We start from the raw sequence: 95,242 nt of genomic DNA, 5'->3' as shown, positions 1-95,242 counted from the left end.
GTAAATTATACAGCTATGATTACGTTCGTCGAAGACGTTGGCGCAGCCATCGCCTCCATTTTATTATGGTTATAGTTTGAAAACACGCCCTAGCCTCCCCTTTGGGAGAAGACCGCACTGGCTCCCCTTAATCCCTTAAAAACTTGGTTGCCACCGCCACCTCTGATCTGATAAGGTTTATGCTAAATCCAGATACTTCACAATCAGAAAGTACCAATGGCGTACCATTAGCTGTACCAAGATATCCAGATACAGCAATGCATTTATCGGATTAAGAAGGCAGCTTATCTTCTATAGGTACGCGTTTGCCATACAGGAACATTATTACCTGTATAAATTACCAAGTTTCCATCATCTTGAAGTTGCAGACGACAATTAGAACCACGCCCATCTGTACGACTTGCCCACACAGGGGTTCCATTATATGTATAATTGACTAAATTGCAGTCGGATTGCATGTGGGTGGAGAAAGCTGGTCTGTTGTAAGTGTTTGATTTCCACAGAAAAGTGCTATAATCATAAAGAACAAAGTTTCCATCAGATTGCTGTATAACTTTATATTTCCCATTAGGTGAAATCAAGTATTGATTAGCGAATAAGTATTCGCCTGCATAAAGGATAGATGTACTAGTACCCGCTAGAGCCTTGTTTTGTTGAATAAGCAACGCAGCTTGTGATGAAATTGCAAATGCTGTTGTTAAACCTAGAATTTTTGAGAGTTTAAATAATTTCACAAACCTACCTCCAATAAACTTCTGTTGTCTATAATAGAGTACTGAGGTGCGGTAATTAGTAGTGCAAAATTAAATATAGGGGTTCCCGACCTGGTGAGGTACGTTTTTAAAGCTGCTTATTTTCCTAGAAAAGATTTAGGTGTACTTCAGTTACTTAGGAAACGCTATATACATTTGTCATTGTGAATGAAGCGTTCGCGGAGCATCTCGTAGAGAAGCAAAATCAAGCAATTCCCTTGCGGTTTAGGATTCCTTATTTACCAAACGCTATCGTGATCGCTACATTTTATTTAGTTTGCAATTATATCAGTAATTTTACATAACCACTTAGCAGTTAAGTCAGTATTGATTAACATCAGAGTACACTGTTAATTCTTACTGAATAAATGAACTTTTAAAAAATTTACACTTTGAAAGGACTTGACAAACTAACTACTACGAAGTTGTCAGCTTGGGTGCAACTAACCAAAACCCAAGCTGACCCAGGACGAGTTAGCGATCGCATTCCGCAATTGGCTTTGGCTGATCGTGGTTGGTTTGCAGTTCATATCTGCTGTGAATTGGGGAAAACTATTAGCTTTGGAGATAGGGCTTGTGTATTTCCACTGATGAGCGTTATTAAGACATTTTCACTACTTTTTCTACTAGAACATCTAGGAGCAGAAACAGTTTTTGGGTGGGTTGGGGTTGAACCTTCGGATGCACCCTTCAATTCTTTAGAACAACTCATTGCCGATCGCGGTCATCCCCGTAACCCGATGATTAATAGTGCAGCAATTACCCTATCTGATAGTTTCACAAGTTTTTTCTCCTTGATCTCGTATTTCTGCATATTACAAAGCCTTGATCAACATTTGAGTATATTGTTAGTTACTATTTAATAAATGAACTTTTAGAAAATTTACATTTTGAAAGGACTTGAGAAACTAACTACTACGAAGTTGTCAGCTTGGGTGCAACTAGCCAAAACTCAAGCTGAACGAGGACGAGTTAGCGATCGCATTCCTCAATTAGCTTTGGCTGATCCTGGTTGGTTTGCAGTTCATATCTGCTGTGAATCGGAGAAAATCATCAGCTTTGGGGATACAGCTTGTATTTTCCCGCTAATGAGCGTTATTAAGACATTTTCTCTACTTTATCTACTAGAACATTTTGGTGCAGAAACGGTTTTTGCGTGGGTTGGGGTTGAACCTTCGGATGCACCCTTCAATTCTTTAGAACAATTAGTTAGCGATCGCGGTCATCCTCGCAACCCGATGATTAATAGTGGGGCAATTACCCTGTCTGATAAATTACCAGGAAAGGACGCTAGCCAACGTACTCTCTTATTTTGTCAATGGCTCAACCAATTAGCAGGTTGTCAACTAAGCTTAAATGAGGTAATGCTGGCTTCAGTGCGATTAACCCGTTCAACAGCCAATCAAGCGATCACTAATTATCTCGCCCAAAGCGGTCATCTAGAAAATATTAATACAGCACTTGACACTTACGAACAAATATGCTGTTTATCTGGACGAGTTGAAGATTTAGCCCTGTTAGGAAAACTGCTAGCTTGTGAAAATAGCTATTTGCTATCACAAAACCGCCGCATTGTCAACGCTGTGATGTTAACTTGTGGACTATACGAAGTTTCTGCCGAGTTTGCAGTCAAAATTGGTTTACCAATGAAATCAGGGATTGGTGGTGGGCTTGTAGCAATAGTACCAGGTGAGGGAGCGATCGCTTGTTACAGTCCTGGGGTGGATAATATAGGTAATCCTGTAGCAGCGATCGCATTTGTTGAGGTTTTAGCGCAAGAGTTACAGTTGAGTGTTTTTGGTTAAGCTAATCATTATTTTTTACTTCTCTTCTAATGTAGTTTCTGGAACTGCTGGGGTAGGTGTAGCTGGCAAATCGGGAGATGGTGTCGCATTTGGGAACTGACGCGGGTTGAAATATCTTTTTAATTCTGGTTTTTCTGGATCGGGAGCGATTTTTTTAGGTAATAGCGTTGATTCAGGAGTTGGCGTTACTGTTGGCTGTAGTTCTGGTGTTGGCGTAATTGTTTCCGGTGCTGGAGACTCAATAATCTCTGGCAACGTCGGTGGCAAACTAGGAGATGGTGCAGCTGGTGCTTGTGGAGTGGGCATCTTGCCTGCCCGACGGTTAAAAAATCCGCCAAATCTAGATTTTGTTGGCTGAGGTATAACTTTTTCGGGTAACGGTGCTGATTCAGGAGTTGGTGTTACCTCTGGCTGTGGTTCTGGTGTTGGCGCAATTGTTTCTGGTGCTGGAGACTCAATAATCTCTGGCAGCGTCGGTGGCAAACTCGGAGATGGTGCAACTGGTGCTTGTGGAGTGGGGATTTTGCCCGCCCGACGGTTAAAAAATCCGCCAAATCTAGGTTTTGTTGGCTGAGGTATAACTTTTTCTGGTAACGGCGTTGATTCAGGAGTTGGCGTTACTTCTGGCTGTGGTTCTGGTGCTGGCGTAATTATTTCTGGTGGTGTCGGGGATATGGTGGGAGATGGTGCAGCCGTTGGAACTTCTAATTTTGGTTGTTCTGGCTGTGTTTTGGATTCTTTGGGAATTTCAGTTTCAGGAATGGGCTGTTTTTCTACCTCCGGTTGTATTTGGGGTGTTTTTTCAACAGAAGGCGTGGGTGTAGGTTTAGGTACAAGTTTATAATTCGGATCTACAATGGGGCGCACCTCATCTGCTGTAAGTTCTCCTCTGATAATTCTCGACAAAGTGTCTTTCCCCTTTGGCTGGTAGTCAATCAGTCTAACTGTGGTATTAAAGGCATTTTTAAGAGAATTTCCCTGGTTATCGAGAAATTCCAGTTTTACCCAGTTTTTTCCTGGACGAAAGCCTTTAAGATAAACTGCTTGCCAGCGATCAAAAATAAAGCTTTCACCATTAATTGTGGAGCGGATGCGCCAATCACTGAATTCGTCGTTAGCGTTTTCCTTGCCGACGAGGTGCAGAGGAGCGTTAGTTAGGTAAAAGTCGAGTAAAATTGGTTCTGCTCCGTAGCTACTTTGAGGACGGCTGTAAGTTAGCAGGGGTAATTTGCGATCTGGGTTGTTGTCGTCGGTTTTGGTGAAGACGTGAAATGTTGTCTGGGCAAAAGCGCCTTCATTTTTGAAGCTTTCATGCCAAGGACGGGAGGCAAAGACGCGCAGGGTATGAGTACCTGGAGACAAGTCTGGCAAAACCAAGGGCTGATTCAGGTCATAAACAGGTATATAAGGTTGGTTATCCAGAATTACGTGTAAATGGGGTCCTAGTTGTAATTGTGGGTCTTTAAATATTGGTAGATCCTTAACCTGAAAACTGGCTATGACTTTGTTGTCTTGGAAAACTTCATCAGTTTGTGGAGTAACAATTGTCACCTGTGGTTGATAAACTTCCAAAATTGTCCGCAGTTCTTGGATAACAGATAGTGGGGAAACTTCCGAAAATTGCTTTGAAATTTGAGAAATCTGTGAAGAGTTTTCTCTATAGTCAGTAGATACTTCCTGGCTACCGACTTTCTCGCCACAACTAATCAAGCTTAATACCAGCACCAATGTCATTACCCACCTGAAAATCGGCAACCTCTTAGGGAGGAGCTTCTCTAACACCCTTTTTTGCCACGAGTTCATGCGTTGCACCCAGTGATAGTCTTCAAGAATTGACAGATTATTTTGGCTCAAACTGTCCATAGGGAACTATAGCCCAAAAGGTGAAATCTGCTTCACCTACCATAGTTTTTCTGTATATCTCAGGAAATTTTAAAAGAAGTCATATTCCTTACAGCATTTTACTTGTAACAATTGAAACATGACACAAATATTTACGAGGAACAGCTACATACAGCCAAACCCTAAATTTTACGAATTGTTATCCTTTGTAAATTAAATGAATAATCTATTGACTTTTGGACAACTAGTTTGAAGTTAAAAGCCAGAGAAGGCAGGAATTTCAGCAAGATTTGCACAAGTTTGAATTATTGTTAAAATATCTCTAACAATGTACAAGTGAAGACTTTATAATTCAACGAGAAACAACTCTCCACATAGGGTCTTCATCGCGGCTTCAGTAAAAAAAATTCTGGAGTATGCGGTAATTGTAGATTTTGTGGTATTCATGATTCCTCATTCCTGATCAAGAGAGGAGGTCGAATGACAATAAGTCCTCCGGAGCGAGAGGAAAAAAAGGCAAGAGTAATCGTCGATAACGACCCGGTTCCAACCTCTTTCGAGAGATGGTCACAACCTGGGCACTTTGACAGAACCTTAGCCAGAGGTCCCAAAACCACCACATGGATTTGGAACCTGCACGCACTCGCCCATGATTTTGATACACATACAAGCGATTTAGAAGACATTTCCCGCAAGATATTCTCAGCCCACTTCGGCCACCTCGCCGTAGTGACAATATGGTTGAGCGGGATGATTTTCCACGGCGCGAAGTTTTCTAACTACGAAGCTTGGCTAACCGACCCGTTAAACGTTAAGCCCAGTGCTCAGGTCGTTTGGCCTATTGTGGGACAAGACATTTTAAACGGTGATGTAGGCGGTGGTTTCCACGGGATTCAAATCACCTCCGGTTTGTTCCAAGTATGGCGTGGCTGGGGGATTACAAACTCCTTCCAACTTTACTGCACAGCGATCGGTGGATTGGTATTAGCAGGCTTGTTCCTATTTGCCGGCTGGTTCCACTACCACAAACGCGCTCCCAAACTGGAATGGTTCCAGAATGTGGAGTCGATGCTGAATCACCACTTGCAAGTATTGCTAGGTTGTGGTTCCTTAGGATGGGCAGGTCATATAATCCACGTGTCCGCACCGACCAACAAGCTTTTGGATGCAGGTGTTGCTCTCAAAGATATACCCCTGCCCCACGAGTTCATCTTGAACAAAGACTTGTTGACCGAGTTGTATCCCGGCTTTGCTGCTGGTTTAGCACCTTTCTTCACCTTGAATTGGGGTCAGTATGCTGACTTCCTCACCTTCAAGGGCGGTCTAAACCCGGTAACAGGTGGCTTGTGGATGACTGACATTGCTCATCACCACTTGGCGATCGCAGTCGTGTTCATCATTGCTGGTCACCAGTACCGTACCAACTGGGGTATTGGTCACAGCATTAAAGAGATCCTGGAAAACCATAAAGGTCCTTTCACCGGTGAAGGTCACAAAGGTCTCTACGAAAACATGACCTCATCTTGGCACGCTCAGTTGGCTACTAACCTAGCCTTCTTGGGTTCGCTGACCATTATCATCGCGCATCACATGTACGCGATGCCTCCCTATCCATATTTGGCAACTGACTACGCTACGCAGTTGTGCATATTCACTCACCATATTTGGATCGGTGGCTTCTTAATCGTTGGTGGAGCGGCTCACGCTGCTATCTTCATGGTGCGGGATTACGATCCAGTTGTGAACCAAAACAACTTACTGGATCGGGTAATTCGTCACCGGGATGCGATTATTTCTCATCTAAACTGGGTGTGTATTTTCCTGGGCTTCCATAGCTTTGGACTTTACATCCACAACGACACAATGCGTGCATTGGGTCGTCCTCAAGACATGTTCTCTGATACGGCAATTCAGTTGCAGCCAGTATTTGCTCAGTGGATACAAAATATCCATGCCTTGGCTCCTGGTACAACTGCACCCAATGCCCTAGAACCAGTTAGCTATGTCTTTGGCGGCGGTATTTTGGCTGTTGGCGGTAAAGTGGCAGCTGCACCCATTGCTTTGGGTACAGCGGACTTCCTAATTCACCACATTCACGCCTTCACCATTCACGTCACTGTTCTAATTCTGCTCAAAGGTGTGCTATATGCCCGTAGCTCTCGTCTGATTCCAGACAAAGCAAACTTGGGCTTCCGCTTCCCCTGCGATGGTCCTGGTCGTGGCGGTACCTGTCAAGTGTCTGGTTGGGATCACGTATTCCTCGGACTATTCTGGATGTACAACTCCCTGTCGATTGTAATTTTCCACTTCAGCTGGAAGATGCAATCAGATGTCTGGGGAACCGTAGATGCAGATGGTGTCGTGACTCACATAACTGGTGATAACTTTACCCAAAGTGCCATCACCATTAACGGTTGGTTGCGTGACTTCTTGTGGGCGCAAGCTACGCAAGTCATCAATTCCTATGGCAGTGCGCTATCTGCCTATGGACTCATGTTCTTAGGCGCTCACTTTGTTTGGGCATTCAGCTTAATGTTCCTGTTCAGTGGTCGCGGCTACTGGCAAGAACTAATTGAGTCTATAGTTTGGGCGCATAATAAACTGAAAGTAGCACCAGCAATTCAGCCTCGTGCTCTGAGTATCATTCAGGGTCGTGCTGTAGGGGTAGCTCACTACCTTTTGGGAGGGATTGCCACTACTTGGGCGTTCTTCCATGCACACATCCTTTCAATAGGGTAGCAATCAACTTTCTAAAACTTAGGAGTTATGGAGTAGAGACGCGATTAATCGCGTCTGTACAGGAGTTAGAAGTTAGGAGCTAGAAATAAAAATTTAAAACTCATAACTTACAACTCATAACTCCTAACTATCCCAACAGGTACTTGATGGCTAAAGGTCAGAGGATTTATTAAACCTATGGCAACAAAATTTCCCAAATTTAGCCAGGATCTCGCACAGGACCCGACGACTCGTCGGATATGGTATGCGATCGCTACAGGCAACGATTTTGAAACCCATGATGGCATGACGGAAGAAAATCTTTACCAAAAGATTTTCGCAACTCACTTCGGTCACTTGGCAATCATCTTCCTGTGGGCATCCAGCCTCCTGTTCCACGTAGCCTGGCAAGGTAACTTTGAACAGTGGATTAAAGATCCCCTTCATATCCGTCCCATCGCCCACGCGATTTGGGACCCCCATTTTGGTAAACCAGCGATCGAAGCTTTTACCCAAGCTGGCGCTAGCAATCCGGTAAACATTACCTACTCTGGTCTCTACCATTGGTGGTATACCATCGGAATGCGGACGAACGGCGAACTGTACAACGGTTCAGTGTTCTTGCTGCTATTCGCGGCGATATTATTGTTCGCTGGTTGGCTGCACTTGCAACCCAAATACCGTCCTAGCTTGGCATGGTTTAAGAGCGCTGAACATCGGCTAAACCACCACCTAGCAGGTTTGTTTGGTGTTAGTTCTTTGGCGTGGGCTGGTCACTTAATTCACGTTGCTGTCCCCGAATCTCGCGGTCAGCACGTAGGTTGGGATAACTTCCTATCTACCCCACCCCACCCAGCAGGTTTGACACCATTCTTTACAGGCAACTGGGGTGTTTACTCTCAAAACCCTGACACTCCTGGACATATATTCGGGACATCGCAAGGCGCAGGAACTGCGATTCTGAGTTTCTTAGGTGGCTTCCATCCTCAGACAGAAGCTTTATGGCTGACTGACATAGCTCACCATCACCTAGCGATCGCAGTCCTATTCATCGTCGCTGGTCATATGTACCGGACAAACTTTGGGATAGGTCACAGTCTCAAAGAAGCCTTGAATGCCAAGAATTTCTTTGGTATTCCTGTTGAAGGTCCTTTTAACCTACCTCACCAAGGTATCTACGACACCTACAACAACTCCCTGCACTTCCAGTTGGGGTGGCACTTAGCAGCATTAGGTGTTGTTACTTCATGGGTAGCACAGCACATGTACTCCATGCCTTCCTACGCATTTATTGCGAAGGACTATACAACCCAGGCAGCGTTGTACACGCATCACCAGTATATTGCTGGATTCCTGATGCTTGGTGCTTTTGCCCACGGAGCAATATTCTGGGTACGTGATTACGACCCAGAGCAAAATAAGGGCAACGTCCTTGAGCGCGTGTTGAAGCACAAAGAAGCGATTATCTCCCACCTCAGCTGGGTATCCCTTTTCTTGGGCTTCCACACTCTTGGTCTGTACGTACACAACGACGTAGTAGTTGCTTTCGGCACTCCTGAAAAGCAAATCCTGATTGAGCCAGTGTTTGCTCAATTCGTCCAAGCTGCTAACGGTAAGGTACTGTACGGTTTAGACACCTTGCTATCTAACCCAGATAGTATTGCTTACACAGCATGGCCCAACTACGCTAACGTCTGGTTACCAGGCTGGCTAGATGCGATCAATGCTGGTACTAACTCCCTGTTCTTAACAATTGGCCCTGGCGACTTCTTGGTACACCATGCGATCGCCTTAGGTCTGCACACCACCACCTTGATCTTGGTCAAAGGTGCTTTGGATGCCCGTGGTTCTAAGCTGATGCCCGATAAAAAGGACTTCGGTTATGCCTTCCCTTGCGACGGTCCCGGTCGTGGCGGTACTTGCGACATCTCCGCTTGGGATTCTTTCTACCTCGCTACCTTCTGGATGCTCAACACCATCGGTTGGTTGACCTTCTACTGGCATTGGAAGCATCTAGGCATTTGGCAAGGCAACGTAGCTCAGTTCAATGAGAACTCTACATACCTCATGGGCTGGTTCCGCGATTACCTCTGGGCTAACTCCGCTCAGTTGATTAACGGTTACAACCCCTACGGCGTGAATAACCTGTCTGTCTGGGCTTGGATGTTCCTGTTTGGACACTTAGTTTGGGCTACTGGCTTCATGTTCTTAATCTCCTGGAGAGGTTACTGGCAAGAGTTGATTGAAACCCTTGTTTGGGCACACGAACGCACTCCTCTGGCTAACCTAGTTCGCTGGAAAGACAAGCCCGTGGCTCTGTCTATTGTTCAAGCTCGTGTAGTTGGTCTAGCTCACTTCACAGTTGGCTACGTCGTAACTTATGCAGCATTCTTGATTGCTTCTACTGCTGGTAAGTTCGGTTAATTGGGCTGCTAGTTTTGTAGGTAAGTAATAAAAATCCCCTGCTGCAAGGTGGGGGATTTTTATTACTTAGTCAATGACTACATACAACCTTTCGTCTCGTTTGTTACATTAATGAAAGAAGATACAAACTTTGTATAAAAACTATGACTATGCAGCCTGAAAGTACATCTTTAGGAGATTTGTTTTGTCGTCGAATTCCTTTTAAAGTACCAAAATATCAAAGAGCTTTTGATTGGGAGCAAGAAGAAATTGATGATTTTATCAAAGATTTACTGGTGCTATATAATGCAAGAAAAATTGATCTTAGCCAGCCAAGAAAACATTTTTTTGGTGGCTTAGTTAGTATCAAACAGCATATACCCAACAGTTATACAGGAAATCTTTACGATTTAGTTGATGGCCAGCAAAGGCTAGCAACTTTCACAATGACAATTGCCTCCCTTGTTAAGGCATTCGAGTCACTTGCTAATGAAGCTGAAGTTGAAAAAGATACAGAAACCTCGCAAGCAGCTAAATCTTATGCGAGTACAACAAAAGATGAATACTTGGAATACAAAGAAGTAATAAATAACCAATTACAGCCACGTCTTCGTCTTACTCTGTCAAAAGCAGATTATGTCTTTTTTGAAGACTTGATAAATGGTCGTAGTCCTAAATCGTCACGAGATTCTCATAAAAAATTACAGACTGCATGGGATTCTATTAGGACAAAGCTTATTAATAAAATTCTCAATGATATTAGTAAATCAAGTGTCTCTGATAAACTTAATTCTCTTCTACAATTACGAAAATCAGTTATAGAAGACTGTTATGTAATTTATATAGTTAGTGAGGACAGAAGTGAAGCTTACAGGTTATTTGCCGTACTAAATGATAGAGGAAGAGAGTTGAGTGATGGAAATAAGCTTCGCTCAGATACTCTTGAATTACTAGAAAAACACGAGAGAGAACAAATACTTGCAGAAGATAACTGGGATACAATACTTAGTTATCCAGCTACAGATGTAGAGCAATTCTTTAGAAATTACTATGCATCTCATCAGGGTAAGGGTGCAGCTAAGAGAAATTTGGCAGACACATTTCGAGATGATATATTTAAGTTTCCATCTGGACTGGTATTAGAGATTGCTGATACTGAGGAAGCTAAAAAAGTATCTTATACTATTTCTGATATAAAAAATGAACAACAAGTTTTTATAGAAATATCAGAACTACGGTGGCCTTATCGAAATGCTACTGCTTCAGATTGGCAACAGGAAAGACAACAATGTTTGATAAAAGTATTAAGGCATACACTTTGTATACCACTCTTACTTAGTGTTTATCACTGTCTTTCGGAAAAGGAATTTATAGAAATCATAGACATTCTAGAACGCTTTGCTTTCCGCTATATTACTATTGTAGGAGGACACGCTGAAAAAATATCTACTATATATTACGACCACGCAAAATTGATTAGACAAGCACCGCAAGAATATAAAATTCCTACTTTAAGAAATGAATTAAAAGTGGTACAGGATAAGTATGCTCCTGATGGAACTTTTGAATCTCTATTAATACAAAAGTTAAGTTATTATAAATTGCTAATATTGAATCTAATAGCGCTTATTTACGACGCTGCAAAACAGCATAAATTAGGGCCCATCCAGCATGTTTTCCGCAAGGATTAGCCTAGTTTTTCATCAAATTATTAACTGATGAAGGTGATATGATATTAGATCCATTTGCAGGTTCTAATACAATCGGCTTTGTTGCACAGACTCTGCAACGCCGATGGATATCTTTTGAAATTAATGAGAATTATGTAATGGGAAGTCGTTATCGATTTAGCCAATAACCAAATTAAGTGAAGAGTCAGGAGTTAGGAGTGAGGAGTTAAAATTTATAACTCATAACTCGTAACTCATAACTACTCAATTAAATTTCTCCATTCACCTGCATTTGATGGACTTGATCTGCTAGCTCTTGACGACCTTGATCATCTAGTTTGTCAATAGCTAACATTCCCATGAGAATAACTTCTTTCAGGGTTAAACGTGTCGAATGTGCCTGTTTTTGCACAATCTCCTTAATAATGGGACTGACACCAATCGCTGTACTAGCTCTTGCCACAGAAGAAAAAGAAAACACTAATGATTTAGCCTAAATCTTAGCACTTCCAATGAGGTTATTCTTTAGAGTTAAAACTTAATTTAAATGTGTTTCAACTCATACTTCAATCAGTAAACATAAATTTTAAATTACGTATATATAGAACACCTGTTCTAAGTGCAGGGCATTGTCATACTACTAGACAATCTATATCAAACCCTCAATCATGGTATCAAACGTAAGAGCCTAGTTTTGGATGAAAATAAATTTAACTTTTGTCATTCCACCATACAGATATAGTGTCTAACAGTGCTATAAATGACCCCAGGTTATTCTAAACCTATTTGATTGAGGGTCTAACCTCTTTTTTGAGTGAATTCTCAAATTCTCAGTATGGCAAACTTAATACTTGCTGATTGAGGGCATACCATCCTATGATATCAATATTCTCAACAATTAAACTTTTGTCTATTCCTCTAGAATTTCTACTAAGTCTTCAATCGTCACATCAAAGGTGTGAACTAATTTGTGAATGGTAGTCAAGTCAACCGTTGTCATTCCTGGACGACGGGCATAACTTCTAACTGTGCTGTAAATTCCCCCAGAAGGGTCAGAAACTTCTTTTAGTGTCCATCCTTTATGTTGTACTAATTTTCAAATCTTTAATCTAACTAATCCCATATTTGAGAACTGATGCATCTGCACCGCTCAATTTCATATGAGAAATTAAAAAGGGTAGACGTGTACTCCTGCAAAGAAGCAAGCTACGCCTTAGTTTCGTAGAGAAACGGCTTATCGTCAGACATCGGCTCTTGCTCTAGCAAACTCTAATGCGATCGCCACAATTTATTAAAATCTGGAAATCTGAAATCAAATGGTTATTCACCATATTAGCAATGTCAAAAACAAAAACCTCTGTTCTGAGATACTCAAAAATTGCCCACTAATCGCCGAGTTCGCACACACTTACAATATTTGTGACAACTGAGTCATGGAAAGTAGTTGGCTCGTGAAAATAGTGCTTTCACTAAAAGTATCCTCACAAATCAGACTTGTATACCACCAGAAAAACTGTACTTTAAAGAGATCGTAAATTGTCAAATATAATCTCGTAAACACGCTTTACACAACTACAGAGTGTAAATAAGAATAATAACTTAAGCGAAGTAAAATTTTCCTGAATACAGGCAACTAATGCTGTGATAGGGAAAAGCAGTGAGTAGAGGAGAGAGAAAGCGATGAGGGACCCTTATCTGTTGGCAGCAGGCTTGTTAACAGGATTAGCAATACCAGCATCGGCTCTTCCACATCTGTCAATTGTCCTCCCAGAAAGTTCTAGATTCCTGTGGGATTTAAAACAGGGTTCGCAGACAATAGTCAGTACGAAAATTATCAAGAGCGTTGATCTCTCCTTACCAGAACTCAGCGGCCAAGCGTTCCAACCCCTAAAAAGTTCGCAGCCAACAGTAGGTGAGAAAAACGTCCCTAGCGTACCAGAATTCAGCAGTCAAGGATTACCAGCCCCAACAGAGTCATCACTCAACCCCAGTGCCCAAGCAGCTGGTCTCTCACTGACATCTGGCAATCAACTTTACTACCAAAGATTGGCGGCTCTGAAAACAGGTCAGATTTATACACGCGTAGATAGTGATAATTTGCAATCTTTGTGGGAGTCGATCAAGAAACGTCAACTAACTTATGACGACTGGAAAAGTTTATTAGCTTTAGAAGCTAGAGCGATCGCTCAAGGTCAAGGTGCAAATCATCTGAGTATCTTAGTTGGTGATTCTTTAAGCATGTGGTTTCCTAGAGAAAAACTGCCTGCTGGGAAATTGTGGCTGAATCAAGGCATATCTGGAGATACTTCCAATGGCGTTTTAAAAAGATTGGGGGCATTTTCGGCAACGCGGCCGGATGTGATTTACATCATGGCTGGGATTAACGACTTACGAAAAGGCGCTAGTGATGAAACAATTTTGCGTAATTATCGCCGAATTGTCCGTCGTTTACGACAGACTCACCCACAAGCTCAAATCATTGTCCAATCAATTTTGCCTACTCGCTTACCAAAACTTTCCAATAGCCGCATTCGTCACATCAACATACAACTAACCCTGATTGCCAAACAAGAAGGCGCTAATTATCTAAATATTTATAGCTGGTTTACGGATATAGAAGGCAATTTGCGCCCAGAGTTAACCACAGATGGGTTGCACCTGTCTCAAGAAGGTTATGATGTGTGGCGATTGGCACTACAGCAGATAGAATACAAGCTCACTCAGCACCAGAATTGAGCGATCGTGCCGACACTTGGGGCGACCGCGATGTCTACGACGGGCTGCGCCTACGCAATTTTTAGATTTATGGAAGTTACTGATAGCGATTTCATCAATATACGTTCTGTAATTGAGCACCAATTGGCAGCCTTTAAAAAGGATGATGCCCAAGGCGCTTTTACCTTCGCTAGTCCGGCAATTCAAGCGCAATTCGGAACCCCAGAAAATTTTATGCAGATGGTGAAGACAACCTACCCAGCAGTATACCGTCCTCGTTCTGTCTTTTTTGAGAAGATAACAACCATCCAGGGAAACATAACTCAACCAGTGCTGCTACTTGCTCCTGATGGAGTTCCCTTGAGGGCTTTATATTTTATGGAAAAACAGCCAGATAATATCTGGAAGATTAACGGTTGCTTTCTAGTTTCTATAGAAGGTAAATAAATATAAACTCTATCTCTATATAACTAAAATCCTATAGTTTAACGCCCAAGACATTCCAATTCAAAACCTGATTCAACTTACCACTGCGATAACCTTCTAAATCTAAGGTTACGTAGATAAATCCAAAATCTTGAAATGCGGAAACTAATGTTTGTAAATCGTTAGTCAACACAAACTCTTTAATTTGTTCTGGTGGTAATTCAATGCGTGCTATATCAGCTTCTGAACGCACGCGCAAATTCTGCCAACCTAGCTTTCTTAAGAAAATTTCTGCTCTGCCGACTCGTTGTAACTTAGCGACAGTAATCTCTTCACCGTAAGGAAAGCGGGAACTGAGGCAAGGTTGAGCAGGTTTATCCCACCAAGGTAAACCGAGTTGTTGGGAAAGTTGGCGAACTTCAACTTTGGTGAGACTAATTTCTGCTAAAGGCGATCGCGCACCTCTTTCCTTAGCCGCCTGAATTCCTGGGCGATAATCATGCAAATCATCAGCATTCACCCCATCCACTACATAGGGATAACCTAACTGTAAAGCTAAAGGTTTGAGAGTATCGTGCAACTCACTTTTACAGAAATAACAGCGGTTAACAGGATTAGAGGTGTAATTAGGATTTTCCATCTCGTGAGTCTGGACGATTTTATGAGGAATCCCAATAGTTGCGGCTTGAATTTTGGCATCTTCCAACTCTTCTGGCAACAGCGAAGGAGAAACAGCAGTGACAGCCAAAGCGCGATCGCCCAACACATCATAAGCAATTTTGGCAACCAAAGTGCTATCAACGCCCCCAGAGTAGGCAATCAACGCCTGCTCCATTTCTAGAAATAAGGCTCTTAATTGCTCAAATTTTTCTGTTAGCATCATTTCCCAATCCTGCCAAAACCCTATAGCACCCAACAATTTCTATTGTAGTCATTTCTCTGTGCTCGACGGCAGTTGCTCCTGGGGGAAACCCCTTTCGCGTAGCGTCTCGTAGAGAAGACCGCACTGCCTCCCCTACTCCCCTGTTTCCCCTATTGATGGTTTGCTGTACTTGGCCACCAGACTGGCTAAAAGTGGTAAATCAATCGGTTTAGAAATATAGTCATCTACTCCAGCTGCTAGACAAGTTTCGCGATCGCCTTTCATCGCCATTGCTGTTTGAACTATTACCGGAATCGTCCGATATTGCTCATTTTCTCGCAGTTGTTGCACCAAGTTAAGACCATTTCCATCTGCTAGATAAACATCCATTAAAATCACCGCCGGGTCTAACTGTGTTAGAGCTTCCCACATCTCGGCAGCATTTTTAACCCAAGTCACCTGATATCCCAATTTACGTAAATAAATTTGCATCATATCAGCGTTGGATAAGTCGTTTTCTACCAGCAAAATGTCTACAGAGGAACTAGGGGTTAAAGGCAGAGGAGATGAGGAAAATTTTGCTTCCCCTGCTTCCCCTGCTCCCCCCACTCCGGCCTCTTGCTTAAGGGGAAGTACAAGGGTAAAACGGGAGCCGCGATCTACTTCAGATTCCACTTTCACAGAACCACCGTGAATTTCGGCGAGTTTCCGAGTCACTGTTAAACCTAAACCAGTACCTTCAACACCACCAGCTACGGCCTTGGCAATTTGGAAATAGGGTTCAAATAGTTGAGCTTGGTCTTCTTGGGAAATGCCAGTACCAGTATCCCAAACTGTAAAATGCACAAATACACCTTTGGGAGCAACTTGTAAGCCAACACTTCCTTTACTAGTAAACTTTAGGGCATTGAAGAGTAAATTCAACAGCATTTGCTTGAGTCGTAAGGAGTCGGCTACTAAGGTTGTAATATCGGGTTCAAGTTCTAGGCACAGTTGCAAACCCTTATTAGCGGCTTTCTCTTTCACCAGTGCCAAAACATTGCTACACAGCAGTGGCACATCTACTGTTTCCCACTGCACTTCCAGCTGATTTGCTTCAATTTTAGAGAGATCCAAAATATCATTAATCAGAGCTAGCAAGTGCTTGCCGCTAGACTGAATAATATTTAAATACTCTTGCTGGCGTTCTTTAGTTGGTTCAAACCCTGGGGCTAAAAGCAGGTGGGTAAACCCAGTAATGGAACTAAGCGGTGTGCGAATTTCATGGCTGGTGTTTGCCAGAAACTGATTTTTGAGTTGATTAGTGCGCTCCAATTCTTGATTAGAGTTGCTTAACTGTTGATACTGTTGCTGCCAAGATAAGATGTGTCTAAGTTGTAGCAAGGCTGTAGTACATTGCTTAGCAGACCTTGTCATCAATTGTGATCTGAGTTGAGCTTGTGATTCTATGAGCGACTCACGATCCAAGCTTAGGGGTGCTGCGGCAATAATTAGCCAGCCCATAAGGCTGCCAGAATCATCAGCTAACCGCCAAGCGCTCGGTGGTTGTTGATTCTCAAGCTGCTGCAAATCTTCGAGTTCTATAACCTCTTGCAATCTCAACAGCAGCTTTTTTTCTGCTGTTAGCACTTCTAGAAATAGAGGTTGTGGGTTTAGGGATGGAGAACAAACATAGCAAACTGTGGCAACAGTTTCTTGTGGTTGAAATAGAGCAATGCCTACGGCACAATCTGTAAGCGCCAGATTACTGCTATAAACAGCACTGTTAATCTCATTGACCACAGTTTGGAAAATTTCCGCTTGTGCGGCTTCTGCCTGTGGGATTGTATTACAAGCAGAAAGCAGGCAATCATTAAGGCGACTTTGCAACTGGTTCAAGCTGCTCTCCAGCCACAGCTGTGCGCGAAGTTGCTCAATTGTTGTCAAAAATTTTGGCGTTGTATCTATGTGTGAATTCTGGTTTGGTAAGCTTGAATACTGCTGCATGGTCAACTAGACCGCTGAACGAGTTTAGCTTCGCATAAAAATCCGAACAGGATTCTATGTATATTAGCGGACAATTCTTTTTTATTTATAAACCATAACTTATGTTGTTATTAACCATAACTTATGATGTCGTATTTCGCAGCTAGACCAAAAAAATTATTCTATGAACTACTGACCTAAAATTTTTTAAAAGCAACTTAAGACTTATGGATACACAATTCGCCCAACTAATCGTTAATGGGATTGCAGTAGGGAGCATTATTGCTCTAGCCGCAGTCGGACTCACTCTTACCTATGGAATTTTACGGCTATCTAACTTTGCTCATGGTGACTTTTTAACTTTAGGAGCCTATCTGACTTGGCTGATAAACACTATTGGAGTCAATATTTGGCTGTCGATGATCCTGGCGGCGGCGGGAACAGTAGCAGCAATGCTGTTATCGGAAAAATTACTCTGGTCAAAGATGCGCTCTATCCGTGCTACTTCCACTACGCTGATTATAATTTCTATCGGACTTGCCTTATTTCTTCGCAATGGCATTATTTTTATCTGGGGTGGCAAGAACCAAAATTATAATTTACCTGTTACCCCAGCTTTAGATATTTTGGGTTTAAAGGTGCCGCAAAATCAATTATTGGTATTGGGATTGGCGGTGCTAGCAATTTTGGCGCTGCATTACCTGCTGCAAAATACCAAAATTGGTAAGGCGATGCGAGCAGTTGCCGACGATCTGGACTTAGCCAGGGTTTCAGGTATCAATGTTGACCGAGTAATTTTCTGGACTTGGCTAATTGCTGGCACTCTTACGTCCTTGGGCGGTAGTATGTATGGGTTAATTACAGCCGTGCGCCCGAATATGGGATGGTTTTTAATTTTACCATTATTTGCCTCAGTAATTCTGGGTGGAATTGGCAACCCTTACGGTGCGATCGCGGCAGCTTTTATTATTGGCATCGTCCAAGAAGTCAGCACTCCTTGGTTGGGTTCACAGTATAAACAAGGTGTAGCACTATTGATTATGATTTTGGTGCTGCTCATTCGTCCCAAAGGTTTATTCAAAGGAACGATTTGAGCAGCACCACTCCACTTCTAATTATTCAATAATGTGGAAATACCAGGCTGCTACCAGGAAATTGATAGCTAACAAGAACAGTGCCCAGCCTGTGCGATAGGCGTAGGGAGGTTTAGCTCCACTGTCGGCAACTGGGGAATTCTTAGCTTTAGCAGTCATAATGCGGTTCTCCTAATGTCAGGACTTTTTAAGAAATACCAAACTGGTGTACCAAATATCCAAATTCTTTAAGAATATTTGTGTGAAGTTGAAAATTGGGCATTGGGCATTGGGGAGCCAGTGCGTTGCGGAGGTTTCCTCCGTTGTTCGCGCAGCGTCTCCGACAGGAGAAGCAACTGGCATCATTGGGCATTGGTTATTTTTTCTTCCCCTGCTCCCCCTGCTCCCCCTGCTCCCCACTCTCTACTCCCTCCTCTCCAGCATGGTAGGAACTGCGAACCAGAGGTCCAGAACGAACATGGTTAAATCCCATATCCCATGCTAATCTGCCGAGTTGATCGAATTCCTCTGGAGTCCAATATTTTTGGACTGGCAGATGTTCTAGAGAAGGACGCATATACTGCCCGATAGTCAAGCGATCGCACCCTACAGCCCTAAGATCAGCCATTGCTTCAACGACTTCATCGACAGTTTCTCCGTGTCCCAGCATCAAACCTGATTTGGTGGAAATTGTCGAATCGATTTCTTTGACCATAGCCAGTACCGAGAGCGAGCGATCGTACTTGGCTCCCCGGCGCACTGGCCCAGTTAACCGTTGCACTGTCTCAATATTGTGATTGAAACAAGCTGGTTTGGCTTTTACAATCATAGCTATCCGCTGGCGTTGACCTGACTCTCCAACACCAGCACCACCCCAAAAATCTGGGGTCAGCACTTCAATTTGAGTCTCTGGGTTTAACTGGCGGATAGTCGCGATCGTCTTCACAAAGTGCCCTGCACCCTGATCGGGCAAGTCATCACGGGCTACAGAAGTCAGCACCACATAACGTAATCCCAAAAGCTGCACCGCCTGTGCTACCTTTTGGGGTTCCTCTAAATCAAGAGGCATTGGTGCATGACCTTTATCTACTTGACAGAAAGCACAAGAGCGTGTGCAAGTAGGCCCCATTAGTAAGAAAGTTGCAGTTTTTTGGGCGTAGCACTCTCCCCGGTTGGGACAGCGTCCTTCTTCGCAAATCGTGTGAATTTGGCGCTGCTTAATAATGCGTTGTACGGTAGAGATTTCACTGGCTTTGCCAATCGGGCGACGTAACCAGCTAGGCATTGCCGTAATTTCAGACTTTAGTTCGGCTTGTTGTGATGAAATCATAGACATCCAAGCAAGATGCGGATATAGAGTAGTGGTCTGTCAATTAACAAATGATAAATAAGAATAGAGGCAGGGAGCGGGAGACGCGGGAACGCTCTTAATCAAGTCACCGTGTTCTTTGTGTCACTATGTCTCCGTGTCCTCATGTCCCTTATGCCTTAGATCAAAGCTAAAGCCTTAAATATCACCATGACACAAATTGAAAAGAGCGCAAGCAAAAGTTTTGTAAAACACCTCTAGCAATGTCATTTATACCGAAATATACTATCCCCCAATTGCTAGAAATTTTGTATATAGTGGGAGAATTCTCAAGGACAATCGGCAAAGCCGCTATTTACACTTAAAGTTTCTGTTAGAGCAAACAGTCGTGGCAAGCAACAAGATTTTAGTTATCGATGACACTACAGTTGTCAGGGTAAAAGTACGAGAAATGTTGCCTCCAGGCAATTTTGAGGTACTGGAAGCAAAAGACGGTGTGGAAGGACTAAATTTCATCCTTCAGGAAAAACTCAGCCTGATTATGCTGGATTTCCTGTTGCCTAAAATGAGTGGTTGGGAGGTTTTCCAGCAAGTTCAAGCTCACCCAGAGTTAAGAAAAATTCCTTTGGTGATCATGTCTGGTCGCAAGGAAGAAGTGACCGAGAAAATCACAGAACCCTTTGAATATTTTGAATTTCTGGGCAAGCCTTTTGATCAGAAGCAACTAATTAGCGCAATTAAATTAGCTATGACCAAGGCAAAACAGCCACGCCCAGAACTAGTTCCAGTAACAGCCGGGGTTGCTGTCAAAAATGGCACAATTGCAACTTCTGGTGTCGCCAATGGTACGGTAGTAGCCCCTAGCGTCGCCAATGCTGCGATGCCTACGGCGGCAAGCAACGCAACTCCTATTGCTGCAAATACTCCGATTGCAACTCCTAGTGCCAGAGGAGCCTCTGACACAGAAATTAATGCATTGAATGAGAAAATTATCAAAATGCAAGCAGAAATTGATGGTTTGAAGAAACAGCTAACTCAGGTTGTGACTTTTATTAAACAAAAAATTAAGTAGTCTTTGTGCCTGTTATTATTATCGCAGCCGAAAATACACCGTCTAGAATAATGGGTGTCCGATTAAAAGCGGGTAAAAATAGTTAGTTCAAAAACACTTATGTTGACAAATCAGGGTTGACAACAAAATTCAAAAACAGGAAAAAATAACTAGCGATTATCTCCACCTCTATAATTTTTGAATTTTGAATTTTTAATTAGCCGTACTTCTACGGAAAAGCAAGTTACGCATAGCGTCTTTGCAGCAGAAGGAGTTGAACTCAGTTGTTAGTCTAGCAAAGCAGCCCTAGACACATTAAACCTGCCGCAGTTTGCTCTTAAGTTAAAGAGAACGGCAGGCTTTTTTCTTATTTAGTCTGACACATACAAAATCTGTATTAAAACGTGATAAATAGTCCACATATCGAAAAGAGCAAGAGCAAATATTTACCAGATAAATTTGGTAGCAATATCCTTGGAAACTTTATGCCTTTATACTAAAATTAGCATTTCCATAATTACATAGTTTCATATCAGATATTTAGTAAAAAATTAGATTTTAAAATCAAAATTCAACAAAAAAATTTCCTATTTCATGATACTGATAGTCTTCGCACGGGAATACTAAGCCATAGAAACAAGAATTATCAGCCTAGTCCGCAATGTTAGTAGTATTAGATACATTATATGCATTTCCTGGCTATCGCATCATTGAGCAAATCTACTTAGGCAGTAAAACCCTAGTTTTTCGGGGCATTAGAGAACAAGACCAAAAATCAGTCATTCTCAAATTGATGCGGAATGAGTATCCTACGTTCGCGGAAATTGCCCAGTTCCGGAATCAATATATCATCACCAAAAACCTTGATCTTCCTGGCATAGTCAAAACCTATAGCTTAGAAAACTACCGTAACAGCTACGTCTTAGTAATGGAAGATTTTGGTGGCATTTCCCTCCAAGACTGGCGACTGGAGGACAAGCAGAAGGAAGAAAACTGGCTTTCCCTCAATGAGTTTTTCCCCATTGCTATTAAAATTGCTTCTACCCTTGAAGGACTGCATCGCGATGTCTACGGCGGGCTACGCCTACGCATCATTCACAAAGACATCAAGCCTGCCAACATCCTAATAAACCCTACCACAAATGAAATAAAACTCATCGATTTTAGTATTGCCACCCTTATGCCAAGAGAAATTCAATTTCTCACGAATCCCAACATTTTAGAAGGCACTCTAGCTTACATTTCTCCAGAACAAACCGGAAGAATGAACCGAGGTATTGACTACCGCACTGATTTTTATTCCCTCGGTGTCACCTTCTTTCAACTCCTCACCGGACAGTTACCCTTCATCACTAAAGATCCGATGGAGTTAGTTTACTTTCACATTGCCAAACAACCGCTAAAAGCCAGCCGGATTAACTCCGATATTCCGCCAATTTTGTCTGACATTATTAGCAAACTGATGGCAAAAAATGCCGAAGACCGCTATCAGAGTGCTTTGGGGTTAAAGCATGACTTGGAGGTGTGCCAAAGCCAGTGGCAAGAAACAGGAAATATTCCACCCTTTGAACTAGGCGTCAGGGATATCTCAGACCGTTTCGTAATCTCCGAAAAACTCTATGGCCGCCAAAGTGAAGTTGAGACTCTACTCACTGCTTTTGAGCGTGTGACAGAGGGGGCAACAGAAATGATATTAGTCGCGGGTTTCTCTGGCATTGGCAAAACTGCTGTGGTCAATGAAGTCCACAAACCTATTGTACGGCAGAGTAGTTACTTCATCAAAGGAAAATTTGACCAGTTTCAACGTGACATTCCCTTGTCAGGATTGGTGCAAGCTTTTCGGGACTTAATCGGGCAACTGCTCTCGGAAACTGATGCCAAAATTCAACAATGGAAAGCCAAACTTTTGCAAGAATTGGGTACACAAACTCAGGTGATTATTGATGTAATTCCTGAACTCGAACAGATTATTGGTAAGCAACCTCCAGTTACAGAACTCTCTGGGAGTGCTGCCCAAAATCGTTTCAATTTATTGTTTAAAAAATTCATCAAAATCTTCACCACAAAAGAACATCCCCTGGTTATTTTTCTGGATGATTTGCAATGGGCAGATACGGCATCTTTGAAATTAATTCAATTATTAATCTGTGAAAGCACGTTGTCTTCTCTTTCAGAAAAGACAGAACAGATGCGCGAAACTAAGGGTGGTTTATTGTTAATTGGTTCGTATCGAGATAATGAAGTTTCAAAGGCACATCCGCTTTATTTGACACTACAGGAGATTAAAAAAGCAAAAGCTATCATTAATACGATTACCCTTACACCCTTAAATCAGGACGATTTAAATCATCTAATTGCTGATACCCTTCATTGTCCTGAATTAATTGCTGTTCCTCTCACGCAGATGGTATTTGCCAAAACTAAAGGCAATCCCTTCTTTTCTGTCCAATTTATTAAGTCTTTACACGATGACGGACTAATTGTATTAAATTTTGATGTTGGTTATTGGCAGTATAATATTTCAAAAGTCAAAGAATTAGCTCTCACAGATGATGTAGTAGAATTTATCGCCCTGCAAATAGAAAAGTTGCCAATAAATACCCAAAAAGTATTGAAGCTGGCTGCGTGTATTGGGAATCAATTTGACTTAAAAACTCTGGCGATCGTAAATGAAAAATCTGTAGTAGACACAGCATCAGATTTGTGGCAAGCATTACTTGATGGGCTAGTTTTACCACAGACTGAAAATTACAATATTTTTTCCAAAGATAATAGTAATCAAGAATTCATTGTTCATGGAATAGAATCTACACAATTCCCAATCTCTAATTTACAGCTACCTAAATATAAATTTGTCCATGACCGAGTGCAGCAAGCCGCTTATTCTTTGATTCCTGAAGAACAAAAAAAGCCAATTCACTTAAAAATTGGACTACTGCTGTTGAGCAATATCCCAGTTGCAGAACGAGGAGAAAAGATTTTTGAGCTTGTCAATCAGTTTAATATCGCAGTAGAATTCATCTCCCATCAGGCTAAACGTGATGAACTCGCCCAGATGAATCTAATTGCTGGACGTAAAGCTTTAGCATCAACAGCTTATCCCGCTGCCGTTAAGTATTTAACTATCGGCATCCAACTGCTAGCAGGTAATAGCTGGGAGACGAAACATCATCTTAGCCTGGCTTTATATGAGACTGCGACAGAGGCAGCATATCTAGCTGGCAACTTTGAACAGATGGAACAATTAGCAAAGGTGGTGTTGGCACGTGAAACACTACTGGAAAAAGTAAAAGTTTATGAAGTCAAAATTCAGGCTTATGGGGCGCAGAATCAAGCACTAGAAGCCGTCAATACTGCACTAGCCTTTTTGAAGGTTTTGGGAGTGGAGTTTCCTTCGCATCCAAGCCAGTCAGATGTTCAGCTAGCAATGGCAGAGTTAACATCAAATCTTAACCGCAGGCGTATTGAGGATTTAATTGACCTGCCTGAGATGACAGAGTCCCAAGCTTTAGCATCTATGCGTATTCTATCGAGTGCACTTGGTCATGCCTATCAAGCTTTTCCTGTAATTTATCCCTTGTTTGCTTTTAAACAGATTAATTTATCGCTTAAATATGGTAACACTTCCTTATCAGCCTATGCCTATGTAGCTTACGGGGTAATACTCTGCGGGGTAGTAGGAGATATTGAGTTTGGTTATCAATTTGGTAAACTGGCTGCAAGTTTGTTAACTCGCTTTAATGCTAAAGAAGTCAAAGCTAAGGTCATAGAGGTATTTAATGCTGCTATCCGGCATTGGAAGGAGCATGCCAAGGAAAACTTAAAACCTTTGCTGGAAGCATACTCTGCTGGACTAGAAACGGGAGATTTAGAATATGCGGCCTATGCTCTTAATGTTTATTCTTACTGTTCATATTTTATCGGTAGAGAACTGACCGGACTGGAACGGGAGATGGCAATTTACAACAGTGCGATCGGTCAAATCAAGCAAGAAACAGTATTTAACTGGAGCTCGATTTATCGGCAGAGTGTCTTGAACTTGATAGGTACTGCGGAAAATCCGCATCTTTTAATTGGTGAAGCCTACGATGAAGAGAAAATGTTGCCGACTCACCTTGAAGCAAACGATGGCATGGGACTGTTATATTTGTATCTAACTAAACTGCATCTGTGTTGCCTATTTCAGAAATACTCTCAAGCGGTTGAAAATGCTAGCTTGGCAGAAAATTATTTGCATGGCGGGATAGGACAGTTAGTTTTTCCTATTTTCCATTTTTATGATTCACTAGCTAGACTGGCAGTTTATTCTGATGTCGAGGAATCTGAACAAAAACAAATCCTAAACAAGGTTGTTGTCAATCAGGAAAAGATGCAGCACTGGGCAAATCATGCCCCGATGAATTATTTGCATAAGTTTTATTTGGTTGAGGCAGAGCGGCATCGAGTTCTTGATCAATATATTGAGGCAATGGGTAATTACGATCGCGCGATCGCCTTTGCTAAAGAATATGAGTATATCAACGAAGAAGCTCTTGCTAACGAACTTGCTGCTAAATTTTATCTAGAATGGGGCAAACAGAAGATTGCCCAAACCTACCTAACTGATGCCTACTATGGCTACATTCACTGGGGAGCGATCGCCAAAGTTGACGATTTGGCAAAACGCTATCCCCAATTACTCGCTCCTATATTCCAGCAACAAAAATTGAGTATCCATTCCAGCGAGGAAAGCACTTCTTTCAATAACACATCTATATCATCTTTATCGACCCTGAGTAATCAACAAACTGTTGTTGGCTCGAAGACAAGTATTTCTGATTATCTGGATTTAGCCGCATTTATTAAAGCATCTCAAGCATTCTCTGGGAAAATCGAGCTTGAGGAATTACTTTCTACTTTGATGGAAGTTGTGATGGAGAATGCAGGAGCCTCTAAATGCGCTTTAATTTTGAGCGAAGGTGATAACTTAGCATTAACTGTCATGGCGGTTTGTTCAAGTTCAAATTTTGAGCAGACCTACACTGAGTTTCCATCAACTTCCCTAGAGTCAAGCTATGATGTTCCTATTAGTTTGATTAACTACGTTAAACGCTCCAGAGAAATCTTGGTTATTGATGATGCAATGGCTGCTTCCTTTGTAGCAGATGATAGCTATATTATTAATGAAGCACCCAAGAGCATGTTGTCTACACCTATTATCAATCAAGGCAAATTGATTGGGATTCTTTACCTAGAAAATAATCTGACTACAGGGGCATTTACACGTGATCGCGTAGAAGTCCTCAAACTCCTCACCACTCAAGCAGCAATATCCCTAGAGAATGCTATCCTCTACAAAAATTTGGCACAAGCTAAAGAAAGCTTGGAGGAATACAACCATACTCTAGAGGAAAAAGTCCAGGAAAGAACGCAGGAACTCAACGACAAAAATTACTGTTTACAACAAGCTCTACAGGAATTGCAACGTACCCAGATCCAATTGATTCAAAGTGAAAAAATGTCTTCTTTGGGACAAATGGTGGCGGGAATTGCCCATGAGATCAATAACCCCATTAACTTTATTCATGGCAATATTAATCATGCTAGTGAGTATGTCCAAGACTTGCTGGATTTGGTAGTTGTTTATCAGCAGGAATATCCCCGTCCTTCGCCTTTAGTTGAAGAGAAAGCTGAAGAGATTGACATAGATTTCCTAGCAGAAGACTTGCCAAAGATTCTAGATTCAATGAAAGTGGGGAGTTCGCGTATTCGGAATATTGTTTTAGGCTTACGCAACTTTTCTCGCCTAGATGAATCTGAAATGAAGCCTGTAGATGTTCATGAGGGAATAGACAACACCTTAATGATTTTACAACACCGACTCAAAGACAAGAGCAATTTTCCGGAAATTGAAGTCATCAAAGAATACGGAAAATTCCAGGAAGTTATTTGTTACCCTGGACAACTTAATCAGGTGTTTATGAATATTTTGAGTAATGCGATCGATGCTTTAGAAGAAACATTTGTCATTGGTCATTCATCACTGGTAAATGACAAAGAACAAATAACAAAGGAGATAGACGCGTCATCGGCTTCTCATAAAGTAAGACAAATTCACATCTCTACTGAACTAACAGATTTTAAGACGGCGATAATTCGGATTGCCGATAACGGTTCTGGTATGACAAAAGCGGTGCAGCAGAAAATCTTTGACCCATTTTTTACCACCAAGTCGGTAGGAAGTGGCACGGGGTTGGGGTTGTCGATTAGCTATCAGATTATTGTGGACAAACACAAGGGTAGTTTAACCTGCGATTCCACATTAGGAAAGGGGACTGTGTTCGTGATTGAGATCCCGATGCAACAGTCAGATATCTAGACTAGTAACACTTCTTTTAAAATACAAAGTTGGGTTAAGCAAAGTTAAACCTAACATTTGGAAGTTTGTCGAGTTTTGCTCCGCTCTACCCAACATACAATTCTAAAAACCCAGTTTGTCACAAAAACTGGGTGGTTTCTAAGACTCATCAAAACAACTTTGACAAGCTACTAGACCGGTGTAGTTGTCATATTTACTAAAGACTCTTGAGGCGCACGTCGTCCTGTAATTACCATCTTGACTCCACTGGCTGGCGCAAGGGTAAAACCTCGACGCTGAGGCCGTTCTATCCGTTGATCAACTAGCGCCAGCTGATAGTGTGACAAGACCGTTGCTAATACTAGCTTCATTTGAAATATAGCCAAAGCCTCGCCAATACAACGACGGACACCACCACCAAAGGGCAGAAATTCATAGGGAGAAAATTGCCGTTCTAAAAAGCGCTCTGGTTGAAACTCCTTCGGTTGGGGATATAAATCTTCACGCTGATGAGTGAGATAAATACTCGGAAGCGTTACAGTCCCAGGCTCTAAAGGATGTCCCAGCAGTTCTACAGGTTCTTGCACTACTCTAGGGAAAGAGAACATTACAATGGGGTAAATTCGCAAGCTTTCATTACAAACAGCTGTGAGATAAGGTAGTCGGTAAATGCTCATGGGATCTGGGGAATCACCGAGAGTGTCCAGTTCTTGGAGCAGTTTTTCACGGACTAGGGGCTTTTGGTGAATCCAATACAATCCCCAAGCCATTGCCGTTGCTGTAGTTTCATATCCGGCAACCATTAGAGTCATCAACTGATCGCGCAACTCTTGATTCGTCATCGGTTGACCAGCCTCATCCGTTGCCGACATCAGCATGGATAAGATATCGATGCGGTCTGAATCATTTTGCTCCCTGCGTTCGCTAATTTCAGCATAGATCAATTTATCAATTTGCTGGCGATCGCACAGGAATTTTCCCCAAGGACTCCAAGCTCCTAAATCCTTTTGCAAGAATGAGAAAAACAATAAACTAGAACTAAAAGGTGACCGAAAAAGATCCAACATCTGCGGCAATAGATGCTTAAGTTTTTGAAGTTTTTCTCCCTCATTCAAGCCCAAGACAACCTGTAAAAGGACTTGTAGGGTTATCTCCTGTGTTAAGTTCCGAGCCAAGAAGTGCTGATTTAGTGGTAACTGATTAAAAACTTTTGTACACAGATCACAGATCAGTTGACCATAGGCTCGCATTCGCTCTCCATGAAAAGCAGGCATCACAAGTTGTCGCTGTTGTTTGTGACGAGTACCCTCTAGTAAGGCAACTGAATATTCCCCTACTAAGGGTTCCCCAATTTTGTTCATTTTGCCGACCGCTACAAACTTTTTTCTATCATTGCTTAAAATTTCTTGGATTGCCTGGGGATGGTTCACGAATACTACAGTATCCCCAAAACCAACTATCCTACCTGTGAAAATGTCAGGATATTGCTGAGCTGCATTTTCCATATAGCTTACAGGGTCAATAACCCACTGGAGCTTTTGGAGAAAACAGGGGGTTTTTAGAGGATTAGGTAGTTGCATTTAATGGAAAGGGTAAGGAGATATCATGAGATAAGGGTTATACTGCTTCTTTATGCTATGGCATTAAAATCAAGGTTTTATAGTGAAGCTTCAAAACCTAAAAACCCAATCAATATAATCACATAGCTAACAAAAACCTTGTATTTATTAGAACTGATGAAAAAGCAATAGAGCTAATATAACTTTACTTTTTTGCTTTTAAGCCATACTCTTTAATCAATATTTAGCTAGCTCCAGCATTTCTATAGTTTTATAGCGATCCGTGAAAGAATACCAATCGAGGTTGCCACGTATCCAAGCATTAATTCCTAATATATATTTTGCGAATTCAGCATCTATTTTTTCTCCAAAAGATGGAATATCTGCTTCTAAACTTATCAATTTTCGTATTTCCTGATCATGCATTTCTGTAGCACGCTTAATTGCTTCTTCTAAAGAAAGTTTGTGCTGATAATGTAGTACAAATACTAAATTATGAACATGACCCGTTGCCAATTCCCTAGATAATGAAAAAATATCATTAGACCAGCCAAGAAGATTATTTGCAATCTCATTAAGTTGTTTAAAAATATCCTCTTTTCGTAAAAAATCAGGAATTATCAACTGATCACAAAGTTCAATTAATGGCAAGGCAACATCTGCGCCTGCGCTTAATCTACGCATTGCAATATAAGTGTCAGTATCGGGTACAATCCCATATACACGGTTATTTGCTTCCTCAAAACAACCGTGTAAGTAGTTCTCAAAGCCGCAGAGAAAATAATTTAACCATTTCACGCTTACTTTTTCAAGCATCCGCTCTCGTAAGTTACTTAAAGCACAACTAAGAGGTATATCGTGGCTCGTAAATTCTGCCCCGTTCAATATTTCTAGAAATCTCTTGTGAATAGCTTTTAGAACTTCAGGTTTTTTTCCTAAATCTGATAGATCGCATTGATCATCCCAAATAAATAGCCAACTCAGCCAGTCATGTGCAATCTTCAGTTGTTCAATATTACTGTAAGGATAAACAGATGCAGCTAAGAAAAAGAATTTGGACTTGCAAAAACGCTTATAAGTTGATTCATTAGCCAGGAGATTGAAGCGAAGTACCCATTCAAGAGCGTGAGCTTCTAGAACATCAACATACTTATTAATATGAGATGGAAATGGGCAGTATAAACTAGGATAAAGTAATTGCTGCATATAAAATGTATTAGTTTAAAGCAAAAAACATGAATTAATTTTTCAAATATATAAATTAACTATAAACCCAGATTTTCTCCAGCGTATTTAAATAATTTTTAACTGCCTATTGCTAGCAGGTAAATATATAGGAATGTTTTATGTAAACTTAATTATTTATTATTTTTTGAAAAAATAATAACCGTAAATATCCTAGACTATAAATTTTTTATAAAAATACTTATGGTTGTATCAATGCCTAATAAATACTGTTGACGAACTGAAAAACTTAACTTATGGTATCAACAACATTGTTTTGGGATAGCGTTATTTTTACAAAAAGACAAGGGTAATAATAACTAATTTTAGAGTGATCGCCTTCATGAAAGAGGATATTCGACTTTAGTGAAAGTGAAGCTTAGTGGTTATTTGCATCCTGTAGCCATTGCTCCCGTGGTCGCATAGGGCAATTTAGCGTGAGAATGTTGCTGTTATCAGAGTTTTTGGGAACTATAGGATTGTCAGACAGGAAATTTGTCAGTCAGTCAGGCAATAAAACAGAGGTGACTTAGCTGCGATCGCAAGGCGAATAGTGAACAAGTAACAAGGAGTCAAATTAATTTAAATACATGAATTACAAGCCAGATATAAAAATGCTTAATGTCCCAGAAGATAGTTTAATTTTAGTGGTGGATGATACTACTACAAATTTAAAAATTGTCTTTGAAATATTAACTAATGTCGGCTTTGAAGTTATTACAGAAAATGATGGAGAAAGGGCACTTAAGCAAGTTGAATATAGACTGCCTGATTTAATATTGTTAGATGTAATGATGCCGGGAATAGATGGATTTGAAACCTGTAAAAAGTTGAAAGAGAATTTAGCAACTTGTGATATTCCAGTTATTTTTATGACAGCTTATTCTGATACTAATAGTAAAGTAAAGGGTCTAAATATAGGGGCAGTTGATTACATCACAAAACCCTTTCATCAAGAAGAATTATTAGCTAGAATTAAAACCCATCTTCAATTACGAAATCTCACAAAAACTTTAGAAAAAAGAGTTGCAGAAAGGACAGCAGCGTTGTCTAGGGCATTAAAAGACTTACAAGAGTCTCAACTTCAGCTTGTACAGACAGAAAAAATGTCTGCCCTTGGTCAATTAGTCGCAGGAGTTGCTCATGAAATTAATAATCCAGTTGGTTTCATTCATGGCAATCTCGGACACGCTTCAGTGTATTTCCAAGACATGATTAACCTCATTGATCTCTATCAGCAGCACTATCCTAATCCGGTTCCAGAAATTCAAGAGGAAATTTCAGCGATAGATTTGAAGCATATGCTTTCTGATCTACCTAACTTAATTTCCTCAATGAAAGAGGGTGTTCAGCGCATTCGCAACATTAGTACCAGTCTGAGAACCTTTTCTCGATCAGATAGCGATCGCAAAATTTATTGCAACATTCATGATGGGATCGACAGCACAATCATGATCCTTAAACACCGCTTAAAAGCATCCGAGGATCGACCCGATATTCAAGTAATTAGAGATTACGATAATTTACCAGAATTAGAATGCTTTATCGGACAACTAAATCAGGTATTTATGAATTTGTTAGCTAATGCTATTGATGCTTTAGAGGAGTCTAATGTGGGACGCACCTATATTGAAATTGAAGCAAATCCTAATCAAGTTTTGATTCAAACTACTCTTACTGAAGATAAAAATCACATCTTGATTCGGATTAAAGATAATGGCGTGGGAATGTCGGCTGATGTTCAGCAAAAAATCTTTGACCATTTATTCACCACCAAGGCTGTGGGCCAAGGCACAGGATTAGGATTATCAATCGCCCGTCAAATTGTAGTCGAAAAACATGGAGGAACTCTGGAAGTAAATTCAGCGCTAGGACAAGGTTCAGAGTTTATCATTAAGCTTCCCATTTAATAATCATAGCAAGTTGGTTCATAAACATAATAGGTAAATATATGTTCAAGGCAGTAGTAGGTCACAGTAACGATCCAGATTCTCTATCAGCAGTTGAAGAAGTTCTTCAGCAATGTACCAATTCTCTTGCGGGAGATATCCCAAAAGCTGGGATTCTTTTTGCTGCAATTGATTTTGAACATTCTTTCATTTTGCAGCAAATTCATCAGGCTTTTCCAGGAATTGAGTTGATTGGTGGAACAACAGACGGAGAAATTTCTTCAGTCTTAGAATTTTATCATCATTATCTAGGTTTGCTTCCTCCTTCAATGGAATATCCACTAGCAGTTTTTGATCATAATGGAGAAAATTTTTATATAAGAGCACCTATTGCTTACAATCAGGAATCTGGTAGTATAACTTTTTTTGGGGATATTCCCGATCAAGCAGTTATTCAAATTTCAGAAGCAGCTTATGAAGATATTCTGGCAGCTTCCAAAGCATCATTCATGAATGCCTTAGATAATTATCCAGGTGCAGAACCAAGTGCTGTTTTATTTTTTTCATGTGTAGCTCGTCGGCAAATACTCGGTACGAGAGCACAAGAAGAGTATCAAAATACAAAACTTGGTTTGGCTAACTATTTTCCTGCTTGTGGGTTTTATTCTTATGGAGAAATTGCTCCTGTAGATCGAATTAGCCAGACGCAATTTCATAATGAAACTTTTGTTACTTTAATTTTAGGATCTCGGTAAAAGCTGATGGAAAATGTGGATGATAAACAAGAAATAAAGGAAATAAAAAAAGCGAATAGAATTCTCCAAAAAAAATTGGATCGCTCGGAATCAGATCGGATCAAACTCGAAGATATAAATAAAAAGAAAGAATGCTTACTCAGGAAAGTAATTGATGAATTAAAGCAATATCAAAATAAGTTAGAAGAAAGAAGCCATGAACTAGAAGTTATGCTTCTTAATTTTCAGATAATGCAGAATAAAATGTCTACTTTGGGAAGTCTTGTTGCAGATGTAGCTCACGAGATTAACAACCCAGTTGGGTTTATAGCAGGTAATCTGACTCCGGCTCAAGAGTATATTCAGAATTTGTTACATCTCATCGACCTCTATCAGCAAACTTATCCCAAAGCATCTCAGGAAATTCAAGAAACAATCCAAATGATTGACTTGGAGTATGTGCGTGAGGATCTACCTAAACTCATTTTCTCGATGAAAGAAGGGACAGATCGCATTTCCAACATTAGCAACAGCTTGCGAACTTTCTCTAGAGCAGATACAGAACAAAAAGTTCTGTTTAATCTTCATGAAGGTATTAACAGCACTCTCGTGATTCTCAAGCACCGTTTAAAAGCTAATAAGATTCGTCCTGCTATTGAAATAGTTCAAAATTACGGCGAAGTTCCTTTAGTAGAATGCCTCCCAGGACAACTGAATCAGGTATTTATGAATCTATTGGCAAATGCCATTGATGCTTTAGAAGAGTCTAACTCTGGACTGAGTTTTAATGAAATTAAGGCAAATCCCAATCAAATTACAATTCATACTGCTTTAACTGAAGATAATCATCATGTCTCGATTCGGATTCAAGATAATGGTGTGGGAATATCGGCTGATGTTCAGCAAAAAATGTTTGACCATTTATTCACAACCAAATCTGTGGGAAAAGGAACAGGATTAGGATTATCAATCGCCTATCAAATAATTGTCCAAAAACATAGAGGAAGTCTAGAAGTAAACTCTGTGTTAAAAGAAGGTTCTGAGTTTATTATTACCATTCCAATTTATTAAAGTAGCAAATATACCAATTATTAAAATTAATATTAGGAAAAATAAATATTCAATGTGGTAGCAGGTGAAAATAATTCGTAATTGATAATGACGCTCTCTATGAAACACCCAAAGGATGTGGACTCGCTAACGCCAAGGACGAACAGAACTTTGTAAGAGAATGATACTACGCGCTTTTATGTCTTTATTGATGAATCAAGGGGTCTGTATCCTTTAATTACGAATTACGGTTTCAAAGCAATAAAGTTTATTTATGGAAAACAGGAAACTTTTATTCTGATTGCGAGCAAGCGGATTTATGCATGGGGTGATAATGAGGACGTAAGCTAGAAGAGACTTTGCAAAATCGGTAACTGTCGCAACGACAAGGTTTAGAATTTGTGATCACCATTTCCATGCATTAGATACAACAAGCATCAAATTTTTTGAAGAAAGAGGTTAAGCAGTTACTTTAGAGGCATTTTAGGGAACTCTAGAACTGTAGCTGCAAAATTGTTTCCTCAAAATTTATGACTAATGCACTTAACCACTCAATAGCGACGCTTAATCTTTCTTTTGAACGCGATATATTTTTACGTACATTAATCAGAGAATTATCTGGCACTTTACAGGACGTAGTTGGCTTAGAAGAAGCTTCTGGATTTATTAGCGTAGTTGGTGAAAGGATGGGTAGGCAGCTCAACCAAGATTACAAATCTGCCCTGGAAGTCTCCAACCTTTCTCGTAAGCAGGTAGCTGATGTCTTGGTTGATTTAAAAAGACGAATCCAGGGGGATTTTTATGTCATTGAGCAGAATGATCAAAAAATTGTCTTCGGCAATCGCGTCTGCCCATTTGGTGACAAAGTACTGAACCGCCCTGCCATGTGCATGATGACTTCAAACGTCTTTGGGACGATCGCAGCTAATAATCTGGGATATGCGAAAGTAGAATTGCAAGAGGCCATAGCACAGGGTTCTTCTGGATGTAGAGTTGTTATTTATTTAAAACTTACAGAAGAAGCAGAAGATGCAAAAGGTCGAGAATACTTTAGGGAACTAGAATCGGATAAAAACTTGAGTGCAGATATGTAAAGTAGAGTTGAACCCTGAAATTGGAAGCCCCATGACTCCTGAACAATTTCTTGAACTTGCCAGAGTTTTACCAGAACCTTTACTCCTGGTGAGTGGAAAGGGTCAGTTGTTAGCTACTAATCAACCAGTAGCAGATATGCTGGGGTTACGCCGTCAAGAACTGCGGGGAAGAATGCTCTTTGAACTTGTAACTGAGTCTACTAACGATGTTGTAAAGTACCTGCAAGCCTGTTCAAGTAGCAGGGCAATGGTTGTTGGCTCCTTAACTTTACGAAAAAATGATGGACAAACGTTAATATGTCGTAGTCAAGGAGCCGTTATTCAACCTTGGTCTCCTGAATCTTCAGCTTTAATTCTCTTACGCTTAGAAAATAGAACTTTAGCCAGCAGTAATTTCGTTCTCCTGAACAAGAAAATCGATGAGTTAGCAAAAGAAGTTCAGAGACGTAAACAAGCGGAAGAAGCACTCAATAGAGCAAATCAAGAGCTAGAAATTCGGGTTGAGGAACGTACAACTGCTTTACAAGAAACACTAAACGAACTGCAACTTACTCAAACTCAGCTTATCCAAGCTGAGAAAATGTTTAGTTTAGGACAGATGGTCGCTGGTATTGCCCATGAAATTAATAACCCCGTGAGTTTTATTTATGGGAACCTTCACCACGCCCATCAATACACTCAGGATTTACTGAAATTAGTGCAAATTTATCAACAATTTTGTCCAAATCCTCCTCCAGAAATCCAAGAGCAAATAGAAGAAATAGACTTACATTTTCTGATTCAAGATATAACTAAACTCTTCCAGTCAATGGCAGTAGGAACAGAACGCATTCAGGAAATTGTTAAATCACTACGTAACTTTTCCAGACTTGATGAAGCAGAACTTAAGCAAGTTAATATCCATGAAGGAATTGATAGTACTTTAATGATTTTGGATCATCGCCTGCAAGCTACACATGAGTACCCAGAAATAAAAGTCATTAAAAAATATAGTCAACTGCCAAATGTAACTTGTTTCCCTGGTCAACTCAACCAAGTGTTTATGAATATTCTTGCTAATGCGATCGATGCACTAAAGGCATCGGCGGCTAATGGTCAGGGGTCAGCAGTAAATCTACAAACTAATAACAATCAAACACTTACAAAGAATAATCCTCAAATTGAAATTAAAACTGAGGTAATCGATGAAAAATGGATAGCAGTTAGTATTGCTGATAATGGTTTAGGGATAAATGAACAAGTTCACTCAAAGTTATTTGATCCGTTTTTTACAACTAAAGCTGTGGGCAAAGGTACTGGACTAGGACTATATATAAGCTACCAGATTATAGTTGAAAAGCATAACGGACAAATTAGCTGTTTTTCTGTTCCAGGAAAAGGTGCAGAATTTGTAATTAAGATACCTATTAGCTCCTTCTCATAAAATTTTATTAGTATTTTTGCCAAAAATAAAGAGAACGTTCATTTATTAGTAATAGTTTTATTTCTAGCAATCTTATCTGAGTTGTGACAGCTAAAAGCTCTAACAAACGCCTGTCTGCTAATGAGCAAACAGGCGTGTCTTTAAGTACAAAGTTTGGTTGAGACTTAGTTAAATCTTAGCAGTAGAATCAATTGAGGGTTGAGACTTACTAACCGCATCTAACTTTGGTAAAAGCAGTAAATTTTGTGCTTTTACATTACTGTTGATTGTTGCTTGCAAAATTGGAGTATGGGAGATGGAATTGTTAGCCAATGTAAACAGTGGATTTGACAAAATACCTGCTATGGAAGTGGCAATTAATGTTACCACCAACCCGACCTGCAAAGGTTTCAGTCCAGGCAAATCCCAACGCACTTGTGGATAATTCTTCACCGCGTCGGACATTTCATGGGGTTCTTTAACTACCATCATCTTGACTACGCGAATGTAGTAGTAGATGGAGACGACGCTGGTAACTAAGCCCAGCAAGACTAACCAATAAAGACCTGCTTGCCAACCAGCCCAGAATAAGTAAATCTTGCCGAAAAACCCAGCCAATGGTGGAATACCACCCAAGGAAAGCAGGGAGATACTCAACCCCAGTGTTAGGAGTGGGTCTTTTTGATATAAGCCAGAGTACTCGGCAATCTGGTCGGTTCCCGTCCGTAGTGAAAACAGAATGATGCAGGTAAAGCCGCACAGGTTCATGAACAAGTAAACCAGTAGGTAAAATATCATACTGGCATACCCTGCCTGTGTCCCAGCAATCAAGCCAATCATCACAAACCCAGCTTGGGCAATGGATGAATAAGCTAGCATCCGTTTCATGCTGGTTTGAGCTAGGGCGACTACGTTACCCAAGATCATACTGAGAACGGCCAGAGCAGTGAAGACAAACCTCCACTCGTCAGCAACAAGAGGGAAGGCTGTTGTCAGCAAGCGGATGGCTAGGGCAAACCCAGCTGCTTTGGAACCGACAGATAAAAAGGCGATTACTGGGGTGGGAGCGCCTTCGTAAACGTCTGGTGTCCACTGGTGGAAGGGTGCAGCGGAGATTTTGAAGCCAATACCTGCGATCGCAAAAACCAGAGCAATCACTAAACCTAAAGATTGACCGACTTTAGCTATGGCAATGCCATTAGCGATCGCACTAAGTTCAGTTTGTCCTCCAGATAGTCCATACAGCAGTGATACACCGTACAAAAATATTGCCGTACTGGAAGCCCCAATCAACAAGTATTTCAGCGCCGCTTCATTGGAGCGCGGGTCACGCTTAGTATAACCTGTTAACAAGTAAGATGAAATACTCAGGGTTTCTAGGGAGATGAAAATCATCACCAACTCATTAGCCCCGGATAAAAACATTCCTCCTAATGTAGCACTCAGCAAAATAGCGATGAATTCGCCTAAAGCGGTGCCGCTCTGCTCAACGTAGCGAATTGACATCAGTATAGTCACAATCGCAGACAAGGCGATAATACCGCGAAAGACAATACTCAGGTCGTCACCGTTAAAGCCACCGCTAAAAGAGATGGGATTAGGAGCGTTCCATTGAAAATATAGGGCGATAATTGAAGCAAATAAACCTGCAATCGCTAGATATCCAATCCAGCGTGCAGATGTACGCCCCAAAATCAAATCAACAATCAAAACCCCCAAGAGGGTGAGAATAACAATCCCCTCTGGCAAAATCGTTCCAGCGTTTAGCTGGGATGCAATATTAGCAAAATCCATGAGATGTATAGGTTTTGGCGATTAGACATTCAGGCTAACTCTACGTTCACTCTAGCAAGTTTTCTAATCCCCGGACTAGCTCTTTTAACAAGAGCTTAACAGCTTGGATGCAGATGGCGATTGCACCAATTTCACTGGCTTACCAGCAGCTTTCTCAGTATTTAGGAATTTACCTAACAGCTTTCCTACCTCGTTTTTCAGGTGCGATCATCAGCGAATATCATCAATAATTATGCTGCAACCAGTGCGATAATTAGGTACAAAAAGCTTATAAAATTAATAAGGGCACAGCATTGCTGTGCCCCTACAATATTCATAATTCCTAAGTTTGTTAAAAAGCGACTGGTGGCAGCTTGCCTTGTAGCGACTGAAATTTAGACTGAACACAGTTTGCACAATTACAACCAAGTTGATTAATAATCCGATTGGATGTTTGAGTCAACTTTGGTGCTGCCAGATCAGGAATTTGTTGTGTAGATGCTACCGTTATAATTTGTGTAGCATAAGCAGATTTCAGACTGGATGCGTGTGCTGGATTGACTACCAGCAGCATGAATGCTAGAAGCGCAGGACAGGCAAGTAAAATCAGTTTGGCTATTTTCATAATTTACATAAACATACCTTTGCTGATACAGCATAGCCAATAAATTGCCCACCTTCAACTTTAAGTATTGATATTGCTTAACTATGCCCGAATCCTTGACCCCGCAAAACTTTTGACCAAATAACTAATTCGCCCTGTTCACCGCCTGCGGCCAGTAACTTGCCTTGGGGATGCCAAGCTAGGCTAGAAAATCCTCCTGAGACACCTGTGATAATTTGGGATACTTCCTTGGCTTGGTTCCACAAACACAACCAGCCGTCAGCAGCAGCAGAAGCGAGAAGGAAGCTTTTAGGTGCAAAGGCGATCGCATTGATCACATCCACATGATTTGTTAATACTCGCGCTTCCCAACCTAAGGAATCATCTTCTAGCTTTTCCCAGACCACAATACCTTCAACGCTGGAAGATGCCAGTATTGGCGCACCCACTTTCGTGGTAGCTTCTGACCATGCCAATTGGCGAATTTTACCAGGGAAGCCACGCATTACCCAAGGGTCGGGGTTGTTCCATTCCAAAACGGTGACACTACGATCCATATTGCCAGAAGCCAGGAATTTGCCATCGGGCGACCAAGCCATCGCTAAACTGACAGTAGTCATATCTAAGATGTATGGTTCTTCATCCCAGTTTTGACTATGCCAAATCTTGACTCCTTTATAACCACTAATGGCTAAATATTGTCCGTCAATGCGCCAATCTATACCCAATACTGAAGAGTTGTCGAAATTCAGCGTCACGACAATTTCATGAGTATCTGCATTCCAGACTTGGACGTAACGTCCTAAACTAAAAGCCAGTTGGTTACTGGTGTAATTCCAAGCTAGCTTGTCAACCCATGCAGGGGCATTTTCTAAAGTGGCGATTAATTCAGTATTCTGCCAAATTTTCACCTGTCCATCCTGTCCACCAACGGCTAAAAATTTACCATCTGGCGAAAAGGCCAGACAGTCTACTGATTTCCCGTTACCAGTTTGTAAGGTTGTGAGTTCGCCATCATTCCATAAAACTACTTCCCCGACGGCGGAAGTTGCTGCTAAAGTTTTACCTTGTGGCGACCAAGCGATCGCAGTTACATAATCTGAAAGTGTCCCCGAATAGTGTTGTTCAAATTCCTTAGATTTGCTGATTGTAGAGTTCATAATCTTTGCAAAAAAGTTAGGAGTTAGAAGTTAGGAGTTAGGAGTTTTGAATTTTTAACTTTTAACTCCTAACTCGCTTTTTAAGCTAAACAGGCGATAAAATCTTGCTTGAGTTGGGCTGCATCAAGATTGCGACCGATGAAGACTAGTTCATTTTTGGGAGTTTCACTTGGTTTCCAGGGGCGATCGGGTTTGCCATCAAATATCATATGCACTCCTTGAAACACAAATCGATTATTTTCTCCAGCAATATTTAAAATGCCTTTCATCCGAAAAATATCTGGGCCTTGGGTACGCAGTAACTCGGAAAGCCAAGCGTTTAATTTTTCTCCATCAACTGCACCTGCTTCTACTAAAGCCACAGAAAAGACAGTTTCATCGTGTACGTGGGCATCTTCGCCTAAGAAATCTGGATCAATTTCTAATGCACGGTCTAAATCAAAGGCTTTTACACCTAATAAAGCATCCATTCCTAGTTCAGAATTGCGGGTACGGTAGATTTTTGCGATCGCATTCATCGCCCGAATCCGTTTTTCTAATTCGTCCAACTCTTCTGACACGACTAAATCTGTTTTATTAAGTAAAATTACATCAGCAAAGGCAATCTGTTCTTGAGCTTCGTCTGCATCCCAGTGCTGCCAAATATGCTTGGCATCTACAACTGTCACTACCGCATCTAGAGACAGTTGGCTTTGCAAATCTTCATCTACAAAAAATGTCTGAATCACTGGTGCTGGATCGGCTAATCCAGTCGTTTCAATTACTAAATGGTCAAATTTATCGCGCCGCTTCATCAAGTTGCCAATGATCCGAATTAAATCGCCGCGCACTGTACAACAGATACAGCCATTGTTCATTTCAAAAATTTCTTCATCTGCATCGATAATCAATTGATTATCAATACCCACTTCCCCAAATTCATTGACAATCACAGCAACTTTTTTGCCGTGTTCGTAGGTGAGGATGTGATTTAGTAGAGTCGTTTTACCTGCTCCCAAATAGCCTGTAAGAACAGTAACGGGAACTGAATTGTTGATTACGTCAGCCACCATACTCTAAATTCCTCTTGTCTCACCTTGTGGATAATCATTATCACATATCATAAATCTTTTTAGATTTTTGTGCTAACTTGCTATTATTTTGGGTTTCAGCAAAATCATCACATAATTTAATCTAAAAACATTTTATTTTTATGCATCTGTAATAAGTCATAAATATTCACATATTGGGTAGCCTGACAGGAATATTGCATACAAGCAAAACTACTACTTTGGAGAACTCTTAGAGTAGCCACATAAACTTCTACAGACTTATCGAAAGTCGCAGGTAGTGGCTTGACAATGCCACATTCAGCTATGCTGTTTGTTCTTTGCAATTTCTATAAAAGATAAAAGTTGCAAAACTAATAAAGGCAATAGCTATAAATATCTGAGAATATGTCCCATTACTACGGTTATTCAAATTAACTCCAGGGATGATAGTCCAGTAACTATCGGCAATCGCAACTCCTTGCTTCTCTAACCACGTTCTCACTTCTCCTTCTCCACCCTCAGTCACAAATCCACTCACCGTTACTGTTTCACTTTTTGGATCTTTGTGAATATACTCTTCAATATCACCCTTCTCTAATGAAATAATCAAATGAACCGGGGTGTTCGACTGAGAATTCTCTCTCAATGCAATATAGACTCTGGGTATTCTATTGCCCTTTTGTGTTACTAACGCATTGGGATCTGGATAGCCTGAAATATTGGCATAAAAACTGTGTTCAGCAATTTTGCCGGAAGTTAGTTGAGCAATGCTAATTGTACCGATATCTTTACAGAATGATTGCGTTAATGTAATATTTAACATAATCAACCCGATAATTAAAATAATTAACGGCATGAGGGCATTTTTTAGAAGTCGGTTACTTGTCAAATCATCAATTACATTCCACTTAGCAGAAAATTCTTTATCTGGATTTTGACTTTGAACTCGATTGCGTAAATAAGTCCCTAACAATATAACTGGAAGATTAAGGCTCATTAAATTTATAGCTTCCCACTGTTTACCAAACAGACTCATCTGCATTTCTCCCAAAAATTTAACTGGGCCAGTATAGTGAAAGTCCCAATATATTGTCAGTGCAAGATACGCACAATACGCTAGAGATAAATATTTGAATTTCTGATTGTTACTCATGTTTAAAATTTTGATTTCCGCTCATTTTTTAACCTAAAAAAGATTAAATTGAGATCCGTACTCAAACGGAAATAGGGGCAGATATAGCAGTGCAATGTAGCGATCGCTAATTTCACACCATTTACTACATCACCCTGTAAAATTCAAAGCCTCTCTCCTTTTAAGAGAGAGGTCAGAGTATATTGCATACAAACGAGAAGCGCTATGTGATAATAATGAGCGCAAACAATAAAATTATACTTTGAGGGATAAGTGAGGATTTAATTTTCTGAGGATAACAAAAAATCTTGAACTGCTTCTAAAACAACTGCTGGGTATTCTTCATGAAGTCCCAGAGAACCAGGAATAACAACGCTTCTCACTCCTGGTAAGGCTACCAAAGCATTCATTTCTTCTCGTGATTTGGGAGGGCTGGATTCCCCAATTACTACCATGAGCGGTACGGTTAAAGACTGCACAAGTTCCAAAAAAGCAGATTGTTCGTGTACAGCATCGAGATTACCAGTTACAAAGGCAGCAGATGCAAATCGCGCTCCTGGTTGTTGAGTCGTGTGCCACTTTTTCTCAATGAAACTGGGTGTAATTTTAGCCGCGTCAGTAAAGACATGACGGCGGTACATAAAACTTAAGAAAGATTGAGTAGTGTTGAGTTTGTAGAGAGCTTGACCAAGTATAGGCGATCGCACCAATTCTCTCACCATACCAGCTATTTGCTGACTTGCTCCCATTGTCGGCAAAGGCCCACGCCAAGTAGGAGCTAACAACACAATCCGTGAAAAAGCAGCCTGCTGTTTGACAGCTAATTGTAAAACATAACTAGCAGCATGACCAGCCGCTACCACAGTAATAGGAGTATTAAAAACAGCTTTGACAAAATCTTCCAGAAATTGCTGATATATTTCCGGTCGGTAATTCAAACTAGGGCGAGAAGATTCACCAAATCCAGGCCAGTCTACGGCTACAAGTTGAAAATTGGGAGCTAGTAACCTGGCAAGTTCGCCCATTTCCAAACGCGTCGAAACACTGCTGAAAGCTGGTAGTAGCAATAGCGGTGAACCTTTACCGAGGGTTTCATAAACAACGCGCAATTGCTGGTTTTCCCAATTCCAGAGATATTCTTCAACTACTCCACCAAAGCCAGTAGCAGCAGAGGTAGATAATAAATTTGTTGACATTAGATTAAATTTTGGTAGTTGTACCTTATTTGTCATTTGTCATTTGTCCTTTACTAATGACCAATGACCAATGACTAATGACTAATTTTAGATTCCAACGCTTTTTTTTGCATGGTTTTGAAAATGTTGTAAAATCCATTAGCGCGGGAAGGTGTCAGGCTAACATTTAAACCTGTTTCTTGAATAAAATCTGGGGTAAGTTGGACAATCTCACTTGGTGTTAATCCATGTAATCCTTCAACCAAAAGCCCTACTAATCCTTTGGTTAATTGGGAATCGGAATCGCCCTGAAACACAACCTTATCGTCATCCAAAGCTGCGGTGATATAAACTTGAGACACGCAACCAGGAACTTTATTTTCGGGTAATTTATCAGCTTCTGGGAACTCATTAAGCTTCTGAGCATACCAGATTAGCTGTTCGTAGCGTCGCTTCGGTTCGGAAGCGCGTTGAAAGCGCTGGACAATTTTAGCGAGCGCAGGTGGCAAAGAATCTAGAGTTGAGGACATAACAGAAGCTGCAAACGATCGGTCTTACCTTGAGTGTAAATTATCTGGAGAGGGATGCCTACGGCGGGCTGCGCCTACGCGCCTCCCCTTTACTAAGGCATATCAGCTAGCTATAATATGTTAAATCTAGACAATTAGTGCGATCGCATTCGTATCAACCAGATTTTTTTTTCTGTCTAAATTACAAAAACTTAATTTTTTATAAGTAAAAAATATAATTACTTGGTAGCGAATTCTTTGCATACCTCTACGCCCCTAGAGCGTTTAAATTTAACCCTCAATTCTCCACGATTTAGCAATGCGATGCTTACGGCGGCCTGCGCCTACGCACTTATAAAATTAGCTGCAATTAGCCTTCAACTAAGCAGCTAGGTAATAATTAAAAATTAAAAATCAAAAAAAATTCTGATTTTTAATTTTTAATTTCTCTCCCTTAAGGATTAATTCGTAGTTTGTGCAGCTAACATCTGCTTCAGCTTTTCTAATTCCGAAGCCCAACGAGGATCTGGACGAATAGCGTCTGAATCGGTAGTCGTGGTGCTTTCACGAGAACCACCGCCACCGCTACCGCCACCGCCACGACGAGGCTTCTTAGAGCCTTTCTCGCGACGGCTACCTTCTTTGTTAGGGGTAGGAGTGGGGGTGCTACTAGCAAGATTAACTGCTTTAGGAGCTTGCTCCTCGCCCTCATCACCCTTTGTTCTAGGTAATGCCTTCTCTAGCTTAATGGCAGTGTCTTTGAACATCTGACCATTATACTTTTCAATGATTTCGTCAGCTTGTTCGTCGTTATTGACCGTAAGAAAACCGAAACCACGGCATTTGCCAGTTTTGCGGTCTTTAATTAATTTAGTAGTTACAGCATCACCTTCTGCTGCAAAAACTGCTTGCAGATCTTGACGATCTATTTCTTCTTTAGGCAAATTACCTATATATAGGCGAACGGACATGAACTATACCTCCAGAGTTGAATGAACATGGCAAGGCAAGAAAACAATTACTTGGCTTTGGCTTTTAAATAGATGCTATTAACCAAGACTGCCATCAACCAATTTTTTTGCTCGAAACTGTCAACCTTTACAACAATACAGTTTTTCGTCGGGATCAAGCTTGTTTAATCCAAAGGCTCACACTATGGTGAGCTAATAACACCTTAATTCTAAGAATTGTAAATTTAATAGCCTATTGCCTGCTAAAGTACACGCTTTCTTACATGCCCTTTTTCGCAGAATCAAATACCATTCCTTACATTACCACGGTATTTTCTACGTAGCTAGTTAAGCGCATACATTTCCGACGTTAGTAATATTTCATCGTAACATAAAACATATTTTTTTAGTCAAGGGAGCATATTTAGAAACAAAAACCAGCCAGTGGCTGGTTTATTTGCTGCTGTGTTGGGAGGATAAAAGGTATGAAGTGGGGGAAAAAGCATCCGAATTCAGAACTAAGCGGTGATGCTGAGTTACGTCGGTTGCTCTGGTTTGTGTAAATAAATGTAACACTTTGAAAGAAAAACTGCAACATTTGTTTACATTCCGATTTTTCTTTTGTTTTTTGTCCTTTGCTAACGACCAATGACCAATGACTAACCAGTAAGAAAAACGTATGCGCCCCAAGCTTGTGCTGCAACTGCCAAAAAAATAGACCAAATCGGATGAGGGCTATGAATGGTTTTACCACTTTGAGTTTCCAGGGTTTGGATATCGATCCAAGGTGTTGCTCCTCGTCGGAACCAACCTGTGACGATAATTTGCCGACCGATCAAATCCTGGTGATTGACTGACTGTCCTAGCCAAGAAATGTGGTGTAACTTCACCAAGCCCGCACTGGATTCGAGGATTAAATCTTGCGCTAGGGAGTTGCTAGTGCCTTGACGACCTAATAGTTTGCCTACAATCCGCACGCTGATGCTGTCAATGGGTAAGGCAGAAGGGTCAGATAACAGGTTGGGTAGGCAGTCGTCAGTTTGCACGGTGGCAGGTTTAATATCGGGGAAGAAAGAATTAATCCGCATCACTGTACCGATGCTAAAGCCAATCAGAAGGCAGCCTGTAATGAAAGACCAATCTTCATATATCCACTTTAGATTTAAAAACTTGAGTGTGAATGCTAGTTGCCAGGTTAGCCAGACCAAAGCTGCAAACACAACCCCTAGAGGAATTCCCAACCAGGGAGCGATTTGTAATAAGAAAGACTGACGCTTAACCTTTGATGGAACGCTTGCAAAATGTAATTCGGTGTCTAGATGCCAGTGACGGGCTATTTGGCAGAGGCGTTCGATGCGATCGCCCATCAAAGGATGGCTATTATTAATCGTAAACCATCGGCAATAGGGATTGGCATTATCCCACTTTAAAAAGGATTCAAAAGATAAATTACTGGCAATAGTGCCCAAAGATAAGCTCTGTTGGTGACTGACTGGTGTCAGGAGATTTAAGCTTTCTAATTGCCAACTGGTGTGTTCTTGTTTTTGGATATCAGCTGCAATTCCAATAGCAATTTTGAGTAAAGCGCGAATCAGGGCATTGGGATTACCAGTAATTTCAGCAGCGACGCGATCGCTATAATAAAGCCGCAACCGCGACAACCACAATGCAGTCCCAGTCAGCAAACACCAAATTCCATAAACGAGACTAGCCAGAATTGTCAGCGGCCAGCGCCAAATTCCTGATATTTTGTTACCCAACTCCGACACTTGCTGATATAGCTTATAAGTTGGTAGTGTCACCAGTAGCAACAAAGACATCACAGCAAAATCCCAGTGAGCAACATGCCCTAGCTGCGTGGCGTAGATAGAGGCGATTTCATCATCTGCCAGTTGCTCTAATAGCCCCTGACTCACAACAATCCTGGCATTACGTGGTAAACTACCATAGGTCAGGATAATTGGTGCAGCCATTGGTAAAATCCGCAGTTTAGGTAACGGCCAGTGCCGCTGTTGGCAACAACGTTGTAGCACCCGAACTGCTTCACGGCTATGGGCATTCAATACATCTTTAGAAAATTCTCGCTGACCATACAAGTTCGTCAGTAGCAGATCCAGCAACCAAGGTGATACTCCGATCAAAATCACCAATACTATTAGCAACAATTGAGTAGGGTCGCGGTATAAAAGCTGCACTGGCTCCAAATAGGGAAGTTTGACTAAAGTCTGGTTGATCAATCCCAGTGCTAACTTGAGCATTTCCCGCATCACCCAAAACAGGGCGATGAATGTTCCTGCTGACAGCAGCCGCAAAGGTATTAATTTCGGTTTACGTAGGGGTTGCCATGCTTTGGCACGTTGTGCTTGCCGCCAATAAATAACGCCGAATAATTTGGCTTGGGTGCGGGTAACAGACCCCATGAAGCCGCTTAGGGGCGCAGCAGGTGGTGATGGTGTTGCTACTGTAGCTTTGAGTCTACCTAGTGGCACCATCGCCGGGGTGTCGTCGCTCTTGGTTTCTATTACTTGATCTTTTGGCTTTTCCTCTAATGTAGGAGTCACCGGGGGAGTAACTGCGGGAGAATCTGGGGTTGAATTCTCAAAAGCAACAAATCCAGTTTCGACATTTTTTGATTCTTGATCAGGTTTTTTACGTTTTGTCAGGTGTTCGAGAGCGCGTGTTGCCCACTCTTGAACTTGCGGATTGTTACTCTCAATGAGATTCTGGGAAATAGCGATCGCTTTGGAGGCTTCGCCAGTGCGAGCATAAGCCATCACTAAACCAACCTGGGCTTGTAAGCTAGCAGTCGCATTGCTTTGGCTGCTAGCAATCGGTTCTAGTTGAGCGATCGCTGTTTGGTAATTTCCCTGCTTGAGGGCAACTAAACCAGCCTCCAAAGACGATTTGGCATGTGAAGGCATACAAATTCTGGCACTCCAATCTCTTCTAGGTGATCCACGTTTGTGCAAAAGCGCGAACCTCGGATGCCGTGGAACTCAACCGCGCCCAGTTAGAGCCACATCAAGTGAATTATTCCTCCACTGGTTGTTGACTAGAAAATACTGGGGCAATCGCGCTTAATTTTAACTCTGGATGGTCGCCCAATAACTGTTGACAATTCCATTCATTGCGGAATAGCAACACTGGGCGTCCCATACTGTCTTTAACTGTAGTGGTATTGAATATCCGTCCCACCTGTTCTAATGCTTCCCAACCACCTTCAACCCAACGGGCTACACTGTAGGGCAATAACTCTAATATGGTTTCTACGCCATATTCATTTTGTAAGCGAAACTGCACTACCTCGAATTGCAACTGACCCACCGCCGCCAAAATTGGATCGCGCTTGGCTTCATCAGTTGAATACATAATTTGCACAGCACCTTCTTCTCGCAATTCTGCAACACCTTTTTGGAATTGTTTAGACTTCGAGGGGTTGGGATTTCTCAGAGACGCAAACAGTTCCGGCGAAAAATACGGAATCCCCTCATATTCGAGCTTTTGTCCCGTGTAAATTGTATCCCCGATCGCAAAAACACCAGGATTGTTTAAACCGATCACATCGCCAGGGTAAGCCACATCAATCGATTCTCGCTCTTGGGCAAAAAGTTTTTGCGGGCGAGACAGACGGATGAGTTTACCAATGCGGGCGTGATTCACCATCATATCTTTTTCAAACTTACCAGTGCAGACCCGGATAAATGCAACGCGATCGCGGTGCTTCGGGTCCATGTTCGCTTGCAGTTTGAAGACAAACCCCGAAAACTCTGGGTATGTAGGGGGAACTTCGCCAACACTGCTGTAGTGAGAACCGGGTTTTAGGGCATAGTCGAGGAAGTACTTGAGGAATAACTCTACCCCAAAGTTGGTCATAGCGCTACCAAAGAACACAGGCGTCATTTTACCGAGGTGTACCAACTGCAAATCTAGCTCTGGCCCAACTCCTTCTAACAGTTCTAAATCATTCTTCAGTTGGTAGTAAAGGTCTTGTTCTAGCTGCTCTTCTATTCTCGGATCGCCTAATTCCACTGTTGTATCGCGGGCTTCTCGGCTACCGTGGGCGCTGCGTTCAAACAGGTGAATTTGTTGCATATGTCGGTCAAAAACACCTTTAAAGCGATCGCCCATCCCAATTGGCCAGTTTACCGCATAGGTTTGCAATCCCAATTCTTGCTCAATTTCATCCAACAGTTCCAGAGGTTCCCTACCTGGGCGATCAAGTTTGTTGATAAATGTAAAAATCGGAATCCCCCGCAACTTACACACTTCAAACAATTTGCGCGTTTGGGGTTCCAAACCTTTTGCCGCATCAATCAACATCACAGCATTATCGGCGGCGGCGAGGGTGCGATAAGTATCTTCACTGAAGTCTTGGTGTCCTGGAGTATCCAATAAATTTATTTGACAGTCCCGGTATTCAAATTGCAACACTGTGGAGGTAATGGAAATACCCCGTTGTTGCTCCATAGCCATCCAGTCCGAGGTAGCTTTGCGCTGTGCCCGTCGCGCTTTGACCGCCCCAGCTTCGTGAATTGCACCTCCGTATAGCAGTAGCTTTTCTGTTAGTGTAGTTTTACCTGCATCAGGGTGAGATATAATCGCAAAGTTGCGGCGAAGTTCAACCGCTTGAAGAAGTTCAGACTGAAGTTCAGTAGACATAAGTGTATTTGTTTGTTAATTAGCTTAATTTTTTTTGACTCTGGCAAGTCTTTTAATCTTAAGACAACGATGCTCGTGATAGGGTCGTAATATAATCAACAATCTGACTAAATAGGAGAAAGCAATGTACAACACAGACAAGCGAAAGCTTCTATCTGCCTTGTCTCATGGAGCAATTTTTTTTAGTACAACGTTGGTATCTGTAGGTATACCTATCGCCATACTGTTTGTATCTGACGATCCTGTTGTTAAAGAAAACGCCAAAGAATCCATCAATTTCCACTTTAATGTCTGGCTTTATGGAGGAATTCTGGGAGCGCTGTTTTTTCTATTCGGTTGGTTAGTCTTACCTCTATTATTGCTGGGACCACTAGCCGGTTTGGGATATCTATTGCATTGGGGATTAACAATTTGGGCACTCATCGGAGTTTTCAACAATCCTGATATACCCTTCCGTTATCCCTACATTTTCCGAGTTTTTTAGCAGAAATTATGGTATTCGGTAATTAAAAATTACCAACTTCAGAAAAATGTTTTCCCCATTAGCCAATTTCTGTAATTGATTTAGTGGAATTTGCTATCTATGTTGTTTTTTTTCTAGTCCGTCGGATAGATGCAACCAAGCTGTAAAATACAAAATTGCCCCACAGCTTGATTAAGAGTAGGGCAAAGGACAGTTAAGCACTGTTTGTAGTCTGTCTGACGGCAGGAAAGTTTTAACCTGCTTTTGTGACGCTTTGTTTTGTGTCCATTTGCGTTGTTTTTTGTTATAAAATTTTATGTTTCCTATACATCGCCCCCGTCGTCTGCGTACTCATCCCCAACTGCGCCGGATGGTTCGTGAAACTGTTTTGACAACAAGCGATTTAATTTACCCACTATTTGCCGTACCAGGTGAGGGAATCGCTAATGAGGTGAAATCAATGCCTGGAGTCTACCAACTTTCGGTAGATAAAATTGTCGAAGAGGCAAAAGAAGTTTATCACTTAGGAATTCCTTCGATTATTCTATTTGGTATTCCGGCTGATAAAGATGTGGATGCCACTGGCGCTTGGCATGATTGCGGTATCGTTCAAAAAGCGGCGACTGCGGTAAAAGCAGCAGTGCCAGATTTGATTGTAATTGCTGATACTTGTTTATGTGAGTATACTAGCCACGGTCATTGTGGTTATCTGCAAGTTGGTGATTTAACAGGACGAGTTTTAAATGACCCAACTCTGGAATTGTTGAAAAAAACAGCGGTTTCTCAAGCGAAAGCCGGTGCTGATATCATCGCGCCTTCGGGAATGATGGATGGCTTTGTCCAAGCAATTCGTGTAGGTTTGGATGAAGCTGGATTTCAAGACACGCCGATTATGTCTTATGCTGCTAAGTATGCTTCGGGTTATTATGGGCCATTTCGGGATGCAGCAGACTCGACACCGCAATTTGGGGACAGAAGAACTTATCAAATGGACCCAGGTAATGCCCGCGAAGCCCTTAAAGAAATTGAACTGGATATTGCTGAAGGTGCTGATATGCTTATGGTTAAGCCAGCCTTGGCATACATGGACATAATCTGGCGGGTGAAGGAAGCTAGTAACTTACCAGTTGCAGCTTACAATGTTTCTGGTGAGTATGCGATGGTGAAAGCTGCGGCTCTGAATGGTTGGATTGATGAGGAGCGGGTGGTTATGGAAACTTTAACTGGGTTTAAACGGGCTGGCGCAGACTTGATTTTGACTTATCATGCCAAAGATGCGGCGCGATGGTTAAAGTAAGCTAGGCTTATTAAATAATAATTTAGTGTAAAGTCTCACGCAGGCAGAAGTCTAAGCGCCGACTTCCGGCGCTTAGACTTCTGTGGATGCAAACCTATCCAAATTGACTCTACAACTCACAAATCAAAATCTCACCTTCACTTTAGCCTTGGGTAAATCTTTTCCTCTTCTTGGTAAGGAGAGGGATGTCCGTTAGGACTCTTTAAGGTTTTTCAAGATTTTTGTAGGACTTACGCAAAAACTCTCTGAAACTCTTATTTCTCTGTGCCCTCTGCGTACTCTGTGGTTCGATTTTCCATTATCTGTGCGTAAGTCCTGTTTTGGATAATTCAATGACTTGTGTGTACACTGTAGTCTCCTAGTAGGGGAGGGGCTGCTCTTGAGAGGTCATGCAGGAATCACAACTAATTTACCGGAGATGATATTAGTTGTCTGCCAATAGAGCAACAATTAGGGTTATGAAGTAGAAAAAGAGTGCGTAGATGCGTAGTGGCTTGTCGTAAGATATCGCACTCTTTTTGGTTATCAACGCCAAGTTATAAAATATTGTTGGAGGGTTGCGAAAGCTTAAGCTTGCTTTCGTAGTCTTTCTAGGTTCTGTTGATGCAACTCTGGGAAGTTTTCTAAATCATCTATTGACTGTGGTGCAGGAAAGATTACAGCGTCTTCACAGGTGAATCGATCTAAATAAGTTTGAAAAGCTTGATCATCTTCTCTGTGGTCAAGAATATATTGACGCAATTGGGCACGGGGCATTGTCATAAAATCTAGCTTACTCATACATATCTCCATTTCCCGTCTAGGTAAATTATAATTTCATTTTCTTCACCAGCAAGAATTACAATGTTTTTTGTTCGTTCATCGATTCGCACTAAAAACACAGGTAAATATATTTTAGTAGCTCAAAAACTTAAGATAAACAACGTTTTCAATTGTTCTACAGTAGGCATATTTAAATTATTGCTACAACAGATTTTTTACTCTAGTGTGACTTCAGTTAAGTTGGTATCTTTCAAATGGAAAATTTTTTCAAATACATTTTATACATTTATTCTAAGTTTTATTACATAAAAAAACTTAGCCGCATTTGCCAGACGATAAGGCGATCGCTCATAAAACCTCTAAAATCTAAATTATTAAATAGCTTTGATATAGTTATGGCAATTACTCGCTCTGTACTAGGGGCGGTTCATGCAAACAAACAATCTCTAACTAGTGCGATCGCTCACGGTATTTGCGACAGCAGCACGATAAAATTCTAAAACCATAATCGTACTAAAAGGTCTAAATGGCAGAAACATTATTCTTCAACGCCTTACGGGAAGCCATTGATGAAGAAATGGCGCGTGACTCCAGCGTATTCGTTCTCGGTGAAGATGTCGGACACTACGGCGGTTCCTACAAAGTTACCAAAGACCTGTACCAAAAATATGGCGAACTCCGCATTCTAGACACGCCAATTGCCGAAAACAGCTTTACTGGAATGGCAGTGGGAGCAGCGATGACTGGGTTGCGTCCCATAATCGAAGGCATGAATATGGGCTTTTTACTGCTCGCCTTCAACCAAATATCCAATAACGCTGGGATGCTGCGCTATACTTCTGGCGGTAATTTTAAAATTCCGATGGTAATTCGCGGTCCTGGGGGTGTCGGACGGCAGCTAGGTGCAGAACATTCCCAGCGACTAGAAACTTACTTCCAGGCTGTACCAGGGTTGAAGATTGTTGCTTGCTCCACACCAAGAAACGCTAAAGGACTACTAAAATCTGCTATCCGTGATGATAACCCGGTGTTATTCTTTGAACACGTTCTACTTTACAACTTGAAAGAAGATTTACCAGAAGAAGAATATTTACTACCCCTAGATAAAGCAGAAGTTGTGCGCCCAGGAAAAGATGTCACAATTATCACTTATTCCCGGATGCGCCATCATGTGCTGCAAGCGGTAAAAACACTTGATAAACAAGGTTACGATCCAGAAGTTATTGATTTAATCTCCCTCAAACCATTAGATTTTGATACTATTGGTGCATCAGTACGTAAAACCCATAAAGTTATTGTGGTGGAAGAATCCATGCGAACTGCGGGTATTGGAGCAGAAGTCATCGCCTCAATAAATGATCGCTTATTTGATGAATTAGATGCGCCAGTACTACGACTTTCTTCCCAAGATATCCCCACGCCTTACAACGGCAATCTGGAACGACTAACAATCATCCAACCAGAGCAAATAGTGGAAGCTGTGGAAAAAATGGTAGCTTTGCGAGTCTAAAAATTGGGGACTGGGCACTAGGGATAAGGAGAATAATTCATGACGGTAGTTGCTCCACTTAGGGAAACTTCTACAGCCCTTCTCAAGACAGGAGACGCTGTTCGCGTTTGGGCATCCTACGGCAGGCGCTAGCCTCTCACGAATGGAAGAAGACCGCACTGCCTCTCCAATGCCCAATCCCTGATCCCCGGTATCCGATATTTACTCATAACTCCATAAAAGAGCGCTATTATAGCCTTTGTCAGTTGCGAGTTATGGTATGCAAAGACAGCGATCGCTATTAATCTTGATTTTAGTCTTGGTAATTGCCGCCATTGCGGTGATTACCACAATTTCGATTCCCTTAGGACTGGACTTGCGCGGAGGCTCACAGCTCACAATTCAAGTGAAAACAACACCGGAGATAAAGCAAATCACCGAACGCGAATTGGAAGCCGTGAAAAAAGTAGTTGAAGGTCGCATTAACGGTCTTGGCGTTTCTGAACCAGTGGTGCAAACTGTAGGAAACAACCAAATTTTAGTACAGTTACCGGGAGTGAGCGATCCACAGCAAGCTGAACGGGTTCTAGGAGGTACAGCGCAGTTAGAATTTCGCACGCAAAAGCCTGGTACAGAAACCCAACTGTTTGCTTTCCAAAGATCACGAGCTGAATTAAAAGTAAAGCAACAAGATTTGAGAAAGAGTAACGATCAGGCAGCAATTGTCAAAAATCAGCAAGATTTGCAAAAAAATAATCAAGCGATCACCGAATTGTTTGAAAGCACAAACCCCCCACTCACAGGGAAATTCCTCAAAAATGCAGCCGGTGAACCCACTCAAGGCAACAATTGGAATGTTGCCATTCGCTTCGACCAAAAGGGTGGTGAACTGTTTGCCGAATTGACGAAAAAACTTGCCGGTACAGGACGCAGCATTGGCATTTTTCTAGACAATGAACTGATCAGCGCTCCGACTGTAGGACCAGAATTTGCTGCTAGTGGTATTAGTGGTGGTGCTGCTGTGATTACAGGTAGGTTTACCGCACAAGAAGCTAACAACTTAGGTGTGCAGCTACGGGGAGGTGCTTTACCCGTACCAGTGCAAATCGTCGAAAACCGCACTGTTGGAGCAACTTTAGGTAAAGATAGTATTCAACGCAGTATTTACGCTGGTAGTGGCGGATTGCTGTTAGTATTGATTTTCATGTTAGTTTACTACCGACTACCAGGCTTAATTGCCGACTTTGCTTTGATTATCTATGCGCTATTGACCTATGCCACCTTCGCTTTGCTAGGCGTTACATTAACTCTCCCCGGTATTGCTGGGTTTATCCTCAGTATCGGCATGGCAGTTGATGCTAACGTATTGATTTTTGAGCGCACCCGTGAAGAACTACGCGCTGGTAAAACTTTGTATCGTTCTGTAGAGGCAGGATTCTACCGAGCTTGGTCTAGCATTTTAGACAGTCATGTCACATCATTAATTTCTTGTGCAGCACTGTTTTTCTTAGGAGCAGGTTTAGTTAAAGGCTTTGCTTTGACATTGGCGCTAGGGTTAGGAGTGAATTTGTTTACTGCCATTACTTGTAGTCGCACACTGCTATTCCTATCATTGCAATTTCCCAACTTGCGTAAGCCAGAGTTGTTTTGTCCCAATCTCTCAACGTCAATTAAGTCTGGTGCAGAGGTGCAGTCATGAAATTGAGTGTCGTCAAACAGCGGGGACTTTGGTGGGCAATTTCTGCCACCTTAATAATCATTAGCATCGTGGCAATGGTGATTTCTTGGCAACAACTAGGCGCACCGCTACGTCCCAGTTTAGATTTTGTTGGTGGTACGCGACTACAATTTGAACGCGATTGTACACAACCAAACAACTGCACTCAACCAATTGAAACCTCTGACGTGAGGGAAGTAGTTGACGCTCAGAAGCTAAATAATAGTAGCATCCAAGTTGTTGGTAAAAACCAACAGGGAATATCTATTCGTACAAAGACATTAGATGTTGAGCAACGCACTCAGTTGCAAACAGCTTTGAGTCAAAAACTTGGAGCCTTTGACCCGAAAGCCACCCAAATTGACACCGTTGGTCCGACACTTGGTCGTCAACTATTTTCTCAAGGGTTATTAGCTCTAGTTGTCTCCTTCGCTGCGATCGTTATTTATTTGAGTGTACGGTTCCAGCTGGACTATGCTGTAATCGCAATTATTGCCTTGTTCCATGATGTTTTGATTACGCTGGGTGTTTTCTCCATCTTGGGATTAGTAGCAGGTATTGAAGTTGATAGCCTTTTCGTCGTTGCTATTTTGACTATTACTGGTTTCTCGGTAACAGATACCGTGGTCATTTACGATCGCATTCGGGAAATACTGAAACTACATCCTAACGATCGCATTGACAAAGTTGTCGATGATGCAATCAATCAAACTTTAACGCGATCAATTAATACCACGTTTACTGTTTTACTAACATTATTTTCCCTATTCCTATTTGGCGGCGAAACCCTGAGAAACTTTTCTCTGGCTTTGATTATTGGCTTCACCATGGGCGCTTATTCAAGTATTTTCATTGCTGGTTCTCTTTTAGCTTGGTGGCGAGAGCGCAAAAGTCAATCCCAGGTGGGAAATACCGCTGAACCGATTGATACATCTGCCAGTTCCCAGGATAGTTAAACTTGTGTGTATTTCACAATTGAGTTAAAGCATTTTGAATTGCTTATCTATGCTTTGCAATTTTATCCCCCTATGGATCAACCGGAAGAACCATTAACTACTGCCCCAGACTTTGAGAAATCTGACCCATTGTTTGCTCAACAAGTCCAAAGGTTACATCAGCTGACAGTATATGGCAGGTGGCTATTTGTCGCCTGTTTGTGGCTCACTATTGCGCCTGTTTCCTTGTGGGGTCTACGTGCAGAAATTTCTCTGTGGCAACAATATTTTACCTGGGTAGCAGTGAGATATGGACTCTTCTACCATCCACTGTCTACCTTGGGTTTAGCCTTTTGTATCGGGATGACCGCTGCTGTTTTAGTTTGGCAAAGCCGAAATATCTTACTCGGACTACCACAGCAGGAAAGACAACGTTTAGAAAAACAAGTTTATCTGATACGTCAACAGGGAGCAACTCATCCTCTGTGGAAGTGGGTTTGTCATTAATTTTTCTTTCTCGTTGACATATACACATACACGTACAGCAATTTCTAGCAAAATATGAATTAACCATACAAAGATATTGCCAAAAGTGGATGCCATACATGAATAAGTCTCAGATTCAATTTAGCGAACATATCCGCTACGCTGGAGGCGAACGCAAATTTGAAATTGACCTTTACCAACTCCAAGAACTGTTAAACGTTTCAGCTTTTTGGGCAAAAGGTCGCAGTATTGATGATTTAGGCATAGCTATTGCCAATAGTGAGCCAGTAATTTCCGTCAGCGATCGCGATCAACTCATTGGCTTTGCGAGGGCAACATCTGATGGTATATATCGCGCCACGATTTGGGATGTTGTCATTCATCCAGAATATCAAAGTAGTGGGCTGGGAAGCAATTTAGTGAAAACCGTTTTGAGTCATCCTCGCATGAGGTGGGTTGAGCGCGTTTACCTGATGACTACTTACCAGCAGGGTTTCTACGAAAAGATTGGTTTTCAACCCAACACCACCACTACGATGGTGTTACACAACCTAGCTAACCTTGCTCTGGTTCCTGCTACAGAAGATCAGCTTCAGTAATTACTACGGGGATAGAGATTTGTAGTCTGGTAAGCTGCTGAGGTAGTTCCTTTGCAATGGTCGAGGGCAAGATTTCCAGCTTTCCTCCCATAACTTCCATTAAAGTCTGATTGATTAATAGCCTCATTCCTGGAGAAAGAGCAGTCTTATTTTGGTCAATCTGGGTCGGCTGGTCTTCAGATTTAATCAAATCAATCGGCTCGCTCCAAGGTATGGCATGGGTTGGTACATCCAGCCAAATGTTTACAAAATTATTTGTAGGTAGGGTGCTGCTGGAAATACAGATGCTGCCTTCCTCCATTTGAGTAATGGCAGTGTCTATTAAACTTATCAATATTTGGCGGAGCCAGAGGTAATCTGCCAAAACATAAATTTCTGGATCGGCGGGTAACAATTGCAAGGGAAAATTGCGATTTGCCGCCAGTATATAAGTTAAGTTATGAACCTCCTGTAAAATTTGGGCTAACGGTCTGGGCTGAATATCTAATTTATTGGTACCATGTTCAGTTCTGGCAACGCTGAGAATTTCATCCATCAGCTTGAGCAGCTTCAACGTTCGCTCTTGAGCTTGGGCAATAAATTCTCGTTCTTCAGCTGGATCTTCACACAAATCTGACAAAATTAACTGATGCAAGCCAATCAGACCATTAAGGGGCGATCGCAATTCATGGCTAGTCCGTGCCAAAAAACCAGCCTTAAACTGGCTCATTTCCCTTGCCATTTGGTATGCCAGCTGCGTTTGCTGTAGCTGTTGCGATATTGGTAGCATATCCTCTTGAACTAATGGCGCTACTGGGGATGAGCTAGATGAAACCTTTGACGATGCCTGCGGCGGGCGTAGCCATCGCACAAAGAACTGACGGAAAACCATACCTAGTGCTATTCCTGCTCCTAGATATATCCAGTTGCTCCAATTCATAATCTGGCAATTATTAACTTGTTAATTAACCACAACAGCGCAAACTAAAGTTCCAAATTTCTCTATTGTTAAAATCAGGAAAACAATATTATAGCTACTTATATCTAGTTATCACTTGATAAATCTAACTTGATCGCACCTTGCCGCAAAATTTGCCAATTTATCCCTGTCCATTTAGCAACGGTAGAAGGTACACCCAGCCCTGGTATTTCACCCTGGTATTCTGTTGTTGCTAAAGTCAGAACCTTGGGAAACTGAACCTCAATTTCTGCCATCGTTTGCAAAGGCGGCTGACCAGAAAAATTGGCGCTAGTAGTAGCAAGAGGGCCTGTTTGCGCCAAAATAGTTTGGGCGATCGCACTGTTTGGGACTCGGATACCAATTGTTGTCGGATCAATGGGGTTCATAACTTTTGGCACACGCTCACTCGCTGGCAAAACTAACGTCAGCCCTCCTGGCCAATATTTATCTGCTAGTTCTTGCCAAACTTTATACTCGTTCTCACTACCTTTGACATACAGCCACAAATCTTCAGCACTAGCCGCCATCAAAATCAAAGGTTTGTCTTGACTGCGTTGCTTCGCCGCAAAAATTAATCCTGCTTTTTCTGGTATAGCTGCAAGTGCAGGAACAGTATCCGTGGGAAAACTCACCAAAAGACCAGCGCGTGCGCCAGCTATTAGATTTGTTAAGGAAACTTGTGTCATGTTTACGAAGTTAGGAGTTAAGAATTTCATAACTCCTAACTCATAACTTATCACTCCTAACTTTTATAGGCCAGGGCAAAGCGTTCAATTCCAGCTAAATCCGCGTGAATTTGAATCTTACAATAGCTACCTTGATTTTGCAAAAGTTCTCGCACTGCATCCGCCTGTCCTGCCATCATCTCAACCAGCCACACACCACCCGATCGCAAATAACTAGGAGAGATTTTTATCAAATGGCGGATGCAATCTAAGCCATCAGCGCCACCATCCAGAGCTAGATGTGGTTCATGGTTAACTACTTCTGGTTGCAGGGTAGGTAAGGTACTGGTGGGTATGTAAGGGGGATTCGACACCATACCACTGAACTGACCTTTGAGGAATGCCAGTGGCTCCCACCAAGAACCTTGATAAAATTTAATCCGGTCGGCAAAACCCAAATTATCGGCGTTGGCTTGGGCGATCGCCAGAGCTTCTAAACTGTAATCAACTGCATGAATTGTTGCTTTTGGCAAGACATCTGCTAGTCCCAAAGCGATCGCTCCACTCCCAGTCCCTAAATCCGCCCAGTGTCCTGAAGTATTGCTAGCAGATGCTTTAGCTAAATCAATTAAGCACTCTGTCTCTGGTCTGGGAATCAAAACCGCACTCGACACCACAATTTTAAACTGACGCCAAGGTGTAATTCCCGCAATGTACTGCACTGGTAAGCGTTCATTTAATCGTCTCTGCCACAGTTGGTCTAATTCTTCTAGAGGCAATTGCAGCTGAATTTGCGGCCAGTTTTTGAAAGACTCCAAACGCAGTGCCAAGCGGTCTAACCCAGCTACTTGTTGGAGCAGCCAATCTACCTCCATTGGTGAGACATGAGTGGCTGCTGCGGCTTTAAGAGCTGCATTCCGCCACTGCCAAAGTTGTAAACCAGAAACTATCAAATGTTTCTCCCCCATGCCTCAACCTTGGAAGGCATATCCATTATTTTTTCGGAGCGGGCGCAGCCGCAGGCCTGGCAGCTGGTGATTGATTCGGCGCAAGTGATCGAATAAAATTGATCGACTCCCGCGATGGATACAGAACAATTTTATTTATACCAGGATCGTTGCTGCTATTCAGAGCCTCCATAACACCGTATAAATCCACCACCTGAATTTCAGTATTGGCTGCTTCCTTTGGCACGGCTTTTTTGAATTCGTCTAACAGAGCCACTGCTTGCTCTTTCTCAAAAAAGAAAGGGATGTACCGCTCGTTGCTTTTGGGGACGGGAATGGTCAAATAGCTATTATCTTTTTTAAATTTGGGTACAAATAAGGGAATACCATTGAATTGCTCCCCTTTTTTACCACTTTGATTCAACATACTTGTTGCCGAAGCTACTTGTTGTTGCGTCGGTACCAAAGTATAAATTACAGAGTCTGATTTCTTTTTGCTTTCTTGGACTATTTTATAGTAGTCTGCCAAGGACAAAGGTCTCACCTGTAGGGTGCTTGCTAACTGGGGGTTTTCTTTTTTGAGCCGATTGTCAAGGAATTTTTGAGCATCTAGCTTGCTAATAAAAAATCCCACTTGTGAGATGGTCTTGGATTCGTTTTTCCGCGAAAGAACTACGAATTCGCCTTTAGGATTGGTAAGCGTGAATACAGGTACTTCTTGGAGCTTTTTCACTATTTGATCTTGTGGCAACGCCATCGCCTCTAGATTGCCTATTCCTGAAAGTCCCGCTAAAAATACACTGCCAGCTATACCCAATGTTGCGCCCAAGCGAATAAATGATTTCATGACTGCTCCTCGCATCAATAGTCCAATTAAATTAAACAAATGGTTGGATTTGCACAGCACCAACTAGCTTTAGTTATATAGCAATCTATTTCAGTTGTAAAAAATTTATTGTGCGCGTTGAGGTTGAGTGTTAAGCGTCAACGGTCAAAATTCAATATTTTCAAACTATTTAGGGTTGCTATAGTATCGTTTTCACAAATTGACTGTGTTAACGTTGTGTTTTTCTCGCTTTCGCTTCGCTATTGACCGCGAAATGCCGTAGATGCCTATTATATGTCTTCTCAAGCAATGAAAAGTCTCTCCATCTCTGGAACCTTGGAGATAATAAATGCCATTTTCTCGGCTTTTTCTAATATCGGGTGACGCTATTACTTAATCAATCGTTCCATCTGCGATTGGTTTAATATCTTCTCAAATTTATACAAAGCTCAGTATCAGGAATATCTTACTGCTTAAGAGCGAAATTTCCCTGTTAGGCTTTAACAGCCAACCCAACAGTAGAACAGCATAATTGATATTCTGTATAAAACTGTACAATTTAATTGCACATCTTCGCAAGAAAACTTTAGTCAATCCGCCCTAACTGTAAATTATATTAATTAAATCGGGATGACAGGATTTGAACCTGCGGCATCCTGCTCCCAAAGCAGGCGCGCTACCAAGCTGCGCTACATCCCGGTTAAACTTATCTACTTTTTGCGGTTTGATTTTAACTTACCATCAAAGCGATCGCGCTTTACCAAAAGTATTAGATTAATTATATCAAATCACACGGCTTATGCCTAATCTTTTTCATCTTTTGCAAAGCAAGATAAATTACATTGTTACACTGATAAAGGTTTTTTGCCGACTTAGTTTTACAAGATATATACTTGCGCGTTCGTCGGCTGAACCTTGCAAAACCACATCAAAAAAATAATAGATTTTAACTACTATACCTGATTTTATTGTGCAAATCCGGTTTGATTTTGATTGAGCGCTAGTGAGGATACCAGAACATGCCTTTGATACCTTCTGGATCAGCCATAAACCCCATAGTTCGGTAGAAATCTACAACATGGGGGTCGGCGAAGAGAGTGACATTACTAATTTCTTCACTCCTAAGTTTTTTGAGAACGTATTTCATCAGCGCTTTGCCTAGTCCTTGACTTTGAAAGTCTGGGTGAACCACCACATCCCAAATAGTGGCATTAAACGCGTGATCTGAAGTAGCACGGGCAAAACCAATGAGCCGCTTTTGGTTTCCTCTCACCTGCCACATTGAGGCGACAAGAAAACTATGCTCAATAGCTTTTTTCACTTTTCTTAGAGGACGACGCGACCAACCAACTGCATCACAGAGTTCTTCTAGCTCATACAGGTCAATGTCTCGCTCCGTGCTGAAGACGATGCGAGCCTCCTTTGAAGAAGCTTCGCTAATTCTGCTGGGGTTGGAGTTGCCCGCAGTTTCCGTTGTATGCTCTTCAAAGGGGTTTGTCCTAGTTGTCGCTACAGATTCAGGAGTACTAAACCAAGTTTTCCAAAAACCCATGCCAACGTGGTTCGGGTAGTATAACTGAAATGGTTTCCACTCTCAAGAGTGTTGATTCACCTTTAACATAGCTACCCCCATTTACTACCCCTTACACTCAAATTTTTTCAGTTGTTTTCGGGATTTACAATGGCAACGCCAGTTAGAGCGTGTTTCACACCAATCATTTTCAACTTTAGCATTTTGTTGTAAAGGCTAGGAGAAATTCGCCAAAACGGTAAGGATATAAACAATTCCTCATTCAAAATTACGCCCTGTTCAGTTCGCCCTCTTGCTTGGCAAAGCCAGATGCAAAGAGTGCAGACCCGCAAGGGACGCGAATTCGTTGGCGCAGGCCAGGGTAAAGAAGAGGCTGCGCTATTGGACATCGAATTTTGATGATCGGAAGCTTCCGCTCAAAATTCACTCATTTAAAATGGAAAAACCTAATCCTGGCAATTGCTCGTATAGAACTTAAATGCACGTTAGCTTAGGAGTGAATTGTATATACTAATCTGATTTGATTGCGTGAAAAAATCTAAGTATATGTAGGGGAGCCAGCTTTGTAACAGCGGGTTTTCCACGCCAGTCCGCACAACGGGGGGAAAATACGCAAGCGGCTGGCTCGACTTGAGCGGACTGGCGTTGCGTTAGGACGGAGTTCGTAACGCACCAAAGCCTTTGGACGGTGCCGTACTTTTGTCTAACACACCCTACGTATATTTGAAAAATCAAATATGATTCCTGTACAAGAGATTGGGTATTTGGGAAAATCCTTCCCAGTCCCTAATCCCCATTGCCCCTTACCTCCAAGGGGGCCACGAGTTCCCCAATACCCAGCCCCTAGTCCCTAGGTGACGAAAGCAAGCGAGTCTACCCTTAACAATGGCTTCTGGTTTAAAATCTTCAACACTGGAACTCCTAAAGCGCTTTAACCGAGCGTTTCCCCAGTTTTATGAGCAATTTGTCAGCAGTGAGATTCAACTGCAAAATTTACGCCTAGCCTACCGTCTCTATAAAACTAGACGCGCTGTTATTGAGCTAAAACCGGAAGGTAGCAAAAGTGCCTTGCATTTTGCTTACCGCAACCAGTCTTTTCTCCTCAGCGATATTTTTGGTGTACTAGCAGCTTATGGGTTGACTATCCACGGTCTGAGTCTATACGGTCAGATCCGTCCGCCGATGTTAGTTTTTATCAAACTGTTGGTGTCTCGTGGTAGTAAAGCCTTGACCGAGAAAACCGCAGAAAATGTCTGTCGCGCCATTCGCGAGGCTTTAGGAGGTCGGTTTGAGGTAGAAGAGATGCTAGCAGTAGAATTCAATCTTGACACTGGCTTAGAGCAGGTACAAACTGAGTTCTATGTCGATCCGGTCTTTCATCTCCCTGCCCTAGTGATTGAAGCCGATAATCAACCAGGATTATTCTACAAAGTGATGTACGCCATCTGGCAGGAAGATCTGCTGGTAGTCAATGCCAATTTACTGGTTTGGCGCGGACGTACACGGCTAATTCTTTACTTATTGGGACCGAATGAAAGCCTCATTCCTGAATATCTCGGTCACAAAATTGCTGAAGGGGTGCGACAGCGGTTGCTGGGTAAATGAAAAAAGTGAGGAGTTATGAGTTATGAGTTAAAAATTAACAATTTCTCACTCCTAACTCTTATACAGACGCGATTAATCGCGTCTCTACTTCTAACTTTTCGCATTCCGTATTTAGTCGCACTCGCCCTTAGGGGTACGATATAAGTATGGCAACTATCGAAATCTTAGGCATTCCACACGCATACGAGCTAACGGCTCCCACTTCCTGCCCCCATGCTTTAGTATTTATCCACGGTTGGCTCAATAGCCGTGGATATTGGCAACCTGTGATTTCCCGCCTATCAGATGATTTGCAGTGCCTTTCCTATGATTTGCGAGGTTTTGGTGAATCCCAATCTCAGGTAAGAACCGATTTTAGTCGGGCACAAATGTCTCTGAGTCTTACGCCCATCTCCAGTAGTACGGTTGGCTCACCTTTCGATTCTCTTTATACTCCTGCTGCTTATACTCATGATTTAGCAGTTCTTCTAAAACAGCTGAATATTACCAGTGCTTGGCTAATTGGTCACTCGTTAGGTGGGACGATCGCTCTTTGGGGAGCAGATCAAATACCTGAGTGTGTTAAGGGAGTTATCTGTATCAACGCTGGCGGTGGTATTTACCTCAAAGAAGCCTTTGAGCAGTTTCGCTCGGCGGGTCAGAAATTTTTGCAAGTCCGCCCGCGCTGGCTGTCCCAAGTGCCTTTGATTGATTTGCTGTTTACTAGAGCCAGTGTAGTACGTCCTTTGGAGCGCTATTGGGCGCGTCAGCGGCTGATTGATTTCGTTGTGGCTGACCCAGAAGCAGCTCTGGGAACTCTGTTAGACTCCACAACGGAAGAAGAAATTAATCGTTTACCTGAGCTAGTATCCCAATTGAAGCAGCCAGTTTATTTTTTGGCTGGCGCGGAAGACAAGGTTATGGAACCCAAGTATGTACGCCATTTAGCTAGCTTTCACAGACTTTTCCAATATTGTGGTGACAATGTTTTAGAAATTCCTGATTGCGGACACCTGGCTATGTTGGAACAGCCGGATGCAGTGGCTGATCACATCCGGTCGATAGTCAAAAGTCTATAGTTATAGGGCATTGGGGAGCCACTGCGTTGGGCGGCTCTGCCGACTTAAAGCAAGTGGCGTCATTGGGCATTGTTCTTCTCTCTCTGCCCCTCATGCCCCTCACGACTCAGGATGATACAACTTCATCACCTGGGCAAGCCCTAACCTAGACTCAACGCCCAGTGTCAGGGGGGATGTATGACCAGAGGATAGATGGTCAGCGGCGGCACAACCAATCATGGCGGCGTTATCGGTACAGAATTTTAAAGGTGGGAATAGGACGCGTAAGTTATGTTCAACGGCGGCGGCTTGGAGGTTTTTTCTCAACCCGCTATTAGCTGCAACACCGCCACCAATGGCAATTGTGTCTAGACCATAGTCTAGGGCACAGGTGATCGCTCTTTTGGTCAGCGATCGCGCTACGGTTTCCTGAAAGCTAGCTGCGACATCTGCTACTGGCACTTGTCCACCATCTTTCTCTAACTGCTGCACTAAACGTAATACAGCCGTTTTTAACCCACTAAAACTCGCATCATAACGATGAAACCCCCCGCCCGGTAGAGAAACTTTTCCTTCTGGTAGGATAAAGGCTTGAGGATTGCCCTCTTGTGCCAGTTTGTCAATCACTGGACCACCCGGATAACCCAGCTTTAACAATCGCGCTACTTTATCGAAGGCTTCACCCGCTGCATCATCACGGGTTTGCCCCAGTGTTTCGTAAACACCACAATCTTTGACATAAATCAAGCTTGTATGTCCGCCAGAAACTAATAAACTCAAGAAAGGGGGATTTAAAGTTGGTTCGCTCAAATAAGTGGCGTAAATGTGACCTTCAAGGTGATGAACTCCCAAAAATGGTTTGTTGTGTACCATCGCTAGGGTTTTGGCAGCAGTTAACCCCACTAACAGTGCTCCTACGAGTCCAGGGGCACAAGTGGCGGCAATTGCGTCAATTTTCTCCCAGTTTAGTTGGGCTTGCTCTAGGGCTTGAGCGATCGCTTCATTAATTGTTTCTAAGTGTTGGCGAGACGCTACTTCTGGCACTACCCCGCCATACTGCTGATGGACTGGAATTTGCGAGGCTACGATACTGCTGCAAACTTTACGATTGTTAACAATTGCGACGGCTGTTTCATCACAACTGGTTTCTATTGCTAAAACGGTTGCCATTGAGAGTGCTGAGTACTTAGTCTTGAGTAATAGAGACAAAATCTTACTTCTTTACTACCCTACTACAACAATTCTTAATACTCAGCACTCTAACTGGGCACGGGCTAAACCATAGCTATCCGCTAATAGCACTCATTTTGGTTGAGAAGCTTTAACTTTTATTTACTTAAACTTTACTCGGCTCCCACCCAAGAGTATGATGACTTCCTAGTTATGCAAATAAACAACTGTACAAGCCGCTTCGTTTTGTACATAAAACTTTTTGTTTTGTAATAAAAGGAAACAACTCTATGCGACGATTGTTTGCTTTGATTTTAGCGATTTGTCTTTGGTTCAATTTTGCCCCCCCAGCAAAAGCTCTAGGGGCTAATTTGACACCGTGCAAGGACAATCCCGCTTTTCAACAGCTAGCAGCTAATGCCCGTAATACCACCGCTGACCCCAATTCAGGGATAAAGCGATTTGAGCGTTATTCTCAAGAACTGTGTGGTCCTGAGGGTTACCCCCACTTGATTGTTGATGGTCGTCTAGATCATGCTGGTGACTTCCTAATCCCTAGCATTCTGTTTCTATATATTGCTGGTTGGATTGGTTGGGTAGGTCGTGCCTATCTGCAAGCGATCAAAAAGCAATCTGACACTGAACTAAAAGAAATCCAAATCGATCTTGGTTTGGCACTACCCATAATAGCGTCAGGCTTTGCTTGGCCAGTAGCGGCAGTTCAAGAACTTCTCTCTGAGAAATTAGCAGCCAAGGATACAGAAATCCCCATTTCCCCACGCTAAATCAGCTTAACTAATTTATTTGTTTTGGAGACTAAATTCATGGCAGACAAAGGCGACCAATCATCTTATTTGATTAAATTTATTTCCACAGCGCCCGTGGCAGCTACGATATGGCTGACCATCACAGCAGGTATCTTGATTGAATTCAACCGCTTTTTCCCCGATCTACTTTTCCATCCACTGCCATAAGTGTCAAAAGATTTTGGATTTTAAATTTGCGCTAGCGTAGCGTAAAGCCTTCTCCTAACAAAGACGCTCTTGCTAGCTGGCTTTTGAGTAGGGGTACGGCATGGCTACTCTTCTTAGGCTGCGCCCTAAGCGAAGCTATGCCGCAGGCTTTACGCTTAAAGCGAGTCTTTGAGCGTCTTTTAGATTGGTTCCGCCCACAAGGGACTGGGCATGAATCAAAAAATTCTTTTAATCCAAAATCCGTCTTGGAAAGTCTGAACGCCGATTTCTGGCGCTCAGACTTTCCGCAAAATCTAAAATCTAAAATTGCTGGTCAAATGGGATTTAGGACAGTTGAATGAATGTCTTGTTTTTTGCCTAATATTGTGTAGTTGATGTATTCAGCTTAGTTAGGCAGAATTATCACCAAAATACGCAGCAAAAATAGTTTTTTGAAACTCGTGATCCTGTTGAAAGATTGTGAGTTTCACAGTTTTCAAATAAGCTAAATTAATTTTTCTAAACTTCCTAAATAAAAAGCATATTTAGCTACAATTATTATTAATATAAAAATGCCACCATTTTAATTTAGAGGCGAACATAAAATATGGCGCAAGCAGTAGATGCATCAAAAAATCTCCCTAGCGATCCCAGAAATCGTGAAGTTGTTTTTCCCGGATTCCGCGATCCACAGGTGGGTAACCTAGAAACCCCGATTAATGCTTCTCCCTTAAGCAAGTGGTTCATTAATAACTTACCTGCCTATCGCCCAGGTCTGTCTCCTGCCAGACGCGGTTTAGAAGTTGGCATGGCTCATGGTTACTGGCTATTTGGCCCCTTTGCCAAATTGGGCCCACTGCGGGATACAGGTAGTGCTAACTTAGCTGGGTTACTAGGAGCCATCGGACTGGTTGTTGTTCTTACCGGTGCCTTATCCCTGTATGCCAATAGCAATCCACCTAAAGCACTGCCTAGTGTTACCGTACCCAACCCTCCGGCAGATGCTTTTAACTCTAAAGAAAGCTGGAACAACTTCGCCAGTTCTTTCTTAATTGGTGGTATTGGTGGTGCAGTAGTCGCTTACTTTTTGACTGGCAATTTAGGAGTAATTCAAGGTCTATTTGGTTAATTTAAAAATGAGGAGTTAGTAGTTAGGAGTTAGGAGTTTAAATTCATAACTTCTAACTCTAAACTCCTAACTTATTTAAACAAAACAGCTTCAATATCATTTAAAGCAGTTTCAAAATCGTCATTAACGATTTGAATATCAAATTCATTTGCGGCTTGAATTTCTTCTTGGGCACGGAGCAAACGACGGGCGATCGCTTCTTGGGAGTCTTGGGCACGAGAGCGTATCCGTTTCTCCAATTCATCAAAAGAAGGTGGTAAAATAAAAATGCTGAAGGCACTGGGGAAGGAAGCACGAATTTGTCTTGCCCCTTCTAGCTCAATTTCCAGCACCACCAACTTACCAAAATGAATTTGGTTAAGTACAGCTTCACGAGGAGTGCCGTAATAATTACCAGCAAATTCTGCCCATTCCAAAAATTCACCTTCAGCAACTAATTGTTCAAACTTATTGCGGTTGATAAAGTAATAATTTTTGCCATCGATTTCCCCTGGACGGGGAGAACGAGTTGTCACGGATACGGAATAATATAGTTCCGGATGACGTTGTAGGAGCGATCGCATTAAAGTGCCTTTACCGACCCCACTGGGGCCAGTTAAAACAATTAACCTGCCTAAATGTAAGCATTCTTCGGTAGTAGCACTATTCTGGATGGGTAAAACTGGCATCATTCCTTCAACCTGTGAATCAATCAATAGATATTATTCATTAGTCTTGTGTTCCTGGCCTAGTCCACTAATGACTAAAGAATTTGTAGCAAGAGTGACAGAAAACTTGTCTAATTCACATGGTACTACCGATATGGTGCAAAGAGGAGTGGGAATAAACCACTGCTAGTCAATTATCTACAGTCTGATGATCGCGGGAAATCACAAAGCGATTCGCTACCGTTTCTGGCTGAATCGCTGACAGAATTACGTGGCTAGAATCGGTGATAATTACAGCTCTAGTTCGACGACCGTAAGTTGCATCAATCAGTTGACCTCTATCCCGTGCATCGGTAATAATCCGCTTAATTGGGGCAGACTCTGGACTGACAATGGCAACTACTCGGTTGGCAGACACGATGTTACCAAAACCGATGTTGATTAACTGAATGTCCATAAAAAAACTGACGCTAAACGCGGTTTGAGAAGCTTGAAATAACTTGAAATAAACTTATTTCCATGTTATCGCCAAAAAACGGGAGTTACAACGCTTAAATTCAAGCCAGCCTCCGTTTTTAAATAATGTCTGCTTTTTTTAACTGTTTCTTAGCTATATTTCCTGAAAATCTTCCCAAAGACATAGGCGCAATTACACTGATACAAGCTAGTTGGATGATGTAAATTTATTTTGTTTGAAATAAGTATTTGGCTCAGAAATTGATGGAGAGCAAAATCGATTGGAACGGCCTCGCTCTCAATGCACTAGCTCAGTACAATGTCAGTGTTGTTCAATTGGTATTCTTGGGTCATAGCGAAAATGTGACGTTTCGCGTTGACACTCGGAATAATCAAAATTTTGCTACATCTGGAGAATATGATGAGCAAGCGTTATTTCTTCTCCGTATCCATTATCCGATCGCTGAGTTCCGTGATCGCATCTGGCAACAACATGCGGTCATTGAGTCGGAACTGATGTGGCTGACTGCTTTGCATCAAGATACTAATTTGGTCGTCCCATACCCCTTACAGAACCTCAGTAGCACTTTCATTACCTCTGTAGCAATTGATGACACCAGCACAACACTTAACTGTACGCTACTAAACTGGGTCAATGGTTCACCCCTCAACAGCGAACCTACACCGACGCAGGCTAGGCGAGTCGGGAAACTTATGGCTCAGTTGCACCAGCACGCCAGCCTTTGGGAATTGCCTTCAGGCTTCACGCGACCAAAATACGACTGGGAGCAACTACACACCTCACTCATGAAGCTGCGATCGCTAGTAGATACTGGCACGATATCTGTTACTGATTTCCCTGTGCTTGAGAATGTGGTTCAGCGAATTAATAATGTGATGACAGCACTAGAAAAAACACGCACCAATTGGGGTTTGATTCACGCAGACTTGAATGAAAATAATTACATCTTTAATGCAGGTGAGGCGCAGCCCATCGACTTTTCCTGTTGTGGCTTCGGCTACTACCTTTGTGACATTGCCCATACCTTGTTGCATCTGTTTCCCGAAAACCGTAGATCGTTCCTCAGTGGTTATCAAAGCGTGCGTCAACTACCCGATGAGTATCAGAGTATTTTGGAGGCGTTCTTTCTCGGAGCAACAATAAACAATTTTGCTTTTTTGGCGTCGCAGCCAAATGAACACAATTACTTATTAAAAACTGTACCCTACGTTACTAAGAGGTTATGTAGCAAATATCTTCAAAGCGAAGCATTTTTGTTCGAGTCATAGCTATTCTGCTTTGATATTAAGGTGAGTTCGACGAAGTTCAATTTTGTCTCCCATATTCACAGCACGCATCCGTCGTACACTTCCAGCTTGACAATCGCGTAACCAAGTTTCGACCGCTTGGGCAACAGTGCCGTTACTACTATCGCGTGGCAAAGACAGTGGCTGCCGTGCTAAATGGGAACCAGTTTGAGAAAACAGCATCACTAAACGCCAACCAGTTTTAGTTTTAGTCAACAACAGCCAGTAGAATTGCTCCAATTCTACCGCTTTCTTTCCTATGTACTGCCGCTCTAAGGTAGTAAAGAAAACTTGCTCAACTCCTGATGCAGAGCTTTTAGGCGCGTCTGTACTATATTCTTCAAGGTTAAGGGGCAGAGGAGTAAACTCAGGTCTTCCTGCCACTAACATATAACTGTAAACATCACTGCTTCTACTGAGGCGGCGGGCGCGTTGACTAACGCGATTGGTATAACTAGGTAAATCTTCCAGTAGCTGTATAGTAAATGTTTCTAAATTTTGCTCAGAACACAAAGACCTTGCCTCACCGTTGACATTTTCCCTTTCTGCGAGCGCAGAGGGTTTAGGGGTGAGGTTTATAGATAACGCTGGGTAAGCAAGGCTATTTGATCCTAAAACCCAGAAGCCACAAGCTAAAAGCCAACTATAATTTTTCTTCCTGAGCGAACAGACAAGATTGTTCTTTTTTACACCCTGCACTCTATCCCCCAACTTCTCACTGACAAAACAATTCCAAATTCCAAATTCACGCATTAATTAGAAACTTTAGTTGTGGGTATCAAGCCCACTTAGAACAAAAAATTGTTTTGAGAGGCAAAGCCCGAAAAACAAAGCGTCCTTTTTCAAGCCCACGGATTTATCCGTAAGTCTTTAATTTTTAATTTTGAATTATATAATTTTGAATTCGAGCGAAGCGAGTGACTTTTAGCTTCATGCCACCGTGGTTAACTCCTCAGAAATCCTCTTCCAGGCTAACTCCGGCTCAGTAGCAGTAGTAATGGGACGCCCAATCACTAGATAATCTGCACCAGCAATGATTGCTTGTGCTGGGGTGAGCGATCGCTTTTGATCACCTTTATCTGCCCACGTTGGTCTAACCCCCGGACAAACTAGCAAAAAGTCATCTCCACAAGTTTGCCGTAGTTGTGCCACTTCTTGGGGCGAACAGACTGCCCCATCCAATCCTGCCTCTTGAGCCAGCAGTGCCATTTCTAGGGCGTATTCTGGTAATTCTAGGGGAATCTTTAAATCAAACGCCAGTTGTCTAGCAGAAATACTCGTTAACAAAGTAATAGCAATTAACTTAGGCGGTTTTACACCCGCTTGTGCAGCCCCTTCCTGTGCCGCCTCTGTTGTGGCTTTCAGAGCATCTATACCAGATGCAGCATGAATTGTCAATAAATCCACTCCGTAACTAGCTGCACTACGACAAGCACCAGCGACTGTGTTAGGGATATCGTGAAACTTTAAATCCAGGAAAATACGCTTTTGCCGGGACTTTAATACTTCCAGAATTTTTGGCCCAGTGCTGGTAAATAATTCTAAGCCTACTTTCCACCAAACCACTTGCAGAAGTTGATCTACAAGAGCGATCGCACTTTGCTCATCTGGTACATCCAAAGGCACTATAATTCGTTGTTCTGCCTTCATTTGCAGTTCCCCATTCCCCATTTAAGGCACTAAACGCACAAACTTATTTTTGCCAACTTGTAAAACTTTACCTTGTAACTCGGCCACAGAAGCAAAAGTGGTATCAACATCAGTAATGCGATCGCCATCTAAACGCACTCCACCCTCTTGAATTTTCCGCTTTCCTTCCCCCGTACTTTTGCACAAGCCGCTGACGCAGAGAATATAAGCTAACTTAGCGGGAAACTGCTGCACCCCAGCTAGAGAAAATTCTGGAACTGCACCTTCCTTGCCGCCACTTTGGGCTGCTTCTTTGGCTTCTTGGGCTGCTGCTTCGCCGTGGTATTGCTTAACAACTTCCCATGCTAGAAGTGTTTGGCGATCGCGGGGATTTTCTGGGAGTTTGTCCAAAGGTAAATCCGTCAACAGTTCAAAATACTGTGACAGCAGATGATCTGGAACTCCTTGTAACTTCTGATACTTTTGTCCGGGATGTTCCGACAATCCGATATAATTACCTAAAGACTTTGACATTTTTTGCACCCCATCTGTGCCAATCAAAATTGGCAGCAGCATCCCAAACTGGGGCTTTTGACCAAAATGGCGCTGCAAATCTCTGCCCACGGCAATGTTAAATTTCTGATCAGTGCCGCCTAATTCCACATCTGCCTCAACTGCAACCGAATCAAAACCTTGCATTAACGGGTACAGGAACTCATGGATAAAAATCGGATTCTCTTTTCTATAGCGATCGGCAAATCCTTCCTTAGCCAACATCTGCCCCACCGTCATTGTGGAGAGTAACTCTAAAATTTTCTCTAAGTTTAACCCAGAGAGCCATTCGGAGTTATAACGCACCTCTAACCTTCCTGGTGTGTCAAAATCCAAGATAGGACGTACTTGGTCAAGATAAGTCTGAGCATTTTGCGCTACGTCTGCTTCTGTAAGCTGACGACGCACTTCAGATTTACCAGTCGGATCGCCAATGCGTGCGGTAAAATCGCCAATAATCAGAACTGCTATATGACCTGCATCTTGAAACGCTCGCAGCTTCCGTACTGGTATGCTATGACCGAGATGAATATCAGTGCCCGTCGGGTCAATCCCCAATTTGATCCTCAAAGGTTGATTTGTAGTTACCAAGCGCTTTTCTAGACTTTCACTGTTAACATCAACTGGTTGTGGGAAAACTTCTACTACACCACGACGCAGCCAAGCTAAATCTTGCGTCATACTAGAAAATCCACTATTAGCTATGTTTTGCACATTAGAAGTTAAGTTGGTTATAAACACTTGCAATTTATCCGCTTTCTGATCTGCCAAACTACTATAATTGCAAAAAATTAACCGCCTTGCTTCGCCCAATCAATTACAGTTAAATTTACAAGTGAGGAAGTGAAATCGCCGTGTCGTCGACTAGGACTTTTGAAGATAAACAACCACAGCGTCGGGCTTCATCAGGTTTTGAGTTTTTGAAAGGAGTCGGTCAGGTAACTGGCGGAACTCTCCTCTCAATCACCATGTTGGCAAGTTCCATTGTAGCCGGAGGACTGGTTGGTTTAGCGATTAGTTTCCGTAATTTGCCAGATGTGAGACAGCTACGTAACTTCTTTCCCTCAGAAACGACTTACATCTATGACGTTAAGGGTAAACTCTTAGCCAGTGTCCACGGAGAAGCCAACCGGGAAGTCGTACCCCTAGATAGAATTTCCCCTAATCTCAAACGGGCGGTATTGGCAAGTGAAGATAGCCACTTTTACGATCACCACGGTATTAACCCCAGTGGTGTTGGACGTGCTGTAGTAGTTAACGCTGTAGCAGGTGGAGTCCGAGAGGGTGGCTCTACTATCACCATGCAATTGGTAAAAAACCTGTTTTTGTCTCACAAGCGTGCCTTTACCCGCAAGTTAGCAGAGGCGGTGCTAGCAATTCGTTTAGAGCAAATTCTCACTAAAGACCAAATTTTAGAAATGTACCTCAATCAAGTTTATTGGGGTCATAACAATTATGGTGTACAAACGGCGGCCCGCAGTTACTTTAATAAGTCAGCAGAATATTTAAGCTTGGGTGAGTCAGCAATGATGGCGGGTTTGATCCAAGCCCCAGAAGAATTCAGCCCGTTTGTGAGCATGAAGCTGGCAAAACAAAAACAAAAAGAAGTGCTAGGACGGATGCTGGAATTGAATTGGATCAACCAGTCAGAGTATGACAATGCCCTCAAGCAAGAAATCAAACTTGGTAAAATCAAATCTTTTCAAGGTAGTGCCCTACCTTATGTAACCAATACTGTAGCGCAGGAGTTGGCTAAGAAGTTTGGGCGTGAGACACTACTCAAAGGCGGGATGCGGGTGCAAACTACAGTTGATGCCAACTTCCAAATCATGGCAGAAGAAACTGTCAGTAAGTGGCATAAAACACTCTTGGGGCAAGGATTATCTAAGAATCAAATGGCCCTGGTGGCAATTGATCCGCGCACACATTTTATCAAAGCACTGGTGGGTGGTATAGATCCTAAAACCAGTGAATTTAATCGTGCAACTCAAGCTCAACGCCAGCCCGGATCTTCTTTTAAGCCATTTGTATACTATACTGCTTTTTCTACTGGTAAGTATAGTCCAGACTCAACGGTGGTAGATGCCCCAGTTAGCTATCGAGATGGTAACGGTTGGTACTATCCCAGAAATTATGATGGCGGTTTTAGGGGAGCGATGCCAATCCGCACAGCTTTAGCCCAATCACGCAACATTCCCGTGATCAAGGTTGGTAAGGCTGTGGGGATGAATAGAGTCATAGAAACCTGCCGTACCTTGGGCATTACGAGTCCAATGGAACCTGTGACTTCTTTACCACTTGGGGCAATTGGTGTCACACCTTTGGAAATGGCTAGTGCCTATGCTACCTTTGCTAATTATGGCTGGCAATCGCCACCAACTGTAATTGCCCGTGTCACCGATAGTAGTGGTAACGTGTTGCTAGATAACACCCCTAAACCGCAGCTAGTTCTCGATCCTTGGGCATCAGCAGCAATTATCGATGTGATGCGATCGGTAATCTCTGAAGGTACAGGTAAAGGTGCTGCTATAGGTCGCCCAGCCGCAGGGAAGACGGGAACAACATCATCAGAAAAGGATATTTGGTTTGTTGGCACTGTGCCACAATTAACAACTGCTGTCTGGGTAGGGAGAGACGACAACAGACAATTAGCTGACCATGCAACAGGTGGTGCTATGGTCGCTCCCATTTGGAAAGATTTTATGGAGAAGGCACTTAAGAACGTACCAGCAGAAAACTTCAAGCCACCTTCGCAGTTTTCTCGCCCCAAGTCAAATTAAAGTTATGAGTTATGAGTTATGAGTTTATTGAGAACTCCTAACTCCTGTACAGACGCGATTAATCGCGTCTCTTCTAACTTTTGTTAGGGCTGCTTTTCTAGCTCGGCTTTCATCCTTTCTAAAGTGAGGTGCATTTGGTCAAACATTTGTTGCGGGGTGACACCGAACTGACCTAATTGCGTTTTCAGTTGTTCTACTGTCATTTGTGCCATGAAATCTTCTGATAGCTCGAAGCGCTTCATAAAGATGCGATATCGATCCATCATAGCTTCCATTTGCTCAATAAACAGCTTTTTACCATCGCGGTCAAATTTGCCGTAACCGTTGCCAAGCTTGATCAGCGCTTGATAATCCTCAAACAGCTGTTTTGCTTCTTGCTGAACTATCTCAGAATCGAAGAATCCCATATTGCTTAAATTAAACTGAGCGCCCAGACCCAGCAGCTTAATAGTTTTACTTCTATTTTTATTTTAGTCTAGGTGAGTAATCTAGTCACGAAGCTTCGGTTTTAGTACGGTTTGTTACCGAAATTTCAACACTTGACTTGAGAACGTTTCCTCTGGCTAAACCGACTTAATAAAGCCGCAATACTTATAGCTTTACCCATTGATTTAGGATTGATGTTTTCATCCAGTTGAATTTTCAGTCTGGGAGCGTATTTCAATGCTAGTGAATTTTCCGGGTTCAGTTTTAATGCTTGACGGATGTAAACCTTAGCCATCCCGATAAATTTCTGTTGGAGATGTACCAAACCTAATAAGGCATAATAGTCGCTGTTATTTGGCTCTAACTTGATGGCATCGCGCAGTTCTTGCACGGCTAGAGTCCATTTAGCTAGCCTGACGTACTCAATAGCTCGCTGGTAGTGACGTTGAGCATAGTTTGTCAAAACTGGTTTGACATTAGTTTTTTCATCTAATGTCAATTCAACAGGCTTGACTTCTACCTCTGGGGTTATCGGAATAGGTACTTGGGGCAGAAACAAATCAGGTTTGTGCAATCTTAAGTAAGTTAAATTCAGTATACTGATTTGTTGCGTTACCTGAAAAAATTTATCTAGTGATTTGTATTGAGCTTCTGCATAGAAGGCGATCGCTTCTTCGTAAAACAATTTTGCTTGGGGTGCAGACATTTTCATAATTTCCTCAGCTATGGCACTTTGAACAGACAAAGCTTGCTGCTGTAACACTCTTGCGTCTGATCGCAGCATCGCTATGGCAATAAAGCGCTTGTCTCGATGTTTGAGTTGTTCATAAGCTGGATTGATTAAATGGCTAAATATTACCGTTGCTAATTTCTGGTCTAAATTATGGTTTTTGGTATTGTGATCGGGATGTAGCAGTTTCGCTAAAGTGTGATAGCGTTTAAAAATCTGACGATCATCAGCACTCACAGAAATTCCTAGCACAGCGTAAGGATCACAAAGCTGTTCAAGCCATTCTGACGGTAGGAAGGTCTGTGACATCGTAGTAATCTAGATCCGTTAAAAACTTAAAATTAGCATTAAAGCTCAATGCACAGTCATGTGAAACTTACTCAAATTTATTCAAAAACTAAATCGTGACACTTACCATTCCAAAAGTCCGAAGGGCAAGTAGTTGACTAAAATGAATTTATATGTCCACTAGTACACTGTGCCGGAGTTTGCCTACCTTAACAAGGGGCTTAAGCCCCTTGTCTTGAGATGGTGGCTGGATTTGGATCGTGCTGTACTAGTCATTAGAAATTTGGCAATATAGCCAGGATGTTTACTACAATTACTTTTCTTATCTAGGAGACGCTACGCAAACATTTGAAATTTTGAGAGAAGTTGGAGCGTTGGTTTCCAGCGATAGGGCAGCGTAAAGCCTTCCTACGAGAGGCTGCGCCAACGCTTAGAGCGAGTCCGCAAGCGTCTGGCTTCGCCCGCCAACGTCTTCAACGAACTGAATTTCGGTGATGAGTGAGTTTTGAATTGTTTCTGTGCCTTTTGGCTGTCTTATTGTAGGAACTGTGGTATAGGTAGATTTATTAGAAATATGTTGACTAAGCGCAAAAGCCGAAGTGTTGCCGCTGTTTTAGCTTTTTCTGGCACGCTGGCAATTTCAGGATTACATAAATTTTATCTGGGACAGCCGTTGTGGGGTGTTTTATATGTGTTGCTTTCCTGGACGCCTATCCCCAAGGTAGCTAGTGCCATTGAGGGAGTTTGGTATTTAGCCCAAGACGAAGAAGCTTTTGATCGTAATTTTAATCTAGGCAAGTCAGTGGCAAGGAACTCACAACAGGTGAGTAATCAGGTAGGAGCGATCGCTGAGGCTTTGCGTGAATTAGATGCTCTGCGCCAGGATGGACTGATCTCAGAGTATGAATTTGAGCAAAAGCGCCGCCAATTACTAGACCAGATTTCTTGAGGTTAGCGACAACCATGAATAACTGGCTCCCTTTGAACCCCAGGCTGCAAAAACTCCGTGCCAAGCTCCTCAACGATCCCTACTATCGCCTACAATCTGGGGAAGAAATTCAGATAGCGGCAAAATTAGGTATTCGCATTGATGCTAATCAAGCCACTGTAGATGATTGGTTACGCCTACCAGGTTTGTCAATTCACCAAGCGCGATCGCTTGTGGAACTTTCACATTCGGGTGTGAAATTTTACTGTATTGAAGATATCGCTGCGGCTTTGGGTATGCCAGCGCAGCGGCTAGAGCCATTAACGCCTCTACTGAATTTTATTTATTATGACCACGAATCTCTAGAAAATCCTACGCCTGAAGTCAATCCGAATACAGCAACAGTTGAAAAGTTAACACAAATTCCATTTATAGATTTGTCTTTAGCGCAAGCAGTGGTTCAAAATCGGCAATCAGCTGGGCCTTACCGTAACCTGGCTGATTTTGGGCGGCGGTTGGAGCTATCTGGTGATGCGATCGCCCAACTGATGTATTATTTAAGGTTTTAAGTTAAAAGTTAGAAGTTTTAAAATATAGGGCTTCTCGTTTGTATGCAATACACTTTGACCTCACTTCCATTCCTCTCTCTTAAAAGGAGGAGCCACTGCGCTCTTGCGTGCCGACGAGCCTTGCATGTGGCATTAAAGGCTTTAAATCTTACTTTTCTTTCCTATAAGTGAAGGGGTTATTGGTTAGGTATCTATTGGACTCAACACAAAAGCGCTATAACTCCTAACTCCTAACTATTTAAATGAACCCAATGCGGTTGAGAGGCCAAAAGCGAAACGTTGCCCGACCGATGATATATTTTCTGGGTAAAAAGCCCCAATAGCGAGAGTCATTACTATCGTTGCGGTTATCTCCCATGACAAAAAATTCGTCTTCTGGGACTTTCACTGGTCGATATGGCTGATTTGGGGGTTCAGCGATGTAGTCTTCTACCAAGGGTTGACCGTTGAGGTAGACTTTGCCAGAAGCAACACTAATTACCTCACCAGACTTGCCAATAACTCGCTTGATGAAGGCTTGGTTTTTGGGATATCCTCGACGTTGTAGTTCTAGGGGTGGCTGAAAAACAATAATATCCCCAGTTATGGGAGGGTGAAAATGGTAGGAGATTTTTTCAACTACCAAGCGATCGCCAGTATGTAAGGTAGGCAACATCGAATCAGAAGGTATATAGCGGGGTTCGGCGATAAAAGTCCGGATCAGGAATGCCAAACACAATGCGATCGCAATTAAAATCAGATTTTCTTGCCAACTACGCCATACTTTTAACGACGCACGCTCTTTTTTTGCATCACTTTCCTGAGGAATCATAAAAGTTTCTAGCCAGTTTCAGAAGTGGAACAAATACCTTGATTATTTTGACTCAAAAGGTATATTTATAGGCAAGTTGGTTTCTGTACTAATCCATACAGAAGATAGATACCGTACTATTGCAATTTATTTGACTTGCCTGCCTAATATATGCGATTAAATCCCGTAATTACACGGTGACGATACATATAAAATTGTACTATTAATAAAAGATAAATCTCTTTAATTATCGAGAAAAACATTAACAGACAGAAAGCTTTTATAGCAATCCTAAATCATTTGTGAGAGAGCAAAAGGCTGAAAAGCTTATAAATGCGTACTTTCAATCTCCCTATTTTATCACAATTCAATTCGGATTGCTATAGTAATTTAAGCTAAAGTCTCAGCATCCAAAATAGAACTAAACTGCCAATAAAATTATTTTTGCTGAATGAGTCAAAAGTATCTAGATTAACGAATAAGTGCCCCTTGGCAATAATAAACTATATTGAATCAATTTTCGTCTGTCTATTTCATAGAAAGTACAAGGCAACATTCTGTCAGTTAAAAATTTAACTTTTTCTTAAAAATGAATAAATGGCAGCAGGCAGTAGAATATATTTTATCAAGAATAGAACTAATAGTTTATTATACTGTTATTTGAGAGATACTCCGTCTATTGCAAGTAGTTTTGTATGTTAATAAAATAATTCACTAAGCTGTAAATTATACAACTTTCCTGTCAGAAAGTCTTGCTATAAAAATTTCAGCCGATGAAAAGTGGAAATTGTAGGCGCAACAGCTTGGCTCATCTTATTTGCAAAGCTATAAAACTTGAAAGCATAATGCTGCCTTAGCGGTGAAGTGAAAGACAGTAACTAATTGAGAACTCCTATTAAGAGGATTTTGGGGTGTGGTTAATTATCTGATTGTGCTCCTTCTTGGAGCTAGGGGTAAGAATGTGGAAGTGCAGACCTTGCCTTTTATGAGTGGGTTGACATTAAACAGTACCAAGTATTGTATAAGTGTTCGTTCAAATCTAGAGCATCTAGAATTCAGTTAAAGCCACATAGTCTGTCTTCTCGATTGTAAATTTCCGTTAGTCCCAATTCCAATTTTCAGGATTACCAGAAAGCAACTGGTCTCTAAGATATCTAAAAAAATGTGCTATAACGTACCGTCATAACCGTGGTTGATGGTTCGATCTTTGAAGGAGCTATGAGGTGGAAAATAATAAGTCGTTTCTGTGGCCAGAAGGAATATTAATTGCGCTGCTTGCCTTATGTGGTGTTTTTAGCCTTGCTTTCATGATGCTTCTAAGACCAAATACTTCGGAGGCTCAGAGTAGACAAAGTACAAATGTCAAGGATGTAGCTGCAAACGTAGGAACTCAGCAGCGCATTGAAAAATTAAAGGCGGCGATGCTTACAAGTTGGCAGCAAGAAGCACAAGTAAAGGGACTAGCCTACTCTGTACCATCACGTTTTCAAGGGGCAATAATTAACGCGGCAAAACTCACTCAGGGTGAGAAAGTGATTGCTCTCACCTTTGATGATGGTCCTTGGCCTCAGACCACAGAGCAAGTACTAGATATCCTGAAATCAAATAATATCAAAGGGACGTTTTTTGTCGTCGGGCAGAATCTAAAAAATTATCCAGAAATAGGAAAGCAAATTGTAGCTCAAGGTCACGTAATTGCCAACCATACTTGGCATCACTGGTATCACTTCTTTAATCCACAAGCAGCAGCGTTTGAAATTGATCGCACAACAGACCTAATTTATCAAGTTACAGGTGCTAAAACAAATCTGTTCCGACCGCCTGGAGGCATCCTGCACAATGGATTAGCTGCTTATGCTAAAGGACAGAAATATACTATCGTGATCTGGTCGGCTGACTCTACAGACTACAAGTTGCCAACTGTACCAAGGTTGATCAATAACGTGATTAAAGATTCAAAGCCTGGTGGAATTGTACTAATGCATGATGGTGGTGGTAACCGTTCCAGAACTATACAAGCTTTACCAGAAATTATTAGCCACTTTAGAAAGCAAGGCTATCGTTTTGTTACTATTCCAGAACTTTTAGAAATGGAAGATACAGACCAAAAGTTGCTCGCTCACAAAAAGCAATAATTATTATTTATGGGTAATTGGTCAATAGTAATTGGCTAAAAAATAAAATTATATTTTCTGGTTAAGATCCATTATTTGTGAATCAGTTAGTGAAGATGCCCCCCTTAAAAAGGGGGACATTTTTTCTTTTTACCCATTTTTAAGGGGTAAATTTAGGTGACTGTGTTAGGCATCCAAAGGGGTTTTCACAAAGTAGACGTTTGTGCCGTGTCGCCAATGGCAGAAGAGGCTAAGGCAGAGGGTATGAGAATGATTATAGTCACTAATGACTAGTCACTAAACTCAACTCAGTTGTTTTTTCCTGATTAGTTTCTGGACTATCAGCTTCAGAAAGCGGGACTAACTGCCAGAATTGTGGTAAGAATTCTTGCCAGTGTTGCAGAATCTTCTTCGCTTTTGGAGAACCAGTTCGTTCTGCATGAGTTTTGATTAACTCTTGCAGCTGCTTTGCGCCTGCTTCTGTAATCACTCGCTGGATTTTGAAAATTTCTGGGTTGACTAACTCACGAAATGAGTCGTTTTCATCCAAAAAGTATGCCAGTCCACCAGTCATTCCAGCGGCTACGTTACGTCCTACTTTGCCGAGAACCACAATCACACCACCAGTCATGTATTCACAGCAGTGATCCCCAGCGCCTTCAATCACTGCTATGCCTTTGGAGTTTCTCACAGCAAAGCGTTCTCCTGCCAAGCCATTAGCAAATAACATACCACCAGTAGCACCATAGAGGCACGTATTGCCAACTATCACGTTTTGTGCTGCGTTATAGGTAGCATCACTTGGAGGTTTGATGATGATTTCACCACCATGCATCCCTTTACCTACATAGTCGTTTGCCTCTCCTTCCAGGGTCAGAATTATACCAGGGAGATTGAATGCACCAAAGCTTTGCCCAACACTACCTGTGAAGTTAAGATTAATTTGTCCTTCAAAGCCGCTGTCACCGTATTGAGAAGCGATCGCACCCGCTAATCTTGTGCCCACTGTTCTGTCAGTATTGATAATTGGGTAAGTCTTGGTGACAGTAGATTGATCCCTAATGGCAGCCTGAATTTCGGGGTTGGCAAGGAACTTGTCATCTAAAACCACGCCGTTGCTGTGGACTTCTTCATGCACTAACCAGCTACGATTGTCTTTGCTATTTGGTAGCTGAAGTAAACAGTTGAGATTAAGCGATTGCGTTTTGGTGAGTTTTACCTCTTGGCGCAGTTTTAACAAATCTGCACGTCCAATGATTTCTGACAAAGAACGGTAGCCAAGCCGTGCTAACAAACTACGCACTTCTTCGGCAATGAAGTAGAAGAAGTTGACAACTTGTTCCGGCATTCCCGTAAACCGCTTGCGGAGTTCTTCTTTTTGGGTAGTAACACCTACAGGACAGGTATTCAAGTGGCAAATTCGCGCCATAATACAGCCTTCAGCAATCATGGCAATGGAGCCGAAACCAAATTCTTCACCACCCATTAATGCACCTATTACCACATCCCAACCACTCTTGAGTCCGCCATCTACGCGTAAAATTACGCGATCGCGCAAGCTATTTTCCATCAAGACGCGATGTACTTCAGTTAAACCGAGTTCCCACGGTGAACCAGCGTGTTTAATCGAACTTAGTGGCGATGCACCTGTACCACCATCATGACCAGAAATCTGGATGATATCAGCATTTGCTTTGGCCACACCAGCGGCGATCGTGCCAATACCAACTTCTGCAACTAGCTTCACCGATACCTTTGCTTTGGGATTAATTTGGTGTAGGTCAAAAATCAGTTGCGCTAAGTCTTCAATGGAATAGATATCGTGGTGCGGTGGTGGCGATATCAGCGTTACGCCTGGTTTGGAGCGCCTTAACATTGCAATGTATTGGCTCACCTTCGGCCCTGGCAGTTGTCCACCTTCCCCAGGCTTCGCGCCTTGGGCAATTTTGATTTCAATTTGTTTGGCGTTGACTAGGTACTCTGGCGTCACACCAAAGCGTCCCGATGCAACTTGCTTAATCGCACTATAAGCTTTATCACCATTCCGCAATCCTTTTAAATGAGGTAGGGTTGGTGAGTGACCAGCCTCGTCTACATCATCCAGGACTGTATAGCGCACTGGGTCTTCGCCACCTTCCCCAGAGTTAGATTTACCGCCAATCCGGTTCATGGCGATCGCCAATGTCTCATGGGCTTCTCTTGACAAAGCCCCTAAAGACATGCCACCGGTGCAGAAGCGTTTGACAATTTCAGTTACCGATTCCACTTCTTCTAGAGGAACTGGAGTGCGATCGCCTTGGAAGTCTAGCAAGTCCCGCAAGGCCGTTACTGGTCTGCCTTGGAGGTGCTTTTTATAAACTTCGTAGTGGTCGTAGTTTTTACCATCTAGAGCCTTATGCAGTGCCTTAACCATTTCTGGGCTATTCATGTGATACTCGCCGCCAGGACGGTATTGCACAAAGCCCAGGTTTTCTAACTTTTTGGTCGTCAATTCCGGGAAAGCTTTGCTGTGGAAGGAAAGTACTTCATCAGCGAGTTCACTCACACTCAAACCACCGATGCGGGAAGTCGTACCACGGAATCCCAGTTCTATTAAATCCCCACCGATGCCAATCGCTTCAAAGATTTGGGCTGCTTGATAGCTGGAAAGCAGAGAAATTCCCATCTTAGAGAGAATTTTTAGTAAACCTGACTCTACTGCTTTGCGATAGTTTCCTAAAGCTTGTTCTACTGTGAGGGCTGGAATTTTCTCCACAGCCATTAATTTTTGGGTTTTGGGATCAATACACCAATCACGCACCGTGTCCAAAGCCATATAGGGGCAAACTGCACCAGCACCGTAGCCAATCAGACAAGCAAAGTGATGAGTACTCCAGCATTGGGCAGTATTGACAATCAGGGATGTTTTCATTCGCAACCCTTCACAAATCAGGTGGTGATGCACAGCACCCACTGCTAACAGGGGAGGAATGTAGGTATATTCTGTGCTGATCTCCCCATTATTAAGAGAGCTTGGGGGGCGGTCGCTTAATATTAAAATCTTTGCACCTGACCGTACTGACTCGGCTGCTTGTGCTTGTAAAGACTGGACTGCGGCTTTCAATCCTTCAGGGCCGCTGGCGATCGCAAATAGGGTTGACAACTCGGCTGTGGCAAATCCTGACAGCTTAATCGCCTCTAATTCAGCATCCGTTAACACTGGCGATTCCAGCTTCAATCTCCGAGCATACTCTGGCTTAGGTTCTAATAAGTTACCCCGTTCACCCAATTCTACTTTCAAAGACATCACTAGCTTTTCCCGTAGGGGATCGATCGCCGGGTTTGTCACCTGAGCAAAGCGCTGTTTGAAATAGTCATAAAGCAGGTGGGGCTTTTGTGACAGCACTGCTAAAGGAATATCATCCCCCATGCAGAAAGTCGGCTCGGAACCGGCGATCGCCATTGGCTGAATCACCATTTCTACATCTTCTGTGGTGTAGCCAAAGGCAGTTTGACGCTGAAGCAAGGTTTGCTTGTCAATTTTCTCAGTTGTACTATGCCCCTTACCATTTTCAGCAGCCAGATGTCCATTTCCATTCACATCTGACGACTGACTACTGACAATTTGTTTGAGTTCTTGACGGTACTGTTGCAGCCATTCTCCATATGGGTGCTGCTTGGCGATACGCTGCTTAATCTCCCAATTCTTAAGCACTTCATGCTTTACTAAATCTACGGCAATCATTTGCCCTGGCCCGAGTCTACCTTTTTCGACAATATTGGTTTCTGGAAAGTCCACTACACCAGCTTCGGAAGCTACAACAATATAGTCATCCTTGGTGATCACGTAGCGAGCTGGTCTTAAGCCATTACGATCTAGTGTTGCACCAACTTTTTTGCCATCGCTGAATACTAAAAGTGCTGGCCCATCCCACGCTTCTTGCAGACCACTGTAATATTCGTAGAAATCGGTAATTTCTGGAGAGTCACGTAAAGAAGGCTGATTTTGGTAAGCCTCTGGAACCATAATCATTAAAGCTTCCAAAGGGCTGCGTCCAGAACACACCAGCAATTCCAGTACGTTGTCTAGGGTAGCTGAGTCGCTGTTATCAATATGAACTAATGGCTTGAGTTCGTTGATGCGATCGCTCCATACAGGATGATTCAGGCTAGCTTCTCGTGCCATCATCCAGTTGATGTTACCCAACAAGGTATTGATTTCGCCGTTGTGACCCAAAAGCCGCATTGGTTGAGCTAGGGGCCACTTAGGCATCGTGTTAGTACTAAAGCGGCGGTGATAGACAGCAAAGGCGCTTTTGTAAGCTGGATTTTTGAAATCTTGATAAAAGCTGCCCAATACGGCGGAACGCACCATGCCTTTGTAGACAATTGTGCGGCTTGACAAGGAGCAGATATAAAATTCTTCTGAGATGTTATTTGCAACTTTACTAATTCGGCGGCGGGTAATATACAACTGTCGTTCCAATTCATCGCCACTTTTGTCAACAGAAGTTAGCAAAACTTGTTCAATCTGGGGTTGATTTTCTCTTGCTTGTACCCCCAGTAGATCAGGTTGTACTGGCACTACTCGCCAACCCAGTACAATCAATTTTTCTTCAGCAGCTACTTGCTCAACTGTCGTCCTAGCTTTTTGTGCTGCTTCTTGGTTTTGTGGTAGAAAAATCATCCCCACAGCTATATTATTGGTGGATGGAAATTCCTTCCCCTTTTGGGCAAAGTCTTGTTGGAACAACTCCCAAGGTATGGCTGTCAATACTCCTGCACCATCACCAGAATCTTGATCAGCGCTACAACCTCCCCGGTGCTCTAAACAGGTTAAAGCAGCTAAGGCTTTTTCTACAATTTCATGGCTGGTATGATTCTGACGATGAGCAATAAAACCGACACCACAGGCATCTCGTTCCTCTACTAACCACTTTTGCCCCTGATAGGTATCTCTTGAGATTATATCCGCCGTGATTTTCTGGTCTTGATTCATCGGTTTATTATTCATACCTTGTTCCTGAAGTATTGAGTTACCAATTTTGCCACTACTTGTGGGAAAAATTTCTAAATTCAGCGATCTGAGAAATATATCAGCACCGAAAATTTAGGGAAAAAAAATTTTAACTTCGGTTTTACTTTACTAGTTCATCCGTGTTAAAATATTTGCGTGTTATTTAAGTATTTATGCGATGTAAGACAAGCTACCTCCGCCAAGACATAATTTTTGCCCTGACAGTTTCTTTTTTATATTGTGAAACTAAGTATTTTCTCAATTTCCTTTTTCCAGATGCACGTTAGCTACTTATAGAGCCTATTTCGGCTCACCTGAAACAAAACTAAAACTGAACGCTGTCCGATGTTTTAAAGCCAAACTCATCCTGATCCGGCAATAAATTCAGCGTATTACAATATATACCCATTTGACAATTCCCAAATATTTTTGTTGTTGTCTAGAGTTTTACTGCTTACCACTTACCACATGTTTTTCTATTAACTAGACCTGACTGAAGTAGCAATAGTAGCAATCTTCAGTCAGGATTGAATATAATCCAGTTTTGATAACCAAGACTACCGTGTATAGTCTGGTTATAATTAGTGCTAGTTAAAACACTTGATTGCAGTGGCTTTAATGTCTAAAGTGATTGTTTATATCTAAAAGAGATAACAAGCCAATATATAGATTACCATGTTTTTTCAAAAATAAACTCATGGTTTTTTTATATTTCTCAATAATTAGTTAGTTTATACCTTGGGTGATATTTTTCAAAAGTACCTAGTAAATTATGGTAAAAATGCCGAATTGTTGCCAATCAGTAATTGGCGTTCGCAGATTTTTCCGGGCTACTGTGTCACCAATACTTTTGACAGCCCTGTGCTTAACTTCTACCTGTGCTACCAACGCCCAGGAGTCCCCGATAAACACCAAATTAACACCCAGGTTAACCTCACAGTCACCAGTACCTCCTTTAACAGGTGTGGCATCCTCTGGTAATCAAATTTCCCTCAATGGGCGTAGCTTACCAGGAAGTTGGTTGCAGCGACCTGGAAAATCTGGTCAGATCACAACTCATCTCAGTGACGGAGCATTCAGGCAATTAATTGGAGTAAATTTCTTAAACAGTAGTAATTGGGCAAGGCAACCAATACAGTGGTTTTCGTCGGTGACAACGCCACTAGTTTTAGCTACCAGGCTATTAGGAGCATATCGCTATTTGGATATTACTAATTTTGCTCAAACATCTGGATGGCAAATCCAAGCCAATGGCAACACCTTGGTAATTGCTACCCCAAAGGCGCAAGTCACAAATATTATTCAGAGTCAGCAATCTTTAGACGCGAATGTTAATCCTTTGCAACAGGTTCGCATTCTTGTCGATTTAGATCGTCCAACTCCCTGGCAAGTTACACAAGGGTCAACTGTAAAAAAAATTCAACCTCCATCTTCTGATCCAGACATCCCAACCGCAAAATCCACTGTACCGCCAAATCGAGAGTGGACAATTACCCTGGATGGAATAGCCGATCCCGTTTTGATAGAACGCTATACCCCTCAGCTACCAGCACCAACAGCAGCACCACCAATATTGCTGCCAAACCTGCTCAAACAATTATCACCAGCTACACCAACACAACCAATACTACCAGCACCAGCCCCAGCCCCAGCCCCTGAACCACTGATTCAACAAGTGGAGGTGGTGAAAAACCAAACCATTATTTCTCTGAGTGTTCCCTTTGGTTTATCGCCTCAAGTTAGTACTGTAGCTAACCCTAATCGCCTGATTATCGATATTCGACCCGATCCTTTAGAAGAACGAGATATTACTTGGGCCCCAGGATTGCGCTGGCGACAGCATTATGTCAACTTAGGCACAGAACGCTTTGGGGTGGTCTGGTTAGAGGTTAATCTGCGGAAATTTGGGCTAACGTTGAAACCCATGTGGGCTAGTAGTCCTGATGGGCTTGCGGGCACTGCTCCCTTAATTCAAACAGCACAACGTTACTTAGCGGTAGCTGGAATTAACGGTGGTTATTTTAACCGCAATAACAGATTGCCATTGGGTGCAATTCGTCGGGATAGTCAGTGGTTATCAGGCCCCATTCTGAACCGGGGTGCGATCGCTTGGAATGATTCTGGACAATTTTACTTCGGTCGTCTCACCTTAGAAGAAACTTTAATCACAGCAAATGACCAGCGCCTACCAATTCTGTTTCTCAACAGCGGCTACGTCCAGAGTGGCATTGCTCGTTACACCCCAGCTTGGGGATCAACTTACACGCCCTTGACAGACAACGAAATCATCATCGTGGTACAGAAAGACCAAATTACTCAACAGTTATCAGGCGGCAAAGTTGGTGGGACGGCGGTTCCGATTCCTCAAGATGGCTATCTCCTAACCTTACGCGCCAACGCTGCTAGTGCTGCTTCACAGCTACCGATTGGAAGCGCAGTAAGTATTTCCAGCGCCACTGCTCCGACTGATTTTAGTCGTTATCCCTACATTATCGGAGCTGGACCGCTATTAGTCCAAAATCGTCAAATTGTCCTTGATGCCAAAGGCGAAAAATTCAGCAATGCCTTTATTGCAGAAAAGGCTATTCGTAGCGGTATTTGCACAACAGCAACAGGCACACTGATGATTACTGCCATACATAATCGTATCGGCGGTTATGGGCCTAATTTGGCAGAACATGCCCAATTGATGCAACTCATGGGCTGTGTGGATGCCCTAAATTTGGACGGCGGTAGTTCTACCAGCCTTTACTTAGGAGGGCAACTACTCAACCGTTCGCCTAGTACCGCTGCTCGTGTTCATAACGGAATTGGTATTTTCTTGCAACCACGTTAACAATTCAAAATTTAAAATTCACGCATTAAAGACATTTTCAGACAGAGCGAAAAGTGTGGTCTTCTGTGCGATTCGTTGTAGGTGAATCACGGTATTCAGTTCGTACATAACGATACCAACCAAGGGACTTCCAACTAAAAAAATATCCTATTGCTGTGTAGGCAGGGGGGCAGGGAGCAGGGTGCAGGGGGAGAAAGAAAAATATTATCTGAGTAAACTGGATAATTTATTTTCTGGAAGTCCCCAATTCTAATGAGAAGGTTGAACTCTCGGAGGAATGCAGGTGCAAGTCCTGTCCACCAGACTCAGGTGTGACTCCCCACTTGCCCATACTGACCAGACTCGGTTTCTGGAGGGTGAAGCTCTCAACAGGGCGCAATCAGACACCCGTTTTGGGATAACATCAACTAAACGCTGGGAAAAAGACCGCAGGAGTAGATTTTTAAAGTTTAAAACAAGCTGCGATTTTGCTTGATGAAGACTTGATGTAGACATAGTAGTTTTAGTAGTGATGATTTACACCATAAGGTCTAATTTTGCTATGTTTATCAAAGTGCGACAAAATTGCTGATTTTTAACGTTGCAAGATAGCGCCAGATTTTTGATCAATAGTTAAGAGTACCAACGGTTTGTTATGTCTCCAAATGAGGTAACTATGGCTCGATATCAAGAAACTACACAGACTGACACTCTACACCTAGCTCCAGCCATCACTTCCAGAGGCGTTGCTGCAACTGAGTTACGTCCTTGGGGTGCTTTTACAGTTTTGGAAGAAGGACGCGGATACAAAATTAAGCGCATCGAAGTTAAGCCCGGACACCGCCTCAGTCTACAAATGCACCACCACCGCAGTGAACATTGGATTGTCGTCTCTGGTACAGCTAGGGTAGTTTGTGGTGAGCAAGAAGTTCTACTGAGCAATAATGAATCAACCTATGTACCCCAATGTACATCTCATCGTTTAGAGAATCCTGGCGTGATCCCCTTGGTGTTGATTGAAGTGCAAAATGGCGAATACTTGGGAGAAGATGATATTATTCGCTACCAAGATGACTATGCCCGTACTAAGGATTAAAACCAAAATAACGCTGTTAAAGCTCTAATCCCAAAATTAAATGTATTTTTGTGCAAACCGTCTTTGGTAACCACTGCACCCCAGAAGTCCCTACCTAGTTAAAGTGGGGACTGAAGCATGTTAGTGCTATAAATGTAGTAATAGCGATTGCGCTCATGGGTTCGATAATTTGGCACAGGGAGATGGCGACGGTCAACCCATCTGTAAAATGAAGATGGGGTATTCAATTGCAAAAAACAAGTTCCATGATTCATCTGAGTCAAGCAGCCGTGAGTGAGATTGGGCGAATCAAGTCCAAGCAGCAATCAAATGTCTTGTTTAGATTGGCAGTAAAACCAGGTGGTTGTTCCGGGTTCTTTTATGATATGTCCTTTGATGAAGCAATAAAAGTTGGCGACCAGCTTTTCGACTTGGATGAGATTCAAGTAGTCATAGACGCTGCAAGCTTAAATTACCTCAACGGTTTGAGGGTAGATTATTCAGAAGACTTAATGGGTGGTGGTTTTCGCTTCCATAACCCTCAGGCGACCGCTACCTGTGGCTGTGGCAATTCCTTCTCCATAACTAGTCAATAGTTCTTAATTAAAGATCATTTGCCAATAACAAAGTATCAATAAATTAAGGAAAAATCACAATTGACATAAAACCGGAAAAAACGATATAATCAGGATTTGTTAAAACTTAGACCATAAGCAGCTTTACGCGCTGTAACACATGCCAACAATACAGCAGCTAATACGTAATGAACGCGAACAAGCGCGTCAGAAAACCAAGTCCCCTGCTCTGAAACAATGTCCCCAACGTCGGGGAGTTTGTACCAGAGTATACACGACTACACCAAAAAAGCCTAACTCAGCTTTACGCAAAGTAGCAAGAGTAAGACTTACCTCTGGATTTGAAGTCACAGCTTACATTCCAGGCATTGGTCACAACTTACAAGAACACTCAGTTGTGATGATTCGCGGCGGTCGGGTTAAGGATCTACCAGGCGTGAGATACCACATTATCCGTGGCACCCTTGATACAGCCGGAGTCAAAGACCGCAAGCAAGGCCGTTCCAAATATGGAACCAAGCTTCCCAAAGAAGCTAAAAAATAGGATTAGGCGATTAATCGCATCCAACACGATTAATCGTCTACCTGAGAAGCGCTGAAAGACAAAAATAATGATCGCTGTTTGTGTTCTAACAGCAGTTATCAAGGCTGTTATGTCTGTTTCAAAAAATCAAGCAAGCTACACCTACACTAAGCGAGCAAGTGTACAAGTTCTGAAGAGAATGCTGTAACCAACAGCAAAATTCTAATCTGGACATTAAGGTTTATAGTCTTGTCACTTTGAGTATTTAGTTGCAGATAGCAAGTCAATGAATTTTAGATTTTAGATTTGCGATAGCGTAGCGTAAAGCTTTCTCCTAATGGAGACGCTCTTGTTAGCTGGCTTTTGAGTAGGGATACGGCATAGCTTCTCTACGAGAGGCTGCGCCAACGCTTGAAGCAAGTCTTCTCCCTATAGCCCTTCTCAAGACAAGAGACATTGTTCGCGTTCGGGCATTATACGGCAGGCGCTAGCCTTTCCCTTTGGGAGAAGGGAAGACGCAAGGGCGAACGAGCGTCTTTTGGATTAGTCGAACCCACAAGGGGATCAGGCTTACAGACTTTTGATTTTTTCCGACCCGTGTGGTCGAAACATCTAGCGAAAACTCTTAATCCAAAAATCCAAGTTGCGCTGGAAGCGCACCAAAGGTGCGACCAAAATCCAAAATTCGCAGTCAATTAAGTCAGCCTTGCTGCAACGGTCGAAAAAAATTGAGGAAGTCTGAGGGTTGGGTTCCACCGCTTTTAGTTTCCGCTGTCTGATAGCATATAATTTCGTTGCCAATTCCGAATTAAAGGTGAAGTATGTCTCGTCGTGGTGTTATTCAAAGGCGCCCAGTTCCGTCTGACTCCGTATATAATAGTCGCCTTGTGAGCATGATTATCAGGCGAATCATGCGTCATGGCAAGAAATCACTTGCCGCACGCATTGTTTATGATGCATTGAAAACTATTGAAGAACGCACTGGTAGCGCTGCCTTGGAAACCTTTGAAAGAGCAGTGCGAAATGCCACGCCTTTAGTAGAAGTAAAAGCTCGGCGAGTTGGTGGAGCAACCTACCAAGTACCAATGGAAGTGCGTTCAGAACGGGGCACTACCCTAGCATTGCGTTGGTTAGTGCAATATTCTCGGTCTAGACCAGGCCGGACGATGGCAAGCAAATTGGCAAATGAGTTAATGGATGCTGCCAACGAAACTGGAAATGCGATTCGGAAACGAGAAGAAACGCACCGGATGGCGGAAGCTAACAAAGCATTTGCACACTATCGTTACTAAGTAGAAAAGCGATATATCGCCTTATTGAAGCGGTATATCGTAGATTTACAAAAAAAAGGCGGTTTTCCGTAAAAGTATAGAATCTTAACAAAGAGTAATATACAAGATATCATGAGGCAAAAACTATAGGAGGTAATTGTGGCACGCACGATCCCGCTAGAGAAAGTACGCAACATCGGTATTGCGGCGCATATAGATGCGGGCAAAACAACAACAACAGAGAGAATATTGTTTTACTCTGGGATAATTCATAAGATTGGCGAAGTTCATGAAGGAACTGCCGTCACCGACTGGATGGAGCAGGAGCGGGAGCGGGGAATTACCATTACTGCCGCTGCTATCAGTACCAGTTGGAATGATCATCAAATTAACATTATCGATACTCCGGGTCACGTAGACTTCACGATTGAAGTTGAGCGTTCCATGCGCGTGTTGGATGGTGTAATCGCAGTATTTTGTTCTGTGGGCGGCGTGCAACCGCAGTCTGAGACAGTGTGGCGGCAAGCAGACCGCTACAAAGTTCCTCGGATCGCCTTCATCAACAAGATGGATCGTACTGGAGCGAACTTCTATAAAGTTCACGAGCAGATGCGCGATCGCCTGCGGGCGAATGCGATTGCCATTCAATTACCAATTGGTAGTGAAACCGAATTCCAAGGGATCATCGACCTAGTACGGCAACGTGCGTATATTTACGCCAATGACCAAGGAACCGATATCCAGGAAACGGATATCCCCACAGAATTACAAGCGCAGGTAGATGAATACCGCGTCAAGCTAGTGGAAGCAGTGGCAGAAACTGATGACACTCTGATGGCTAAGTACTTCGAGGGCGAAGAACTGACAGCAGAGGAAATCGCTGTTGCCCTGCGTAAAGGCACAATTGCTGGCACAATCGTACCAGTACTTTGTGGCTCGGCATTTAAAAACAAAGGCGTGCAGTTGATGCTGGATGCCGTTGTAGATTACCTGCCAGCGCCAAGTGAAGTGCCGCCAATTCAAGGACTACTGGCAAATGGCGATACTGTTGAGCGGCGGGCTGATGACAAGGAACCCCTAGCGGCTCTGGCATTCAAGATTATGGCTGACCCTTACGGTCGCCTGACATTTGTTCGCGTTTATTCTGGTGTACTGAAAAAGGGTAGCTACGTCCTTAACGCTAGTAAAAATAAAAAAGAACGGATTTCCCGCCTAGTTCTGATGAAGGCAGATGACCGACAAGATGTCGATGAACTGCGAGCGGGTGATTTGGGAGCAGCACTGGGATTGAAAGACACCTTGACAGGTGACACGATCTGTGATGAAGGATCGCCAGTAATTCTGGAATCCCTATTCATTCCTGAGCCTGTAATCTCGGTGGCGGTTGAACCCAAAACCAAGAACGACATGGATAAACTATCCAAGGCTCTGCAATCTCTCTCAGAAGAAGACCCCACCTTCCGTGTCCACGTCGATCCGGAAACCAACCAAACCGTGATCGCAGGGATGGGAGAGCTACACTTAGAAATTCTAGTAGACCGGATGTTACGAGAATTCAAGGTGGAAGCGAATGTTGGGGCGCCGCAAGTAGCTTACCGGGAAACGATTCGGAAAGCTGTGAACAAAATTGAGGGCAAATTCATCCGCCAAAGTGGTGGTAAAGGTCAATACGGTCACGTTGTGATCGATTTGGAGCCTGGACAACCCGGTACTGGTTTTGAATTCGTCTCCAAAATTGTCGGCGGTACAGTACCTAAAGAGTATATCGGCCCAGCAGAACAAGGAATGAAAGAAAGCTGCGAATCCGGTGTTCTAGCTGGATATCCGTTGATTGACGTCAAAGCGACGCTAATAGATGGGTCATATCACGATGTAGACTCTTCAGAAATGGCTTTCAAAATCGCTGGTTCAATGGCGATGAAAGAGGCTGTGCTGAAAGCTGCACCCGTCCTCTTAGAGCCTATGATGAAAGTTGAGGTGGAAGTTCCCGAAGACTATATCGGGAATGTCATTGGCGACCTGATTGCCCGACGGGGACAGATTGAAAATCAAAGCACTGAACAGGGACTCGCTAAGGTGACATCCCAAGTCCCACTGGCGACCATGTTTGGTTACGCTACTGATATCCGGTCGAAGACCCAAGGTCGGGGCATCTTCTCAATGGAGTTTAGCCGCTACGAAGAAGTACCTCGCAACGTGGCTGAGGCAATCATTGCTAAAGGCAAAGGGAACGCTTAAGTTAAAATAAGGAAATGAGCATTCATGGCACGCGCAAAGTTTGAAAGGAATAAACCCCACATCAATATCGGTACCATTGGCCACGTTGACCACGGTAAAACCACGTTAACAGCAGCCATCACCCTGACCTTGGCGGCTCTTGGTCAAGCTATAGCTAAAGGCTACGATCAAATTGATAACGCGCCAGAAGAAAAGGCACGGGGTATTACCATCAATACCGCTCACGTTGAGTATGAAACCGAAAATCGGCACTATGCTCACGTAGACTGTCCAGGACACGCTGACTATGTGAAGAACATGATCACTGGCGCTGCCCAGATGGATGGTGGCATTCTGGTAGTAGCTGCTACCGATGGCCCCATGCCCCAAACCCGCGAACACATCCTACTGGCAAAACAGGTAGGCGTTCCCAGTCTGGTTGTCTTCTTGAACAAAGAAGATTTGATGGATGACCCAGAACTCTTAGAACTAGTAGAATTAGAACTTCGAGAACTTCTTAGCAGCTATGATTTCCCTGGTGATGATATCCCCATTATCAAAGGCTCTGGTCTGCAAGCTCTTGAAGCAATGACCAAGAATCCTAAGACCAAAAGAGGTGAAAATCCTTGGGTAGACAAAATCTACGAATTGATGGATGCTGTAGATTCTTTCATCCCCACTCCTGAGCGGGATGTTGATAAGCCCTTCCTGATGGCTGTAGAAGACGTATTCTCAATCACAGGTCGTGGTACTGTTGCCACTGGTCGGATTGAGCGGGGTGTAGTCAAAGTTGGCGATAACGTTGAACTAGTGGGTATTAGAAATACTCGCGCCACTACCGTCACTGGTATTGAAATGTTCAAGAAGAGTCTTGACCAGGGTATGGCTGGGGACAACGCTGGCGTACTCCTGCGGGGTATCCAGAAGGCTGATATTGAACGGGGCATGGTAATCGCCAAACCGGGTTCGATTACACCTCACACTCAATTTGAAGGTGAAGTATACGTCTTAACGGAAAAAGAAGGTGGTCGTAAGACTCCATTTTTCTCCGGCTACCGCCCTCAGTTCTACGTGCGGACAACTGATGTAACTGGTACCATCAAAGCCTTCACCTCTGATGATGGCAGTG

Annotated in this window: 74 protein-coding genes, 1 tRNA gene and 4 pseudogenes (1 of these 79 only partly in view); 40 read left to right on the top strand and 39 right to left on the bottom strand. The window is 42.5% G+C overall.

Annotation, left to right across the window (positions count from 1 at the left end):
* Positions 1–284 precede the first annotated feature (284 nt).
* The gene (locus V7L29_RS23775; protein ID WP_334736983.1) at positions 285–734 is read right to left on the bottom strand and encodes a hypothetical protein; all 450 of its coding nucleotides are present in this window, start codon (positions 732–734) and stop codon (positions 285–287) included.
* Positions 735–1,144: 410 nt separating this feature from the next.
* Here V7L29_RS23775 and V7L29_RS23770 point away from each other — a divergent pair.
* Both V7L29_RS23770 and V7L29_RS23765 read left to right on the top strand, forming a co-directional pair.
* Positions 1,145–1,525: pseudogene (locus V7L29_RS23770) on the top strand (glutaminase); the annotation flags it as partial.
* Between the two features lie 117 nt (positions 1,526–1,642).
* The gene (locus tag V7L29_RS23765; RefSeq protein WP_334690173.1) at positions 1,643–2,557 is read left to right on the top strand and encodes a glutaminase; all 915 of its coding nucleotides are present in this window, start codon (positions 1,643–1,645) and stop codon (positions 2,555–2,557) included.
* A 15-nt stretch (positions 2,558–2,572) separates the two neighbouring features.
* On the opposite strand, the gene V7L29_RS23760 is transcribed toward V7L29_RS23765, so the two are convergent.
* Positions 2,573–4,360, bottom strand: a complete 1,788-nt coding sequence (locus V7L29_RS23760) for a hypothetical protein (RefSeq protein WP_334736991.1) — start codon at positions 4,358–4,360, stop codon at positions 2,573–2,575.
* Between the two features lie 519 nt (positions 4,361–4,879).
* Between V7L29_RS23760 and psaA the strand changes: the two genes are divergently transcribed.
* The 4 genes and pseudogenes from psaA to V7L29_RS23740 form a co-directional block, all read left to right on the top strand.
* Positions 4,880–7,138, top strand: a complete 2,259-nt coding sequence (gene psaA, locus V7L29_RS23755) for a photosystem I core protein PsaA (protein WP_334690172.1) — start codon at positions 4,880–4,882, stop codon at positions 7,136–7,138.
* Between the two features lie 177 nt (positions 7,139–7,315).
* On the top strand, positions 7,316–9,541 hold the full coding sequence (gene psaB / locus V7L29_RS23750) for a photosystem I core protein PsaB (protein WP_334690171.1): 2,226 nt from the start codon (positions 7,316–7,318) through the stop codon (positions 9,539–9,541).
* A 143-nt stretch (positions 9,542–9,684) separates the two neighbouring features.
* A pseudogene (locus V7L29_RS23745) lies at positions 9,685–10,443 on the top strand (DUF262 domain-containing protein); the annotation flags it as partial.
* Between the two features lie 677 nt (positions 10,444–11,120).
* Positions 11,121–11,378, top strand: a pseudogene (locus tag V7L29_RS23740) (DNA methyltransferase); the annotation flags it as partial.
* 80 nt (positions 11,379–11,458) lie between these two features.
* Here the strand turns inward: V7L29_RS23740 and V7L29_RS23735 are convergent.
* Positions 11,459–11,671 (bottom strand): hypothetical protein, encoded by a 213-nt coding sequence (locus V7L29_RS23735; protein WP_190728355.1) that lies wholly within the window; start codon positions 11,669–11,671, stop codon positions 11,459–11,461.
* A 429-nt stretch (positions 11,672–12,100) separates the two neighbouring features.
* Positions 12,101–12,271 (bottom strand): annotated as a pseudogene (locus V7L29_RS23730) (helix-turn-helix domain-containing protein); the annotation flags it as partial.
* A 599-nt stretch (positions 12,272–12,870) separates the two neighbouring features.
* Here V7L29_RS23730 and V7L29_RS23725 point away from each other — a divergent pair.
* Entirely contained in the window at positions 12,871–13,926 is a 1,056-nt protein-coding gene (locus tag V7L29_RS23725) for an SGNH/GDSL hydrolase family protein (protein ID WP_334688439.1), read from the top strand.
* A gap of 69 nt (positions 13,927–13,995) precedes the next feature.
* Positions 13,996–14,352: a DUF4864 domain-containing protein gene (locus tag V7L29_RS23720; protein ID WP_334736990.1), complete on the top strand. Its 357-nt coding sequence runs from the start codon at positions 13,996–13,998 to the stop codon at positions 14,350–14,352.
* A 31-nt stretch (positions 14,353–14,383) separates the two neighbouring features.
* Here the strand turns inward: V7L29_RS23720 and larE are convergent, their stop codons facing one another.
* Complete coding sequence (gene larE / locus V7L29_RS23715; protein ID WP_334736982.1) at positions 14,384–15,214, bottom strand: ATP-dependent sacrificial sulfur transferase LarE; 831 nt, start codon at positions 15,212–15,214, stop codon at positions 14,384–14,386.
* Between the two features lie 132 nt (positions 15,215–15,346).
* Positions 15,347–17,179: a hybrid histidine kinase/response regulator HrmK gene (gene hrmK, locus V7L29_RS23710; RefSeq protein ID WP_334736981.1), complete on the bottom strand. Its 1,833-nt coding sequence runs from the start codon at positions 17,177–17,179 to the stop codon at positions 15,347–15,349.
* 206 nt (positions 17,180–17,385) lie between these two features.
* On the opposite strand from hrmK, the gene V7L29_RS23705 reads away from it, so the two are divergent.
* On the top strand, positions 17,386–18,252 hold the full coding sequence (locus V7L29_RS23705) for a branched-chain amino acid ABC transporter permease (protein ID WP_334688442.1): 867 nt from the start codon (positions 17,386–17,388) through the stop codon (positions 18,250–18,252).
* Between the two features lie 21 nt (positions 18,253–18,273).
* On the opposite strand, the gene V7L29_RS23700 is transcribed toward V7L29_RS23705, so the two are convergent.
* Entirely contained in the window at positions 18,274–18,411 is a 138-nt protein-coding gene (locus V7L29_RS23700; RefSeq protein ID WP_334688443.1) for a photosystem I protein PsaX, read from the bottom strand.
* A 196-nt stretch (positions 18,412–18,607) separates the two neighbouring features.
* Positions 18,608–19,561: a lipoyl synthase gene (gene lipA, locus V7L29_RS23695; RefSeq protein WP_334688444.1), complete on the bottom strand. Its 954-nt coding sequence runs from the start codon at positions 19,559–19,561 to the stop codon at positions 18,608–18,610.
* A gap of 367 nt (positions 19,562–19,928) precedes the next feature.
* Here lipA and V7L29_RS23690 point away from each other — a divergent pair, with 367 nt between their 5' ends.
* Together V7L29_RS23690 and V7L29_RS23685 are read left to right on the top strand one after the other, a co-directional pair.
* The gene (locus V7L29_RS23690; RefSeq protein WP_334688445.1) at positions 19,929–20,612 is read left to right on the top strand and encodes a response regulator; all 684 of its coding nucleotides are present in this window, start codon (positions 19,929–19,931) and stop codon (positions 20,610–20,612) included.
* A 640-nt stretch (positions 20,613–21,252) separates the two neighbouring features.
* A complete protein-coding gene (locus tag V7L29_RS23685; RefSeq protein WP_334736980.1) occupies positions 21,253–26,949 on the top strand; it encodes an AAA family ATPase in 5,697 nt (1,898 codons plus the stop codon).
* Positions 26,950–27,119: 170 nt separating this feature from the next.
* Here the strand turns inward: V7L29_RS23685 and V7L29_RS23680 are convergent, their stop codons facing one another.
* Both V7L29_RS23680 and V7L29_RS23675 read right to left on the bottom strand, forming a co-directional pair.
* Positions 27,120–28,508: a cytochrome P450 gene (locus tag V7L29_RS23680; RefSeq protein ID WP_334736979.1), complete on the bottom strand. Its 1,389-nt coding sequence runs from the start codon at positions 28,506–28,508 to the stop codon at positions 27,120–27,122.
* A gap of 216 nt (positions 28,509–28,724) precedes the next feature.
* Positions 28,725–29,693 (bottom strand): terpene synthase family protein, encoded by a 969-nt coding sequence (locus V7L29_RS23675; RefSeq protein WP_334736978.1) that lies wholly within the window; start codon positions 29,691–29,693, stop codon positions 28,725–28,727.
* Between the two features lie 632 nt (positions 29,694–30,325).
* Between V7L29_RS23675 and V7L29_RS23670 the strand changes: the two genes are divergently transcribed.
* The 5 genes from V7L29_RS23670 to V7L29_RS23650 all read left to right on the top strand — a co-directional run bounded on the left by V7L29_RS23670 (position 30,326) and on the right by V7L29_RS23650 (position 35,901).
* On the top strand, positions 30,326–31,621 hold the full coding sequence (locus V7L29_RS23670; RefSeq protein ID WP_442944246.1) for a hybrid sensor histidine kinase/response regulator: 1,296 nt from the start codon (positions 30,326–30,328) through the stop codon (positions 31,619–31,621).
* 41 nt (positions 31,622–31,662) lie between these two features.
* Positions 31,663–32,355, top strand: a complete 693-nt coding sequence (locus V7L29_RS23665; protein WP_334736977.1) for an FIST C-terminal domain-containing protein — start codon at positions 31,663–31,665, stop codon at positions 32,353–32,355.
* A gap of 6 nt (positions 32,356–32,361) precedes the next feature.
* Positions 32,362–33,405, top strand: a complete 1,044-nt coding sequence (locus V7L29_RS23660; protein WP_334736976.1) for a sensor histidine kinase — start codon at positions 32,362–32,364, stop codon at positions 33,403–33,405.
* A 509-nt stretch (positions 33,406–33,914) separates the two neighbouring features.
* Entirely contained in the window at positions 33,915–34,478 is a 564-nt protein-coding gene (locus V7L29_RS23655) for a methanogen output domain 1-containing protein (RefSeq protein WP_334693277.1), read from the top strand.
* Between the two features lie 31 nt (positions 34,479–34,509).
* The gene (locus V7L29_RS23650) at positions 34,510–35,901 is read left to right on the top strand and encodes an ATP-binding protein (RefSeq protein WP_334736975.1); all 1,392 of its coding nucleotides are present in this window, start codon (positions 34,510–34,512) and stop codon (positions 35,899–35,901) included.
* Positions 35,902–36,069: 168 nt separating this feature from the next.
* Here V7L29_RS23650 and V7L29_RS23645 read toward each other — a convergent pair whose 3' ends face one another.
* The 10 genes from V7L29_RS23645 to prfC form a co-directional block, all read right to left on the bottom strand.
* Positions 36,070–37,674: an NAD(P)H-quinone oxidoreductase subunit N gene (locus V7L29_RS23645; protein ID WP_334693279.1), complete on the bottom strand. Its 1,605-nt coding sequence runs from the start codon at positions 37,672–37,674 to the stop codon at positions 36,070–36,072.
* A 331-nt stretch (positions 37,675–38,005) separates the two neighbouring features.
* Entirely contained in the window at positions 38,006–38,278 is a 273-nt protein-coding gene (locus tag V7L29_RS23640) for a hypothetical protein (RefSeq protein ID WP_334736974.1), read from the bottom strand.
* A 77-nt stretch (positions 38,279–38,355) separates the two neighbouring features.
* Positions 38,356–39,417, bottom strand: coding sequence for a WD40 repeat domain-containing protein (locus V7L29_RS23635; RefSeq protein ID WP_334693281.1), 1,062 nt, complete (start codon positions 39,415–39,417; stop codon positions 38,356–38,358).
* Between the two features lie 80 nt (positions 39,418–39,497).
* Positions 39,498–40,469: a CobW family GTP-binding protein gene (locus V7L29_RS23630; RefSeq protein ID WP_334736973.1), complete on the bottom strand. Its 972-nt coding sequence runs from the start codon at positions 40,467–40,469 to the stop codon at positions 39,498–39,500.
* Positions 40,470–40,770: 301 nt separating this feature from the next.
* A complete protein-coding gene (locus tag V7L29_RS23625) occupies positions 40,771–41,601 on the bottom strand; it encodes a hypothetical protein (RefSeq protein ID WP_334693283.1) in 831 nt (276 codons plus the stop codon).
* A gap of 260 nt (positions 41,602–41,861) precedes the next feature.
* Entirely contained in the window at positions 41,862–42,776 is a 915-nt protein-coding gene (locus V7L29_RS23620; protein WP_334693284.1) for an alpha/beta fold hydrolase, read from the bottom strand.
* A 74-nt stretch (positions 42,777–42,850) separates the two neighbouring features.
* The gene (locus V7L29_RS23615) at positions 42,851–43,285 is read right to left on the bottom strand and encodes a SufE family protein (RefSeq protein ID WP_334693285.1); all 435 of its coding nucleotides are present in this window, start codon (positions 43,283–43,285) and stop codon (positions 42,851–42,853) included.
* A gap of 440 nt (positions 43,286–43,725) precedes the next feature.
* Positions 43,726–44,235, bottom strand: coding sequence for an RNA recognition motif domain-containing protein (locus V7L29_RS23610; protein ID WP_334693286.1), 510 nt, complete (start codon positions 44,233–44,235; stop codon positions 43,726–43,728).
* Between the two features lie 638 nt (positions 44,236–44,873).
* Positions 44,874–47,135 (bottom strand): M48 family metalloprotease, encoded by a 2,262-nt coding sequence (locus V7L29_RS23605; protein ID WP_334736972.1) that lies wholly within the window; start codon positions 47,133–47,135, stop codon positions 44,874–44,876.
* A 109-nt stretch (positions 47,136–47,244) separates the two neighbouring features.
* Positions 47,245–48,873: a peptide chain release factor 3 gene (prfC, locus tag V7L29_RS23600; protein WP_334693288.1), complete on the bottom strand. Its 1,629-nt coding sequence runs from the start codon at positions 48,871–48,873 to the stop codon at positions 47,245–47,247.
* 124 nt (positions 48,874–48,997) lie between these two features.
* Here prfC and V7L29_RS23595 point away from each other — a divergent pair, with 124 nt between their 5' ends.
* Both V7L29_RS23595 and hemB read left to right on the top strand, forming a co-directional pair.
* Complete coding sequence (locus V7L29_RS23595) at positions 48,998–49,357, top strand: DUF4870 domain-containing protein (RefSeq protein WP_334736971.1); 360 nt, start codon at positions 48,998–49,000, stop codon at positions 49,355–49,357.
* Between the two features lie 295 nt (positions 49,358–49,652).
* Complete coding sequence (gene hemB, locus V7L29_RS23590; protein ID WP_334736970.1) at positions 49,653–50,633, top strand: porphobilinogen synthase; 981 nt, start codon at positions 49,653–49,655, stop codon at positions 50,631–50,633.
* 567 nt (positions 50,634–51,200) lie between these two features.
* Here the strand turns inward: hemB and V7L29_RS23585 are convergent.
* Together V7L29_RS23585 and V7L29_RS35595 are read right to left on the bottom strand one after the other, a co-directional pair.
* Positions 51,201–51,413: a DUF6887 family protein gene (locus tag V7L29_RS23585; RefSeq protein ID WP_334736969.1), complete on the bottom strand. Its 213-nt coding sequence runs from the start codon at positions 51,411–51,413 to the stop codon at positions 51,201–51,203.
* Complete coding sequence (locus tag V7L29_RS35595) at positions 51,410–51,526, bottom strand: DUF6888 family protein (protein ID WP_442944244.1); 117 nt, start codon at positions 51,524–51,526, stop codon at positions 51,410–51,412. The genes V7L29_RS23585 and V7L29_RS35595 overlap by 4 nt, the downstream gene beginning before the upstream one ends.
* Before the next feature lie 395 nt (positions 51,527–51,921).
* Here V7L29_RS35595 and V7L29_RS23580 point away from each other — a divergent pair, with 395 nt between their 5' ends.
* The 5 genes from V7L29_RS23580 (at position 51,922) to V7L29_RS23560 (ending at position 56,621) form a co-directional block, all read left to right on the top strand.
* Positions 51,922–52,905 (top strand): alpha-ketoacid dehydrogenase subunit beta, encoded by a 984-nt coding sequence (locus V7L29_RS23580; RefSeq protein WP_334736968.1) that lies wholly within the window; start codon positions 51,922–51,924, stop codon positions 52,903–52,905.
* Positions 52,906–53,164: 259 nt separating this feature from the next.
* Complete coding sequence (gene secD / locus V7L29_RS23575) at positions 53,165–54,583, top strand: protein translocase subunit SecD (RefSeq protein ID WP_334693338.1); 1,419 nt, start codon at positions 53,165–53,167, stop codon at positions 54,581–54,583.
* On the top strand, positions 54,580–55,557 hold the full coding sequence (gene secF, locus V7L29_RS23570) for a protein translocase subunit SecF (RefSeq protein ID WP_334736967.1): 978 nt from the start codon (positions 54,580–54,582) through the stop codon (positions 55,555–55,557). Before secD ends, secF begins: the two co-directional genes overlap by 4 nt.
* Before the next feature lie 72 nt (positions 55,558–55,629).
* Positions 55,630–56,043, top strand: a complete 414-nt coding sequence (locus tag V7L29_RS23565) for a hypothetical protein (RefSeq protein ID WP_334693339.1) — start codon at positions 55,630–55,632, stop codon at positions 56,041–56,043.
* A gap of 98 nt (positions 56,044–56,141) precedes the next feature.
* On the top strand, positions 56,142–56,621 hold the full coding sequence (locus tag V7L29_RS23560) for a GNAT family N-acetyltransferase (protein WP_334736966.1): 480 nt from the start codon (positions 56,142–56,144) through the stop codon (positions 56,619–56,621).
* Here the strand turns inward: V7L29_RS23560 and V7L29_RS23555 are convergent.
* From V7L29_RS23555 to V7L29_RS23525, 7 genes are all read right to left on the bottom strand, one after another.
* A complete protein-coding gene (locus tag V7L29_RS23555) occupies positions 56,599–57,540 on the bottom strand; it encodes a sensor histidine kinase (RefSeq protein ID WP_334736965.1) in 942 nt (313 codons plus the stop codon). The genes V7L29_RS23560 and V7L29_RS23555 overlap by 23 nt on opposite strands.
* Positions 57,541–57,644: 104 nt before the next feature.
* Positions 57,645–58,247, bottom strand: a complete 603-nt coding sequence (locus V7L29_RS23550) for an L-threonylcarbamoyladenylate synthase (protein WP_334736989.1) — start codon at positions 58,245–58,247, stop codon at positions 57,645–57,647.
* Positions 58,248–58,303: 56 nt separating this feature from the next.
* The gene (prmC, locus tag V7L29_RS23545; RefSeq protein WP_334693297.1) at positions 58,304–59,194 is read right to left on the bottom strand and encodes a peptide chain release factor N(5)-glutamine methyltransferase; all 891 of its coding nucleotides are present in this window, start codon (positions 59,192–59,194) and stop codon (positions 58,304–58,306) included.
* 25 nt (positions 59,195–59,219) lie between these two features.
* On the bottom strand, positions 59,220–60,020 hold the full coding sequence (locus V7L29_RS23540) for a Tic22 family protein (RefSeq protein ID WP_334736964.1): 801 nt from the start codon (positions 60,018–60,020) through the stop codon (positions 59,220–59,222).
* Positions 60,021–60,624: 604 nt separating this feature from the next.
* Positions 60,625–60,698 (bottom strand) — tRNA-Pro (locus V7L29_RS23535).
* Between the two features lie 301 nt (positions 60,699–60,999).
* The gene (locus V7L29_RS23530; RefSeq protein ID WP_334693299.1) at positions 61,000–61,551 is read right to left on the bottom strand and encodes a GNAT family N-acetyltransferase; all 552 of its coding nucleotides are present in this window, start codon (positions 61,549–61,551) and stop codon (positions 61,000–61,002) included.
* A gap of 107 nt (positions 61,552–61,658) precedes the next feature.
* Positions 61,659–61,919, bottom strand: a complete 261-nt coding sequence (locus tag V7L29_RS23525) for a hypothetical protein (RefSeq protein ID WP_334736963.1) — start codon at positions 61,917–61,919, stop codon at positions 61,659–61,661.
* Positions 61,920–62,415: 496 nt separating this feature from the next.
* Here V7L29_RS23525 and V7L29_RS23520 point away from each other — a divergent pair, with 496 nt between their 5' ends.
* Positions 62,416–63,135, top strand: coding sequence for a hypothetical protein (locus V7L29_RS23520; protein WP_012410214.1), 720 nt, complete (start codon positions 62,416–62,418; stop codon positions 63,133–63,135).
* Between the two features lie 146 nt (positions 63,136–63,281).
* Complete coding sequence (locus tag V7L29_RS23515; RefSeq protein ID WP_334736962.1) at positions 63,282–64,193, top strand: alpha/beta fold hydrolase; 912 nt, start codon at positions 63,282–63,284, stop codon at positions 64,191–64,193.
* Positions 64,194–64,292: 99 nt separating this feature from the next.
* Here the strand turns inward: V7L29_RS23515 and tsaD are convergent, their stop codons facing one another.
* Positions 64,293–65,342 carry a tRNA (adenosine(37)-N6)-threonylcarbamoyltransferase complex transferase subunit TsaD gene (gene tsaD, locus V7L29_RS23510; RefSeq protein ID WP_334736961.1) on the bottom strand — a complete coding sequence of 350 codons (1,050 nt, stop codon included), beginning with the start codon at positions 65,340–65,342 and terminating at the stop codon, positions 64,293–64,295.
* A gap of 290 nt (positions 65,343–65,632) precedes the next feature.
* On the opposite strand from tsaD, the gene V7L29_RS23505 reads away from it, so the two are divergent.
* From V7L29_RS23505 to V7L29_RS23495, 3 genes are all read left to right on the top strand, one after another.
* Entirely contained in the window at positions 65,633–66,127 is a 495-nt protein-coding gene (locus V7L29_RS23505) for a Photosystem I reaction center subunit III (protein ID WP_334736960.1), read from the top strand.
* Between the two features lie 39 nt (positions 66,128–66,166).
* Complete coding sequence (gene psaJ, locus V7L29_RS23500; protein ID WP_012410218.1) at positions 66,167–66,316, top strand: photosystem I reaction center subunit IX; 150 nt, start codon at positions 66,167–66,169, stop codon at positions 66,314–66,316.
* A gap of 586 nt (positions 66,317–66,902) precedes the next feature.
* Positions 66,903–67,424, top strand: a complete 522-nt coding sequence (locus V7L29_RS23495; RefSeq protein WP_334693303.1) for a photosystem I reaction center protein subunit XI — start codon at positions 66,903–66,905, stop codon at positions 67,422–67,424.
* 71 nt (positions 67,425–67,495) lie between these two features.
* Here V7L29_RS23495 and gmk read toward each other — a convergent pair whose 3' ends face one another.
* Both gmk and remA read right to left on the bottom strand, forming a co-directional pair.
* Positions 67,496–68,095, bottom strand: coding sequence for a guanylate kinase (gene gmk / locus V7L29_RS23490; RefSeq protein WP_334736988.1), 600 nt, complete (start codon positions 68,093–68,095; stop codon positions 67,496–67,498).
* 166 nt (positions 68,096–68,261) lie between these two features.
* A complete protein-coding gene (gene remA, locus V7L29_RS23485; protein WP_073639751.1) occupies positions 68,262–68,528 on the bottom strand; it encodes an extracellular matrix/biofilm regulator RemA in 267 nt (88 codons plus the stop codon).
* Positions 68,529–68,791: 263 nt separating this feature from the next.
* Here remA and V7L29_RS23480 point away from each other — a divergent pair, with 263 nt between their 5' ends.
* Positions 68,792–69,817: a phosphotransferase enzyme family protein gene (locus V7L29_RS23480; RefSeq protein ID WP_334736959.1), complete on the top strand. Its 1,026-nt coding sequence runs from the start codon at positions 68,792–68,794 to the stop codon at positions 69,815–69,817.
* On the opposite strand, the gene V7L29_RS23475 is transcribed toward V7L29_RS23480, so the two are convergent.
* The 3 genes from V7L29_RS23475 to tyrS form a co-directional block, all read right to left on the bottom strand.
* Positions 69,818–70,588, bottom strand: coding sequence for a hypothetical protein (locus V7L29_RS23475; protein ID WP_334736958.1), 771 nt, complete (start codon positions 70,586–70,588; stop codon positions 69,818–69,820).
* A gap of 177 nt (positions 70,589–70,765) precedes the next feature.
* The gene (gene pyrF / locus V7L29_RS23470) at positions 70,766–71,485 is read right to left on the bottom strand and encodes an orotidine-5'-phosphate decarboxylase (RefSeq protein ID WP_334693306.1); all 720 of its coding nucleotides are present in this window, start codon (positions 71,483–71,485) and stop codon (positions 70,766–70,768) included.
* A 21-nt stretch (positions 71,486–71,506) separates the two neighbouring features.
* A complete protein-coding gene (gene tyrS, locus V7L29_RS23465; RefSeq protein WP_334736987.1) occupies positions 71,507–72,697 on the bottom strand; it encodes a tyrosine--tRNA ligase in 1,191 nt (396 codons plus the stop codon).
* Between the two features lie 173 nt (positions 72,698–72,870).
* On the opposite strand from tyrS, the gene V7L29_RS23460 reads away from it, so the two are divergent.
* Complete coding sequence (locus V7L29_RS23460; protein WP_334693307.1) at positions 72,871–74,796, top strand: transglycosylase domain-containing protein; 1,926 nt, start codon at positions 72,871–72,873, stop codon at positions 74,794–74,796.
* An 83-nt stretch (positions 74,797–74,879) separates the two neighbouring features.
* Here the strand turns inward: V7L29_RS23460 and V7L29_RS23455 are convergent, their stop codons facing one another.
* Positions 74,880–75,203: a DUF1825 family protein gene (locus V7L29_RS23455; protein ID WP_334736957.1), complete on the bottom strand. Its 324-nt coding sequence runs from the start codon at positions 75,201–75,203 to the stop codon at positions 74,880–74,882.
* 125 nt (positions 75,204–75,328) lie between these two features.
* Positions 75,329–76,261: a J domain-containing protein gene (locus V7L29_RS23450; protein ID WP_334736956.1), complete on the bottom strand. Its 933-nt coding sequence runs from the start codon at positions 76,259–76,261 to the stop codon at positions 75,329–75,331.
* Between the two features lie 553 nt (positions 76,262–76,814).
* Between V7L29_RS23450 and V7L29_RS23445 the strand changes: the two genes are divergently transcribed.
* The gene (locus V7L29_RS23445; protein WP_334736955.1) at positions 76,815–77,189 is read left to right on the top strand and encodes an NINE protein; all 375 of its coding nucleotides are present in this window, start codon (positions 76,815–76,817) and stop codon (positions 77,187–77,189) included.
* Between the two features lie 14 nt (positions 77,190–77,203).
* A complete protein-coding gene (locus V7L29_RS23440; RefSeq protein WP_334693311.1) occupies positions 77,204–77,737 on the top strand; it encodes a ComEA family DNA-binding protein in 534 nt (177 codons plus the stop codon).
* A gap of 238 nt (positions 77,738–77,975) precedes the next feature.
* Here V7L29_RS23440 and lepB read toward each other — a convergent pair whose 3' ends face one another.
* Positions 77,976–78,548: a signal peptidase I gene (lepB, locus tag V7L29_RS23435; protein ID WP_334693312.1), complete on the bottom strand. Its 573-nt coding sequence runs from the start codon at positions 78,546–78,548 to the stop codon at positions 77,976–77,978.
* A 1,202-nt stretch (positions 78,549–79,750) separates the two neighbouring features.
* Between lepB and V7L29_RS23430 the strand changes: the two genes are divergently transcribed.
* Entirely contained in the window at positions 79,751–80,662 is a 912-nt protein-coding gene (locus tag V7L29_RS23430; RefSeq protein ID WP_334693313.1) for a polysaccharide deacetylase family protein, read from the top strand.
* Positions 80,663–80,924: 262 nt separating this feature from the next.
* Here V7L29_RS23430 and V7L29_RS23425 read toward each other — a convergent pair whose 3' ends face one another.
* Positions 80,925–85,634, bottom strand: coding sequence for a glutamate synthase-related protein (locus V7L29_RS23425; protein WP_334736954.1), 4,710 nt, complete (start codon positions 85,632–85,634; stop codon positions 80,925–80,927).
* Between the two features lie 784 nt (positions 85,635–86,418).
* Between V7L29_RS23425 and V7L29_RS23420 the strand changes: the two genes are divergently transcribed.
* The 7 genes from V7L29_RS23420 to tuf form a co-directional block, all read left to right on the top strand.
* The gene (locus V7L29_RS23420; protein WP_334736953.1) at positions 86,419–88,473 is read left to right on the top strand and encodes a phosphodiester glycosidase family protein; all 2,055 of its coding nucleotides are present in this window, start codon (positions 86,419–86,421) and stop codon (positions 88,471–88,473) included.
* A 655-nt stretch (positions 88,474–89,128) separates the two neighbouring features.
* Complete coding sequence (locus tag V7L29_RS23415; protein ID WP_334693343.1) at positions 89,129–89,548, top strand: cupin domain-containing protein; 420 nt, start codon at positions 89,129–89,131, stop codon at positions 89,546–89,548.
* A gap of 245 nt (positions 89,549–89,793) precedes the next feature.
* Complete coding sequence (locus tag V7L29_RS23410; RefSeq protein WP_334693316.1) at positions 89,794–90,123, top strand: HesB/IscA family protein; 330 nt, start codon at positions 89,794–89,796, stop codon at positions 90,121–90,123.
* 139 nt (positions 90,124–90,262) lie between these two features.
* On the top strand, positions 90,263–90,646 hold the full coding sequence (rpsL, locus tag V7L29_RS23405; protein ID WP_334693317.1) for a 30S ribosomal protein S12: 384 nt from the start codon (positions 90,263–90,265) through the stop codon (positions 90,644–90,646).
* 800 nt (positions 90,647–91,446) lie between these two features.
* Entirely contained in the window at positions 91,447–91,917 is a 471-nt protein-coding gene (rpsG, locus tag V7L29_RS23400) for a 30S ribosomal protein S7 (protein WP_229465239.1), read from the top strand.
* 138 nt (positions 91,918–92,055) lie between these two features.
* Positions 92,056–94,134, top strand: a complete 2,079-nt coding sequence (gene fusA, locus V7L29_RS23395; RefSeq protein WP_334693318.1) for an elongation factor G — start codon at positions 92,056–92,058, stop codon at positions 94,132–94,134.
* Between the two features lie 24 nt (positions 94,135–94,158).
* Positions 94,159–95,242, top strand: the 5' portion of a protein-coding gene (tuf, locus tag V7L29_RS23390) for an elongation factor Tu (protein ID WP_334693319.1). Its footprint extends 146 nt past the window's final position; 1,084 of the gene's 1,230 nt are visible here — the first part of the coding sequence; the start codon lies at positions 94,159–94,161; its stop codon lies beyond the right edge, outside the window.

It is taken from the genome of Nostoc sp. (assembly GCF_036916575.1).
Lineage (GTDB): Bacteria > Cyanobacteriota > Cyanobacteriia > Cyanobacteriales > Nostocaceae > Nostoc.
Note: the sequence above shows the minus strand (reverse complement) of the source record. Positions and strands in the feature narration are given on the sequence as shown.

Excerpts from the sequence above, each read along its gene's own strand:
- V7L29_RS23760 (WP_334736991.1), bottom strand. The coding sequence starts at position 4,360 with ATGAACTCGTGGCAAAAAAGGGTGTTAGAGAAGCTCCTCCCTAAGAGG.
- psaA (WP_334690172.1), top strand. The coding sequence starts at position 4,880 with ATGACAATAAGTCCTCCGGAGCGAGAGGAAAAAAAGGCAAGAGTAATC.
- psaB (WP_334690171.1), top strand. The coding sequence starts at position 7,316 with ATGGCAACAAAATTTCCCAAATTTAGCCAGGATCTCGCACAGGACCCG.
- V7L29_RS23725 (WP_334688439.1), top strand. The coding sequence starts at position 12,871 with ATGAGGGACCCTTATCTGTTGGCAGCAGGCTTGTTAACAGGATTAGCA.
- V7L29_RS23720 (WP_334736990.1), top strand. The coding sequence starts at position 13,996 with ATGGAAGTTACTGATAGCGATTTCATCAATATACGTTCTGTAATTGAG.
- larE (WP_334736982.1), bottom strand. The coding sequence starts at position 15,214 with ATGATGCTAACAGAAAAATTTGAGCAATTAAGAGCCTTATTTCTAGAA.
- hrmK (WP_334736981.1), bottom strand. The coding sequence starts at position 17,179 with ATGCAGCAGTATTCAAGCTTACCAAACCAGAATTCACACATAGATACA.
- V7L29_RS23705 (WP_334688442.1), top strand. The coding sequence starts at position 17,386 with ATGGATACACAATTCGCCCAACTAATCGTTAATGGGATTGCAGTAGGG.
- V7L29_RS23700 (WP_334688443.1), bottom strand. The coding sequence starts at position 18,411 with ATGACTGCTAAAGCTAAGAATTCCCCAGTTGCCGACAGTGGAGCTAAA.
- lipA (WP_334688444.1), bottom strand. The coding sequence starts at position 19,561 with ATGATTTCATCACAACAAGCCGAACTAAAGTCTGAAATTACGGCAATG.
- V7L29_RS23685 (WP_334736980.1), top strand. The coding sequence starts at position 21,253 with ATGTTAGTAGTATTAGATACATTATATGCATTTCCTGGCTATCGCATC.
- V7L29_RS23680 (WP_334736979.1), bottom strand. The coding sequence starts at position 28,508 with ATGCAACTACCTAATCCTCTAAAAACCCCCTGTTTTCTCCAAAAGCTC.
- V7L29_RS23675 (WP_334736978.1), bottom strand. The coding sequence starts at position 29,693 with ATGCAGCAATTACTTTATCCTAGTTTATACTGCCCATTTCCATCTCAT.
- V7L29_RS23670 (WP_442944246.1), top strand. The coding sequence starts at position 30,326 with ATGCTTAATGTCCCAGAAGATAGTTTAATTTTAGTGGTGGATGATACT.
- V7L29_RS23665 (WP_334736977.1), top strand. The coding sequence starts at position 31,663 with ATGTTCAAGGCAGTAGTAGGTCACAGTAACGATCCAGATTCTCTATCA.
- V7L29_RS23660 (WP_334736976.1), top strand. The coding sequence starts at position 32,362 with ATGGAAAATGTGGATGATAAACAAGAAATAAAGGAAATAAAAAAAGCG.
- V7L29_RS23655 (WP_334693277.1), top strand. The coding sequence starts at position 33,915 with ATGACTAATGCACTTAACCACTCAATAGCGACGCTTAATCTTTCTTTT.
- V7L29_RS23650 (WP_334736975.1), top strand. The coding sequence starts at position 34,510 with ATGACTCCTGAACAATTTCTTGAACTTGCCAGAGTTTTACCAGAACCT.
- V7L29_RS23645 (WP_334693279.1), bottom strand. The coding sequence starts at position 37,674 with ATGGATTTTGCTAATATTGCATCCCAGCTAAACGCTGGAACGATTTTG.
- V7L29_RS23640 (WP_334736974.1), bottom strand. The coding sequence starts at position 38,278 with ATGAAAATAGCCAAACTGATTTTACTTGCCTGTCCTGCGCTTCTAGCA.
- V7L29_RS23635 (WP_334693281.1), bottom strand. The coding sequence starts at position 39,417 with ATGAACTCTACAATCAGCAAATCTAAGGAATTTGAACAACACTATTCG.
- V7L29_RS23630 (WP_334736973.1), bottom strand. The coding sequence starts at position 40,469 with ATGGTGGCTGACGTAATCAACAATTCAGTTCCCGTTACTGTTCTTACA.
- V7L29_RS23625 (WP_334693283.1), bottom strand. The coding sequence starts at position 41,601 with ATGAGTAACAATCAGAAATTCAAATATTTATCTCTAGCGTATTGTGCG.
- V7L29_RS23620 (WP_334693284.1), bottom strand. The coding sequence starts at position 42,776 with ATGTCAACAAATTTATTATCTACCTCTGCTGCTACTGGCTTTGGTGGA.
- V7L29_RS23615 (WP_334693285.1), bottom strand. The coding sequence starts at position 43,285 with ATGTCCTCAACTCTAGATTCTTTGCCACCTGCGCTCGCTAAAATTGTC.
- V7L29_RS23610 (WP_334693286.1), bottom strand. The coding sequence starts at position 44,235 with ATGTCCGTTCGCCTATATATAGGTAATTTGCCTAAAGAAGAAATAGAT.
- V7L29_RS23605 (WP_334736972.1), bottom strand. The coding sequence starts at position 47,135 with ATGCCTTCACATGCCAAATCGTCTTTGGAGGCTGGTTTAGTTGCCCTC.
- prfC (WP_334693288.1), bottom strand. The coding sequence starts at position 48,873 with ATGTCTACTGAACTTCAGTCTGAACTTCTTCAAGCGGTTGAACTTCGC.
- V7L29_RS23595 (WP_334736971.1), top strand. The coding sequence starts at position 48,998 with ATGTACAACACAGACAAGCGAAAGCTTCTATCTGCCTTGTCTCATGGA.
- hemB (WP_334736970.1), top strand. The coding sequence starts at position 49,653 with ATGTTTCCTATACATCGCCCCCGTCGTCTGCGTACTCATCCCCAACTG.
- V7L29_RS23585 (WP_334736969.1), bottom strand. The coding sequence starts at position 51,413 with ATGAGTAAGCTAGATTTTATGACAATGCCCCGTGCCCAATTGCGTCAA.
- V7L29_RS23580 (WP_334736968.1), top strand. The coding sequence starts at position 51,922 with ATGGCAGAAACATTATTCTTCAACGCCTTACGGGAAGCCATTGATGAA.
- secD (WP_334693338.1), top strand. The coding sequence starts at position 53,165 with ATGCAAAGACAGCGATCGCTATTAATCTTGATTTTAGTCTTGGTAATT.
- secF (WP_334736967.1), top strand. The coding sequence starts at position 54,580 with ATGAAATTGAGTGTCGTCAAACAGCGGGGACTTTGGTGGGCAATTTCT.
- V7L29_RS23565 (WP_334693339.1), top strand. The coding sequence starts at position 55,630 with ATGGATCAACCGGAAGAACCATTAACTACTGCCCCAGACTTTGAGAAA.
- V7L29_RS23560 (WP_334736966.1), top strand. The coding sequence starts at position 56,142 with ATGAATAAGTCTCAGATTCAATTTAGCGAACATATCCGCTACGCTGGA.
- V7L29_RS23555 (WP_334736965.1), bottom strand. The coding sequence starts at position 57,540 with ATGAATTGGAGCAACTGGATATATCTAGGAGCAGGAATAGCACTAGGT.
- V7L29_RS23550 (WP_334736989.1), bottom strand. The coding sequence starts at position 58,247 with ATGACACAAGTTTCCTTAACAAATCTAATAGCTGGCGCACGCGCTGGT.
- prmC (WP_334693297.1), bottom strand. The coding sequence starts at position 59,194 with ATGGGGGAGAAACATTTGATAGTTTCTGGTTTACAACTTTGGCAGTGG.
- V7L29_RS23540 (WP_334736964.1), bottom strand. The coding sequence starts at position 60,020 with ATGAAATCATTTATTCGCTTGGGCGCAACATTGGGTATAGCTGGCAGT.
- V7L29_RS23530 (WP_334693299.1), bottom strand. The coding sequence starts at position 61,551 with ATGGGTTTTTGGAAAACTTGGTTTAGTACTCCTGAATCTGTAGCGACA.
- V7L29_RS23525 (WP_334736963.1), bottom strand. The coding sequence starts at position 61,919 with ATGTCCAATAGCGCAGCCTCTTCTTTACCCTGGCCTGCGCCAACGAAT.
- V7L29_RS23520 (WP_012410214.1), top strand. The coding sequence starts at position 62,416 with ATGGCTTCTGGTTTAAAATCTTCAACACTGGAACTCCTAAAGCGCTTT.
- V7L29_RS23515 (WP_334736962.1), top strand. The coding sequence starts at position 63,282 with ATGGCAACTATCGAAATCTTAGGCATTCCACACGCATACGAGCTAACG.
- tsaD (WP_334736961.1), bottom strand. The coding sequence starts at position 65,342 with ATGGCAACCGTTTTAGCAATAGAAACCAGTTGTGATGAAACAGCCGTC.
- V7L29_RS23505 (WP_334736960.1), top strand. The coding sequence starts at position 65,633 with ATGCGACGATTGTTTGCTTTGATTTTAGCGATTTGTCTTTGGTTCAAT.
- psaJ (WP_012410218.1), top strand. The coding sequence starts at position 66,167 with ATGGCAGACAAAGGCGACCAATCATCTTATTTGATTAAATTTATTTCC.
- V7L29_RS23495 (WP_334693303.1), top strand. The coding sequence starts at position 66,903 with ATGGCGCAAGCAGTAGATGCATCAAAAAATCTCCCTAGCGATCCCAGA.
- gmk (WP_334736988.1), bottom strand. The coding sequence starts at position 68,095 with ATGATGCCAGTTTTACCCATCCAGAATAGTGCTACTACCGAAGAATGC.
- remA (WP_073639751.1), bottom strand. The coding sequence starts at position 68,528 with ATGGACATTCAGTTAATCAACATCGGTTTTGGTAACATCGTGTCTGCC.
- V7L29_RS23480 (WP_334736959.1), top strand. The coding sequence starts at position 68,792 with ATGGAGAGCAAAATCGATTGGAACGGCCTCGCTCTCAATGCACTAGCT.
- V7L29_RS23475 (WP_334736958.1), bottom strand. The coding sequence starts at position 70,588 with ATGCGTGAATTTGGAATTTGGAATTGTTTTGTCAGTGAGAAGTTGGGG.
- pyrF (WP_334693306.1), bottom strand. The coding sequence starts at position 71,485 with ATGAAGGCAGAACAACGAATTATAGTGCCTTTGGATGTACCAGATGAG.
- tyrS (WP_334736987.1), bottom strand. The coding sequence starts at position 72,697 with ATGACGCAAGATTTAGCTTGGCTGCGTCGTGGTGTAGTAGAAGTTTTC.
- V7L29_RS23455 (WP_334736957.1), bottom strand. The coding sequence starts at position 75,203 with ATGGGATTCTTCGATTCTGAGATAGTTCAGCAAGAAGCAAAACAGCTG.
- V7L29_RS23450 (WP_334736956.1), bottom strand. The coding sequence starts at position 76,261 with ATGTCACAGACCTTCCTACCGTCAGAATGGCTTGAACAGCTTTGTGAT.
- V7L29_RS23445 (WP_334736955.1), top strand. The coding sequence starts at position 76,815 with ATGTTGACTAAGCGCAAAAGCCGAAGTGTTGCCGCTGTTTTAGCTTTT.
- V7L29_RS23440 (WP_334693311.1), top strand. The coding sequence starts at position 77,204 with ATGAATAACTGGCTCCCTTTGAACCCCAGGCTGCAAAAACTCCGTGCC.
- lepB (WP_334693312.1), bottom strand. The coding sequence starts at position 78,548 with ATGATTCCTCAGGAAAGTGATGCAAAAAAAGAGCGTGCGTCGTTAAAA.
- V7L29_RS23425 (WP_334736954.1), bottom strand. The coding sequence starts at position 85,634 with ATGAATAATAAACCGATGAATCAAGACCAGAAAATCACGGCGGATATA.
- V7L29_RS23420 (WP_334736953.1), top strand. The coding sequence starts at position 86,419 with ATGCCGAATTGTTGCCAATCAGTAATTGGCGTTCGCAGATTTTTCCGG.
- V7L29_RS23415 (WP_334693343.1), top strand. The coding sequence starts at position 89,129 with ATGGCTCGATATCAAGAAACTACACAGACTGACACTCTACACCTAGCT.
- V7L29_RS23410 (WP_334693316.1), top strand. The coding sequence starts at position 89,794 with ATGATTCATCTGAGTCAAGCAGCCGTGAGTGAGATTGGGCGAATCAAG.
- rpsL (WP_334693317.1), top strand. The coding sequence starts at position 90,263 with ATGCCAACAATACAGCAGCTAATACGTAATGAACGCGAACAAGCGCGT.
- rpsG (WP_229465239.1), top strand. The coding sequence starts at position 91,447 with ATGTCTCGTCGTGGTGTTATTCAAAGGCGCCCAGTTCCGTCTGACTCC.